General features: G+C 40.7%; 88 protein-coding genes, 2 tRNA genes, 2 rRNA genes, 15 pseudogenes and 3 CRISPR repeat arrays (1 of these 110 cut by a window edge). Of the genes and pseudogenes, 57 read left to right on the forward strand and 50 right to left on the reverse strand.

The genetic code is table 11. The features are described 5' to 3' along the window. The 6 genes from JEU79_RS19470 to JEU79_RS19495 form a co-directional block, all read left to right on the forward strand. A 23S ribosomal RNA gene (locus tag JEU79_RS19470) occupies nucleotides 1-1,710 on the forward strand; it begins 1,178 nt to the left of the window's first position. A 218-nt stretch (nucleotides 1,711-1,928) separates the two neighbouring features. Then, nucleotides 1,929-2,043 (forward strand): 5S ribosomal RNA (gene rrf / locus JEU79_RS19475). Between the two features lie 259 nt (nucleotides 2,044-2,302). Then, nucleotides 2,303-3,256 (forward strand): biotin--[acetyl-CoA-carboxylase] ligase, encoded by a 954-nt coding sequence (locus JEU79_RS19480; protein ID WP_198265434.1) that lies wholly within the window; start codon nucleotides 2,303-2,305, stop codon nucleotides 3,254-3,256. A gap of 128 nt (nucleotides 3,257-3,384) precedes the next feature. Then, nucleotides 3,385-4,236, forward strand: a complete 852-nt coding sequence (locus JEU79_RS19485) for a type III pantothenate kinase (protein WP_198265435.1) — start codon at nucleotides 3,385-3,387, stop codon at nucleotides 4,234-4,236. Beyond that, nucleotides 4,233-5,057, forward strand: coding sequence for an SPOR domain-containing protein (locus tag JEU79_RS19490; RefSeq protein WP_198265436.1), 825 nt, complete (start codon nucleotides 4,233-4,235; stop codon nucleotides 5,055-5,057). Before JEU79_RS19485 ends, JEU79_RS19490 begins: the two co-directional genes overlap by 4 nt. A gap of 60 nt (nucleotides 5,058-5,117) precedes the next feature. Beyond that, nucleotides 5,118-5,193 (forward strand) — tRNA-Thr (locus JEU79_RS19495). Between the two features lie 174 nt (nucleotides 5,194-5,367). Here the strand turns inward: JEU79_RS19495 and JEU79_RS28875 are convergent. The 11 genes and pseudogenes from JEU79_RS28875 to istA form a co-directional block, all read right to left on the reverse strand. Continuing rightward, on the reverse strand, nucleotides 5,368-5,733 hold the full coding sequence (locus tag JEU79_RS28875; protein ID WP_198265437.1) for a tyrosine-type recombinase/integrase: 366 nt from the start codon (nucleotides 5,731-5,733) through the stop codon (nucleotides 5,368-5,370). A gap of 27 nt (nucleotides 5,734-5,760) precedes the next feature. Then, nucleotides 5,761-5,919 (reverse strand): transposase domain-containing protein, encoded by a 159-nt coding sequence (locus JEU79_RS27690; RefSeq protein WP_281401082.1) that lies wholly within the window; start codon nucleotides 5,917-5,919, stop codon nucleotides 5,761-5,763. Further along, a pseudogene (tnpC, locus tag JEU79_RS19505) lies at nucleotides 5,917-6,847 on the reverse strand (IS66 family transposase); the annotation flags it as partial. The gene JEU79_RS27690 and the pseudogene tnpC (JEU79_RS19505), both read right to left, overlap by 3 nt. Then, entirely contained in the window at nucleotides 6,844-7,248 is a 405-nt protein-coding gene (locus JEU79_RS26870; protein WP_246540129.1) for an IS66 family transposase, read from the reverse strand. The gene JEU79_RS26870 and the pseudogene tnpC (JEU79_RS19505), both read right to left, overlap by 4 nt. A gap of 105 nt (nucleotides 7,249-7,353) precedes the next feature. Further along, complete coding sequence (locus JEU79_RS19510) at nucleotides 7,354-7,452, reverse strand: IS66 family insertion sequence element accessory protein TnpB (RefSeq protein WP_198262440.1); 99 nt, start codon at nucleotides 7,450-7,452, stop codon at nucleotides 7,354-7,356. After that, nucleotides 7,452-7,721, reverse strand: coding sequence for an IS66 family insertion sequence element accessory protein TnpB (gene tnpB, locus JEU79_RS19515; protein ID WP_198265439.1), 270 nt, complete (start codon nucleotides 7,719-7,721; stop codon nucleotides 7,452-7,454). Before tnpB (JEU79_RS19515) ends, JEU79_RS19510 begins: the two co-directional genes overlap by 1 nt. Then, nucleotides 7,718-8,047: an IS66 family insertion sequence element accessory protein TnpA gene (tnpA, locus tag JEU79_RS19520; protein WP_198263342.1), complete on the reverse strand. Its 330-nt coding sequence runs from the start codon at nucleotides 8,045-8,047 to the stop codon at nucleotides 7,718-7,720. The genes tnpB (JEU79_RS19515) and tnpA (JEU79_RS19520) overlap by 4 nt, the downstream gene beginning before the upstream one ends. Nucleotides 8,048-8,410: 363 nt before the next feature. After that, nucleotides 8,411-8,677 (reverse strand): phage integrase SAM-like domain-containing protein, encoded by a 267-nt coding sequence (locus tag JEU79_RS19525; RefSeq protein ID WP_198265440.1) that lies wholly within the window; start codon nucleotides 8,675-8,677, stop codon nucleotides 8,411-8,413. A 437-nt stretch (nucleotides 8,678-9,114) separates the two neighbouring features. Then, entirely contained in the window at nucleotides 9,115-9,408 is a 294-nt protein-coding gene (locus JEU79_RS27695; RefSeq protein ID WP_343075017.1) for an ATP-binding protein, read from the reverse strand. After that, on the reverse strand, nucleotides 9,398-9,865 hold the full coding sequence (locus JEU79_RS27700) for an ATP-binding protein (protein ID WP_281400985.1): 468 nt from the start codon (nucleotides 9,863-9,865) through the stop codon (nucleotides 9,398-9,400). Before JEU79_RS27700 ends, JEU79_RS27695 begins: the two co-directional genes overlap by 11 nt. Before the next feature lies 1 nt (nucleotide 9,866). Beyond that, nucleotides 9,867-11,360 carry an IS21 family transposase gene (gene istA, locus JEU79_RS19535; RefSeq protein WP_198265441.1) on the reverse strand — a complete coding sequence of 498 codons (1,494 nt, stop codon included), beginning with the start codon at nucleotides 11,358-11,360 and terminating at the stop codon, nucleotides 9,867-9,869. Between the two features lie 52 nt (nucleotides 11,361-11,412). On the opposite strand from istA, the gene JEU79_RS19540 reads away from it, so the two are divergent. Beyond that, nucleotides 11,413-11,700: a TraC family protein gene (locus JEU79_RS19540; protein ID WP_198265287.1), complete on the forward strand. Its 288-nt coding sequence runs from the start codon at nucleotides 11,413-11,415 to the stop codon at nucleotides 11,698-11,700. Between the two features lie 4 nt (nucleotides 11,701-11,704). Here JEU79_RS19540 and JEU79_RS28880 read toward each other — a convergent pair whose 3' ends face one another. The 4 genes and pseudogenes from JEU79_RS28880 to tnpA (JEU79_RS19555) all read right to left on the reverse strand — a co-directional run bounded on the left by JEU79_RS28880 (nucleotide 11,705) and on the right by tnpA (JEU79_RS19555) (nucleotide 13,990). Beyond that, nucleotides 11,705-11,863, reverse strand: a complete 159-nt coding sequence (locus tag JEU79_RS28880) for a transposase domain-containing protein (protein WP_281401082.1) — start codon at nucleotides 11,861-11,863, stop codon at nucleotides 11,705-11,707. Next, nucleotides 11,861-13,194 (reverse strand): annotated as a pseudogene (gene tnpC / locus JEU79_RS28885) (IS66 family transposase); the annotation flags it as partial. The pseudogene tnpC (JEU79_RS28885) and the gene JEU79_RS28880, both read right to left, overlap by 3 nt. A gap of 104 nt (nucleotides 13,195-13,298) precedes the next feature. After that, entirely contained in the window at nucleotides 13,299-13,664 is a 366-nt protein-coding gene (gene tnpB / locus JEU79_RS19550) for an IS66 family insertion sequence element accessory protein TnpB (protein ID WP_198262804.1), read from the reverse strand. After that, nucleotides 13,661-13,990 (reverse strand): IS66 family insertion sequence element accessory protein TnpA, encoded by a 330-nt coding sequence (gene tnpA / locus JEU79_RS19555; protein WP_198262442.1) that lies wholly within the window; start codon nucleotides 13,988-13,990, stop codon nucleotides 13,661-13,663. The genes tnpB (JEU79_RS19550) and tnpA (JEU79_RS19555) overlap by 4 nt, the downstream gene beginning before the upstream one ends. A 54-nt stretch (nucleotides 13,991-14,044) precedes the next feature. On the opposite strand from tnpA (JEU79_RS19555), the gene JEU79_RS19560 reads away from it, so the two are divergent. From JEU79_RS19560 to JEU79_RS28895, 28 genes and pseudogenes are all read left to right on the forward strand, one after another. Further along, nucleotides 14,045-14,467, forward strand: coding sequence for a TraC family protein (locus JEU79_RS19560; protein ID WP_198265442.1), 423 nt, complete (start codon nucleotides 14,045-14,047; stop codon nucleotides 14,465-14,467). A gap of 68 nt (nucleotides 14,468-14,535) precedes the next feature. Then, a complete protein-coding gene (locus JEU79_RS19565; RefSeq protein WP_198265289.1) occupies nucleotides 14,536-15,033 on the forward strand; it encodes a hypothetical protein in 498 nt (165 codons plus the stop codon). Nucleotides 15,034-15,086: 53 nt separating this feature from the next. Further along, on the forward strand, nucleotides 15,087-15,251 hold the full coding sequence (locus tag JEU79_RS19570; protein WP_198265290.1) for a hypothetical protein: 165 nt from the start codon (nucleotides 15,087-15,089) through the stop codon (nucleotides 15,249-15,251). 68 nt (nucleotides 15,252-15,319) lie between these two features. Then, on the forward strand, nucleotides 15,320-15,643 hold the full coding sequence (gene tnpA, locus JEU79_RS19575; RefSeq protein WP_198262602.1) for an IS66 family insertion sequence element accessory protein TnpA: 324 nt from the start codon (nucleotides 15,320-15,322) through the stop codon (nucleotides 15,641-15,643). Beyond that, nucleotides 15,640-15,996 carry an IS66 family insertion sequence element accessory protein TnpB gene (tnpB, locus tag JEU79_RS19580; RefSeq protein WP_198262841.1) on the forward strand — a complete coding sequence of 119 codons (357 nt, stop codon included), beginning with the start codon at nucleotides 15,640-15,642 and terminating at the stop codon, nucleotides 15,994-15,996. The genes tnpA (JEU79_RS19575) and tnpB (JEU79_RS19580) overlap by 4 nt, the downstream gene beginning before the upstream one ends. 74 nt (nucleotides 15,997-16,070) lie before the next feature. Beyond that, a pseudogene (tnpC, locus tag JEU79_RS19585) lies at nucleotides 16,071-17,599 on the forward strand (IS66 family transposase). Then, nucleotides 17,596-17,727, forward strand: coding sequence for a hypothetical protein (locus JEU79_RS27705; protein ID WP_281400986.1), 132 nt, complete (start codon nucleotides 17,596-17,598; stop codon nucleotides 17,725-17,727). The pseudogene tnpC (JEU79_RS19585) and the gene JEU79_RS27705 overlap by 4 nt, the downstream one beginning before the upstream one ends. Before the next feature lies 1 nt (nucleotide 17,728). Then, the gene (locus JEU79_RS19595; protein WP_198265444.1) at nucleotides 17,729-18,187 is read left to right on the forward strand and encodes a TIGR03757 family integrating conjugative element protein; all 459 of its coding nucleotides are present in this window, start codon (nucleotides 17,729-17,731) and stop codon (nucleotides 18,185-18,187) included. Beyond that, nucleotides 18,169-19,149 carry a TIGR03756 family integrating conjugative element protein gene (locus JEU79_RS19600; RefSeq protein WP_198265445.1) on the forward strand — a complete coding sequence of 327 codons (981 nt, stop codon included), beginning with the start codon at nucleotides 18,169-18,171 and terminating at the stop codon, nucleotides 19,147-19,149. The genes JEU79_RS19595 and JEU79_RS19600 overlap by 19 nt, the downstream gene beginning before the upstream one ends. Before the next feature lie 19 nt (nucleotides 19,150-19,168). Further along, nucleotides 19,169-19,315, forward strand: coding sequence for a hypothetical protein (locus JEU79_RS19605; protein ID WP_198265446.1), 147 nt, complete (start codon nucleotides 19,169-19,171; stop codon nucleotides 19,313-19,315). 113 nt (nucleotides 19,316-19,428) lie between these two features. Further along, nucleotides 19,429-19,845, forward strand: a complete 417-nt coding sequence (locus JEU79_RS19610; RefSeq protein ID WP_198265447.1) for a hypothetical protein — start codon at nucleotides 19,429-19,431, stop codon at nucleotides 19,843-19,845. A gap of 444 nt (nucleotides 19,846-20,289) precedes the next feature. Then, complete coding sequence (gene tnpA / locus JEU79_RS19615) at nucleotides 20,290-20,619, forward strand: IS66 family insertion sequence element accessory protein TnpA (protein ID WP_198263342.1); 330 nt, start codon at nucleotides 20,290-20,292, stop codon at nucleotides 20,617-20,619. A gap of 166 nt (nucleotides 20,620-20,785) precedes the next feature. Further along, complete coding sequence (gene tnpB / locus JEU79_RS28890) at nucleotides 20,786-20,881, forward strand: IS66 family insertion sequence element accessory protein TnpB (RefSeq protein WP_425511173.1); 96 nt, start codon at nucleotides 20,786-20,788, stop codon at nucleotides 20,879-20,881. Beyond that, nucleotides 20,881-20,979: an IS66 family insertion sequence element accessory protein TnpB gene (locus JEU79_RS19625; protein WP_198262440.1), complete on the forward strand. Its 99-nt coding sequence runs from the start codon at nucleotides 20,881-20,883 to the stop codon at nucleotides 20,977-20,979. The genes tnpB (JEU79_RS28890) and JEU79_RS19625 overlap by 1 nt, the downstream gene beginning before the upstream one ends. A 106-nt stretch (nucleotides 20,980-21,085) precedes the next feature. Further along, nucleotides 21,086-21,340: a hypothetical protein gene (locus JEU79_RS26895; protein ID WP_246540423.1), complete on the forward strand. Its 255-nt coding sequence runs from the start codon at nucleotides 21,086-21,088 to the stop codon at nucleotides 21,338-21,340. Then, nucleotides 21,337-22,575, forward strand: a complete 1,239-nt coding sequence (gene tnpC / locus JEU79_RS19630) for an IS66 family transposase (RefSeq protein ID WP_246540638.1) — start codon at nucleotides 21,337-21,339, stop codon at nucleotides 22,573-22,575. The genes JEU79_RS26895 and tnpC (JEU79_RS19630) overlap by 4 nt, the downstream gene beginning before the upstream one ends. A gap of 48 nt (nucleotides 22,576-22,623) precedes the next feature. Beyond that, entirely contained in the window at nucleotides 22,624-22,908 is a 285-nt protein-coding gene (locus JEU79_RS19635) for a hypothetical protein (protein WP_198265448.1), read from the forward strand. A gap of 9 nt (nucleotides 22,909-22,917) precedes the next feature. Next, the gene (locus JEU79_RS19640; protein ID WP_198265449.1) at nucleotides 22,918-23,265 is read left to right on the forward strand and encodes a hypothetical protein; all 348 of its coding nucleotides are present in this window, start codon (nucleotides 22,918-22,920) and stop codon (nucleotides 23,263-23,265) included. Between the two features lie 17 nt (nucleotides 23,266-23,282). Next, a complete protein-coding gene (locus tag JEU79_RS19645) occupies nucleotides 23,283-24,578 on the forward strand; it encodes a conjugal transfer protein TraG N-terminal domain-containing protein (protein ID WP_198265450.1) in 1,296 nt (431 codons plus the stop codon). A 79-nt stretch (nucleotides 24,579-24,657) separates the two neighbouring features. Then, nucleotides 24,658-24,981, forward strand: a complete 324-nt coding sequence (gene tnpA, locus JEU79_RS19650) for an IS66 family insertion sequence element accessory protein TnpA (RefSeq protein WP_198262602.1) — start codon at nucleotides 24,658-24,660, stop codon at nucleotides 24,979-24,981. Then, nucleotides 24,978-25,334 (forward strand): IS66 family insertion sequence element accessory protein TnpB, encoded by a 357-nt coding sequence (gene tnpB / locus JEU79_RS19655; RefSeq protein ID WP_198262841.1) that lies wholly within the window; start codon nucleotides 24,978-24,980, stop codon nucleotides 25,332-25,334. The genes tnpA (JEU79_RS19650) and tnpB (JEU79_RS19655) overlap by 4 nt, the downstream gene beginning before the upstream one ends. A gap of 74 nt (nucleotides 25,335-25,408) precedes the next feature. Continuing rightward, nucleotides 25,409-26,937: pseudogene (tnpC, locus tag JEU79_RS19665) on the forward strand (IS66 family transposase). A gap of 145 nt (nucleotides 26,938-27,082) precedes the next feature. Further along, nucleotides 27,083-27,280 carry a hypothetical protein gene (locus tag JEU79_RS19670; RefSeq protein ID WP_198264258.1) on the forward strand — a complete coding sequence of 66 codons (198 nt, stop codon included), beginning with the start codon at nucleotides 27,083-27,085 and terminating at the stop codon, nucleotides 27,278-27,280. Between the two features lie 8 nt (nucleotides 27,281-27,288). After that, nucleotides 27,289-27,567 (forward strand): hypothetical protein, encoded by a 279-nt coding sequence (locus tag JEU79_RS19675; protein WP_198265453.1) that lies wholly within the window; start codon nucleotides 27,289-27,291, stop codon nucleotides 27,565-27,567. Between the two features lie 173 nt (nucleotides 27,568-27,740). Further along, nucleotides 27,741-27,977 (forward strand): leucine-rich repeat domain-containing protein, encoded by a 237-nt coding sequence (locus JEU79_RS25805; RefSeq protein WP_214660633.1) that lies wholly within the window; start codon nucleotides 27,741-27,743, stop codon nucleotides 27,975-27,977. A gap of 179 nt (nucleotides 27,978-28,156) precedes the next feature. After that, a pseudogene (locus tag JEU79_RS19680) lies at nucleotides 28,157-29,102 on the forward strand (IS1595 family transposase). Beyond that, complete coding sequence (locus JEU79_RS19685; protein WP_198265454.1) at nucleotides 29,095-29,349, forward strand: leucine-rich repeat protein; 255 nt, start codon at nucleotides 29,095-29,097, stop codon at nucleotides 29,347-29,349. Before JEU79_RS19680 ends, JEU79_RS19685 begins: the two are co-directional and overlap by 8 nt. Next, nucleotides 29,336-29,620 carry a leucine-rich repeat domain-containing protein gene (locus JEU79_RS28895; RefSeq protein WP_425511188.1) on the forward strand — a complete coding sequence of 95 codons (285 nt, stop codon included), beginning with the start codon at nucleotides 29,336-29,338 and terminating at the stop codon, nucleotides 29,618-29,620. Before JEU79_RS19685 ends, JEU79_RS28895 begins: the two co-directional genes overlap by 14 nt. A 233-nt stretch (nucleotides 29,621-29,853) precedes the next feature. Here JEU79_RS28895 and JEU79_RS19690 read toward each other — a convergent pair. The 8 genes and pseudogenes from JEU79_RS19690 to JEU79_RS19710 form a co-directional block, all read right to left on the reverse strand. Next, nucleotides 29,854-31,009, reverse strand: a pseudogene (locus JEU79_RS19690) (IS3 family transposase). Nucleotides 31,010-31,280: 271 nt separating this feature from the next. After that, nucleotides 31,281-31,658, reverse strand: coding sequence for an IS66 family transposase (locus JEU79_RS26900; RefSeq protein WP_198264260.1), 378 nt, complete (start codon nucleotides 31,656-31,658; stop codon nucleotides 31,281-31,283). 25 nt (nucleotides 31,659-31,683) lie between these two features. Further along, on the reverse strand, nucleotides 31,684-32,019 hold the full coding sequence (locus tag JEU79_RS27710) for an IS66 family transposase (protein ID WP_281400987.1): 336 nt from the start codon (nucleotides 32,017-32,019) through the stop codon (nucleotides 31,684-31,686). Further along, nucleotides 31,968-32,528, reverse strand: a complete 561-nt coding sequence (locus tag JEU79_RS27715) for an IS66 family transposase (RefSeq protein ID WP_281400988.1) — start codon at nucleotides 32,526-32,528, stop codon at nucleotides 31,968-31,970. The genes JEU79_RS27710 and JEU79_RS27715 overlap by 52 nt, the downstream gene beginning before the upstream one ends. Further along, on the reverse strand, nucleotides 32,500-32,730 hold the full coding sequence (locus tag JEU79_RS26910) for a transposase (RefSeq protein WP_246540425.1): 231 nt from the start codon (nucleotides 32,728-32,730) through the stop codon (nucleotides 32,500-32,502). Before JEU79_RS26910 ends, JEU79_RS27715 begins: the two co-directional genes overlap by 29 nt. A 98-nt stretch (nucleotides 32,731-32,828) precedes the next feature. Further along, nucleotides 32,829-33,158, reverse strand: a complete 330-nt coding sequence (gene tnpB / locus JEU79_RS19700; RefSeq protein ID WP_198262810.1) for an IS66 family insertion sequence element accessory protein TnpB — start codon at nucleotides 33,156-33,158, stop codon at nucleotides 32,829-32,831. A gap of 87 nt (nucleotides 33,159-33,245) precedes the next feature. After that, a complete protein-coding gene (tnpA, locus tag JEU79_RS19705; protein WP_198265455.1) occupies nucleotides 33,246-33,449 on the reverse strand; it encodes an IS66 family insertion sequence element accessory protein TnpA in 204 nt (67 codons plus the stop codon). A gap of 19 nt (nucleotides 33,450-33,468) precedes the next feature. Then, nucleotides 33,469-33,801, reverse strand: coding sequence for an IS66 family transposase (locus JEU79_RS19710; protein ID WP_198266086.1), 333 nt, complete (start codon nucleotides 33,799-33,801; stop codon nucleotides 33,469-33,471). A 42-nt stretch (nucleotides 33,802-33,843) separates the two neighbouring features. On the opposite strand from JEU79_RS19710, the pseudogene JEU79_RS19715 reads away from it, so the two are divergent. Then, a pseudogene (locus JEU79_RS19715) lies at nucleotides 33,844-35,002 on the forward strand (IS3 family transposase). A 360-nt stretch (nucleotides 35,003-35,362) separates the two neighbouring features. Here the strand turns inward: JEU79_RS19715 and JEU79_RS19720 are convergent. The 4 genes from JEU79_RS19720 to JEU79_RS19735 are packed head-to-tail and all read right to left on the reverse strand — an operon-like array spanning nucleotide 35,363 to nucleotide 37,271. After that, nucleotides 35,363-35,596, reverse strand: a complete 234-nt coding sequence (locus JEU79_RS19720; RefSeq protein WP_198265456.1) for a hypothetical protein — start codon at nucleotides 35,594-35,596, stop codon at nucleotides 35,363-35,365. Between the two features lie 52 nt (nucleotides 35,597-35,648). Next, entirely contained in the window at nucleotides 35,649-36,344 is a 696-nt protein-coding gene (locus JEU79_RS19725) for a glycoside hydrolase family 76 protein (protein WP_198265457.1), read from the reverse strand. Further along, nucleotides 36,272-36,889, reverse strand: coding sequence for a YyaL domain-containing protein (locus tag JEU79_RS19730; protein WP_198265458.1), 618 nt, complete (start codon nucleotides 36,887-36,889; stop codon nucleotides 36,272-36,274). Before JEU79_RS19730 ends, JEU79_RS19725 begins: the two co-directional genes overlap by 73 nt. 10 nt (nucleotides 36,890-36,899) lie before the next feature. Continuing rightward, nucleotides 36,900-37,271: a DUF255 domain-containing protein gene (locus JEU79_RS19735; protein WP_246540427.1), complete on the reverse strand. Its 372-nt coding sequence runs from the start codon at nucleotides 37,269-37,271 to the stop codon at nucleotides 36,900-36,902. 734 nt (nucleotides 37,272-38,005) lie between these two features. Here JEU79_RS19735 and JEU79_RS19740 point away from each other — a divergent pair. The 10 genes and pseudogenes from JEU79_RS19740 to JEU79_RS19780 all read left to right on the forward strand — a co-directional run bounded on the left by JEU79_RS19740 (nucleotide 38,006) and on the right by JEU79_RS19780 (nucleotide 49,567). Continuing rightward, nucleotides 38,006-39,007 (forward strand): DNRLRE domain-containing protein, encoded by a 1,002-nt coding sequence (locus JEU79_RS19740; RefSeq protein WP_198265459.1) that lies wholly within the window; start codon nucleotides 38,006-38,008, stop codon nucleotides 39,005-39,007. A gap of 4 nt (nucleotides 39,008-39,011) precedes the next feature. After that, a complete protein-coding gene (locus JEU79_RS19745) occupies nucleotides 39,012-39,257 on the forward strand; it encodes a hypothetical protein (RefSeq protein WP_214660634.1) in 246 nt (81 codons plus the stop codon). Beyond that, complete coding sequence (locus tag JEU79_RS19750; protein WP_198265461.1) at nucleotides 39,208-39,558, forward strand: polysaccharide lyase; 351 nt, start codon at nucleotides 39,208-39,210, stop codon at nucleotides 39,556-39,558. Before JEU79_RS19745 ends, JEU79_RS19750 begins: the two co-directional genes overlap by 50 nt. Before the next feature lie 424 nt (nucleotides 39,559-39,982). Next, nucleotides 39,983-40,751, forward strand: a pseudogene (locus JEU79_RS26915) (IS1595 family transposase); the annotation flags it as partial. Between the two features lie 128 nt (nucleotides 40,752-40,879). After that, a complete protein-coding gene (locus tag JEU79_RS25810) occupies nucleotides 40,880-41,026 on the forward strand; it encodes a hypothetical protein (RefSeq protein ID WP_214660635.1) in 147 nt (48 codons plus the stop codon). 965 nt (nucleotides 41,027-41,991) lie between these two features. Beyond that, nucleotides 41,992-42,481 (forward strand): annotated as a pseudogene (rhuM, locus tag JEU79_RS19765) (RhuM family protein). Nucleotides 42,482-42,529: 48 nt separating this feature from the next. Next, nucleotides 42,530-43,434: pseudogene (gene cas1c / locus JEU79_RS19770) on the forward strand (type I-C CRISPR-associated endonuclease Cas1c). 2 nt (nucleotides 43,435-43,436) lie between these two features. After that, nucleotides 43,437-43,721: a CRISPR-associated endonuclease Cas2 gene (cas2, locus tag JEU79_RS19775; protein ID WP_198265464.1), complete on the forward strand. Its 285-nt coding sequence runs from the start codon at nucleotides 43,437-43,439 to the stop codon at nucleotides 43,719-43,721. Between the two features lie 183 nt (nucleotides 43,722-43,904). Next, nucleotides 43,905-48,312: direct repeats of the CRISPR family, unit length 31 nt; unit sequence GTCGCGCCTTCACGGGCGCGTGGATTGAAAC. A gap of 94 nt (nucleotides 48,313-48,406) precedes the next feature. Further along, complete coding sequence (locus JEU79_RS26920; RefSeq protein WP_246540428.1) at nucleotides 48,407-48,727, forward strand: transposase; 321 nt, start codon at nucleotides 48,407-48,409, stop codon at nucleotides 48,725-48,727. Between the two features lie 30 nt (nucleotides 48,728-48,757). Next, on the forward strand, nucleotides 48,758-49,567 hold the full coding sequence (locus tag JEU79_RS19780; RefSeq protein WP_198263365.1) for an IS3 family transposase: 810 nt from the start codon (nucleotides 48,758-48,760) through the stop codon (nucleotides 49,565-49,567). A 301-nt stretch (nucleotides 49,568-49,868) separates the two neighbouring features. Next, nucleotides 49,869-50,417: a CRISPR direct-repeat array (repeat unit 31 nt; unit sequence GTCGCGCCTTCACGGGCGCGTGGATTGAAAC). A gap of 183 nt (nucleotides 50,418-50,600) precedes the next feature. Here the strand turns inward: JEU79_RS19780 and JEU79_RS19785 are convergent. Next, nucleotides 50,601-51,115: pseudogene (locus tag JEU79_RS19785) on the reverse strand (IS3 family transposase); the annotation flags it as partial. 91 nt (nucleotides 51,116-51,206) lie between these two features. Beyond that, a CRISPR array of direct repeats spans nucleotides 51,207-53,378; the repeat unit is 31 nt; unit sequence GTCGCGCCTTCACGGGCGCGTGGATTGAAAC. Between the two features lie 328 nt (nucleotides 53,379-53,706). After that, nucleotides 53,707-54,630: pseudogene (locus JEU79_RS28900) on the reverse strand (IS3 family transposase); the annotation flags it as partial. A gap of 166 nt (nucleotides 54,631-54,796) precedes the next feature. Between JEU79_RS28900 and JEU79_RS19800 the strand changes: the two are divergent. Next, the gene (locus tag JEU79_RS19800) at nucleotides 54,797-56,134 is read left to right on the forward strand and encodes a DUF3369 domain-containing protein (protein WP_198265466.1); all 1,338 of its coding nucleotides are present in this window, start codon (nucleotides 54,797-54,799) and stop codon (nucleotides 56,132-56,134) included. Nucleotides 56,135-56,401: 267 nt separating this feature from the next. On the opposite strand, the gene JEU79_RS19805 is transcribed toward JEU79_RS19800, so the two are convergent. Both JEU79_RS19805 and JEU79_RS19810 read right to left on the reverse strand, forming a co-directional pair. Then, a tRNA-Asn gene (locus JEU79_RS19805) sits at nucleotides 56,402-56,476 on the reverse strand. Nucleotides 56,477-56,601: 125 nt separating this feature from the next. After that, nucleotides 56,602-57,153 carry a GspH/FimT family pseudopilin gene (locus JEU79_RS19810; RefSeq protein ID WP_198266088.1) on the reverse strand — a complete coding sequence of 184 codons (552 nt, stop codon included), beginning with the start codon at nucleotides 57,151-57,153 and terminating at the stop codon, nucleotides 56,602-56,604. A 410-nt stretch (nucleotides 57,154-57,563) separates the two neighbouring features. Between JEU79_RS19810 and JEU79_RS19815 the strand changes: the two genes are divergently transcribed. From JEU79_RS19815 to JEU79_RS27720, 3 genes are all read left to right on the forward strand, one after another. Further along, nucleotides 57,564-58,751: a sensor domain-containing diguanylate cyclase gene (locus JEU79_RS19815; RefSeq protein ID WP_198265467.1), complete on the forward strand. Its 1,188-nt coding sequence runs from the start codon at nucleotides 57,564-57,566 to the stop codon at nucleotides 58,749-58,751. Nucleotides 58,752-58,800: 49 nt separating this feature from the next. After that, nucleotides 58,801-59,466 (forward strand): nitroreductase, encoded by a 666-nt coding sequence (locus JEU79_RS19820; protein WP_198265468.1) that lies wholly within the window; start codon nucleotides 58,801-58,803, stop codon nucleotides 59,464-59,466. 126 nt (nucleotides 59,467-59,592) lie between these two features. Next, nucleotides 59,593-59,715, forward strand: a complete 123-nt coding sequence (locus tag JEU79_RS27720; RefSeq protein WP_281400989.1) for a hypothetical protein — start codon at nucleotides 59,593-59,595, stop codon at nucleotides 59,713-59,715. Nucleotides 59,716-59,757: 42 nt separating this feature from the next. Here the strand turns inward: JEU79_RS27720 and JEU79_RS19825 are convergent, their stop codons facing one another. From JEU79_RS19825 to JEU79_RS19905, 15 genes and pseudogenes are all read right to left on the reverse strand, one after another. After that, nucleotides 59,758-60,201, reverse strand: a complete 444-nt coding sequence (locus JEU79_RS19825; RefSeq protein WP_198263622.1) for a hypothetical protein — start codon at nucleotides 60,199-60,201, stop codon at nucleotides 59,758-59,760. Between the two features lie 101 nt (nucleotides 60,202-60,302). Then, nucleotides 60,303-61,830 (reverse strand): annotated as a pseudogene (tnpC, locus tag JEU79_RS28905) (IS66 family transposase). A 162-nt stretch (nucleotides 61,831-61,992) separates the two neighbouring features. Continuing rightward, on the reverse strand, nucleotides 61,993-62,094 hold the full coding sequence (locus JEU79_RS29120) for a hypothetical protein (RefSeq protein ID WP_484637492.1): 102 nt from the start codon (nucleotides 62,092-62,094) through the stop codon (nucleotides 61,993-61,995). Between the two features lie 22 nt (nucleotides 62,095-62,116). Then, a complete protein-coding gene (gene tnpB / locus JEU79_RS29125) occupies nucleotides 62,117-62,257 on the reverse strand; it encodes an IS66 family insertion sequence element accessory protein TnpB (RefSeq protein WP_198265472.1) in 141 nt (46 codons plus the stop codon). Further along, nucleotides 62,254-62,577: an IS66 family insertion sequence element accessory protein TnpA gene (gene tnpA / locus JEU79_RS19855; RefSeq protein WP_198262602.1), complete on the reverse strand. Its 324-nt coding sequence runs from the start codon at nucleotides 62,575-62,577 to the stop codon at nucleotides 62,254-62,256. Before tnpA (JEU79_RS19855) ends, tnpB (JEU79_RS29125) begins: the two co-directional genes overlap by 4 nt. Before the next feature lie 68 nt (nucleotides 62,578-62,645). Beyond that, entirely contained in the window at nucleotides 62,646-62,888 is a 243-nt protein-coding gene (locus JEU79_RS19860; protein WP_214660636.1) for a hypothetical protein, read from the reverse strand. A 59-nt stretch (nucleotides 62,889-62,947) separates the two neighbouring features. Further along, nucleotides 62,948-63,655, reverse strand: coding sequence for an Eco57I restriction-modification methylase domain-containing protein (locus JEU79_RS19865; RefSeq protein WP_198263620.1), 708 nt, complete (start codon nucleotides 63,653-63,655; stop codon nucleotides 62,948-62,950). 63 nt (nucleotides 63,656-63,718) lie between these two features. Further along, nucleotides 63,719-63,877: a hypothetical protein gene (locus tag JEU79_RS19870; protein WP_198262479.1), complete on the reverse strand. Its 159-nt coding sequence runs from the start codon at nucleotides 63,875-63,877 to the stop codon at nucleotides 63,719-63,721. Then, nucleotides 63,874-64,059 carry a hypothetical protein gene (locus tag JEU79_RS19875; protein ID WP_198265474.1) on the reverse strand — a complete coding sequence of 62 codons (186 nt, stop codon included), beginning with the start codon at nucleotides 64,057-64,059 and terminating at the stop codon, nucleotides 63,874-63,876. Before JEU79_RS19875 ends, JEU79_RS19870 begins: the two co-directional genes overlap by 4 nt. A 273-nt stretch (nucleotides 64,060-64,332) precedes the next feature. Further along, entirely contained in the window at nucleotides 64,333-65,493 is a 1,161-nt protein-coding gene (locus tag JEU79_RS19880) for an IS3 family transposase (protein WP_246540429.1), read from the reverse strand. A gap of 197 nt (nucleotides 65,494-65,690) precedes the next feature. Continuing rightward, entirely contained in the window at nucleotides 65,691-66,122 is a 432-nt protein-coding gene (locus JEU79_RS19885; RefSeq protein WP_198265475.1) for a hypothetical protein, read from the reverse strand. A 44-nt stretch (nucleotides 66,123-66,166) separates the two neighbouring features. Further along, on the reverse strand, nucleotides 66,167-66,457 hold the full coding sequence (locus tag JEU79_RS19890) for a hypothetical protein (RefSeq protein ID WP_198262940.1): 291 nt from the start codon (nucleotides 66,455-66,457) through the stop codon (nucleotides 66,167-66,169). 592 nt (nucleotides 66,458-67,049) lie between these two features. Continuing rightward, nucleotides 67,050-67,394, reverse strand: coding sequence for a hypothetical protein (locus tag JEU79_RS19895; protein WP_198265476.1), 345 nt, complete (start codon nucleotides 67,392-67,394; stop codon nucleotides 67,050-67,052). Beyond that, the gene (locus JEU79_RS19900) at nucleotides 67,391-67,720 is read right to left on the reverse strand and encodes a hypothetical protein (RefSeq protein ID WP_198265477.1); all 330 of its coding nucleotides are present in this window, start codon (nucleotides 67,718-67,720) and stop codon (nucleotides 67,391-67,393) included. Before JEU79_RS19900 ends, JEU79_RS19895 begins: the two co-directional genes overlap by 4 nt. Then, nucleotides 67,695-68,264: an IS1 family transposase gene (locus JEU79_RS19905; protein WP_198265478.1), complete on the reverse strand. Its 570-nt coding sequence runs from the start codon at nucleotides 68,262-68,264 to the stop codon at nucleotides 67,695-67,697. The genes JEU79_RS19900 and JEU79_RS19905 overlap by 26 nt, the downstream gene beginning before the upstream one ends. Before the next feature lie 95 nt (nucleotides 68,265-68,359). Here JEU79_RS19905 and JEU79_RS19910 point away from each other — a divergent pair, with 95 nt between their 5' ends. After that, nucleotides 68,360-68,965 carry a sensor histidine kinase gene (locus tag JEU79_RS19910; RefSeq protein WP_198265479.1) on the forward strand — a complete coding sequence of 202 codons (606 nt, stop codon included), beginning with the start codon at nucleotides 68,360-68,362 and terminating at the stop codon, nucleotides 68,963-68,965. 3 nt (nucleotides 68,966-68,968) lie between these two features. On the opposite strand, the gene JEU79_RS19915 is transcribed toward JEU79_RS19910, so the two are convergent. Together JEU79_RS19915 and JEU79_RS19920 are read right to left on the reverse strand one after the other, a co-directional pair. Continuing rightward, nucleotides 68,969-69,949 carry a tRNA dihydrouridine synthase gene (locus tag JEU79_RS19915; RefSeq protein ID WP_198265480.1) on the reverse strand — a complete coding sequence of 327 codons (981 nt, stop codon included), beginning with the start codon at nucleotides 69,947-69,949 and terminating at the stop codon, nucleotides 68,969-68,971. Between the two features lie 27 nt (nucleotides 69,950-69,976). Continuing rightward, nucleotides 69,977-70,726: a HesA/MoeB/ThiF family protein gene (locus JEU79_RS19920; protein WP_198264287.1), complete on the reverse strand. Its 750-nt coding sequence runs from the start codon at nucleotides 70,724-70,726 to the stop codon at nucleotides 69,977-69,979. A gap of 294 nt (nucleotides 70,727-71,020) precedes the next feature. Here JEU79_RS19920 and JEU79_RS26930 point away from each other — a divergent pair. Further along, nucleotides 71,021-71,659 (forward strand): annotated as a pseudogene (locus tag JEU79_RS26930) (adenylate kinase); the annotation flags it as partial. 1,106 nt (nucleotides 71,660-72,765) lie between these two features. Here JEU79_RS26930 and JEU79_RS19930 read toward each other — a convergent pair. Continuing rightward, complete coding sequence (locus JEU79_RS19930; protein WP_198264289.1) at nucleotides 72,766-73,008, reverse strand: hypothetical protein; 243 nt, start codon at nucleotides 73,006-73,008, stop codon at nucleotides 72,766-72,768. Between the two features lie 180 nt (nucleotides 73,009-73,188). On the opposite strand from JEU79_RS19930, the gene JEU79_RS19935 reads away from it, so the two are divergent. Together JEU79_RS19935 and JEU79_RS19940 are read left to right on the forward strand one after the other, a co-directional pair. After that, nucleotides 73,189-76,515: a PDC sensor domain-containing protein gene (locus JEU79_RS19935; protein ID WP_198265482.1), complete on the forward strand. Its 3,327-nt coding sequence runs from the start codon at nucleotides 73,189-73,191 to the stop codon at nucleotides 76,513-76,515. A gap of 15 nt (nucleotides 76,516-76,530) precedes the next feature. Next, nucleotides 76,531-78,462: a sigma 54-interacting transcriptional regulator gene (locus JEU79_RS19940; protein ID WP_198265483.1), complete on the forward strand. Its 1,932-nt coding sequence runs from the start codon at nucleotides 76,531-76,533 to the stop codon at nucleotides 78,460-78,462. A 13-nt stretch (nucleotides 78,463-78,475) separates the two neighbouring features. Here JEU79_RS19940 and JEU79_RS19945 read toward each other — a convergent pair whose 3' ends face one another. Then, nucleotides 78,476-78,664, reverse strand: coding sequence for a hypothetical protein (locus JEU79_RS19945; protein ID WP_198264296.1), 189 nt, complete (start codon nucleotides 78,662-78,664; stop codon nucleotides 78,476-78,478). Between the two features lie 285 nt (nucleotides 78,665-78,949). Here JEU79_RS19945 and JEU79_RS19950 point away from each other — a divergent pair, with 285 nt between their 5' ends. The 3 genes and pseudogenes from JEU79_RS19950 to JEU79_RS19960 all read left to right on the forward strand — a co-directional run. Beyond that, a complete protein-coding gene (locus JEU79_RS19950) occupies nucleotides 78,950-79,669 on the forward strand; it encodes an RDD family protein (protein ID WP_198264297.1) in 720 nt (239 codons plus the stop codon). Then, the gene (locus JEU79_RS19955) at nucleotides 79,666-80,823 is read left to right on the forward strand and encodes a stage II sporulation protein M (protein WP_198265484.1); all 1,158 of its coding nucleotides are present in this window, start codon (nucleotides 79,666-79,668) and stop codon (nucleotides 80,821-80,823) included. Before JEU79_RS19950 ends, JEU79_RS19955 begins: the two co-directional genes overlap by 4 nt. Then, nucleotides 80,820-81,422, forward strand: a pseudogene (locus tag JEU79_RS19960) (DUF4129 domain-containing protein); the annotation flags it as partial. The gene JEU79_RS19955 and the pseudogene JEU79_RS19960, both read left to right, overlap by 4 nt.

Raw genomic sequence — 81,422 nt, forward strand, 5'->3', positions numbered from 1 at the left:
AGGAGCGTTCTGTAGGCTGATGAAGGTGTTCTGTAAGGAATGCTGGAGGTATCAGAAGTGCGAATGCTGACATAAGTAACGATAAAGGGGGTGAAAGACCCCTCGCCGAAAACCCAAGGTTTCCTGCTCTACGTTAATCGGAGCAGGGTGAGTCGGCCCCTAAGGCGAGGCAGAGATGCGTAGTCGATGGGAAACTGGTTAATATTCCAGTACTTTTTATAACTGCGATGGGGAGACGGAGAAAGCTATACCAGCCTGGTGATGGTTATCCAGGTTTAAGCCGGTAGGCATGTCACTTAGGAAAATCCGGGTGGCTTTATGCCGAGACGTGATGACGAGACACCAAGGTGTTGAAGTGGTAGATGCTCTGCTTCCAGGAAAATCCTCTAAGCTTAGGTTATAAGGAACCGTACCCCAAACCGACACAGGTGGGTGGGATGAGAATTCTAAGGCGCTTGAGAGAACTCGGGTTAAGGAACTAGGCAAATTAGCACCGTAACTTCGGAAGAAGGTGTGCCCTCCATGGTGAAGCATTTACTGCGTAAGCTGAGGAGGGTTGCAGTGAACTGGTGGCTGCGACTGTTTATTAAAAACATAGCACTCTGCGAACACGAAAGTGGAAGTATAGGGTGTGACGCCTGCCCGGTGCCGGAAGGTTAATTGATGGGGTTAGCTTCGGCGAAGCTCTTGATCGAAGCCCCGGTAAACGGCGGCCGTAACTATAACGGTCCTAAGGTAGCGAAATTCCTTGTCGGGTAAGTTCCGACCTGCACGAATGGCGTAACGATGGCCACACTGTCTCAACCCGAGACTCAGTGAAATTGAACTTGCTGTGAAGATGCAGTATACCCGCGGCTAGACGGAAAGACCCCGTGCACCTTTACTACAGCTTTGCACTGAACTTTGAACCTACTTGTGTAGGATAGCTGGGAGGCTTTGAAACCATGACGCTAGTTATGGTGGAGCCACACTTGAAATACCAGCCTGGTATGTTTGAGGTTCTAACCTAGACCCCTTATCGGGGTTGGGGACAGTGTATGGTGGGTAGTTTGACTGGGGCGGTCTCCTCCCAAAGAGTAACGGAGGAGCGCGAAGGTACCCTAATCCTGGTCGGAAATCAGGAGGTTTGTGCAAAAGCATAAGGGTGCTTGACTGCGAGACAGACATGTCGAGCAGGTACGAAAGTAGGCTTTAGTGATCCGGTGGTTCTGTATGGAAGGGCCATCGCTCAACGGATAAAAGGTACGCCGGGGATAACAGGCTGATACCGCCCAAGAGTTCATATCGACGGCGGTGTTTGGCACCTCGATGTCGGCTCATCACATCCTGGGGCTGTAGCCGGTCCCAAGGGTATGGCTGTTCGCCATTTAAAGTGGTACGCGAGCTGGGTTTAGAACGTCGTGAGACAGTTCGGTCCCTATCTGCCGTGGGCGTTGGAGAATTGAGAGGAGCTGCTCCTAGTACGAGAGGACCGGAGTGGACGAACCTCTGGTGTTCCGGTTGTCACGCCAGTGGCATTGCCGGGTAGCTACGTTCGGAACTGATAAACGCTGAAAGCATCTAAGCGTGAAGCAGGCCTCAAGATGAGTTCTCCCTGACACTTTAAGTGTCCTAAAGGGTCGTTGAAGACTACGACGTTGATAGGTTGGGTGTTGAAGTGCAGTAATGCATGAAGCTAACCAATACTAATTGCCCGTGAGTCTTGACTATATATCGCAAAGTACTTTCGAATAAGAGATTGTTTGAGAGAATTACATTCTACAGAATGAATTAAGGCTTTAGCGTATACCCAAAGATACGGTTGTTACCGAGTACCAAGGGTAACGATAACGACCAGCGTTGGGCGGTTTGATAACCGCCTGAGAAGTTTACTTCCAATATTCGAGCGAGGGGCGAAGCGCAAGCTAGCCTCTTACTCCACCGCCTTTCCTGGCGGCCATAGAGACATGGAACCACCCGATCCCATCCCGAACTCGGAAGTGAAACGTGTCATCGCCGATGATAGTTTGGGAGTTCCCATGCGAAAGTAGGTCACTGCCAGGGTTTAATACGGCTTGCACTGAAAAGTGCCAAGCTAAGAAGAAGCCCCTGAGTCTCACGACTCAGGGGCTTTTTTTTGTGCGAAAGAAAAGATGCAAGAAAAAGACTAAAAGAAAAGCAGGGTTGATAGTTAGGTATCGTTGCGCTTAAAGTACAAGTTATTGAAACGTAGGATGCTGCTGAGGCACGATGCGCATCAATCTAGATGAAATATAACAAATATAATCTTGCTAGTTTTATAATTTTTAGTAAGATACCCCTCATGAACAAGCTAGACTCAGAATATGAGCTATTTAAAGCACTTTGTAACAAAGAACCCGTTGCTATTAATACTAAAAACACAGGCTTAATCGAGAGCTTGCTGGCCAAAAATATAGGTATTAAACAAACTGCTAACAACTATAGAATAAAACAAGAGTGCATTGCTCTATCAGAAAAATTGCTCCGCAATAATCTTGATACGGCTATCAATAACTCAATTAATCCACTAAATATCACCTATCAAACCAATTCAACCAATAAACAAATCACGCAACAAAGCCAAATAGCAAAATACTCAGTGCTTTTAAGCGAATATCAATCTTCGGGTCAGGGAAGACGAGAAAAACAATGGTTTTCACCGTTAGCGACAAATATCTGCTTATCAATGCAATTTGAACTACAACAAACACAGAATATACAATTCATTCCTTTAATAACAGCAGTTGCAGTTTGTCGTTCGTTAAAACAACTAGGTGTTGAAGCTTGTCAGATTAAATGGCCCAATGATATTTACCTTGAGGGTAAAAAATTAGCAGGAATTCTTGTTGAAAGTCGCTTTAATGCAGAAAAAAAGTCAGTATATGTGGTTGGTATCGGACTCAATGTTAATATGGATGCTAACGAGGATATTGATCAATTGTGGACTAGTCTACGTATTAATCAAAATAAACGCTTTGATCGAAACATAATTGTTTCTTTGCTTCTATCCGAATTGATAGCAACCTATAATAGGATATCCGAATTTAATGCCTATGACTTTGTAAGAACATGGCATCAATATGATTATTTGTACGGTGAAACGATTACTATAGTCGATAGCCATGGCTCATACACTGCTATGGCCCAGGGATTGGCAAATGATGGGGCATTATTGATCAAACGATCAAGTAAAAAAGAGCAAGATAAGATATATTCAGCTGAAGTTTCGATAAAAAAGTCAGGACAGATCAAATAAGCCAATTTATCTTTCCATTGGTAGGATGTGGTGAGGAACGAACCACATCAAAGACGTAGATTTAAAACCATTGATGCGGTTCGTTCCTCACCACATCCTACATCTGAAGTGTAAACATGCTTTGATCTATGCCAAAAGTCATAGGAATGCTGTGTGAAAATATTAAAAAAAGAAGTGAGAAAAAATACGTGAGTTATGTGTTAATTGATGCGGGTAATAGTTGTTTAAAAATAGCCCGAGTATTAGAACTGGATAATAATGACATAAAAAACGACATAAGTTATAACATTATTGATTATACGGATTTATATGAAGATTTATTTTATGAACTAGAAGACTATACACCCTCAAAAGTATTAGTTTGCAATGTGTCCAACCCGCTTAATTTTCATATTATTTCTGATGTGATTTATAAGCTTTGGCAAATTGAAGCACATTTAGTACATGTTGAACAAGATAAATACGGTCTCACGACATTATATTCAAATCCAAGAACACTCGGGGCTGATCGCTGGGTGGGCATGATTGCAGCACGCGAAGAATTCAAAAAAACACTCTGTGTCGTTGATTGCGGCACTGCTGTTACTATTGATGTTGTCACAGATATTGGCGTACACTTGGGCGGATTAATCACTCCAGGCATTAAAACAGCCCGTGATTCTCTCGGTTTGAACGCAAATAACTTACCTTCAGTTGAAAATAACAGTAAAAACATCAATAATAATGCATCATCCTTTTTAGCGACCAATACACAGGATGCTATTTTAGGTGGTACGCTGTATCAACTAAGTGCCTATATCGAGCGTATTGTGTCTGAGATAAAAGAAGAGTTTGGTGAAGGTGTTGAATGTATTATCACCGGTGGCGATGCTGAGAAGATTCAAGCACTTACCTACCACCACTTTCATTATAGAGAAGCACTCATATTGGCAGGTTTAAAGATCGTGGCTAGAGAAAAATTTTGCAGGGATAGTATATGAAGTGGTTGTTTATCATTGCGGTGTTGGTAAATATTGCCTTTGGTGTCAATAATCTATTTTTTGTAGATAAATCCGACCTACAAACTGCCAGTACGGATGATTTTGATAAAACTCAAATAGTCTTACTCAATGAGATGGACTCTAATGCCTTAAGAGAACTTCAGGATAAAATCTTGCCAAAGCAGTCAGACTTAGCCGCTGATTTAGTAGACATTGACAATGAAACGCTCGATTTAGATAAAAATGTCTCTCAAGCTGAGAGTGAGACCCAAGCAGAAAACTTAGCTGAAACAAGGAGCCAAGAATTACCTCCCGTTGATAGTGATCAAGTATCTCAAGTCATCCCAACGCTTCCAAGAAGTTTATGTTATCGATTGGGACCCTTCAGTAAAGACTTAATGACTGATGTTAGACTAACACTAGAAGCACAATATCAAAATGAGTTATCTTTTGGTATCGAAACCACCTCAGCGATTACATACTATCGTATTTATATTCCACCTTTAAAAGACAAAAAAGCAATTAAAGAAATATTGGCTCAGCTAGACGAAAATGGTCTAAAAGATCATTATGTCATGTCTATCGATGGACGAAAAAATGCCATTGCTCTTGGCGTGTTCAAAAAAAGATCGGCAGCTGAAAAAGTCGCGACTAAAGCCGCTGGAATTGGTTTTTCAACCACCATAGAAGCCATTAGCGATGATAAAAACAGCCTTTATCAACTCATGGTGCTGTTTAAAAACAAACAGGATCAGGCTTTTTATCAAACGCTGGTTTTAGAAAAAGAACTTATCTCCATCGCCTGTGAAAATAAAGGTTGATCACACAAACAGATTCTGTATAATACGCCCTGTCTTGTCCCTAAGACGTTTTAACGATATGCCGGTATAGCTCAGTTGGTAGAGCAACTGACTTGTAATCAGTAGGTCCCGAGTTCGACTCTTGGTGCCGGCACCATATTCTTAATTTTTTAAAAAAAGTGATATCAATTCACCTTTTAAAAAATTACTTTAAAATCAAGTCAGAACCCAATCCTTCTACAATATATTATCCAATCTAATGTCCAATTAAAAATCCAATCTAAAGTCCAATTCGCTACTCAAAAAATTAACAAAACAGAATACATTACACTTATTGTGAGCGATTAATTCTTTTTGTCAAGCTTTGTTCTAATATTTTTATCAATTCCATTTGTGGTGCCAAATCAGTCTCAACATACTGACGAGTCACTCTCAGATCTGAGTGTCCTAGTATATTTGAAAGAGTTAATATATTAATATTGGTGGTATTACCCAATTCTGAGGCCATGGTATGGCGAAACCGGTGAGGGGATACGGATATACCCGTATTTTTTTTAAGTCTTTTAAAAAATCCACTCACTTGTTCAACGCTACAAGTTAATCCATGATATTTTGAGTTGAACCTTGTGATATTAAAAACCTGGTCAGTTCGTTTTGTATTACCAACTTCTTTGTGTTTCTTCAGTAAAAACGTCAAGTCTTCAATTAATATGTCAGTAAGCGCTTAACGAACAGCGTTCTTTACCTTTTCCAATTCTGATTTTTTAAAATTCCAGGGAAGCAATGCTTCCAGCTTTTCAACCGTATCCGCATAAGGTAATTGGGTTAATACATAGACCATATACGCATATGGCTCAATATCATTGGCCTTAGCGGTTTCAATAAAACTATAATGAACTGCACTGGCATGTGCACCCTTTGGCGTATCTGAAAATAACCAGGCCTTTCTACCCACGCAGAATGGACGGATAGCATTTTCTGCCAGCACATTACTGATATTCAACCGACCATCTTCACAATAAACAGTCAGCTTAGGCCATTGATTATTAATATAGGTGAGTGCTTTTCCTGTCAAGCTGTCGTTCGGCACTTTGCCCAGGGTGTTATCGACCCATGTTCTTATTTTCTCAAGAAGCGGCAGGCTCTGTTTCTGACGAACCTTAAATTTTTCATTAACACTGGCTTCTTTTATCTCACGCTCAATTAAATACAGCTTATTGATATGGGCCAGTGCCACATCGGCTTTTGTAGGCTTTTGATTGCTCTTTTTCTTTGGTTGTGCCGTCTGAGAATCTTTGAATTTACGGCGAGTGTGATCCCAGCAGCCGACCGATGTGGCATTATTTTGTGCACACACGGCATTGTAACCGGCATAGCCATCGGTTTGCAGATAGCCGCTAAAGCCATCAAGCAGGCGCAGTGGTACTTCCTTCTTACGAAGGATCGTATTCAAACAGCACACTGGGTTGTCCAGGTGGCCCGCCACGACTGACCCACATGTATTTGTTCGAATGAGCACTGAGTCCCGGCTCTTTTAATACTTTGAGCACCGTTTCATCCATTTGGATGATGTCACCCGACAGTTGATGTTCTCGCATGAGGTTGATGAGCGGCTGGAACTGATGAGCCAGTTTAATAGCCCAATTGGCCATGGTGGCTCGGGTTATATCGCCGCCATAGCGTGATAATATGCCTTCCATTCGATACAGAGGCAAACCATCGGCATATTTTGAGATAATGATGTGTGCCATCAGGTGAATACTGCCCATTGATTTAGGTAATGGATGTTTTGGCATGACCGCAGCTTTCATTGAACGACTGTCTGTGTCATTGGTGCCTGCAAAGACGGCTTTTTCCTGGAAGTATTCCAGTATTTGGACTTTAGCTGGAATGATATCCAGCTCTTCTCTGACTTTAGTGTAAAAACCTCAATGGCACCGGCTTTTTCTTCATCTGTCAGATCGATGAAGACAGGGACTCTTGGAATAGTCTTTGAGAAAGGCTTCCTGCCTGTTTTTTCTTTCTTCTTAGGCGAAGTGGTTTTAGGTTCAGGGAGCCCCTCATCGTCAGCCGCCTGCTCAGCTTCATCAAATAAGCGTTCCTGACCATCACTTTTTTCACTGCTGGGTGCAAAGCGTTTACTACGAGCCAGACGAAGGGCTTCTTCCAGTATTTTTATACGTTGGTTTTTCTGTTCAATGACACTCAACAATTCATTCTTGTCCGCGTGTGAAAAAGCGGAAAATATAGAGTCGTTTTTGTGGATTCAGCCTTGTTTTGCATGGCTTTATTATAACAAAAAATAGACTAAAAGTACTTAAAATACAGACTCATAATGCAATTTCTTATGCGGTTTCATGACACTGATATCATAGCCGTCTAATAGCCAGTTGATTTGTTGTCCGGTGATATTCATCAGGTCATCTTCACCCTTTTTGGCCATTTGAACTTTTCTTCTGAGAGACTTTTGTAATAGAGTACAAAACCGGTATTATCCCAGAAGAGGCATTTAATTTTATTACGCTGACGATTGGTAAAGGCATACAGATGGCCTGCAAAAGGATTATGACCTAATTCACATTCAACAATGGCACTGAGGCCAATAAAACTTTTACGAAAATCAACAGGCTTCAGATAGAGATACACCTGTGGCAGGCTGAGTGATGGACGTATGGCTGACTTCATTGGAACAGTCCTGCTAATTGTTTTACCAGCTGTACATTATCGGCAGTCACTCCTTCAATGCGTAGCTGATTGGGTAATTCTACAATTAATGCTGAGGTGCGGGCTGAATAGTGTTTCGGGGAGGATAGTTGAATAAAACCATTCCCCTTTGTCATCGCACTGGTTTGCGTTGTTGCACCCAGCAACTTACGCTTGTAATAGCCAAAACGTTTGATGGATAGCCCATGTTCCTGACAATAGGATGCCTGGCTGATACTGTTTTCATTCCATTGATTAACGTGGTCTTGCCAAAATTGTTTTGAGTTGGCTTGGGTTTCTGGTTTCATTGATGTGTCTCATAATTAATCGATGGATTGATTATGAGGCAGGGGAGATATTTTTTGAATAACGCTAGATGGTTAAGCGCTTACATATGTCAGGTAAAGGCAGTTTTCTTTCCTTATAATTCTTACTGCCATCGGAACAGACTAGAAATGTTTGTTTATTAAAATCAATATGCTCCCACAAGATATGAACCAGTTGTCTGCGCCTTATTCCTGTAATGTAAAAAAAAATGTGTGACTATAACCCAAAACCAGTCAGGGGAATATCGATCAGACTCTAATTGGATGATTTGGATAATATCGGGGATGGATCCATTTTGTATGGTTTTTTTCTGCTTTTGAAGCACGGGAGCAAAGGCAATATCTTCAAAAGGGTTGGTATCGATTATTTTTTTTTAAAGCAAAATTAAAAATAGCCTTCATATGACGAAGGTAAGTATTCCATGTTGTCGTACTGGCCTGTTCTAATACTGTATCTTTCCATTTTTTTATATGCATAAAATCAATTTCCTTAATAGATGAATGAGGGCAACATTCATTAAATCGTCTTGAAATTGACAGATAATTCTCTTCAGTTCTTGGATTATTGATCTTTGCGCATAGGTAATATTGAACCATCTCTTTAATAGTCATTAGTTTTAACCTCGTTATTTTTATTAATAGTTAAAAACAGCCTCATCCAACATGTATAATCACCTTATTGAATTCAGGGTGCTTACCATCAGGATAAATCACATTAAAAGGGAGTAAATAGCCACTGAGCCAGGTTGTTCGATTTGGGCTATCTGGCGTCAACTACCTTGTCCGGTTGGCGACAATTAGCTTGGCCGGTTTCTAATTTATTATTTTATTCATAGTGAGTTTTTTACAATCGATTATTCTCCTTTAATTGTCTGCTCTTCTTTTTAACTTGATTTTTCTTTTCGCTGCTCTTGATCTGGCTCTAGGGCGAAAAGCGACCGATGTGCGGCTTTGCTCTTGCACGAGGCCACTTTGAGCTTTTTGGCTTTTCGCCCGCTCTATGCTTTTTATCTTGCTTTTAAAATGTTCAGCGATCAATGAGTTAGCCATTAATCTAAGCCTTTCATCGCTTGTTTTCTACGATAACTGTCGCCTTCAATTTGATAAATAGACGCATGATGAATGAGTCGGTCAATGGCAGCCACTGTCATCATATTGTCAGTGAAGATACTATCCCATTCACTGAAAGCCTGGTTTGAGGTAATGAGCAAGCTATTGCGTTCATATCGGTGCGCAATTAATTCAAATAGTACCTGGCTTTCACTATTGGTTTTTTTGACATAGCCAATATCATCAAGAATAAGTAGCTCATATTTATCCAGCTTTTTCAGTTCAAATTCCAGAGATAACGCTTCTTTTGCCTTTTTGAAGCATTTGCACCAATGAAGTGCTGCTCATGAAATTAACCCGCACTGATTGCTCGATGAGTGCGTAACCAATAGCGGCGGCTAAATGCGTTTTCCCCAGACCACTGGCACCAAATAAAAGCAGATTATGTCCTTGCCTGAGCCAGTCTAACTGAGTGATTTTTTGTTTGAGCTGTTGGGCTGTCACACCGGTTATTTCATTAAAGTCATACTGTGATAACTGTTTACCAATGGGTAGTTTGCTTTCTCTTAATAAGCGCTTTAATTTGTTGTCATGCCGGTAACTGGTTTCTAATTCACATAAATGGGCTAAAAATAATTCAGGCTCCCAATCTAATTCAATGGCTTTTTGTGAAACCTGCTGCCATTGTTTGACCATGGTCGTTAAACGTAATTCTTTGAGTAAAAACGGTAAACTTTGTGCATTGGCCATATTAATTCCCCAGTAATACATTGTAGGTCGATAAGTCATGTTGCTGACTGGTGTACTGAGGTCTATCAACCGACATGGGCGCAAAAAAGTCACGGCACGCTTTGATGGAAACTCGACTGCCGGCTTCTAACGAAGCTAAGACAAAACGACCCAGCGCTGCTTCACAATCATAGGCATCGGCAATGGACAGCAAGCTCACCATGTAACGGCAATCATCATCATGAATGCCCGTTTGTTTGAGATTTTCCCAAATCAGGGTGAAATCACCTTCTGGGACAATATCATCTCGGTAAGCCGATGATTTAAAGGCATTGGGCTTTTTGGCTAACGAGTGAATGATATGTTTATAATTGATTGAACGCGAACGGATATGGCGGTGTGCATAAATACGCTTTAAACTTAAGGTCAATTCATGACCATAGAAACAATCTAAATGTTGATCATAAATATGGATCAATAACGTGGTACCAATCAATCGGGAGGGTACGGTATAAGTGACTCGTTTAACTGAAATGGTACTCCTTGTGGTGACTTTAACATAGAGCTCACTAAAGCCATTGGTGCGGCGGCTGGGAAGCGGTTTTAAGTGTGCTTTTTCTTCATTAAATCGTGTTTTACAGCGTATGTTTATTTGGCGAACGATGTCATCAATAAAGGCTTCATAATCCAATAAGGCGGTAAAATCTCGACTGCCACGAAGGAGTAGCTTTTGTTCGATTCGGCGTTTTAAATGACCATTAGGGGATTCAATGGCTCCATTTTCATGGGCAATGCCTTTATTGTTTCGAGTGGCTTTTATACCATAGTATTGACATAATTTTTCATAACGCTCGGTCAGCTTTTCTTGTTCATAATGATTGTTAAATGCAGCACTTAGGCTATCGGTTCGGTGGCTTACAGGGACACCGCCTGATTGCCATAGCGCATTCTGTAAGCCTGAAGAAAGAGATTCAAAGCTCTCTCCACCTAAGACAACTTGAACATAAGTCCAGCCACTATAAACCAATCGGTAGTGATAAAGTTTGTGTTTAAAATCTTCTCCGTCAATCGTGATTTTAAGCTCATTAGCCCAGGTGTAATCTGAAATACCCATATCACCGGCAATGTGTTTTTGTTGAAAAATAACTTCTTGCTCCGGTCCTTCCTGAGCACGCCAGCGTTTGACTCGGCGTTGCAGTGTTCTTAGGTGAGTGTTGTCAAATTGACCGGGTTCTAGCTCTTCCAGTGCTTCTAATAAGGTAATGGGCTGTAGTTTGGGCTCAATCTCAAGTAAGGGCACTAAATGTTGTTCAAAAGCACCATTTAAGGGATCTTTTCGAGTTTTGTACTGTCTGGGCTGTGTGGTGCCGCCGGGGTGCTTACCTGTATCAATGCGTCGCGCTGATCTTTCTGAAAATCCTGCTTTGGCTGCTGATGAAGCTTGAGTGTGATTCGGTTGTTTTCGATGTGACATGTATAACTTGACCTGTTCTTGGGTAATTGATTTTCCAGACATAAAAATCCTTCTCGATTAATGTGTCTGGAGTGTATCAAACCGGCCAAGCTAGTTGTCGCCGACCGGACAAGTTAATTGTCGCCTAATAGATGATGAACAATGCTGGTATTTTGATGATATACCCCATCGTATTCTGACGGTTGAACGGCTGAATCGAGTACCAACACCAGGTCACATGACTGCTGAACGTAGTCATAATGATTTTAACTTTGCATTTATGGATCGTTTGCCAGCAGGCAGTATTTTCACTATGTCCATTATTTTCAAACCACAGGATGTGATAGCCAACCACCTTGGAGGAATTATTAATGCCTCAGTGGGTACGGAAGATGATTCGTAAGCGCTTAACGAACAGCGTTCTTTACCTTTTCCAATTCTGATTTTTTAAAATTCCAGGGAAGCAATGCTTCCAGCTTTTCAACCGTATCCGCATAAGGTAATTGGGTTAATACATAGACCATATACGCATATGGCTCAATATCATTGGCCTTAGCGGTTTCAATAAAACTATAATGAACTGCACTGGCATGTGCACCCTTTGGCGTATCTGAAAATAACCAGGCCTTTCTACCCACGCAGAATGGACGGATAGCATTTTCTGCCAGCACATTACTGATATTCAACCGACCATCTTCACAATAAACAGTCAGCTTAGGCCATTGATTATCAATATAGGTGAGTGCTTTTCCTGTCAAGCTGTCGTTCGGCACTTTGCCCAGGGTGTTATCGACCCATGTTCTTATTTTCTCAAGAAGCGGCAGGCTCTGTTTCTGACGAACCTTAAATTTTTCATTAACACTGGCTTCTTTTATCTCACGCTCAATTAAATACAGCTTATTGATATGGGCCAGTGCCACATCGGCTTTTGTAGGCTTTTGATTGCTCTTTTTCTTTGGTTGTGCCGTCTGAGAATCTTTGAATTTACGGCGAGTGTGATCCCAGCAGCCGACCGATGTGGCATTATTTTGTGCACACACGGCATTGTAACCGGCATAGCCATCGGTTTGCAGATAGCCGCTAAAGCCATCAAGCAGGCGCAGTGGTACTTCCTTCTTACGAGAAGGATCGTATTCAAACAGCACACTGGGTTGTCCAGGTGGCCCGCCACGACTGACCCACATGTATTTGTTCGAATGAGCACTGAGTCCCGGCTCTTTAATACTTTGAGCACCGTTTCATCCATTTGGATGATGTCACCCGACAGTTGATGTTCTCGCATGAGGTTGATGAGCGGCTGGAACTGATGAGCCAGTTTAATAGCCCAATTGGCCATGGTGGCTCGGGTTATATCGCCGCCATAGCGTGATAATATGCCTTCCATTCGATACAGAGGCAAACCATCGGCATATTTTGAGATAATGATGTGTGCCATCAGGTGAATACTGCCCATTGATTTAGGTAATGGATGTTTTGGCATGACCGCAGCTTTCATTGAACGACTGTCTGTGTCATTGGTGCCTGCAAAGACGGCTTTTTCCTGGAAGTATTCCAGTATTTGGACTTTAGCTGGAATGATATCCAGCTCTTCTCTGACTTTAGTGTAAAAAACCTCAATGGCACCGGCTTTTTCTTCATCTGTCAGATCGATGAAGACAGGGACTCTTGGAATAGTCTTTGAGAAAGGCTTCCTGCCTGTTTTTTCTTTCTTCTTAGGCGAAGTGGTTTTAGGTTCAGGGAGCCCCTCATCGTCAGCCGCCTGCTCAGCTTCATCAAATAAGCGTTCCTGACCATCACTTTTTTCACTGCTGGGTGCAAAGCGTTTACTACGAGCCAGACGAAGGGCTTCTTCCAGTATTTTTATACGTTGGTTTTTCTGTTCAATGACACTCAACAATTCATTCTTGTCCGCGTGTGAAAAAGCGGAAAATATAGAGTCGTTTTTGTGGATTCAGCCTTGTTTTGCATGGCTTTATTATAACAAAAATAGACTAAAAGTACTTAAAATACAGACTCATAATGCAATTTCTTATGCGGTTTCATGACACTGATATCATAGCCGTCTAATAGCCAGTTGATTTGTTGTCCGGTGATATTCATCAGGTCATCTTCACCCTTTGGCCATTTGAACTTTTCTTCTGAGAGACTTTTGTAATAGAGTACAAAACCGGTATTATCCCAGAAGAGGCATTTAATTTTATTACGCTGACGATTGGTAAAGGCATACAGATGGCCTGCAAAAGGATTATGACCTAATTCACATTCAACAATGGCACTGAGGCCAATAAAACTTTTACGAAAATCAACAGGCTTCAGATAGAGATACACCTGTGGCAGGCTGAGTGATGGAAGTATGGCTGACTTCATTGGAACAATCCTGCTAATTGTTTTACCAGCTGTACATTATCGGCAGTCACCCCTTCAATGCGTAGCTGATTGGGTAATTCTACAATTAATGCTGAGGTGCGGGCTGAATAGTGTGTCGGGGAAGATAGTTGAATAAAACCATTCCCCTTTGTCATCGCACTGGTTTGCGTTGTTGCACCCAGCAACTTACGCTTGTAATAGCCAAAACGTTTGATGGGTAGCCCATGTTCCTGACAATAGGATGCCTGGCTGATACTGTTTTCATTCCATTGATTAACGTGGTCTTGCCAAAATTGTTTTGAGTTGGCTTGGGTTTCTGGTTTCATTGATGTGCCTCATAATTAATCGATGGATTGATTATGAGGCAGGGGAGATATTTTTTGAATAACGCTAGATGGTTAAGCGCTTACGATGATTCTATTCTGGCGGCAGAGGAAGCCGCTCATGCCAAGCGTCAAATCGCTCTGAAAAACAAGTTTCATCCTGTGAATCTGTCTTTATACATAAAAGCAGATACGCTGTCAGAGCTGGATGAAATGACGTATGAAATTGATTCTTTATTGATCAGCAATGATCTCCAGCCTATCGATCTGAATAGTGACTTATTAACTCTGGACAGCTATCTGAAAAATCTGCCCATGGCCTATGATGTGGAATACGATAAATTCAGTCGTCGTTCAAGATTAATGCATTCCCTGGATATTGCAGCACTGAGTCCCTTATATGGTCGCTCCCGTGGATCAGGTAATCCTGGCTTAAATGAATTTAACCGGGGAGGTGAGGCTCTTTTTCTGATCCCATAAGAGATCGCAAACAAAATGCGCATTTATTAACACTGGGTCCAACGGGAGCAGGCAAGAGTTCTTATCTGGTGAAGATCATTCGCTCCATGTTTGCTATTCATCGCCCCCGTATTTTTATTATTGAAGCAGGTAACAGCTTTGGCTTGTTGGGTGATGATTTTAAACGTCTGGGAGTGAGTGTTAATCAGTTAAGCCTGAAACCCGGTACCAAAGTGTCCATTCCTCCCTTCCGAGATGCAACGGCTTTGCTAAAAACCATAACAGAAACGGATATTGATGCCATTGAGGATGATGATCAGATTGAAGAAGTTGAGTCTGTTCAGGATAAACTAATGAATTCAGAAGCTGATCCTGATGAAAAAAGGGATCAGTTGGGTGAAATGGAAATTGCCGCAAAGATCATGATTACTGGTGGGGATGAAAATGAGAAGTTTAACAAATCTGATCGCCTGATTGTACGCCGTGGTATTTATCGGGCAGCAGAAACGGTTGCTAAAGATGGGCGTAAACAAACTATGGTAACCGATGTTGTCAACGGATCCGTGAGGTTTCACATTTTGAACTAACCCAAAATAATAATCGAAGTAAAGGAGAACGAGCCTCTGAACTGGCCGATGCCATGGAATTGTTCTGTGATGGCTTTACTGGAGAATTATTCAATCAGGAAGGGGAGTATTGGCCGGAAGCAGATATTACCGTTGTGGATCTGGCTTATCTGGCTCGTGAAGGATATGAAACTGAATTGGCAGTAGCTTATACCGGATTGATGGTAAACGTCAATTAAAACCCACGTTCACAATAAGCTTCAGTTAGCTCAAACTATGATCTTCAATTCGTAATTTGGAGATACAAATGAGCAACCATTCAAAAGATGCTTCGATGAAGCAACACATAGAGGCCTGCCAAGCCAGTAACTTAAGCCAGGCAGTTTATTGTCAACAACATAAGATACCCTCTCATATTTTTAGCTATTATCGAAAGAAGTTGGGTTATGTTAGCTCATCAAAACAGGTCAACACCAACAATCAACTCATTCCCATTAATTTACTGGCCAATTCCCCCACAAGCAATGCAATTAAAGTAAGCCATACCAATGGTTTCAGTTTGGAAATCAATTCTGATACGAACCTGAATCAGCTCAAGTCCATTCTGGATTTGCTCAGGACTGTTTCATGATAACGGGCATCACAGTCAATCAGGTTTATCTGGTTTCTGGTGTTACCGATATGAGAAAAGCAACCAATGGGCTATCACTGATTGTCTCAGAGCAATTGGAACACAATCCCTTTGATGGCAGTGTCTTTGTTTTTTGTAATCGTCAGCGAGATAAACTTAAAATACTGTACTGGGAGCGTAATGGTTTCTGGCTTTACTATCGTACACTTGAAAAAGGGAAATTCCAGTGGCCGATGGAAAAAGAACAACCCACTCTTTCGTTAACACTGAGAGAATTACAGTGGTTACTGGATGGTTTATCTTGCACACAACACCATGCTCACCCTGAAATTCATGGTCTGGAAAACAACTAAAAAAGTCCCTTTAGATGCGCATTAAACAGAATAAATACAAGCATTTAACGCTCATTTTTAGTATAATATAACGCATGAGTTCAACAGACAAAATACTACCAGAAGAGATACCAACGCTCAAAAACAGGGTGCTTGAACTCCAGTCAAAAGTGGACTGGTATGAGGAACAATTTCGTCTGTTGCAACATAAACGGTTTGGTACTTCCAGTGAAAAAGAAGTTCACCCCGACTTCTTTAATGAGGCAGAAACGTTCGCCGAAGAAGCACCGGAAGTCCGTGAAACCATTACTTATGAGCGTAAAAAGCCCGGTCGTAAGCCTTTACCTAAAGACCTACCTCGTAAAGTTGTTCGTCATGAGTTATCTGAAGCAGAACAAGTCTGTGACTGCGGTCATCACTTGCATGAAATTGGTGAAGAGACCTCAGAGCAACTGGAAATTGTTCCTGCTCAGGTATATGTTGTAGAACATGTTCAGGTTAAATATGCCTGTCGTGCTTGTGAGGAAGGCGTTAAAACTGCTCCTAAGCCTGCACAGCCCATTCCTAGAAGTTTTGCATCACCCAGCCTGCTGGCCTATATCATTGTTTCTAAATTCCTAGACAGCTTGCCTCTCTATCGACAGGAAGCGATATTTAAACGCTATAAGATAACACTTTCCAGAGCCAGTATGTCCAACTGGGTGCTTAAATCAGCTGAATTACTCAAACCCTTTTATAATCGGTTGTTGTATTATCTCATTAGGCAGAAAATCATCCAGGCCGATGAAACAACGATGCGAGTGATCCATGATGGACGTGAGAATTGCCCTAAATCTTATATGTGGCTCTATCAAAGTGGCGGCTATCATTCCAAGTGTCCCATTGTTTTGTATGAGTATCAGCCTACTCGTGCAGGCCAACATGCCAAAACCTTTTTAACGGGGTTTTCAGGTTACCTGCAAACGGATGGCTTTCCCGGTTATCATATATTCGAAAATGAGAACAGTGAAGTCACTTTATTAGGCTGCATGGCACATGCTCGTCGCAAGTTCCATGATGCCTTAAAAGCATTACCCAAGAACAGTCAGAAAAAGCCTGGCATGGTACAAATGGCGATCAGTAAAATTGCTAAATTGTATGCGATTGAAAACAAATCAAACCGCTCAATGCTGAACAACGTTACCTGATCCGTCAGGAAAAAAGCAAACCACTACTGGATGACTTTAAAAAGTGGTGTGATGATAAAGTGACTAAAACAACAAAAGACAGTAAGTTGGGTGTCGCTATTCGTTATGTGATCAATCAATGGAAGTATCTGACTGTCTATCTTGAAGAGGGCAACCTCCAGATTGATAATAATATGGCAGAGCGGCGGATCAAACCCTTTGTGATTGGGCGCAAAAACTGGGTCATGAACCAAAATCCTCGTGGTGCTGAGGCCAGTGCTATTTTATATTCAATCGTGCAAACAGCGAAAGCAAACAACCTAGAGCCCTTTGCCTTTTTAACACACATTCTGACTGAGTTACCTAAGCTGGGCAGGCATTATGATGATGAGGCTTTAGAGCAATTGTTGCCATGGAATTTGACTGAAAAAATTCAGCCTTTAAATAAAGTGGAATGATACAGGATGAGAAATCTGAACGGTATGAGTTGATGCAAAAGTTTGGTTTGAAAACAGAACTGGATGCTGCTCATAAAAAAGCAGAGTTGATCCGTGAACAACGTTTAAGTGTCAGTCAGGAGTTTTGATATGAAATGTCGATTACTGATATCAATTGCTATTCTGGTTCTATCTCAATTCTTTTCCATCGGTGTATGGGCACAGCAATTAGAAGTTTTACCTGAGTTAATCTGGATTTTTGATAATGATGTCAAACCAGTTAGATATCAAAGGTTATCTCAGTTACATCCAGTTAAGCATTTTAATCTGGATCAGACGAAAAAGTTTGAACAACAATTTAGCCTGGGTTTATCTGGCTCATCAAACGTAGCTAGTCAACAGGCATTACAGCGAATACAGAATTTAACACCTTCTCAAATGGAGCAATTCAAACAAGCATATTCTGGAATTGTGACCGCCTGGCAAATGGGAGTGAAAAAATTACCAGCAGTGGTTTTTCAATATCAGGAACAGCAATACGTTGTATATGGACAACAACGGGCAAGCATTGCATTACAGGAGTTTCAACAATGGCAACAAAATCACTGATCCACATTCTGTGTGCGATTTTTCTTTTGGCTCAATCCAATAGTCTCTGGTCACGAACAATTACTACACCCGAGATTATCAGTACCACCTTAAGTTCATTGAGTTGTATGGAATATAATCCGCTTGCAGGTATCTGCTTCTGGCTTGTTTGTGGACTTCATGGCTGTAAAGTTAAAACCTCAGTTAAGGTGAAACATTGGAACCCCGATGTGGTGGTCAGTAGTTACACGACTACCGGGGAATCAACCTGGTTGGAGACTCGTTCGTACTCTTCTGGTTCCAGCTCCAAATTAGGTGCCGGAGATGATACCAATTCGGAACGTGGTGCTAAACGCCAACATAGCGCCACTACATTTCGGGAAGTCGATGCCATTGGAAATCCTGCCCTGGTAGCAACAATGCTTTTATCAGGGACGGGTTATGTGTGTCCATCAGTGACCTCTCCCTATGTGCCACATTTTTTATCCTCACAGTTTGATTCAATTAACTGGCGCTTTGCTTCCATTGAAATGCTTTATCCAGCTTCTCTGATTCCGGGATTGAGGGAAATTGGATCCTGGCCATTAAATACATGGGGAGCAGTTTATCCCAGAACAGGATTTGTCACACAAAATGAAGGCCCTAAGGCATCTGCTGTTTCAGCTCAGAGAGTAGGGGATATTATTACCCGAAACTGGCAACCTCATATTTATTATCCTCTGGGTACGGACTGTTCAAAAAATGGTATGAAATGTTGGGCACCAGGGCCTTTAAAAGAAATGGATGCCAAGTCAGGCAAGTGGCAAATGCTGGGACCCACTGCAGAAAATTCCTGCAGTGTGTTTGGCAAGAATGATGTAGTCAGCCTGACATCATGGGCTGATTTTAAAACAGATTCTGATCATGATTTTGCCTGGAACCTTTGGCGTGAATACAGTTGCTGTAAACGCAAAGGGTTATTTTTATATTCAATTGATTTTTAAAAAACAGGGAATGTATTTTATGGACAGGATAAAACAGATTGTGACTGCAATATTATTGAGCAGCACAATCATTGCTGGCACTGGTTTAAGCATCGTTCAGGCGAATGATATCGGGCCTATCAGTGAAAATCATAATTGGTACTATCAAATTGGTGGAGGGATTTAATTACTTCGCCAGCGAATCCAAATTCAACTGCAATTACTCTGGGTGCATCAGCACTCTGGGGTGGAAATTACAGTTGTGGTAATTTTAGTCTCAGCTCCTCAGTTGGTGCCTTTATGAATGACATTCGCAGCAGTGCTGATCAGGCATTAAATCAGATGGTTTCTGCCGCAACTGGTTTTGTTTCATCACTGCCTGCTTTGATTATACAACGCTCCAATCCGGGCTTATATGATTTGTTTCAAAATGGTCTGCTCAGAGCAGAAGAGCAATTTAATATGTCCATCAAATCCTGTGAAGAAATGGAAGCGGACTTTGTTGCTGGTGGTAATCCGTTTGATAAATTTGTCACTATGTCCAAGAAAAATAGCTGGCAGGCTCAAAAGAAAAAGGTGGTAATGCGATTGCTGCCAAGAAATCAGTGGAGTCAAACGGAGGAGATAAAGGCATCCCCGGAATTGGAGGCAAGCTCTATGCGGGAAAAAGCCAACCCCACTGAATGTTACGGAACAAACTGCTCAGGCCGGTTATAACACGCTGATTGGTCGTGCACCTGATAAAACGGCCAAAGCGCCAGCGAATAGTGGTCGTATTACCGAAATCTGGGGTAGGCCATCCAAGTTTCAGCAATATGCTGTCGATGTGCTGGGTAGTAATGAAGTCAGAACCTGTAAAAATTGTCAGAAAACCCGAACGAATATGGGCAAAGGTTTATTGCCTCAGTTATACAATGAACGACAAAGTATCGCTACTGACCTGTCTAAATTAGTTTCTGCTTCAGGAAAACCAAGCCAAACAACTGACGGATGTATCTGCCTCTGGGCTCCGAATCACTCCTGCGGTGATCAAGGCATTAAAAAGTGAGTCAGCAACAGAGCAACAACTTTTTCTTTGTAAGCGCTTAACCATCTAGCGTTATTCAAAAAATATCTCCCCTGCCTCATAATCAATCCATCGATTAATTATGAGACATATCAATGAAACCAGAAACCCAAGCCAACTCAAAACAATTTTGGCAAGACCACGTTAATCAATGGAATGAAAACAGTATCAGCCAGGCATCCTATTGTCAGGAACATGGGCTATCCATCAAACGTTTTGGCTATTACAAGCGTAAGTTGCTGGGTGCAACAACGCAAACCAGTGCGATGACAAAGGGGAATGGTTTTATTCAACTATCCTCCCCGAAACACTATTCAGCCCGCACCTCAGCATTAATTGTAGAATTACCCAATCAGCTACGCATTGAAGGAGTGACTGCCGATAATGTACAGCTGGTAAAACAATTAGCAGGACTGTTCCAATGAAGTCAGCCATACGTCCATCACTCAGCCTGCCACAGGTGTATCTCTATCTGAAGCCTGTTGATTTTCGTAAAAGTTTTATTGGCCTCAGTGCCATTGTTGAATGTGAATTAGGTCATAATCCTTTGCAGGCCATCTGTATGCCTTTACCAATCGTCAGCGTAATAAAATTAAATGCCTCTTCTGGGATAATACCGGTTTTGTACTCTATTACAAAAGTCTCTCAGAAGAAAAGTTCAATGGCCAAAGGGTGAAGATGACCTGATGAATATCACCGGACAACAAATCAACTGGCTATTAGACGGCTATGATATCAGTGTCATGAAACCGCATAAGAAATTGCATTATGAGTCTGTATTTTAAGTACTTTTAGTCTATTTTTTGTTATAATAAAGCCATGCAAAACAAGGCTGAATCCACAAAAAACGACTCTATATTTTCCGCTTTTTCACACGCGGACAAGAATGAATTGTTGAGTGTCATTGAACAGAAAAACCACCGTATAAAAATACTGGAAGAAGCCCTTCGTCTGGCTCGTAGTAAACGCTTTGCACCCAGCAGTGAAAAAGTGATGGTCAGGAACGCTTATTTGATGAAGCTGAGCAGGCGGCTGACGATGAGGGGCTCCCTGAACCTAAAAACCACTTCGCCTAAGAAGAAAGAAAAACAGGCAGGAAGCCTTTCTCAAAGACTATTCCAAGAGTCCCTGTCTTCATCGATCTGACAGATGAAGAAAAAGCCGGTGCCATTGAGGTTTTTTACACTAAAGTCAGAGAAGAGCTGGATATCATTCCAGCTAAAGTCCAAATACTGGAATACTTCCAGGAAAAAGCCGTCTTTGCAGGCACCAATGACACAGACAGTCGTTCAATGAAAGCTGCGGTCATGCCAAAACATCCATTACCTAAATCAATGGGCAGTATTCACCTGATGGCACACATCATTATCTCAAAATATGCCGATGGTTTGCCTCTGTATCGAATGGAAGGCATATTATCACGCTATGGCGGCGATATAACCCGAGCCACCATGGCCAATTGGGCTATTAAACTGGCTCATCAGTTCCAGCCGCTCATCAACCTCATGCGAGAACATCAACTGTCGGGTGACATCATCCAAATGGATGAAACGGTGCTCAAAGTATTAAAAGAGCCGGGACTCAGTGCTCATTCGAACAAATACATGTGGGTCAGTCGTGGCGGGCCACCTGGACAACCCAGTGTGCTGTTTGAATACGATCCTTCTCGTAAGAAGGAAGTACCACTGCGCCTGCTTGATGGCTTTAGCGGCTATCTGCAAACCGATGGCTATGCCGGTTACAATGCCGTGTGTGCACAAAATAATGCCACATCGGTCGGCTGCTGGGATCACACTCGCCGTAAATTCAAAGATTCTCAGACGGCACAACCAAAGAAAAAGAGCAATCAAAAGCCTACAAAAGCCGATGTGGCACTGGCCCATATCAATAAGCTGTATTTAATTGAGCGTGAGATAAAAGAAGCCAGTGTTAATGAAAAATTTAAGGTTCGTCAGAAACAGAGCCTGCCGCTTCTTGAGAAAATAAGAACATGGGTCGATAACACCCTGGGCAAAGTGCCGAACGACAGCTTGACAGGAAAAGCACTCACCTATATTAATAATCAATGGCCTAAGCTGACTGTTTATTGTGAAGATGGTCGGTTGAATATCAGTAATGTGCTGGCAGAAAATGCTATCCGTCCATTCTGCGTGGGTAGAAAGGCCTGGTTATTTTCAGATACGCCAAAGGGTGCACATGCCAGTGCAGTTCATTATAGTTTTATTGAAACCGCTAAGGCCAATGATATTGAGCCATATACGTATATGGTCTATGTATTAACCCAATTACCTTATGCGGATACGGTTGAAAAGCTGGAAGCATTGCTTCCCTGGAATTTTAAAAAATCAGAATTGGAAAAGGTAAAGAACGCTGTTCGTTAAGCGCTTACTTTTCTTTCACGACTGGCCAGTGATATTGCCACAGCCAATGTGCTGGAAAAAGCAGAACTGTTATTACAGGCCATGGAAACGGGTAAACGGGAACCAAATCTGGCTTCCAGTGATGTGATAACAGGATTTAATGAAACCAGTATTAATGATTTATCAGGCTTTATAAATAATATTTTATTGAGTTCCCGTATCAGAAAAACTATATCAACAGACTCAGTGAAATTGCTGATGGCCAGGGAAGAAGCCCGACGAACATTTGTTTCTGGATCCACCAGGGCCAGCTTGCATGAAAAAAGTGTTATTGGCGGCAAGGTTGATAAGTAAGAGAAGCAAATGAAGAAAGCTATAAAATTATTAGCCCTGATGGTTGGGATGTTGTTAATTGCTGGCATGTTTTTGATAGCAGTGATTCAGATAGGTGGTCAAAACAGTGTTGATAGTTTGGGATCACTAAGTCAGTTTTTAGATCATCAGAAATTACTGTTCACTGTCTTTCGATTAAGTCTGATCATAATAGTGTTCTGGCAATGGGAAAAACTAATTCACTGGTTGGCTCAGAAAAAGCAGTGTGATAAAGAAATGTCACAATTGCTTTTAGCAATTAAATGGAAGATAGCAGGCTGGATTTTATTATTTGAGCTAATCATCAATCAAAACATATTAGCTTATCTGCTTAATTAAATTAAAGGAATAAGATAATGGGTGTTGGAAGTTTTCCAGAACTTTTTCTGCAGTATTTTGCCTGGGGTATGTATAACGTATTGTGGGATGTCATGGTTAGTCTGGGGCTTGTTTATCTGCCATTTGGCTATTATTTATTTGATGCCTATACCAGTTCTCGTGAAAAAGGTTCATCAAAAATGACCTCCAAGCGAGTATTGAACTACCTGGAAATGAAAATTTTTATTGGTATTGTGGTTCTGACACTGGCTGGCGTACCTGCTCTCAATTTGAATTTACAAGAAATGAAATTTAATGAGCGTCAGTGCAATATTGGTAGTCTGGTACCAACAATGGCACAAAAGAAACCTGATTCAACGGGTACTGGAACCACCTATGATGCCACTTTTACAACTACTAATATGGGTTCGTTAACAGCCAAAGCTCCAGTTGCATGGATGGCGATATTAGCAATAGGGCAGGCAGTGAATGATGGTGTTGGGGTAAAAGTTCCCTGTACCACCAGTTTAAAAGAACTGACCTATGAGATTCAGCTTAATAAAATTACCGATCCAGCTGTTAAGCAGGAGGTTGCAGATTTTTATAATGGTTGTTACAAACAGGCAAGAGCCAAATTCGATGCAGAGCATCCAGCCAGTTATAACGTAGCTTCCAAAGAATATGTTGAAGCTAATGATGCAGAGTGGTTGGGATCAGAATTTTTTCTAAGTGAAAATGGTTACTATAATAAAATGCAGCCACCTGATGCAGTATCAGGATTAATCCCTTTTGTGGGTGATTCACAAGAACGAGATAAAGGTGTCTGGAATGGAAAAGCACCCAAGCCACAATGGAGCAAGCCTTATTGTAAGGAATGGTATGAAAAAGGGACTACGGGATTAAAAGCAAAAATCCTGAAAAGTATTGATCCTGGCTGGTTGACCAGTACAAAAGCCAAATTAGCAGAATATAACCCATTTGGAGGTGATAAATCTAAGGCCGAAAAGGTATTAATTCGTTCATTGGTAGATGTCAGTGATGTTAAATCCATGGCTCCCTCTTATAAAAAAAGTGATTGTTCTTCAACATCACATAGTTTTTCCAATAATGGTGTAGGAGGGATTGATAGTTTTTATGGCTCAGCTGCTGGAGCTGCAGCTGTTGCAGGTACTTATAGTTTTAACCAGCAGTTTTATCCCATGATGGTTATTCTTAAAATGGCTCTACCTTTGGTTCAGGCCTTCATTATTTCTGGTTTGATCATGTTTTTACCATTCCTATTAATTTTATCCAATTATGGTGTAAAAGAAGTGCTGGCCATGGGAGCACTGTAAACGTCAATTAAAACCCACGTTCACAATAAGCTTCAGTTAGCTCAAACTATGATCTTCAATTCGTAATTTGGAGATACAAATGAGCAACCATTCAAAAGATGCTTCGATGAAGCAACACATAGAGGCCTGCCAAGCCAGTAACTTAAGCCAGGCAGTTTATTGTCAACAACATAAGATACCCTCTCATATTTTTAGCTATTATCGAAAGAAGTTGGGTTATGTTAGCTCATCAAAACAGGTCAACACCAACAATCAACTCATTCCCATTAATTTACTGGCCAATTCCCCCACAAGCAATGCAATTAAAGTAAGCCATACCAATGGTTTCAGTTTGGAAATCAATTCTGATACGAACCTGAATCAGCTCAAGTCCATTCTGGATTTGCTCAGGACTGTTTCATGATAACGGGCATCACAGTCAATCAGGTTTATCTGGTTTCTGGTGTTACCGATATGAGAAAAGCAACCAATGGGCTATCACTGATTGTCTCAGAGCAATTGGAACACAATCCCTTTGATGGCAGTGTCTTTGTTTTTTGTAATCGTCAGCGAGATAAACTTAAAATACTGTACTGGGAGCGTAATGGTTTCTGGCTTTACTATCGTACACTTGAAAAAGGGAAATTCCAGTGGCCGATGGAAAAAGAACAACCCACTCTTTCGTTAACACTGAGAGAATTACAGTGGTTACTGGATGGTTTATCTTGCACACAACACCATGCTCACCCTGAAATTCATGGTCTGGAAAACAACTAAAAAAGTCCCTTTAGATGCGCATTAAACAGAATAAATACAAGCATTTAACGCTCATTTTTAGTATAATATAACGCATGAGTTCAACAGACAAAATACTACCAGAAGAGATACCAACGCTCAAAAACAGGGTGCTTGAACTCCAGTCAAAAGTGGACTGGTATGAGGAACAATTTCGTCTGTTGCAACATAAACGGTTTGGTACTTCCAGTGAAAAAGAAGTTCACCCCGACTTCTTTAATGAGGCAGAAACGTTCGCCGAAGAAGCACCGGAAGTCCGTGAAACCATTACTTATGAGCGTAAAAAGCCCGGTCGTAAGCCTTTACCTAAAGACCTACCTCGTAAAGTTGTTCGTCATGAGTTATCTGAAGCAGAACAAGTCTGTGACTGCGGTCATCACTTGCATGAAATTGGTGAAGAGACCTCAGAGCAACTGGAAATTGTTCCTGCTCAGGTATATGTTGTAGAACATGTTCAGGTTAAATATGCCTGTCGTGCTTGTGAGGAAGGCGTTAAAACTGCTCCTAAGCCTGCACAGCCCATTCCTAGAAGTTTTGCATCACCCAGCCTGCTGGCCTATATCATTGTTTCTAAATTCTAGACAGCTTGCCTCTCTATCGACAGGAAGCGATATTTAAACGCTATAAGATAACACTTTCCAGAGCCAGTATGTCCAACTGGGTGCTTAAATCAGCTGAATTACTCAAACCCTTTTATAATCGGTTGTTGTATTATCTCATTAGGCAGAAAATCATCCAGGCCGATGAAACAACGATGCGAGTGATCCATGATGGACGTGAGAATTGCCCTAAATCTTATATGTGGCTCTATCAAAGTGGCGGCTATCATTCCAAGTGTCCCATTGTTTTGTATGAGTATCAGCCTACTCGTGCAGGCCAACATGCCAAAACCTTTTTAACGGGGTTTTCAGGTTACCTGCAAACGGATGGCTTTCCCGGTTATCATATATTCGAAAATGAGAACAGTGAAGTCACTTTATTAGGCTGCATGGCACATGCTCGTCGCAAGTTCCATGATGCCTTAAAAGCATTACCCAAGAACAGTCAGAAAAAGCCTGGCATGGTACAAATGGCGATCAGTAAAATTGCTAAATTGTATGCGATTGAAAAACAAATCAAACCGCTCAATGCTGAACAACGTTACCTGATCCGTCAGGAAAAAAGCAAACCACTACTGGATGACTTTAAAAAGTGGTGTGATGATAAAGTGACTAAAACAACAAAAGACAGTAAGTTGGGTGTCGCTATTCGTTATGTGATCAATCAATGGAAGTATCTGACTGTCTATCTTGAAGAGGGCAACCTCCAGATTGATAATAATATGGCAGAGCGGCGGATCAAACCCTTTGTGATTGGGCGCAAAAACTGGGTCATGAACCAAAATCCTCGTGGTGCTGAGGCCAGTGCTATTTTATATTCAATCGTGCAAACAGCGAAAGCAAACAACCTAGAGCCCTTTGCCTTTTTAACACACATTCTGACTGAGTTACCTAAGCTGGGCAGGCATTATGATGATGAGGCTTTAGAGCAATTGTTGCCATGGAATTTGACTGAAAAAATTCAGCCTTTAAATAAAGTGGAATGATACGTCAACGTGGGAAGTTTTGACGTATACTAATAATCTATATATCAATTCATTGATTCCATTATTGTCGTTGGGACGTAACCTAGATGAAATACGTGAAATGTTAGATGGAGATAGTGATAACTCCTCCTTGATTAGGGACTTAATGAATTTTTCAGAGAGAGTGAACAAGCCAGAACTATCAGAGAATTATTACGATTTTGATGGCACGATTGAAACCTTTCCAGAAATTGCTAAGAAGATTAATAATGGTACTTTTTTTGAAACTAATTTGAGTGCTTACTATTTGCTCAGGAAATTAGACATAGATTATGCTCGTTATCGGGAATATCCAAGACCTTAGGTATGAAAATGAATAAATTATTAATTAATATTTTTCTTGTGTTTTTAATGGCTGTAAATATTAGTTTTGCCAAAATTGTGACAGATGATCCAATTGAGCAGGCAGCTATTGAAGCACTTTTGAAAGATGCAAAACTTGGCTGGAATGAAATAAAGCTGACTAAAAACTTAATTGTTGAAGGCCGAAGAAATGGCATACTTTTAGTGCATAGAAAAGGACGGGATAAAAGATGGAAGATAACGAATATTAGTGATAAAAGAATTTATTTTGATATTAAGGGAATGTAATTGCTATAAATCTAAATAATACTAAATTTAAGAATCTCTCATTAATTAATTCTTTTAAATCTCTGATTCATTTTTCTTGTAAATGTAGAAGTCTTAAGGAATTTAAAAAAATTGAAGGGTTAGTTTCTTTAGAAGGTCTTGATTTTCATCTTTCGAAAATAACTAAAATAGGTGTGCTTAAAAATCTACCCAAATTGATACTTTTAGATTTGGAAAGAACTTATATTTCAAAAATAGAAAATCTTGATGGTATTCCTTCTTTGAAATTTCTTATGTTGAAAGGTACCGACATAAGAAAGCTTGAGGGATTAGACAGCTTAATAAACTTGGAAGTCTTGAGTTTAGATGCAAGTAATGATAGTGACAGAAAAATAATAAAAATGAAAATATTGGAAATCTTGAAAATTTAAAAAACTGGAAATTAGATTTCATAAAGTTGAAAAGTTAGAAGGATTGGAAACCTTGGTTTCACTCGAAGATTTAACCTTACTTGATTACCCACAAAGCTCCGCCATATTTCGATAATTATACTATAATTATACTATAATTATACTATAATTAAAGTATAGATTATGTGTGGAGTAGAATGATGTCAAAAAATAAAATTCAGTTTCAAGAAGGTTATAGTTTATTTGAGCTTTTTATGATTATGGCACTGACAAACAGTGCCGACAAGCCTTATTTAAATGGAAATTTCCTGATGGATTTGTTTGCCCAGAGTGTGGCAATAAGACTTATTGCACTCTAGAACATCGCCATCTTTATCAGTGCCACCATTGTCATCATCAGACATCAGCAACCTGTGGGACAATATTTGATAGTACCAAACTGCCTTTATCTAAGTGGTTTTTAGCGATTCATCTTATGACTCAATTGAAGACAGCGGTTTCAGCATTAGAATTAAAGAGACAGCTTAAGGTAAGCTACAATACAGCCTGGAGTATGAAACAAAAGATCATGCAGGTTATGAAAGAACGTGATGACAGTAAACCTTTATCAGGCATCATTCAAATTGATGATGCCTACTGGGGTGTGAGCACAGAGGCGGCTCCAGAGGTCGTGGTTCAGAAAATAAAACACCGTTCGTTGCAGCCGTTTCTACTAATGAAGATGGACACCCGATTGCAATGAATTTAAATGTGCTTAAAGGGTTTAAATCCAGTGAAATAAAACGATGGGCACAAACTCATTTAACACCTGGAAGTACTGTTTACTCAGATGGGTTAAATTGTTTTCCTGCGGTTAAAGAAGCTGACTGTAAGCATGTTCCAATCGTCACGGGTGGTGGTGCGGCAAGTGTTGATAAAATTGAGTTTATCTGGGTTAACACTATGATAGGTAATATTAAAAACTCTATGAAGGGAAGCTATCATTCCATTAACTCAAAACATTTACCTCGGTATCTTGCTGAATTTTGTTATCGGTTTAATAGACGCTTTAACTTAAAAGACATGATGCCAAGGTTTTTATGCGTGGCGATGAAAACGCCACCTATGAATGGAAAGCTCCTAAAAATGGCGGAGCTTTATGGGTAATCAAGTAACCTTAACTGACAATAAAATACGAAAAATAGAAGGTTTAGATAATTTAAAACAGCTTAAGTATCTAGGGCTTTCGAGTAATAAAATAGAAAAAATAGAAAATTTAGATGCCTTGTCTAAATTAAAAGTTTTGTATTTAAAAAATAATCCCATTAAAAAAATGGAAAATCTTGAGCCACTTAAAAATATAGAAACAATAAATTTAAGCATAACAGAAATAAAAAAAAATAGAAGGGCTTGATTCTTTATCGACCTTAAAAACATTAGACTTAAGTATTAATGATATTAATAAAATAGAAGGACTGGATCAATTAGTCAATTTAAAAGAGTTAGTTTTATACGACACAAAAATACGTAAATTTGAAGGGCTAGAAAATTTAACTAAACTGGTGTTTTTATACATGAATGACACACCGATAGAGAAATTAGAAAACTATGATAATTTGATTAATCTATCCTATTTCCATGTTCAAAACTCGCCCAATGTGAGCAAGGAAGACATTAAAAAATAAATGAATTTACCCGCAAAAATCTTGGACGAATATTATACAGTGGACCCCATTGTCAAGACAGCTTTCTCAAATATTAAGATATAATTCTGTTGGTTATTTATAGTATTAGTCTTATCCACATATCCACAGGTCTGCCAGTAGTCCAGAGACGCTTGCGATATATCTCAGGGCTACTGGCTTGGCCTGTGGATATGTGGACAAGGCGGTTGCCAGTAAAGTTGATTATCCTCTCATCATGCTGCCCGTTTTAAGTCTGGAACAACTTCTTTCATCACGCCATAGATCTCTGCAGGCGTTTTTCCACCGTGTGTACTGTGTGGTCGTTCATGGTTGTAAAACTCAAAACATTCCTTTAATGAGCTCTTTAGCTCATCAATACTTTGGTAATCCTTGAGGTAAATTTCCTCATATTTTACACTTCGCCAGAGTCGTTCAATCATAATGTTATCCATTGCTCTGCCTTTGCCGTCCATGCTGATTTTATATCATTGGCCTTTAGAACACCTGTAAATGCTCTGCTAGTATATTGAGCACCTTGATCCGTATTGAAGATTTCTGGCTTTCCATATCGTCGCAGTGCTGTTTCCAGACTACTGATACAAAAGCTTTCTTCCATGCTGGTTGACACTTCCCAGGACAGCACAAAACGGCTACTCCAGTCCATAACAGCACTTAGGTAGACAAATCCATGTGGCATCCGTAAATACGTGATATCTGTGCACCAAACCTGGTTATTCCTATTAATATCAATTCCTTTGAGCAAATATGGATAGAGGTTATTTACTTTGCAAGGCTTGCTGGTATTGGGTTTTGGTGCCACTGAAACCAATCCCATGATCCGCATAAGCCGTTGAACTTTTTACGATTAATTTTATAACATTTCAATCTTAATGCATTACGAATTTGACGACTGCCATAGAATGGATGTTTTATGTACAACTCATCAATCAAATTCATTAATGTTAAATCTTTATTTTGCAGAGGCTTTTTAGGTTGATAGTAATAGCTTGAACGGTTCAGGCCGATAAGCTCACATTGTTTTTTGATGCTCAACTGAGGGTGCTCTTTTTCTATGCAACACCGCTTTTCTGCTCTACTCAGTTGAACATCTTCAACTTTTTTTGACAGCCAGTCAGCCTCTACTTTTAGTTGACCTATTTGGCTGTACAGGTGTTCTTTTTCCTTTTCATGTTCAGCATCTTTATTCTCTAATTTTTTTGAAAAAGTATCGGCTGCACCATCAAGCATCTGCTTTTTCCAGCTATTGACCTGGGTGGTGTGCACTTCAAATTCTGACGCAATTTCTGCGACTGTTTTTTGACCTTTCAAAGCCTCAATGGCTACTTTTGCTTTAAATTTGTTGTTGAATGTTTTTCTTTTTGTGCTCATTTTTTTGTTCCCCGTTAGGTTAGCTCTTATATCTTAACCTATTGTCCAGTTTTCGGGGTCCACTATATTAAATGGGAAATGATTGACTGTAAACAATCACCTTCATCTTTTATGTCTGGCAGTGTCAGAATAAGCCCAATTATTCTATCGTTATTTGGCCATCAAATTGGCTAGGTCGCGTCTGACAGATTGTGCTAGCTCATTATCATTGGGCGCAATCATATTGGTAATGGTAATAATCGTATACGTCAAAACTTCCCACGTTGACGTATCATTCCACTTTATTTAAAGGCTGAATTTTTTCAGTCAAATTCCATGGCAACAATTGCTCTAAAGCCTCATCATCATAATGCCTGCCCAGCTTAGGTAACTCAGTCAGAATGTGTGTTAAAAAGGCAAAGGGCTCTAGGTTGTTTGCTTTCGCTGTTTGCACGATTGAATATAAAATAGCACTGGCCTCAGCACCACGAGGATTTTGGTTCATGACCCAGTTTTTGCGCCCAATCACAAAGGGTTTGATCCGCCGCTCTGCCATATTATTATCAATCTGGAGGTTGCCCTCTTCAAGATAGACAGTCAGATACTTCCATTGATTGATCACATAACGAATAGCGACACCCAACTTACTGTCTTTTGTTGTTTTAGTCACTTTATCATCACACCACTTTTTAAAGTCATCCAGTAGTGGTTTGCTTTTTTTCCTGACGGATCAGGTAACGTTGTTCAGCATTGAGCGGTTTGATTTGTTTTTCAATCGCATACAATTTAGCAATTTTACTGATCGCCATTTGTACCATGCCAGGCTTTTTCTGACTGTTCTTGGGTAATGCTTTTAAGGCATCATGGAACTTGCGACGAGCATGTGCCATGCAGCCTAATAAAGTGACTTCACTGTTCTCATTTTCGAATATATGATAACCGGGAAAGCCATCCGTTTGCAGGTAACCTGAAAACCCCGTTAAAAAGGTTTTGGCATGTTGGCCTGCACGAGTAGGCTGATACTCATACAAAACAATGGGACACTTGGAATGATAGCCGCCACTTTGATAGAGCCACATATAAGATTTAGGCAATTCTCACGTCCATCATGGATCACTCGCATCGTTGTTTCATCGGCCTGGATGATTTTCTGCCTAATGAGATAATACAACAACCGATTATAAAAGGGTTTGAGTAATTCAGCTGATTTAAGCACCCAGTTGGACATACTGGCTCTGGAAAGTGTTATCTTATAGCGTTTAAATATCGCTTCCTGTCGATAGAGAGGCAAGCTGTCTAGGAATTTAGAAACAATGATATAGGCCAGCAGGCTGGGTGATGCAAAACTTCTAGGAATGGGCTGTGCAGGCTTAGGAGCAGTTTTAACGCCTTCCTCACAAGCACGACAGGCATATTTAACCTGAACATGTTCTACAACATATACCTGAGCAGGAACAATTTCCAGTTGCTCTGAGGTCTCTTCACCAATTTCATGCAAGTGATGACCGCAGTCACAGACTTGTTCTGCTAATGGTTTCACGGACTTCCGGTGCTTCTTCGGCGAACGTTTCTGCCTCATTAAAGAAGTCGGGGTGGGCTTCTTTTTCACTGGAAGTACCAAACCGTTTGTGTTGCAACAGACGAAATTGTTCCTCATACCAGTCCACTTTTGACTGGAGTTCAAGCACCCTGTTTTTGAGCGTTGGTATCTCTTCTGGTAGTATTTTGTCTGTTGAACTCATGCGTTATATTATACTAAAAATGAGCGTTAAATGCTTGTATTTATTCTGTTTAATGCGCATCTAAAGGGACTTTTTAGTTGTTTTCCAGACCATGAATTTCAGGGTGAGCATGGTGTTGTGTGCAAGATAAACCATCCAGTAACCACTGTAATTCTCTCAGTGTTAACGAAAGAGTGGGTTGTTCTTTTTCCATCGGCCACTGGAATTTCCCTTTTCAAGTGTACGATAGTAAAGCCAGAAACCATTACGCTCCCAGTACAGTATTTTAAGTTTATCTCGCTGACGATTACAAAAACAAAGACACTGCCATCAAAGGGATTGTGTTCCAATTGCTCTGAGACAATCAGTGATAGCCCATTGGTTGCTTTTCTCATATCGGTAACACCAGAAACCAGATAAACCTGATTGACTGTGATGCCCGTTATCATGAAACAGTCCTGAGCAAATCCAGAATGGACTTGAGCTGATTCAGGTTCGTATCAGAATTGATTTCAAACTGAAACCATTGGTATGGCTTACTTTAATTGCATTGCTTGTGGGGAATTGGCCAGTAAATTAATGGGAATGAGTTGATTGTTGGTGTTGACCTGTTTTGATGAGCTAACATAACCCAACTTCTTTCGATAATAGCTAAAAATATGAGAGGGTATCTTATGTTGTTGACAATAAACTGCCTGGCTTAAGTTACTGGCTTGGCAGGCCTCTATGTGTTGCTTCATCGAAGCATCTTTTGAATGCTTATTGTAACGTGGGTTTTAATTGACGTTGATTTAGCACCCAGTTGGACATACTGGCTCTGGAAAGTGTTATCTTATAGCGTTTAAATATCGCTTCCTGTCGATAGAGAGGCAAGCTGTCTAGGAATTTAGAAACAATGATATAGGCCAGCAGGCTGGGTGATGCAAAACTTCTAGGAATGGGCTGTGCAGGCTTAGGAGCAGTTTTAACGCCTTCCTCACAAGCACGACAGGCATATTTAACCTGAACATGTTCTACAACATATACCTGAGCAGGAACAATTTCCAGTTGCTCTGAGGTCTCTTTAATGTGGCTATACTTAACCGGACACACAACTTAAAATAACTAAAAGATAAAAAGTGTGACCTAAAATGAATGATCAAACAAAAAAAAAAACCGAATAAAAGCTATACATCAGAATTTAAAGAATCAGCTGTCAAATTAGCTAATGAGACGGATCAACCTGTTTCTCAGACTGCCAGGGAGCTAGGTGTTAATGTAAATACTCTACATACCTGGATCAGTAAATATTCCAAACCGGTGAAGACGGTAGCCAATAGAAGTGATGAACACATTTATGATGAAGTAAAACGTCTGAAAAAAGAATTGGCAAAAGTGATTCAGGAGCGTGATTTATTAAAAGGCCACAGCGTACTTTGCAAGGGAAACTTTGTGAAGTACGCATGGATAACTGATCAGGCTAAAGATTACCCGGTAACGATTCTGTGCCGTTTTATGGATGTTTCCCGTAGTTGCTATTATGATTGGGTTAGCTCTCCTAAAACGGATAGAGAGAAAGAAAATGAAGCGCTTACTGAGCAGCTAAAAAACTGTTTGAAGACAGTCGCAAGACTTATGGAACCCGTCGTCTTAAAAGAAAACTGGCTGAAAAAGGCGTTCATATAAGCCGCCGGAGAATTGGTCGATTAATGAAAAAGCCGGTTTGTTTTGTAAAACGAAGAGACGCTTTAAAGCGACGACTAATTCCAAGCATAATAAGCGTATATCTCCAAATTTACTGGAAAGAGAGTTTACTGTCTCTCAACCTGATCGCTACTATGTGGGTGATATTACCTATATTGCCACCAAGGAAGGCTGGTTATATTTAGCGGTTGTCATTGACTTATTCTCTAGGCAAATTGTTGGCTGGTCGATGGATGAGCGAATGAAAGCCAAGCTAGTCAATGATGCTTTACTGATGGCCATATGGAAGCGTAAACCAATGGATGGATTGCTTTGGCATACTGACCGAGGTAGCCAATATGCCTCTGATAGTCATAGAAAAATATTGTCGGATCATAACATAATTCAGTCTATGAGCCGCAAAGGAAATTGCTGGGACAATGCTGTATCAGAGAGCTTCTTTCATAGTTTGAAAACTGAATTGACGCACCATTGTCGATTCAAAACCAGAGTAGAAGCAAAGCAGGCAATATTTGAATATATTGAGGTATTTTATAATCGGGAGCGACTTCATTCGGCTAATGATTATTTGTCACCAGTCGATTATGAAATACAGCAGGAAATAGCTTAAATCGATTGATTGAAGAGGGGTAAAAGGCGACATAAATGCCGCCCATTACCGTTGACGGCCATCGGCTCCTCAGCCTGTGCCGTGAAGATATTGTAACAAACTGTCCGAAAAGTGTTGACACATCAAAGCTTTGTGTGGTCTTAGTTCGTTCTATTATTGCCGTAATCCTAGTCTTTCCCTGATACAAACTTAAAGGCTTATCACTAAAATCAAGTTTAACAGTTTCAGGCATGGGGTAGTGTATTTTTTTGAGCTGCCATTGACTATTGTCAGATAATTCAATTTTACTGGCGATGAGATTATCTTCTAATGGTTGGTTTGAGTTAATATGCCAGGGTTTTTTTATATTAATGTCAATGACTAATAAATACTCATCATTTGGTTGTTCTTTAGCGAGGCAGTAACGACTAGCTTACCCCTAGCACCATAAACAGGTAGTTGATGCTCACCCTGACGTAATTCATGGGCGGCGATATGGAGACTGGAAAAAGCACTGGGTGTTTGCTTTGCATCACTGGCAAAGGCTGATAATATACGTTTGGCATCGTCCTTATATTTTTGTTCACCCGTTCTGCGGGCTAGTCGAAGCAACATTTTTGCTGCAATGGCATTGCCCGATGGCAGAATTTTATCAAAAGCGGATTTGTTACGAATGGGTAAGGGGCTTTCTTATCAATCGCAGTCTTATAAAAACCGCCTTTTTAGCATCCCATAGTTGTTGTCGCATCACCTCTAATAATTGTTGTGCACGTTGAAGCCAGAGTGTATTTTGAGTTGCGTCATAGAGGCCGATTAAGGCCTGCAAATAGAAAGCATAATCTTCTAATTGTGCCGGTTCTGAATTATTATGCTTAAAATTTACCCGATACCATGATTGTTGATCATCCTGAGCCATTTTCTGCCAAATGAAGTCAGCGGCTTTTTTCGCCACTGATAGGTATTCTGGGTGCTCTAAGGTTTGGCTAGCCTGTGTCAGAGCACTGATCATTAGCGCATTCCAACTCATAATGATTTTTTCGTCCCGATGGGGTTTGCTACGCTGATTGCGAGCCAGTAATAAGATGGAGCGCAGTTTATCCACATAAGGATAGAACTTTTCCTCCGGTATTTTGAAATCTTGAGCAAAACCAGCGAGTGATTGTGACAGATATAAAATATTATCCTGTTGTAACTCACCATAGGTATCGACAGCAAAAATTTCACGGGAAATTTCTTTATCTATTTGTTGCTCATTATTTTTCTCACTATTTTGCTTATAGTTGTAATCATTTAATACTTGTTCAAATTCACCCAATGTCCAAAGGTAATATTTACCTTCTTCACCTTCAGTATCTGCATCCAAAGCGGAATAAAAACCCCTTCAGGTGAGTGTAATTCGCTTAAAACAAAGTCAAGTGTTTGCTTGGCCACGCGTAAGTAATTTTTATTGGCTGTGAGCTGGTGAGCTGATAAATACAAGGGCACTAATAAAGCCTGGTTATACAGCATTTTTTCAAAGTGAGGAATTTTCCAATAAGGGTCAGTGCTATAACGATGAAAGCCTCCACCTAATTGATCATAAATACCACCACGTGCCATATAGTCCAAACTGGTCGTCAAAGCAGTCAACGAATCATTGTTTTTTACATAATCATAGCGATAGCTATCATCTAAAAATAAGTCTAACCAAGGTTCACGAGGAAATTTCTGACTTTCACCAAAGCCACCATGATAACCATCAGTAAAACTCAATAAATCTTTAATTGCACGTCTTCTGAGTGGTTCATCTAATGAGCTACTCTGCTGATTGCTTTGACTGTGTTGATGCAAATCCTTAATTAATTGTTGAGCTTGCTGAGTTAATTCCTGTTGTTTGTTTTGCCAGTCATTGTTTTGTGTTTGTAACAATTGCTTAAACTCAGTGAAAGAATAATAACCCCCACCACCAAAAAAAAGGTTCAGCATTGGGCGTTAAAAATAAACTCATTGGCCAGCCTTGCTGCCCCTGAAAATACTGCACCGCCATGGCATACAATTCATCAATATCAGGACGTCGCTCACGATCCACTTTAATGGCAATAAAATGTTGATTAATGAATTGCGCAATTTCAGGATTATCAAAACTTTCTTTTTCCATACGATGACACCAATGGCAGGTGGCATAGCCAATGGATAGAAAAATAGGCTTGTTTTCTCGTTGGGCTTTTTGTAAAGCCTCTTCACCCCAGGCAAACCAATTGATGGGATTATGGGCGTGTTGTAATAAGTAGGGCGAGTCTTCAAAGATCAAACGATTGATATAACAGGGCTGCTTTGTCCCACAAAATGCTCAGTGTGAGCCTGATAATCGGAATTTTTAGCTTTATAGGCTTGTATCAGCTTATTTTCAAGTTGTGGTGTGATATCGGCTGCAAAGGGAAGTTTTTGTGCTAATGATTGAGAGAATATACCAATAAAAAATCACTAGACTGATAGAACAAATATTGTGGTTCATGGGTAGCTTCTTAAATAACGCTTCTTAAATAACGAGTGTTGAGATAACTATAACAAAATAAAAAGCGTTTTTAAAATTTCATAGACTGATACCGTTCGGGGCGTAGAGTGGGCACAAAAGACGTGCCCACGCTACGAAGCTAGCTTGGTTAAATGTTCATTTTTTGTACTTTATCTCATAAATGTTTTCTTAATCGCTTATGATATTAAAAAATAGCATGAATGTTTACTGGGGTAGTCGTTATGAAATACAAAAAAGCATCAGCATATCGTTGCAGCACTATTATTAGTCCCGTTCTTTATTGTTTTGAGCGGTACACAAGCAATTGCTGCAACGGCTGTATCAAACACGGGCATGACCAGTCATTTAAAACTGTCTATCATGACCACTGCCAATGACGTCATTGCCCCTCAATTCCTAAGCAGCTCAAGTCAATATCGGCCAATAATAGCTCTCAAGTTATCATTCAATGGAATGCCGCCAGTGACAATATTGCGGTATCAGCCTATCGTGTTTACCGCAATGGACGCTTGTTAAGTAATGTCAGCAATGGTCAGCAATTGATTGATACCGATATTAGCCCCGGTCAAAGTTATGAATATCAGGTTTCAGCTATAGATGCGAAAAACAATGAATCTAAATTATCTGCGGCACTAAAAATCACAGTCAACTTTGATACGAAACTTTTAATTCCCTCAGAAGGTGGTGAAGGTAAAGCCTTTAATGATGGCGCATCATGGACACATTTTAATAAAGGTGCTGGCTTAATTTGGAAAAATAAAGGCGGTGATTATATCGATGCCAATGGCGTGGCTCAAGGCACAAGCCCTTGGGCTGAGCAAACCATTATTGATACCAATTCGACCAAGCCTATCATGTGGAATGTAACGACGTTAGTGCAAGCATGGAACAATCAAGACTACCCCAATCGAGGTTTTCATCTGCGTCAGGTGTCGGGTTCAACCGGCCCTGTTGATTATGTAACACAAGAGCATAGTGATAGTGCTTTACGCCCCTTGCTGACAGTCACGACAAAAAATTCAGGCACACTGACTTTTTCTCCGCAAGTGGATACTCACCTTACCTCCTATACTTCTACGCTGACAGCGGGTCAAGATACCGGTATGCGGGTGCGTAATAATACCAATAATATCATCTTATGGTTTGATCTAGAGTCACTGAAAGGCAAGCTCATCAGCAGCGCTGAATTAAAACTAACCACCACCGCACAATATACCAATAGTGATTCCGTGCATGGCCTATTCGCCGTGACCACGACACAATGGGATAATACTGCTCCGGTTCAGGGGTTGGCTGCACAGTATCCCAATGATAAAGGCATTGCCAATCATCCTGATGTGTATTTGCACGATTCATTTGATAGCAATGATGTCGTGGATGGAGGACAATATTTATCGCCTACGGCAACCGGTGGTCATGCCAAAAACTATTGGTCATGTGATGATTTATCCCCGTTGGCCGACAAAAGATGGCAGTCAATCGACTCCTGCACCCGGCATTCCCGGCTATAAAGCAATGGATAATGGCAATGCGCTCTGCCTGCGAATCAAATATGAAGACGGGCCTCCCAATACTCAGGGTTTGGGAAATTATGGGGTCAGTATTGGCGAGAAAGTAGGTAATTTTTCCAACCAGCAGCAAACCGACGAATTGTTTGTGCGGATCTACATCTTTCTCGGTGAAACCTGGGGTGAAAACATTAAACAACAAGGTGGCAAACGTCCTGGTGGTATCTCTGGACGACAAGTCCCAATGGTTTGATCAAAAAGGTCAATGGCATAGCATTGAGCAACAAGTCACCATGAATACCCGCGATGGCAAAAACATCAAAGGTTCATCCGGTGCCAAAGATGGCATAGTCCGAGGCTGGGTTGATGGTCGTTTGGTGTTTGAAAAAACCAATGTGCGTTTCACTGACATGGACTACATTAATATTGATGTCGCCGACTTTGGTTTATATTATGGCGGTGTTAAAAACACCCCCTATGATCAACACATGGCCATTGATAATATGATCAACACAGGTAAATATGTCGTTCAAAAAAATAACTTTTTGTATTAGCTGTTTATTCACTGTCGCTTAAATCATTGTTACTATTAAGCAATTGACTATATGTCATCAAAAGAGTCGCTGTCACAACGACCTTAAAATTGTCAGTGGGCTTAAACCTTTGAGGTGCGTTTGTCATAAACCAAATTCTCATCTGATATTTGAGTTCTTATAACAATAATTTTCGAGCCCTGTTGACGTCCAATCGCAAACGTATTGAGGTAAATGAGTCTGTTAAACGATCTTCCCATAATGCCATGATTTCTATCAATTGATATTTGAGTAACAAACTTAAACTATAGGTTTCTTGATTACCCACAAAGCTCCGCCATATTTCGATAATTATACTATAATTATACTATAATTATACTATAATTATACTATAATTATACTATAATTAAATAATTAAAGTATAGATTATGTGTGGAGTAGAATGATGTCAAAAAATAAAATTCAGTTTCAAAGAAGGTTATAGTTTATTTGAGCTTTTGGGACGATTATGGCACTGACAAACAATGCCGACAAGCCTTATTTAAAATGGAAATTTCCTGATGGATTTGTTTGCCCAGAGTGTGGCAATAAGACTTATTGCACTCTAGAACATCGCCATCTTTATCAGTGCCACCATTGTCATCATCAGACATCAGCAACCTGTGGACAATATTTGATAGCACCAAACTGCCTTTATCTAAGTGGTTTTTAGCGATTCATCTTATGACTCAATTGAAGACAGCGGTTTCAGCATTAGAATTAAAGAGACAGCTTAAGGTAAGCTACAATACAGCCTGGAGTATGAAACAAAGATCATGCAGGTTATGAAAGAACGTGATGACAGTAAACCTTTATCAGGCATCATTCAAATTGATGATGCCTACTGGGGTGTGGTGAGCACAGTAGGCGGCTCCAGAGGTCGTGGTTCAGAAAATAAAACACCGTTCGTTGCAGCCGTTTCTACTAATGAAGATGGACACCCGATTGCAATGAATTTAAATGTGCTTAAAGGGTTTAAACTCCGATTAGTGAAATAAAACGATGGGCACAAAACTCATTTAACACCTGGAAGTACTGTTTACTCAGATGGGTTAAATTGTTTTCCTGCGGTTAAAGAAGCTGACTGTAAAGCATGTTCCAATCGTCACGGGTGGTGGTGCGCAAGTGTTGATAAAATTGAGTTTATCTGGGTTAACACTATGATAGGTAATATGGCAATTCATTCGACTAAAATGTTACCTCTAGGCTTAGGCCATATTATTTCTTATTTGATTTGCAGGTCACCATGCAGGTTTGCCTGATTGGGATGGTGGTAAAGGCAGTCTTAAATACCGGCTTGTAGATGGAATTGAAGAATATCAATCAAGCTCTGGCAGAAAATATACCTGTGGATATCCTGCATGGAGAATGTCCCGAACTACCTGAAGTAGCAAAATCAGTTGAAAGTATCTCTTTATGGATGAGAATATTGTTTTTCCTGCTTGGTTGATGCGGATTTTCTGGATACAGAATTATATATGCCCAGTGAATTAATAGCATCAGGTCAACTCGATGAACCATTGTCATCACCAATAGTTTTGCAAAATATTTTTCATTGATGAATGCAAAAGGTGATAGAGATAAACATGGTATTTTTGGATTTATTGAGGGCTAGTCAAAGCAGTGACGCACCTCTTGCTATTCAGTTCAGGCACTGCAGCCAGAAAAGTTTAGTGCAAGCCTTGAGTTCACTTCAAACTCGTTTTACATCTGAAATGGAAGTATTAAAGAAAAACAGTATTAAGTCTGAATGCAAATAACAATTCGAAATAATATTTTGCGTGAAAGAGTCAGCTTGCTAGGCAACCAGGGGGCAGGATTATTTAGTTTAACGGTTGCTTATCGACTTCAGGGGAGGTTTTTCACTATCTAGCCCGGCTTTTTGATTCCTGGAACGCTCGGTAAATTTGTGTAAATGTTTAAACGTGTTATTTATGCTGTTACATTTCAGTATTATTGAACAAAATGCAGATGTATTTAGACGTTTTATCGGTGATGCCGTGTTGGAACATCATAGCAACGGATGTTGCGCCTAACAAAATATTTCAAATGAAGATTGGCTGCCGAGGAATTGGGATGTACCTTTAGTTGTGACCACTAATGTTCAATTAATTTGAATCTTTGTGAAATGTAAATTGTTAGGTTAAAAAATAAATGTTTAAGTGACCCATCTCTAAATTGAATGAGCAGAAAAAAAAATCACAAGCAACCCTACAAATTTATTTACGGAGTTTATTCTCTATACCACGCCAGATAATAAAGTAAAGGTTGAGATATTTTTAAAAGATGAGAATATTTGGCTGACTCAGGATAAAATTGCCGAACTTTTTGGGGTGCAGAGACCGGCAATCACTAAGCACCTGAAAAATATTTTTTGCATCTAGTGAGTTAGTTAAGGATTCAGTTAGTTCCAAAATGGAACTAACTGCCCAAGATAGTAAAAACTACAAGACTAATTGTTACAATCTTGATGCAATTATCTCTGTGGGCTATCGTGTCAACTCAATACAGGCAACACATTTTTCGCATTTGGGCAACGGGCGCCTTAAAGTACATTATCAAAGGGTTTTACCATGGATGATGAACGACTTAAGAACCCTGAGCGTGTCTTTGGCGAAGATTACTTTGAAGAACAGCTGGAACGTATTCGCGATATTCGTTCTAGTGAACGTCGTTTTTATCAGAAAATTACAGATATCTTCGCTCAGTGTAGTGTGGACTACAGGAAGAACACGGAAGAAACAAAACGATTTTTGCAACAGTTCAAAATAAACTACATTGGGCTATTACCCAACAGACGGCTGCAGAAATTGTTCATGAACGGGCTGATAGTCGAAAACAGAACATGGGGCTTAATTCATGGAAAAATGCTCCCGCAGGCCGAGTTCGAAAACCTGACGTTTGAAACTATTATTATAAAAAGGGCAAGGATAAACTCGGTCAGTTTCCGGCTATCAATATTGCTAACATTCTTTGCTTTGGACAAGTATCTGTATCCCCTTTTCTTATGGGCTTTTGTGGAGAGCAGGGAATTAATCTCTCTTTTTATAGCGAATATGGTAAATTTCTTGCCCGAGTACAAGGTAAACAGTCAGGTAATGTTTTACTGAGGCGAGCCCAATATCGTTGGGCAGATGATACTGAGAAATCAGTCTCTATTGCTCGTTTGATAGTAGCGGCTAAAATTGCCAATAGTCGTGCAGTGCTATTGCGTGAAATACGTAATCATGGCGAAAACATGAAATTATCCGAAGTTTCTACACATTTAGCTGCAAGTATACGTCATGCTCAGCATGCAGATAGTATCGGTGAATTGATGGGAATAGAAGGTGATGCGGCAAGTGCTTATTTTTCAGTTTTTAATGAGTTATTAATTGCTAGTGATTTTAATTTTAGTGTTAGGGTTCGCCGTCCTCCACAGATGCTGTCAATGCATTGTTATCGTTTGCCTATACTCTGATTGGTAATGAATGTGCATCAGCCTTGCAAGGTGTTGGATTGGATCCTTATGTTGGCTATTTACATCAGGATAGGCCAGGGCGAACCAGTCTCGCTCAGGATTTGTTGGAGGAATTCCGAGCTTCTTGGGCAGATCGTTTTGTGTTGACGCTAATTAACCGTAAACAGATTAAAGCTAATGATTTTATCACTGAAGCGAGTGGTGCTGTTCGCTTAAAAGATGATGCTAGGAAAATATTTTTTTGACCGCATGGCAAAAACGTAAGCAAACAGAAATACTGCATCCCTATTTGAATGAACAAATTCCTATTGGACTGTTACCTCACTGTCAGGCAATGCTCTTAGCTAGACATATTCAGGGGTGACACTGAATTTTATACCCCCTATTTGGTTAAATAATTATGCTTGTACTTGTTACTTATGATGTTAGTGTGATTTCTACCGGAGGACAGCGTCGCTTACGACGAATTGCTAAAACGTGTTTGAATCATGGCATGAGGGTGCAAAATTCTGTTTTTGAATGTGAAGTCACACCTGCACAATTTGTTCAACTTAAAAGCGAGTTAGTAGATATTTTTGATTCAAAAAAGATAGTTTGCGTTTTTTATATGCTTGGGAAAAAAGGACGTCAGAAGGTTGAACATCTTGGAGCAAAGCCTGTTTTAGATCCATCAATGATGCTTTAATTCTTTAATCGCTAACCCTTCGTTCTCATTCATTCCCCCGACAGTTTAGCGGAGCAATAAGTGACTGTTTTTTAAATGAATTTAAATGTAAATCATTTTATGATTAATTTCCTCTGTTTAAGTTTTAAGGTTAGCGGATCCTATCGATTTGTTTTTTAATTTCAATAGGTTAGACTCGAATATGTCGCGCCTTCACGGGCGCGTGGTTGAAACCCGATTTTCCTTTTTTAAATGGCATTTTTTAGTGTCGCGCCTTCACGGGCGCGTGGATTAAACTTTTTCCTCCATTTTTTAAATCTTTTAAAACCCCGTCGCGCCTTCACGGGCGCGTGGATTGAAAACACGATTGATTGATAATTTTTTAAATTCACCTAACGTGTCGCGCCTTCACGGGCGCGTGGATTGAAAACATCTTCGATAACTGTTTGTAATGTTCTTTTCATGTGTCGCGCCTTCACGGGCGCGTGGATTGAAACACAAAAAATCTCATTAGAGTGCTAAACGATAATGTCGCGCCTTCACGGGCGCGTGGATTGAAACTCTCGTTGTTTTTGCCATTGTCCTCTCCGATATATGTCGCGCCTTCACGGGCGCGTGGATTGAAACTCAGAACTGATAACGATGTGCAGGGTGGGTTTTTGTCGCGCCTTCACGGGCGCGTGGATTGAAAACAGTTGTAACTTAATGATCGCAATAAACGTCTTGTTGTCGCGCCTTCACGGGCGCGTGGATTGAAACGTCAAGCGATGTTGAAAACGGGAAACGCGCTAGTGTCGCGCCTTCACGGGCGCGTGGATTGAAACAACTCAGACCATACGCAGTCAAATATCCTTAAATGTCGCGCCTTCACGGGCGCGTGGATTGAAACAGTCGTAACAATCGAATCTGAAAAAAAAGTGTATTGTCGCGCCTTCACGGGCGCGTGGATTGAAACACAAGGTATTTTGCCAGTGGATGTTTTGTGTTAATGTCGCGCCTTCACGGGCGCGTGGATTGAAACGCGGAAAAGTAGCCGGGATCACAACATTAGTTCTGTCGCGCCTTCACGGGCGCGTGGATTGAAACATCGGTGACAGGTATTGATGCTGGAAAAGTTGAAGTCGCGCCTTCACGGGCGCGTGGATTGAAACGAGACGATAAACGGTCACATCCCACGCATCAGGGATGTCGCGCCTTCACGGGCGCGTGGATTGAAACCGGACCGGGCAAGAAGTGCATGGAAATCGGAAATGTCGCGCCTTCACGGGCGCGTGGATTGAAACCCGAATTGACAGTAACGACTGCACCTAAAGTTTTTTGTCGCGCCTTCACGGGCGCGTGGATTGAAACAACAATTCGGCAATACGTTTTCTTCATTTTCTGGTCGCGCCTTCACGGGCGCGTGGATTGAAACTGGAGATATAAAAATGATAGAACAAAAAAATCATGTCGCGCCTTCACGGGCGCGTGGATTGAAACTATTGTTTTTAATAATGACTCTAATCGTATCAATTTGTCGCGCCTTCACGGGCGCGTGGATTGAAACGAGTGAAAATGGGGCAAGTCAAAAAAACATTAGTGTCGCGCCTTCACGGGCGCGTGGATTGAAAACAATTACGCGCTGATTTATCAGACTTATATCAAACGTCGCGCCTTCACGGGCGCGTGGATTGAAACAAATTAAGTGAGCCCCGAGGGGATATAAAAATTGTGTCGCGCCTTCACGGGCGCGTGGATTGAAACACCTGCTAAACCCCGCAATAATTTTCTAAAATTATTGTCGCGCCTTCACAGGCGCGTGGATTGAAACTTGATCACAATCTTGCCAATAATGTAAAAGTTACAAGTCGCGCCTTCACGGGCGCGTGGATTGAAAACAAATAACAATTAATTCCGCCATCGCCAATAGTATTGTCGCGCCTTCACGGGCGCGTGGATTGAAACATCAGTCAAATTGACGGGTTTGTATTTTTTAAAATTGTCGCGCCTTCACGGGCGCGTGGATTGAAACTGTTGTTATATCTGGTCATCATGTTGATCCATCTTGTCGCGCCTTCACGGGCGCGTGGATTGAAAACCATGCACTTCTTGCCCGGGAAGGAAGCCCATTGGTGTCGCGCCTTCACGGGCGCGTGGATGAAACACCACTCCCGCCACGTAGTAAATGGCCTGAAAGATGTCGCGCCTTCACGGGCGCGTGGATTGAAACAACTCAACAAATAAAAAGAAATAGATAATATCGTCGCGCCTTCACGGGCGCGTGGATTGAAACAATTAATCAATGATATTGATTATGATTTTTATATGTCGCGCCTTCACGGGCGCGTGGATTGAAACAAAGAAATTACTTTTTCAGGCAAACAACTCAGTGTCGCGCCTTCACGGGCGCGTGGATTGAAACTTTTGGGTGAGCGTAGCGAGGGGCAAAGCCCCTTGTCGCGCCTTCACGGGCGCGTGGATTGAAACACCACTTCCTCCGCGTAGCAAATGACCTGAAAGAGTCGCGCCTTCACGGGCGCGTGGATTGAAAACAACTATTTGATAGGGATCATTTTTCAATCGATAAGTCGCGCCTTCACGGGCGCGTGGATTGAAAACAATACCTTTGCTTTCCTAAATGTTTTCTACAAGTCGCGCCTTCACGGGCGCGTGGATTGAAACAGAAGATTTAGCGACAAAATTTAGTACTGTTAAGTCGCGCCTTCACGGGCGCGTGGATTGAAACAAAAATGATATTGATAAATTTATAGAAAAAATGTCGCGCCTTCACGGGCGCGTGGATTGAAAACCGAAATTGTTTGTGCTCTTGATTTTAATTTTTTGTCGCGCCTTCACGGGCGCGTGGATTGAAACCTTTTCCGGTTTTTACTTCAATAAAAAAAATACGGTCGCGCCTTCACGGGCGCGTGGATTGAAACTGTTGTTGTATCCGGTCATCATGTTGATCCATCGTCGCGCCTTCACGGGCGCGTGGATTGAAACCATGCCCCATTGATCCGGGATGCCCAATTAATAAGTCGCGCCTTCACGGGCGCGTGGATTGAAACCTCCATCGCCAATAGTATAAGCGACAAATTCCCCGTCGCGCCTTCACGGGCGCGTGGATTGAAACAGTCATTTCTCCTTTGTTCGCATATGAAATGGGATGTCGCGCCTTCACGGGCGCGTGGATTGAAACAGTGATATCATTAATAAAACTATTAAATTCATTAATGTCGCGCCTTCACGGGCGCGTGGATTGAAACTTTGCTGATGAAACCGACGTTGGCATCAATATCGAGTCGCGCCTTCACGGGCGCGTGGATTGAAACTTGAAATAACGCCCGCAAATACTTCAAAGAATGGTCGCGCCTTCACGGGCGCGTGGATTGAAAACATATCCAGATCTGGGTTCATATCCAGATCTGGGTTCGTCGCGCCTTCACGGGCGCGTGGATTGAAACCAGCGCTGCAGTGTAAACTCGATAATTGCTTCTTGTCGCGCCTTCACGGGCGCGTGGATTGAAACAACTCAACAAATAAAAAGAAATAGATAATATCGAGTCGCGCCTTCACGGGCGCGTGGATTGAAACATTTTTAAATTATGTTGATACAGCGAGCCAAGCGCGTCGCGCCTTCACGGGCGCGTGGATTGAAACGTCCCATTCCGCCGCAGTTAATGTACTGCCCGTCGTCGCGCCTTCACGGGCGCGTGGATTGAAACAGTGGGGTGAGGAACTGGAACTAGGTCGGAAGTGTCGCGCCTTCACGGGCGCGTGGATTGAAAACCTATCTTTTTTGACTTAAATATAAGTCAAGATCGTCGCGCCTTCACGGGCGCGTGGATTGAAACCGGGCACAGAAAATGGAAAAGTTTTTAATATTGTGTCGCGCCTTCACGGGCGCGTGGATTGAAAACAGGAAATTGAACTTGAGACGGACGCCCTTTGGGGTCGCGCCTTCACGGGCGCGTGGATTGAAACACTTTGCGCAAACGATTCTGCAGAATCACTCATTGTCGCGCCTTCACGGGCGCGTGGATTGAAAACTGGCTAATAATACAATCGATGAAATTGTATTATTAGTCGCGCCTTCACAGGCGCGTGGATTGAAACATTATTTTTAATAATGACTCTGATCGTATCAATTGTCGCGCCTTCACGGGCGCGTGGATTGAAACTAACTGCAAGATACGTCCCGAAAAATGATTTACCTGTCGCGCCTTCACGGGCGCGTGGATTGAAACTGGAACTGCAAACGCTTATGTTTTGACAAAAATGTCGCGCCTTCACGGGCGCGTGGATTGAAAACAATATCGTTAATATCTTTGACTGCAAACCCGATGTCGCGCCTTCACGGGCGCGTGGATTGAAACCGATGTAAAATCCAGGGATATATTTATCATTTTGTCGCGCCTTCACGGGCGCGTGGATTGAAACACCATCGCTGGCAAGTTTTTCCGTCGATATAAGTCGCGCCTTCACGGGCGCGTGGATTGAAACATACATTTTTTGATAAATTGTACAAAATCAATACGTCGCGCCTTCACGGGCGCGTGGATTGAAAACTATTATCAAGTAATTGGATCAAGTCTGTGCCGTGTCGCGCCTTCACGGGCGCGTGGATTGAAACCATATTGAACGCTGAATCCATGAGCATTAATGTGGCTATACTTAACCGGACACACAACTTAAAATAACTAAAAAGATAAAAAGTGTGACCTAAAATGAATGATCAAACAAAAAAACCGAATAAAAGCTATACATCAGAATTTAAAGAATCAGCTGTCAAATTAGCTAATGAGACGGATCAACCCGTTTCTCAGACTGCCAGGGAGCTAGGTGTTAATGTAAATACTCTACATACCTGGATCAGTAAATATTCCAAACCGGTGAAGACGGTAGCCAATAGAAGTGATGAACACATTTATGATGAAGTAAAACGTCTGAAAAAAGAATTGGCAAAAGTGATTCAGGAGCGTGATTTATTAAAAGGCCACAGCGTACTTTGCAAGGGGAAACTTTGTGAAGTACGCATGGATAACTGATCAGGCTAAAGATTACCCGGTAACGATTCTGTGCCGTTTTATGGATGTTTCCGTAGTTGCTATTATGATTGGGTTAGCTCTCCTAAAACGGATAGAGAGAAAGAAAATGAAGCGCTTACTGAGCAGCTAAAAAACTGTTTGAAGACAGTCGCAAGACTTATGGAACCCGTCGTCTTAAAAAGAAAACTGGCTGAAAAAGGCGTTCATATAAGCCGCCGGAGAATTGGTCGATTAATGAAAAAAGCCGGTTTGTTTTGTAAAACGAAGAGACGCTTTAAAGCGACGACTAATTCCAAGCATAATAAGCGTATATCTCCAAATTTACTGGAAAGAGAGTTTACTGTCTCTCAACCTGATCGCTACTATGTGGGTGATATTACCTATATTGCCACCAAGGAAGGCTGGTTATATTTAGCGGTTGTCATTGACTTATTCTCTAGGCAAATTGTTGGCTGGTCGATGGATGAGCGAATGAAAGCCAAGCTAGTCAATGATGCTTTACTGATGGCCATATGGAAGCGTAAACCAATGGATGGATTGCTTTGGCATACTGACCGAGGTAGCCAATATGCCTCTGATAGTCATAGAAAAATATTGTCGGATCATAACATAATTCAGTCTATGAGCCGCAAAGGAAATTGCTGGGACAATGCTGTATCAGAGAGCTTCTTTCATAGTTTGAAAACTGAATTGACGCACCATTGTCGATTCAAAACCAGAGTAGAAGCAAAGCAGGCAATATTTGAATATATTGAGGTATTTTATAATCGGGAGCGACTTCATTCGGCTAATGATTATTTGTCACCAGTCGATTATGAAATACAGCAGGAAATAGCTTAAATCGATTGATTGAAGAGGGGTAAAAGGCGACATAAATGCCGCCCATTACCGTTGACGGCCATCGGCTCCTCAGCCTGTGCCGTGAAGATATTGTAACAGGATCATTACCGTTGTGAAAATACCTTGGGTGAATGGAACGGCTCTATCGTTCCAGAGGGCAAAAGCCCTTTCTCTTCATCTGTTTAAAGTTAACATGAGAAACTAAAATGATAGGAAATACAAAATGACAAAAATCACTTGAAACAGCCAAAAAATATTTAGAAAACTGTCCGGAAAAATGTTTGACACATCAGGAGATCATGTCGCGCCTTCACGGGCGCGTGGATTGAAACCTGCATTTTAGCAGCAAAGTTTAACATGTTATGGTCGCGCCTTCACGGGCGCGTGGATTGAAACGTCGATGACTTTTTAATGCGAGCTCATGTTTGTCGTCGCGCCTTCACGGGCGCGTGGATTGAAACATCAAAATTTCTTCAAACACTAACACTTTTTTAGTCGCGCCTTCACGGGCGCGTGGATTGAAACATACTGCATTGTATTAATCATTGAATCTCAGCGGTCGCGCCTTCACGGGCGCGTGGATTGAAACTCTACTAAAAGTGGTCGGATCAAATACACTCCATGTCGCGCCTTCACGGGCGCGTGGATTGAAACCATTTTCATATTTTGATCGCAAATGGCAATAGCAGTCGCGCCTTCACGGGCGCGTGGATTGAAACTACCGCCAATCGCGAAGATATTGTCTCATTAAAATGTCGCGCCTTCACGGGCGCGTGGATTAAACCATTATCTAAAATCCGACCTGAATTGCTCGGGGCGTCGCGCCTTCACGGGCGCGTGGATTGAATGACCCCCGACCGAAAAGGGTTTGCTCGGGGATGTGTCAACACGCCTTCAAATATTTTTTTGGCGCGTGGTCATTGTAATCACAATAATTGACCCCCGACCGAAAGAGGTTTGTTTTTCACAACGGTCGCGCCTTCACGGGCGCGTGGATTGAAACTCTTGTTGTTTTCAATCGCCATTGTGATGTGTCAACAAACAGTGACAACATTCGCTCATCCATCGACCAGCCAACAATTTGCCTAGAGAATAAGTCAATGACAACCGCTAAATATAACCAGCCTTCCTTGGTGGCAATATAGGTAATATCACCCACATAGTAGCGATCAGGTTGAGAGACAGTAAACTCTCTTTCCAGTAAATTTGGAGATATACGCTTATTATGCTTGGAATTAGTCGTCGCTTTAAAGCGTCTCTTCGTTTTACAAAACAAACCGGCTTTTTTCATTAATCGACCAATTCTCCGGCGGCTTATATGAACGCCTTTTTCAGCCAGTTTTCTTTTAAGACGACGGGTTCCATAAGTCTTGCGACTGTCTTCAAACAGTTTTTTAGCTGCTCAGTAAGCGCTTCATTTTCTTTCTCTCTATCCGTTTTAGGAGAGCTAACCCAATCATAATAGCAACTACGGGAAACATCCATAAAACGGCACAGAATCGTTACCGGGTAATCTTTAGCCTGATCAGTTATCCATGCGTACTTCACAAAATTATTGGCTCTCTCAATATAGTCGCGCCTTCACGGGCGGGCGTGGATTGAAAACAATTTCTTGTACTGTTTTACTCCAAACATTTCTGTCGCGCCTTCACGGGCGCGTGGATTGAAACTCACATGGGGAAAAGCGCGCACGGGGAAATCAATGTCGCGCCTTCACGGGCGCGTGGATTGAAACGTAAAAACAAAAAATCATGGGACGTTCTGAATTGTCGCGCCTTCACGGGCGCGTGGATTGAAACCCCAAATACAATTTTAAATAACTCGCAGATAGAGTCGCGCCTTCACGGGCGCGTGGATTGAAACTAACTGCAAGATACGTCCCGAAAAATGATTGACCGTCGCGCCTTCACGGGCGCGTGGATTGAAACCTTGCTTGCGCGCTTACCCGCGCCAGCCTTAGCTGTCGCGCCTTCACGGGCGCGTGGATTGAAACGATAAAAAAATACGACCGTTAACAATAGCAATGTCGCGCCTTCACGGGCGCGTGGATTGAAACATATCGGGCGCAGCATTGTTAGACGGAGAGCAAAGTCGCGCCTTCACGGGCGCGTGGATTGAAACTTTTAATATCAATTTAGTTATATTTTGCCACCATGTCGCGCCTTCACGGGCGCGTGGATTGAAACTTATCTATTAGCGAACTAATCAATGATTTTTTGTGTCGCGCCTTCACGGGCGCGTGGATTGAAACAATTTTATAATGTTTAATATCTGATTTTAAACAGTCGCGCCTTCACGGGCGCGTGGATTGAAACAACTTAAATTGTTGATTTTTGTAGTGATTGCAGTAGTCGCGCCTTCACGGGCGCGTGGATTGAAACCCCATCCCATTTCTCTGCGGATTTTGTTATGACGTCGCGCCTTCACGGGCGCGTGGATTGAAACTTTATATTCGATAAAAATTCTAATAATTCGACGTCGCGCCTTCACGGGCGCGTGGATTGAAACATCGCGCTTGATTGGGTTTTGCATATATTGAGCTGTCGCGCCTTCACGGGCGCGTGGATTGAAACCGCCATCCCCAATAGTATAAGCGACAAATTCCCCGAGTCGCGCCTTCACGGGCGCGTGGATTGAAACTACAAATCCGTCTTTATAATCGATTACTTCAGCGTCGCGCCTTCACGGGCGCGTGGATTGAAACAGTTGTTGGTTTTCCATCGTAAATAATACGTTGTCGCGCCTTCACGGGCGCGTGGATTGAAACTAATCTCTATAAGCCACTCTTTAATTTTTTGTTTTTGTCGCGCCTTCACGGGCGCGTGGATTGAAACGTACTGCATTGTATTAATCATTGAATCTCAGCGGGTCGCGCCTTCACGGGCGCGTGGATTGAAACAATTCCTATAAATTATATTGCCGAGGCTTTTGCATGTCGCGCCTTCACGGGCGCGTGGATTGAAACGTTTTGCGGGGAGCGTCAAATATGTCAAAGATGAGTCGCGCCTTCACGGGCGCGTGGATTGAAACTATAATTTTTTTAGTAATGGCGTTATCTATTTCTGAGTCGCGCCTTCACGGGCGCGTGGATTGAAACACCGCAAGCACTGGCACATTTGCAGAATTAAAAAGGTCGCGCCTTCACGGGCGCGTGGATTGAAACATAAGCTGCAATAACACAATCTGCCCAAGTTTTGGTCGCGCCTTCACGGGCGCGTGGATTGAAACATTAGTAGGCTTTGGGTTTACTGGCGATCAGGCGTCGCGCCTTCACGGGCGCGTGGATTGAAACATAAAATATTATCTGCAATTTTATTTGTTGATATGTCGCGCCTTCACGGGCGCGTGGATTGAAACAGAAACACTTGCTAAAAATTATTTAATTACCGGTGTCGCGCCTTCACGGGCGCGTGGATTGAAACTCCCAAATATGAATCTATTATATACTGTTACGCGTCGCGCCTTCACGGGCGCGTGGATTGAAACCATGTTCGACTTACATCCCCAATTGATTTTTACGTCGCGCCTTCACGGGCGCGTGGATTGAAAACCCTTGAGTGTTTGAAATTGCAGGATCAACTGCAATGTCGCGCCTTCACGGGCGCGTGGATTGAAACCGGAACGTATCTTGCAGTTAAAAAAGCGAATAAGTCGCGCCTTCACGGGCGCGTGGATTGAAACATTGAAAAGTGCAGATTGTTCATCGCGTTTGATGGGTCGCGCCTTCACGGGCGCGTGGATTGAAACTATTGTCAAGTGTCATGTTGACAAAATGTATTTGTCGCGCCTTCACGGGCGCGTGGATTGAAACATTGCGTCGATTTGCGAGTGCTGTGATATTGTCAGTCGTGATGTGTCAACACTTTTCCGGACAGTTTTCTAAATATTTTTTTGGCTGTTTCAAGTGATTTTTGTCATTTTGTATTTCCTATCATTTTAGTTTCTCATGTTAACTTTAAACAGATGAAGAGAAAGGGCTTTGCCCTCTGGAACGATAGAGCCGTTCCATTCACCCAAGGTGTTTTCACAACGGTAATGATCCTGTTACAATATCTTCACGGCACAGGCTGAGGAGCCGATGGCCGTCAACGGTAATGGGCGGCATTTATGTCGCCTTTTACCCTCTTCAATCAATCGATTTAAGCTATTTCCTGCTGTATTTCATAATCGACTGGTGACAAATAATCATTAGCCGAATGAAGTCGCTCCCGATTATAAAATACCTCAATATATTCAAATATTGCCTGCTTTGCTTCTACTCTGGTTTTGAATCGACAATGGTGCGTCAATTCAGTTTTCAAACTATGAAAGAAGCTCTCTGATACAGCATTGTCCCAGCAATTTCCTTTGCGGCTCATAGACTGAATTATGTTATGATCCGACAATATTTTTCTATGACTATCAGAGGCATATTGGCTACCTCGGTCAGTATGCCAAAGCAATCCATCCATTGGTTTACGCTTCCATATGGCCATCAGTAAAGCATCATTGACTAGCTTGGCTTTCATTCGCTCATCCATCGACCAGCCAACAATTTGCCTAGAGAATAAGTCAATGACAACCGCTAAATATAACCAGCCTTCCTTGGTGGCAATATAGGTAATATCACCCACATAGTAGCGATCAGGTTGAGAGACAGTAAACTCTCTTTCCAGTAAATTTGGAGATATACGCTTATTATGCTTGGAATTAGTCGTCGCTTTAAAGCGTCTCTTCGTTTTACAAAACAAACCGGCTTTTTCATTAATCGACCAATTCTCCGGCGGCTTATATGAACGCCTTTTTCAGCCAGTTTTCTTTTAAGACGACTTCCATAAGTCTTGCGACTGTCTTCAAACAGTTTTTTAGCTGCTCAGTAAGCGCTTCATTTTCTTTCTCTCTATCCGTTTTCTAACCCAATCATAATAGCAACTACGGGAACATCCATAAAACGGCACAGAATCGTTACCGGGTAATCTTTAGCCATTATCCATGCGTACTTCACAAAGTTTCCCTTGCAAAGTACGCTGTCTTCAAAAATCACGCTCCTGAATCACTTTTGCCAATTCTTTTTCAGACGTTTTTTTCAGCGTTTTACTTCATCATAAATGTAACCGGTTCTGGAATTGCTGATCCAGCTTCATTTTCTCTTATTAGTTTGAATTTGCCCAACCTAAAGCGTCGTCTGATGATGACGATGAAATAACAGATACTCCCTGGAAAATTGCTATTATTGATGATGATGAACAAGTGCATATTGTCACTCAAATGGTCTTAAAGCACTTTTCCTTTGATAATAAACCGGTTCAGTTTTTAAATGCCTATAGTGCAGCCGAAGGCTTGGAATTATTTAAAAATAATGATGATATCGGTGTCTGCTTACTGGATGTGGTAATGGAAACGGAACATGCGGGGCTTGACTTGGCCAGACAAATCCGTGAAGGATTAAAAAATACCTTTACACGTATTGTCTTGCGTACTGGACAGCCAGGAAGTGCGCCAGAAGATGAGGTGATCATTAATTATGATATCAATGACTACAAAGAAAAAACGGAGCTAACACGCTCGAAACTCAATACTCTGATGTATTCCTGTTTGCGTTCTTATCGAGACATTGTGTCTCTTGATCAAACGCGTAAGGGACTTGAACAAGTCATCAGTTCGACGACACAAGTCTTTAGTTTGCAATTTATTGAGGAGTTTTCTAAGGGAATTTTACAACAAGTAACCTCTGTTTTAAATTTTAAAGACAGTGCTTTTTATGGTAACACCAATGGACTTGCAGCCCATGGTGAGCAGAATAATGATAATGCTAACATCAAAATTATTGCCGGTATTGGTAGTTTTGAGGATAAAATTGGAAATGAAATTTCCCAGGCAATTCCTCAAGAATTATTTAATTTATTAGAGCAGCATAATGAGTTCTTTTATTCCGTTCATGTGAAAGACTCCTACTTGGCCTGTCATCAAAGTCATGGAGCGCCCAAAAATGTATTGTTTTTTCAGGGCATTGGCAAACGTAGCGCCTTACAGCAAAAATTGCTGGATATTTATAGTCGCAATGTTTTGGTGGCCTTTGAAAATATTTGCCTCAAGGTGGAAGGTGAGGAGTCACAACGAGAAATTGTCTATATGCTCGGTGAAGCGGTAGAATCTCGTTCCAATGAAACCGGCTTTCATTTGAAGCGAGTGGCGCAACTATCGGGTATTTTAGCCAGAAAACTTAAATTGCCTGATACCCATGTTGATTTAATCATTCAGGCTTCACCGCTACATGATTTAGGAAAAATTGGTATTCCTGATCATATTTTACATAAGCCGGGTAAATTGGATGCTGAAGAATGGGAAGTAATGAAGAGTCATGTCAAAATCGGTCATGATATGATGAAAAATTCGCATAAAAAAGTGTTTCGTATTGGTTCGTTAATTGCTTTAGCGAGTAAGCGATGTTACAAAAGTCCTTGGAATATGGATGACGTTTTTGATTATCTAAAAAACAGTGCAGGGAGTCAATTTGATCCGAATATGATTGCTTTATTATTAGAGGAAAAACAAACGATTGAAAATCTTTATAGGCATTTAAAGTAGAGCTTTTTAGAAATAATACCTTAGTAAAAAGCAGGGGTAAACTTATTATTAAATAGTGATATTGAAAATCAAACCAATAGCCAGTAGAGCGATCAAAGCTGCTGCCGATAGGGTAACAGTTTTAACGATATTCAGTGTTGTTGTCATTTTAGGCTTCCTTCCAATTTTTTAATCAAATCAATCAATGTTTTTTACTACAAAAAAGATATAAAAAAAGGCTCTGAGGGCATACTTAATAGTGTATGTCTCTCAAAGCCTTTATATGTATGGCTCCCCAAGCATGATTCGAACATGCGACCAAGTGATTAACAGTCACCTACTCTACCGCTGAGCTATTGGGGAATTGTTGCAAACTTCTGTCAGTCATCAGAAGCAACGAAGGCTATTCTATGCATTTTGATTTTAATGTCAAGAAACATTGTAAATAAAATTCATTTTTTTTATAACTGCCATATAAAATCAGTCACTTAACTGCAAGCAGATGTTTTGTTGCTTGTTTTTCCTGTTGCCATTCTAGCGCGTCCTGTACGCGAAATAATGACACGTTGAACAAACTGAGTGCCATTACGACTACAAAGTGTAAATGTGCCATTGGTGCTGCTATGACCATCGGAATAATAGCGCACATAGTTAGAGGAGCCAAAGCCTTTGTATTGCAGTGATAAGCTCTTTGAGAGGGCTTGCTGAACATAAAAAACTTCTTCATAAGCATTGCGCTTATTATTGCCATCCTGATCAGAAAAAATAAGCCAGCCATCAGACCATTTTGCGCTAGGTGTGCATTGCTGGCCATTATTGCTCTTACACAGCAGCACTCTACTCTTATGTTTAATGGCTTCTGAACGGGCTAGCTGATGATGGTGGAATAAAATATTCAACTGAGCTGATTGGTGATTATGGCTGAGGATGTCAGCAAAGGCAGGCACTGCTGTTGCGAGTAAAATACTGGCAATGGCCAGAGTGATGAGCAGTTCAATTAAAGTAAAGCCTCGAAGCTGTTGTTCGTTATGTCGTATCATTGGAAATCCTTTTCAAGTAATGGTGGTAATTAAAGTGAACAAATAAAGTAACTAGTGTCCATCCGTTTATTCTAGAATTATTTGATAATTGTGACCGTAGGGTGGGCACGCTTTTTGTGCCCACGCTGAAAATGTGCATATAAAGAACCCTATTTACGGATAAACACTCACTAGATGAAGTTTATAGCAATGGAATTGCTGTCTGAAGAGGTAAAGCGTGGTTAAAGCTGTAAGAAAAGTGTGATTTTTTGTGTCAGACTTAACGTACAATGATATTTTTGCTGTTTTTGTTAATAAACTGTGAAGCTAGGCAAAAAAAGAACTAAAAATAGACTAAACTAATAGTTCATCGTATAAAAGGATGCAGTGCGAGAAATTAAACACTTTTTGGGGAGAAGTGGAAAGTAGTGATGAGTCATTTTGAACAAAAAAATACCATGCAGCAATCAGTGGATGAAAATAGTCAGCTCAAAGCACAGCTTAAGCAATTATTGAGCAATGCCCATGAAAACCAGCTGAAACTGAAACGTTTTGAGCAAATAGAGTTTAAATTAATGGCTGCTGAATCCATTGAGCAGTTATTGGTCATTATTCGTGATGAATATACTAGCCTGTTCAAGCTGGATGATTGTGCTTTATTGCTTGAAGATGAGAATCTTTCTTTGCGCCGCCTCATTCCGGATGGGCTTCAAAATACGCCCAATGATCATTTTTTAACCTTATTAAATTTCCCTGTTGAACTGGAAAAATTACACTATTTGCCGACAGAGCTGATGACTGGGTTTTACCATTCTAATCATCATCAATGGCTGATGAATAATCCACATATTGAATCCATTGCAGTGATGCCCTTAATGCGTCATGGTAGAAAAATAGGTGTCTTTTGTTGCGGTAGTTATGATCGCACACGTTTTCAAGCCCATGCCGCTTGTGATTTTTTACAGCGTCTGTCTTTTATCATGGCTGTTTGTATCGAAAATGCTCTTAATTTAGAACGCCTTAAACTGAGTAGCATGACTGATGCATTAACTCAGGTGCATAATCGACGTTTTTTTGATCAACGTTTGCCTCAAGAATTGTCCAGAAATGATCGCGCCTTGACGGCAATATCTTGTTTATTTCTCGATATCGACCATTTTAAACAAGTCAATGACACTTATGGTCATGGGGTGGGTGATGATGTTTTATGTCAGGTGGCTCAACGCATTCAAACCGGGCTGAGAACACATGACATTCTGGCTCGATATGGCGGTGAAGAATTTGCTGTGTTATTACCGGACACCAGCAATGATGAAGCCATGATGGTCGCTCAGCGTATCATCGATGCGGTGAATAAAGATCGTATCGTTATTGATAAAAATGTCATTTTAACTATTACCATTTCTGCGGGTGTTTCAACTCTTATGACTGATGATACAATGATTGATGATACAAGGTCTGATTCATTAAATGATATCAAGTCATTGGGAATGAAATTACTATCAACGGCAGATGAAGCACTCTATGATGCTAAAAAACAGGGTAGAAACCGCGCCATTAATGCCGGTTTGTTAGCCTTGATTGATTCAGTAGAATGTTCACAAAAATTTCAATGTTGAAATTCCCTTACTAAAACAAATAATTTTTAGCTATTCTTTTGGAAAACCTATGCAACTGAGTGACAGCCTCATTAAACGAAAATCCACCCGTGCTTTTTTAAATAAACCTGTTGAGACAGAAAAAATTCAACAGATTTTAAATCTCGCGCGTCACGCCCCCTCCGGTGTTAATACTCAACCCTGGCAGGTTGCAGTGGTGAGTGGTGCAACTAAAAGTCGCCTGCAAGAAAAATTAGAAGCGGCTTTTCGTTCCGGTGTTAAAGCAAAAATGGACTATCAATACTATCCTCAACAATGGCTTGAGCCATTTAAAAGTCGTCGTAAGGCCTGTGGTTTAAAAATGTATAGTACTTTAAATATTGCCCGGGAAGACAAGGACAAACAATTGGAGCAATGGGCAGCTAATTATCGTGCCTTTGATGCCCCGGTAATGCTGTTGTTCTTTTTAGATGCCAGTGCTGAACAGGGATCCTTTCTTGATTATGGTATGTTTTTGCAATCTTTGATGCTAGCGGCGGTGGATCAGGGGCTGGCAACCTGTCCCCAGGCAGCACTGACGGAATATCCTGATATTGTAAAGGAAGAACTAGGGCATAAGGAAGAGGATTTATTGATCTGTGGTATGGCATTGGGCTATGAAGATTGTGATGCATTGGTGAATAGTTATCGCACCGAAAGAGAAGACATGAGTGGCTTTACTTGTTTTTTTGACTAAGTTTATGAAAAAGAGGGAATATTCAGCCAAATAAACACTAATTAGACAGGCAAGGGCATGAAAATATGCTAAATTAGGGGCTGAAATTTAACTTGGGCACAACTTGGGCACAAATAGAACAATAAGATGACTCAAACACAAGCTAACAATACCTATTCCGTCGATGTGTTAATGCTACAGGCTCGTCAATTGGCGGCTAATTACCGTCGTGCGACAGGCAAAACCCTGGCTGGTGTCACAAGCCGATAAACAAAGGTGTTGATATTTTTGTATAAAAACACCCATATTTGCTCAAAGTAATGAATTTCCAAGTTTAGAAATAGTTTTTAACAATGCTTGTCTTTTGATTTTGTTATCTTCATTATGTGCTACTTCACTTAATGCTGATAACTCTTTATGTTTCTTATTATCTGCATCAAATTCTGGTAAATTCATGTGTTTAAACACATTACCCACTTGAATTGAAATATTATGACTATCAATAAAAGCTTGTACTGTAGAGCTGTTTAGTAAACCACAAAGATAATAGGCTGGCTCTGAATCATAAAAATCAACAAAAAACAATTTGTGGTCGGGAACAAAAACTTTTTGACCACTGATAGGATCGTTACCTTTTGTAATGACTGCCGCTCTAAATGATTTATTGCCAGGCTGTTCAGGCCATACCACTTTAAATGGTGCGAAAGTATAACTGCCAACATTTGAAATACAGAAATAAGGTGCGTGTTCTGTCATTCGTTTGCTATATGTTGATCTTAAAATAAGCTGGTCTTGATAGGTGCTAAAAAATCCTTCACACTTTGGTTGTATACGTCAAAACTTCCCACGTTGACGTATCATTCCACTTTATTTAAAGGCTGAATTTTTTCAGTCAAATTCCATGGCAACAATTGCTCTAAAGCCTCATCATCATAATGCCTGCCCAGCTTAGGTAACTCAGTCAGAATGTGTGTTAAAAAGGCAAAGGGCTCTAGGTTGTTTGCTTTCGCTGTTTGCACGATTGAATATAAAATAGCACTGGCCTCAGCACCACGAGGATTTTGGTTCATGACCCAGTTTTTGCGCCCAATCACAAAGGGTTTGATCCGCCGCTCTGCCATATTATTATCAATCTGGAGGTTGCCCTCTTCAAGATAGACAGTCAGATACTTCCATTGATTGATCACATAACGAATAGGACACCCAACTTACTGTCTTTTGTTGTTTTAGTCACTTTATCATCACACCACTTTTTAAAGTCATCCAGTAGTGGTTTGCTTTTTTCCTGACGGATCAGGTAACGTTGTTCAGCATTGAGCGGTTTGATTTGTTTTTCAATCGCATACAATTTAGCAATTTTACTGATCGCCATTTGTACCATGCCAGGCTTTTTCTGACTGTTCTTGGGTAATGCTTTTAAGGCATCATGGAACTTGCGACGAGCATGTGCCATGCAGCCTAATAAAGTGACTTCACTGTTCTCATTTTCGAATATATGATAACCGGGAAAGCCATCCGTTTGCAGGTAACCTGAAAACCCCGTTAAAAAGGTTTTGGCATGTTGGCCTGCACGAGTAGGCTGATACTCATACAAAACAATGGGACACTTGAATGATAGCCGCCACTTTGATAGAGCCACATATAAGATTTAGGGCAATTCTCACGTCCATCATGGATCACTCGCATCGTTGTTTCATCGGCCTGGATGATTTTCTGCCTAATGAGATAATACAACAACCGATTATAAAAGGGTTTGAGTAATTCAGCTGATTTAAGCACCCAGTTGGACATACTGGCTCTGGAAAGTGTTATCTTATAGCGTTTAAATATCGCTTCCTGTCGATAGAGAGGCAAGCTGTCTAGGAATTTAGAAACAATGATATAGGCCAGCAGGCTGGGTGATGCAAAACTTCTAGGAATGGGCTGTGCAGGCTTAGGAGCAGTTTTAACGCCTTCCTCACAAGCACGACAGGCATATTTAACCTGAACATGTTCTACAACATATACCTGAGCAGGAACAATTTCCAGTTGCTCTGAGGTCTCTTCACCAATTTCATGCAAGTGATGACCGCAGTCACAGACTTGTTCTGCTTCAGATAACTCATGACGAACAACTTTACGAGGTAGGTCTTTAGGTAAAGGCTTACGACCGGGCTTTTTACGCTCATAAGTAATGGTTTCACGGACTTCCGGTGCTTCTTCGGCGAACGTTTCTGCCTCATTAAAGAAGTCGGGGTGAACTTCTTTTTCACTGGAAGTACCAAACCGTTTATGTTGCAACAGACGAAATTGTTCCTCATACCAGTCCACTTTTGACTGGAGTTCAAGCACCCTGTTTTTGAGCGTTGGTATCTCTTCTGGTAGTATTTTGTCTGTTGAACTCATGCGTTATATTATACTAAAAATGAGCGTTAAATGCTTGTATTTATTCTGTTTAATGCGCATCTAAAGGGACTTTTTAGTTGTTTTCCAGACCATGAATTTCAGGGTGAGCATGGTGTTGTGTGCAAGATAAACCATCCAGTAACCACTGTAATTCTCTCAGTGTTAACGAAAGAGTGGGTTGTTCTTTTTCCATCGGCCACTGGAATTTCCCTTTTCAAGTGTACGATAGTAAAGCCAGAAACCATTACGCTCCCAGTACAGTATTTTAAGTTTATCTCGCTGACGATTACAAAAACAAAGACACTGCCATCAAGGGATTGTGTTCCAATTGCTCTGAGACAATCAGTGATAGCCCATTGGTTGCTTTTCTCATATCGGTAACACCAGAAACCAGATAAACCTGATTGACTGTGATGCCCGTTATCATGAAACAGTCCTGAGCAAATCCAGAATGGACTTGAGCTGATTCAGGTTCGTATCAGAATTGATTTCCAAACTGAAACCATTGGTATGGCTTACTTTAATTGCATTGCTTGTGGGGGAATTGGCCAGTAAATTAATGGGAATGAGTTGATTGTTGGTGTTGACCTGTTTTGATGAGCTAACATAACCCAACTTCTTTCGATAATAGCTAAAAATATGAGAGGGTATCTTATGTTGTTGACAATAAACTGCCTGGCTTAAGTTACTGGCTTGGCAGGCCTCTATGTGTTGCTTCATCGAAGCATCTTTTGAATGGTTGCTCATTTGTATCTCCAAATTACGAATTGAAGATCATAGTTTGAGCTAACTGAAGCTTATTGTGAACGTGGGTTTTAATTGACGTTTACCTTTGGTTTGTCTTCCATGTCATTTTCACAATCTTCTAATAACTGTTTTGTGATCCCCTTATTAGGCACCAGTACATATAAATCTTTTTTGATTGAGACATAACATTCCTGTATATCTCCAGCCCCCTTAACTAAAGGATATAGAAAATCAGGTTCTATCCAAAACTTTCTTGCTGGTTTTACTTTTTCATTTCTTCCAAAGTCAGGGCAGGTTTTAATTTGCACCAAATTATTATTTTTATTTGTATCAATAATTTTTACAAAATAAATACCATTTAATTCTGTGGTTACTCCTTTTCTGCCGTTAACCCAAGTGCTTGCACCAGTGATCTTTTAAATGCTTTAAAACCACCTTTCGGTGTAATAGCCCATGGTGAATCACCTCCCGTAACAGGGGTTGCCTCACACTTATCAATGTCAACTGAATCAAGAGCTTCTTGTTTTGTGAGGTGAGCAGGGATTGCTTTTTTATTTCCTTTAGCCGCTTCCCATATAGCATAGGGTATAGGATATTTTATTGTGTTACCTTTGCATTTTTTAGCAATAAAAATAGCTGTTTTATTGGCTGCATCAGGAAATGGCTTTAAAGCTTTTAGATCATCAATCCCTACAGGTTGAATGATCTGATTATTTCCGATATAAAATGATCGAAAACCTGCTGAAGATGGTGATTGAAAATGAGTTTGCGTGATAACAAATGCTAAAATTCCGTCTTCATCTTTGAGCCATTTATCTGCAACGGTATAGGTGATCATTCCTGATATATCAAGTTCATTTCCACCATGAAATTTTGTTTTTGAGAAAATTCCATAATGATCACAGGTTGGCTTTATACGTTCACGGTATAATTCGGGTAATTTTGACCATCTGACCCAAGGTGGATTACCAACAACCACATCAAACTTTCCTGCAATAGCAGACCAGAAGAAATTACGCACTATACGAAACCAGATACCATTCCAGTTTCTTTCATGTAAATCCAGAATTTTTTTCATAAGTATGCTTGAGTGGTGATCTCCATTCTTTCATTTCATTGGATGTAATTAATTTTTTTTGTATTAATTTTTTTCTGTCTCACGCCACTGAGTACTTTTTGAAACTAAATTATCCATTAGTAAAAATACGGAATCTAAACGACTTCTATCAAAAGCCAATTCTGAAGGCAATAAAATTTCAAGATCGGCTACTTCACTACCAATTTTATAAGAGACAATCAATTCATCTTTTTAGGATTTCGAGCTGGGGAATACACTGCATCCGCTAAAAGAATCGGTATTTCTATATCTGTTCCTTTGTTATTGTCTAATAAATCAGAAATAGCGATTAATATATTCACTCGGGCAGTCTGGACTGCTAAAGGATTTAAATCAAAGCCCCAGACATTGTGATGTGTCAACACTTTTCCGGACAGTTTTCTAAATATTTTTTGGCTGTTTCAAGTGATTTTTGTCATTTTGTATTTCCTATCATTTTAGTTTCTCATGTTATTAAACAGATGAAGAGAAAGGGCTTTGCCCTCTGGAACGATAGAGCCGTTCCATTCACCCAAGGTATTTTCACAACGGTAATGATCCTGTTACAATATCTTCACGGCACAGGCTGAGGAGCCGATGGCCGTCAACGGTAATGGGCGGCATTTATGTCGCCTTTTACCCCTCTTCAATCAATCGATTTAAGCTATTTCCTGCTGTATTTCATAATCGACTGGTGACAAATAATCATTAGCCGAATGAAGTCGCTCCCGATTATAAAATACCTCAATATATTCAAATATTGCCTGCTTTGCTTCTACTCTGGTTTTGAATCGACAATGGTGCGTCAATTCAGTTTTCAAACTATGAAAGAAGCTCTCTGATACAGCATTGTCCCAGCAATTTCCTTTGCGGCTCATAGACTGAATTATGTTATGATCCGACAATATTTTTCTATGACTATCAGAGGCATATTGGCTATCTCGGTCAGTATGCCAAAGCAATCCATCCATTGGTTTACGCTTCCATATGGCCATCAGTAAAGCATCATTGACTAGCTTGGCTTTCATTCGCTCATCCATCGACCAGCCAACAATTTGCCTAGAGAATAAGTCAATGACAACCGCTAAATATAACCAGCCTTCCTTGGTGGCAATATAGGTAATATCACCCACATAGTAGCGATCAGGTTGAGAGACAGTAAACTCTCTTTCCAGTAAATTTGGAGATATACGCTTATTATGCTTGGAATTAGTCGTCGCTTTAAAGCGTCTCTTCGTTTTACAAAACAAACCGGCTTTTTTCATTAATCGACCAATTCTCCGGCGGCTTATATGAACGCCTTTTTCAGCCAGTTTTCTTTTTAAGACGACGGGTTCCATAAGTCTTGCGACTGTCTTCAAACAGTTTTTTAGCTGCTCAGTAAGCGCTTCATTTTCTTTCTCTCTATCCGTTTTAGGAGAGCTAACCCAATCATAATAGCAACTACGGGAAACATCCATAAAACGGCACAGAATCGTTACCGGGTAATCTTTAGCCTGATCAGTTATCCATGCGTACTTCACAAAGTTTCCCTTGCAAAGTACGCTGTGGCCTTTTTTTAATAAATCACGCTCCTGAATCACTTTTGCCAATTCTTTTTTCAGACGTTTTACTTCATCATAAATGTGTTCATCACTTCTATTGGCTACCGTCTTCACCGGTTTGGAATATTTACTGATCCAGGTATGTAGAGTATTTACATTAACACCTAGCTCCCTGGCAGTCTGAGAAACGGGTTGATCCGTCTCATTAGCTAATTTGACAGCTGATTCTTTAAATTCTGATGTATAGCTTTTATTCGGTTTTTTTTGTTTGATCATTCATTTTAGGTCACACTTTTTATCTTTTAGTTATTTTAAGTTGTGTGTCCGGTTAAGTATAGCCACATTATTGTTTATGATGTGTTTTAACACTTCTAAATCACCCCACCCATCATCTGTTGCTTGTATTTTTATTTTCCTGATTAAAGCCAGTAAGAAAGAAGCTGAACCACATGTTGGATCAAGAAATCGTTGAGTTAAAAATTTTTTACATTGATTCTATCCAGAGTGACTTCAACCAACCATTCTGGTGTATAAAATTCACCCAGACTTTTTCGTAGCTCATTTGGCACGAGATCTTGATAAAACGACTTAAGAACATCTTTTGAACGTGCGGAAGTTAATTTATCCGCTCTATACATGGAGAATGAAAGCAAAATACCTTTTAATCCATCAATTATTTTGGCTTGATGTTGTTTCAATCTTGCAACATCAAGATACCAACTGAAAATAACTTCTTCTCCAAACCCATTTATTCCAGCACCAGAAAAGAAATTACCCTGTTCAATTTCATATTCCATTCGGTCAATTAATAATTGACCATCAAGGCTGACTGTTTCTCTGATAAATCCTTTATAAGTGGTTAGTGCATGTTCGGCAACAACTTCTGCACCAAGAATTTTTATCAAAAGAGAGTTGTAAGTATGTATGACAAAAAGTGCAACAGGGATCTTCAATTCTTCAGACTTTTTTTGTTCAGAGAAATTGACTTGAAATCAATATTATCAAGAATCCCATTCACTTGGCTGATGGAAAGATTTGATGTTTGTCCATAAAGAGCTTTCCACTCTTCAAAGATCATTTTTATTTTATTATTATTTTTCTTTTCCAGTCGCTCTGATAATGCGTCAGATAAAGCCTGTAACATATTACAGCCAGCATCAGAACTATGACCAAAATCAGTGATTAGATTTTCTGATGTAACAGGAACCCATTTACAATCAGTCAGAGCCTTAACTATCAAAGATACACTGGATTCACTTAATGGTAATAATGCATCATGAACTATTTTTCCTCGGCTGTACCGTGCAAATGCAATATGCTCTGCATCGGTAACTATTCCAATATAATCCTCATTGTCGAGGGATTCGAGTTTAGCACGAGTCGGGATATATTTTTTTTAAGCGATCAAACACCGCATTTTTAAATGCAGAACTGGAATTGTAAGCAGAATACCCATACCACCTTCTGCCAGAACTGCTGGCAGATGAAATAACTCGCTCTAATAATGATAATCTACGTCTAACCTGCATAAAAAATTATCAATCCCATGCATGGAGGCTTTGTTATATAACCATGCCTGATGGTCTTCATCATAGTCACCATAATCAGTAAGATAACAAATCGCTTTTCTGGTTCAGACATATTAGGAAAAGGGTGTAAAAGCCATTTATCTTTCCAGTTTCCAATTTCCTGCATGTTTTCTAATCGATCTTTTATTATTTTTAATTTTATTTTATTTTTTGATAAATCAGGGTGTTCTTTTTGCTGATCTGAAAAATAGTTCCTGGAATCATTTAAAGTTCTCCGCTTTTCATCAACAGTTAAATCCTTTGTTATTCGAACATAAAAGCATCACAGCTTCTATTTTTTATTTCGTTATGGAAAGCTGTTAAGCAGGTTGCTCTCATTCCAGAATCTTGATCTAAAAAAGAATCTGATTTTTTCAACACCACTGAACAATTTATGTATAAAAAGAAATGTCCATACATCGTATATTCAGAATGGATCTGCATTCCATTTTGAGGCAATTTTTGTACTTGATAGAGAGCTTCTGATTCTTCTATATCATCACGAGAAATTGCATCCTTGTATGTTGCTGATATATCGGCACTTAAAGATGATCCATTTGTCTTTTTGGATCTTGAATTTTTCACACTCTCTTTATAATCACCATTCAACCAGAATCTTGCATGTTTTCGATAGGCGTATTGGGCATTATAATCATTAACAGATAAAGCATTTCTATTTCAATAGGGCTAATACAAGGATCATAGTTTAAATTCATTTGAAATACGTAGCCCGTTTCATTGTCAGCACTACCGATTGCTGAAAGTTTAATATTTCGTTTATCTTCTCGTCTTGTCCAATTAACAATATATTCCTGTCTATCCACGCTAACATAAAGTCGCTTTATATTGCTTTTAATTAACCTCTGTTCTCTTTCTGATACAAAGGTCATGCACTGTTTATGCAGAAAATCAATTTTTGCATAAACAGTCGCCATACTCAACATCAGCAACTTCACAGATTCGCCTTAAAGGGGATTTATTCATTAGAAGTTTGAAAATAAGATTGTTTTTATGAGGCTGTTTTTGACCAGTTGTAGATTGTTTAACTGAAAATGTTTTCTTACAAGACTTGCATCGATAACGACTAGAACCTGATTTTGTTTTCCCAAAAGACTGGTAAAATTCTTTTCCTAACTTAATACTAATGAGATTATTTTTACATGAATTATCAGGGCATGACACCTCTGGAGTTTCTTTTAAATATTCTTCAATTCGCTGTAATTCATCCCAAATTCCTTGATTGCTCTTAACTGGGAATAACTCATTACAAGACTTGCAAATCAGTTTAGTAACTGGCTTTCGACTACCACTTGATAATTTGTAGCAGTCTTTTTGTGATTTATGGAGTTTAACTTGGCTTTCTGTGCTGGCAGGAACACCATAATTTTGGCACAATGGATTTTTGCAAAAATTAACCTGAATATCGTTAATTTCAACTGGAATTCTTGGTTGTTTTATATCAGAAGATATTTTATCCATTTAGATATCCCCTTAAATGTTGATTTTACAAGAATAATAGCTTAATTTATCGCATTTATCAACACCTTTATTTATCGGCTTGCACCAGTATCGGTTTGGCGCTTAAATATTTTTCCCGTTTAGAACTCGATGAAGACGGTCGTGAGTGGGCGCAAATATCAGGGCGAGAGGCCTCCAGAATGGGACGTTTACTAGAAGATGTTTTACTCTATTCCAAGCCTGTTAAACTGGATTTAAAGCCTTTGAATTTGTCGGTGATACTCAAGGAATTTATCAATGCTAATCGAGCGATGGGAGAACAAAAACAACTCTACAGCAAATTACTTCTTGCTCAGGATCAGGAGCATGAAAAATTAATCATTAATGCCGATAGTGATCGCCTTAATCAAATCTTGCTTAATATTTATCGCAATGCGATAGAAGCAGCAGAGCCCGATAGTCAAATTAGCTATTCATTACAGTGTAATTATGCCGCTCAGACTGTTACTCTGACGATTAATAACAAGGGTGATATTATTCCTGAAAATGTTCTACAGCGCATAGGTGAACCATTTTTTACCACCAAAAGCCGTGGTACGGGCTTGGGAATGGGTATTGTAAAACGCATGATTGAAGCACATGGCGGTTACTTAAAAATAACCTCAAGTGTTAAACTCGGCACGGATGTTGCGATAACCTTGCCCTATATGAGTTGTGAATAAGCTTTATAAATCCTGACTTAAGCGTATTAATTCTATCGCCTGATGAGGATCTTTTATTCTTTTTAGCTCAGGAAAAATGGCTTCCGCCTGAGAAAAATTAGCCATGAGCCACTTTACCCATAACTTCAATCGGGGTGCAACATAACGTTCATTCAACGCACTATTGTGAATCATTAACTGGTATAACTTATCCAACATCTGACACATTTCAGGCCAGCTTAACTGAGGTGTGCTTTTATCGTCTAAGGCATTTTTTATCTGCAAGGCCAGATCAGGTGTTACCATCGCACCACGTCCCAACATAATACTTGAACAGTGACTACGTTCTTTACAACGATAATAATCATCCACACTCCAGACCTCACCATTGGCAATAATGGGGATCGTCAGCTGATCTGCAAGCGGTGCTAAAGCATCCCAATAAGCAGGTGGACGGTAGCCATCTTTTTTTGTCCGGGCGTGAATAGTGAGCCAGTCAGCCCCTGCATCCTGAATCGCCTGGGCATTATCATGAGCCAGGGATTGATCATCAAAGCCAAGGCGCATCTTTGCCGTGACCGGAATATTGGCTGGCACAGCCTGACGCACAGAATAAACTAATTGGTTGATGCGATCAGGAAATTTGAGCAGACTAGCACCGCCATCACGGCGGTTGACAGTCTTTGCAGGACAACCAAAATTGAGATCAATACCTTCAGCGCCAAGACTAACCGCCTTGGCTGCATTGTCGGCCATGGCTGAATTATCACTGCCTAATAATTGTAAAAAAATCGGCGTGCCGGATTTGGTATGGCTGATCTTTTGTCCCGAATCAGGATTTATATTCAACTCAGGAAAACGCCGATAAAAAACACGGGTGGGGAATAAGGTATTAGTGATCCGCAAAAATTCTGTGACACATAAGTCATAGCCACCAATAGCGGTTAAAATTTCACGGGCATAAGCATCCGTTAGTCCATCCATGGGTGCCAAAACTATTTTCATCGTCGATCTTACTCAGGAGTTAGGGAATTAAGTGTTCGAACAAACCGGGCATTGTGGATCGGCAGGTAGTTTTAAGGTACGCCAATCCATTGTATAGGCATCTAATAAGAGTAAGCGTGATACCAAAGGTTTACCAATAGACATAATAAGCTTCATCGCCTCAACGGCCTGGACACTACCAATGATTCCGACCACTGGAGACAAAACGCCATTTTCAGAACACGTAGTTGCCACATCATTTGCATCGTCTTTATATAAACAACGATAACAAGACCCTTCGCCCTGATTGGCAAAGACAATTACCTGACCTTCCATGCGAATTGCCGCACCTGAAACGAGTGGTGTACGAGCTTGATAGCAAACCTGATTGAGTAAAAAACGAGCGTCAAAGTTATCCGTGCCATCTATAACCACATCAGCGCATTGAGCTTGTGCTAGCAAGGCTGGTTCATCAAGCTTGTGGCTTAAAGCAGTGACTTGAATATGGGGGTTGAGTTGTAAGAGGGTTTCTTTGGCTGACTCCGCTTTATTTTGCCCGATGCGTTGCTCAGAAGAATGAATGATTTGTCGTTGTAAATTGGATAAATCGACCTCATCAAAATCACAGATCACTAAGTGGCCAACGCCAGCCGATGCAAGATACATTGCTATCGGTGAGCCTAAACCACCCATGCCGATAATCAATACGCGGGCATTGAGTAGCTTTTCCTGACCCTCAATACCGACATAGGGCAACATGATTTGTCGTGAGTAACGCAGTAATTGATCATCATTCATAATAGCTAATCTACCAGCTTAAAGGACTCTTTATATTGGAGCGTATTTTATCTGATTTAAGAACATGAAGATATGATCAGAGAAAAATAAGCGAATAGAGCATTTGTTAAGTTGTTTTTTAAAAGTGATGTGACTTATTTATTGATATAACTTAAGAAAAAGTTAATAAAGTGAATAATATCTATGGTCAAAACTTTACTTTATGAAACTCTGAGTTAGAATGACTAATAAGGGTTTGATCATTTTCGATCCTAAACAAAAATGTTTTTGGTTATTTTATCCAGTGAGAAAAAAATGAGAATTGTTTTATTAGGCGCACCAGGTTCAGGCAAAGGTACACAAGCAAAAAAATTAATTGAAAAATATGGCGTTCCACAAATATCGACAGGTGACTTATTACGCGCCGCAGTTCAAGATGAAACTCCACTCGGATTAAAAGCCAAACACGCGATGGACTCCGGTGAGTTAGTGACCGATGATATCGTGCTAGGGATTATCGAAGAACGTTTAAAAGAACCTGATGCTTTTTATGGTTTCATCCTCGATGGCTTTCCAAGAAATATCCCTCAGGCGGAAGCATTGGATAATATGCTCAACACGATTTATAAGCCACTGGAAAAAACAATTTTAATTGATGTTGATCTGGACGACCTAATGCACCGATTAACAGGCCGTAGAACCTGTGCCGACTGTGGTCAAATGTATAATGTTTATACCTCTGCACCAATATTAACCGAAGTCTGTGATAAATGCGGTGGTAAACTGATTCAAAGAGCGGATGACAATAAAGAAACCATTGGTCATCGCCTGAAAATATATAGCTCACAAACTGAACCACTGATTTCTTATTATAAGCAACAAAGCAAAAATGTAGCCATTGAAGGCGCAGGTGATGTCGATGAAATCTTTGCCCGAATAACAGCAATTCTTGATCCACTGGTTAAAACGCCCAAGGCTGTAGAAACAGCTACCATTGAAGGCGAGCTTGAAGAAGTGACAAAATCTGAGAAAGAAGAGAAGAAAGCGGTTACTAAGAAGCCAACTAAGAAGAAGACTGCGACGAAGAAGAAAGTAGCGACTAAGAAAAAGGCTGCGACGAAGAAGAAAGTAACAACTAAGAAAAAAGTGGCTACGAAGAAGAAAGTAACAACTAAGAAAAAAGTGGCTACGAAGAAGAAAGTCGCAATTAAGAAAAAGGCTGCTACGAAGAAGAAAGTCGCAATTAAGAAAAAGGCTGCGACGAAGAAGAAAGTCGCAACTAAGAAAAAGGTCGCTGCGAAGAAGAAAGTCGCATCTAAGAAAAAGGTGGCTGTGAAGAAGAAAGTCGCATCTAAGAAAAAGGTGGCTGTGAAGAAGAAAGTCGCAACTAAGAAAAAGGCTGCGACGAAGAAGAAAGTTGCATCTAAGAAAAAGGTGGCTGTGAAGAAGAAAGTAGCGACTAAGAAAAAGGTGGCTGTGAAGAAGAAAGTAGCGACTAAGAAAAAGGTGGCTACGAAGAAGAAAGTCGCAACTAAGAAAAAGGCTGCTACGAAGAAGAAAGTAGCGACTAAGAAAAAGGCTGCTACGAAGAAGAAAGTCGTACCTAAGAAAAAGGCTGCTACGAAGAAGAAAGTCGCACCTAAGAAAAAGGCTGCCACGAAGAAGAAAGTCGCACCTAAGAAAAAGGCTGCCACGAAGAAGAAAGTCGCACCTAAGAAAAAGGCTGCTACGAAGAAGAAAGTCGCACCTAAGAAAAAGGCTGCTACGAAGAAGAAAGTCGCACCTAAGAAAAAGGTGGCTACGAAGAAGAAAGTCGCACCTAAGAAAAAGGCTGCTACGAAGAAGAAAGTCGCACCTAAGAAAAAGGTCGCTGCGAAGAAGAAAGTCGCACCTAAGAAAAAGTCTACTACGAAGAAGAAAGTAGTAACTAAGAAAAAGGTGGTAAAAAAGAAAAAATCGACCACTAAGAAGAAAGTGGCGAAAAAAGCGAAGAAGAAATAAAAAAAGGGGCTGAAAAGCCCCTTTTTTTATACCTTATGAGATAAAATCAGCGCCTCTTTTTAAGCGCCTATATCACCAGGCGCTTCATCCAAAGGAAAAGGGCTTTGATTATCCAACCAGGCTTTCCATTGGGCATGATGAGTGACATCGATACCTTCGGTTTTTGCGCTAGATTGTAAATGTGTTTGTAGATCAGAGAGCAGTTCGGAGTCCATTAATTCAAAATGTGACTGCACATTGGCATGAAGCAGGTTGTAGATTAGTTTTAATTCTGTCAGCGGATAATCTGTAATGGTTTTCATGATTGCTATTAATGCTCTGTTAAAAAGTAATAAGGGAGTGAATTTTAAGCTCATATTTTTCATATATTAGCACAAATTTGCGGCAAGCTAGGTGCTTTTGTATACTTCTATTATACCCAAACTGCTCTTAGCTGATAAGGTTAGGCGGACTTTCCAGCGATTTGACAGAAGGATAAGTGCTTGTTCACCTCGATACGCTTTAAAATCATTTTACTGACAGTCATACCTATCGCATTGATTTATTTGCTGATTTTCGGCTTTGGTATTTATCAATTGCAATTGCATTTACGGGCAGATGTTGAAGACGAAATGCGGCGTTTAACGCAGCAATATGCGGGTATCTTCTCTGGCTTTTTGAATGAATCAGCACAAATTGCCCGTTCTACAGCGGCTATTATCGAACAAAACCCCACCATTCATGACTACCAGATTTATGCGCAGGTTAAATCGAATCTAAGACATAACCGAATTGTTTATGGCAGTGCCATTGCCTTTGCTCGTGATCCGGACTACGACAATGAATTATTTGCTCCCTATGCATACCGCACCTCAGGTCGGGTCAATACCTTAGATATTGCAGACATAACCGATTATACCGCAGGGCATTGGCAATGGTGGGACAAGGCCAAACAGGCCAAACATCCTATCTGGACCGATCCCTATTTTGATAAAGGGGTTGGCGATATCGTCATGGCTACCTATGCGGTGCCGTTTTTTTATAAGAAGCAGTTTAGAGGGATTGCTACGGTTGATGTGCAATTGGAAATTTTAGAAGAAAAAGTGAATCAGGGTATTGATGTCGATCTGGACTTACTAATCATTACCAATAAAGGGGATTATGTTTACCACCCCGATCCCAAACAAATCCTAGCCAATTCCATTTATAAAGACGCTAAAAAATATCATCAGAATGGACTCAAAGACCTAGCCGATAAAATGATTGCCGGTAAACGGGGAGTCGTCCAATTAGATTCTTGGGAAACTCAGCAAAAGCAGTGGGTGGCTTTTTATCCAATTCAAAATACTGAGTGGAGCATTGCCCTGAGAGTTCCGGAGAAAGTTGTTTTAGCTCAGGTCAGAAAGAAAGGGCTGCAATTTGCCGCAGTACTACTCTTTTCTCTGCTTTTAATCATTATTACCGTATGGCTAGTGATAGGCCGGATGACTCAGCCTTTAGCACGTTTGACCGAGGGTGTTAAATCAGTTGCCGCAGGTAATCTGGATGCCACAGTGGAAGTAACCAGCCAGGATGAAATTGGTGTATTAACGCAGAGTTTTACTGATATGGCGGCTAAATTAAGTAAGCGTGAACAGGATATTCGTGATGCACGTTCACAAGGATTCAGTCGAATAGTACAGGGCTTAAAAGGGCGTTATTTTTATTTTACCCATGATAAACAGGGTCATATCTCTTATGTCAGCCCTGCGGTCAAAGACATTTTGGGTTATACACCGAGTGATTTTAAAAATTTCTTTAAGCAATATTTTGTCGAAAGCCCACTCAATGATCAGGCGACTCACATGATCGAGCTATCCTTTCAGGGTGAGCAACAAGAAGCCTTTGAACTGGAGTTGATCGCACGCAATGGTGAATTATTACGTTTTGAAATTATTGAAGTGCCGGTGAAAGGTGAGCATGGTGAGATTATTGCTTTGGAAGGTATGGCGCATGATATTACTGAACGTAAGCGTGAAGAAGAAAAATTTCGAGTTTTATTTGAAAGTTCTTCACAGGCTAATTTGTTGTATTCAGATGAGGGAATTCTTGATTGTAACCATGCCTTTTTAGATCTCTTTGGCTTTAGTAAGAAAGAAGATGTGCTGGGATCACGCTTATACTCGCTCACTCGTGCCATTCAGCCTGATGGCGAAGCCTCATTTGATCGATTAAACCAACTAATGGCTCAGGCTGTCGATGTAGGTTATCAGCAATATGAATTAGTTTTTGAGCGCGTAGGCGGTGAAACTTTTCCGGCAGAAATTATTTTAACCGCAGCCACTATGAATGAACAAGCAGTCTTTATTGCTTTGATACAGGACTTAACAGAGCGAAAATTAACTGAACAGGAAATTATTAGTGCTAAGGAAGTTGCCGAAGAAGCCAATAAAGCCAAGAGTGAATTTTTATCCAATATGTCTCATGAATTAAGAACACCTTTAAATGGGGTGCTGGGTTATGCGCAAATTTTGCAAAATGATAAGCAAGTAACTCATGAGCAAATGGAAAGTCTGGATGCGATTAAGAGTTGTGGTCATCACCTGCTCACCTTGATTAATGATGTGCTGGATTTATCGAAAATAGAATCGGGCAATATGGCCTTTACTATCAGTGCCGTGGATTTACCCAAGTTGGTTAAAGGGGTATATGACATGGTGATCCACCGTGCGTCAGCCAAAGGTGTTAAGCTTGATGTGATCATGCAAGAGGGCTTGCCTAAGGGAATAAAAACGGATGCGACTAAATTGCGACAGGTACTCGTTAATCTCTTGGGTAATGCGGTAAAATTTACTCATAGTGGTACGATTTCACTGCATGTCTCTGTCTATGATAAACAAGAATCGCCCAATGTCTGCTTTGTGGTAGCGGATACTGGCATCGGTATTCCTGAAGAAAAACATCAGATAATTTTTGATGCCTTTAAACAAGCTAAAGAAGGTATGGATGCCGGTGGTACAGGTCTTGGTTTGGCCATTAGTCAGCGCCTTATTCAAGAAATGGGTGGCACAGAAATCACTCTGCAAAGCCAGTATGGAGAAGGCAGTGCTTTTTCATTTTGTTTGCCGCTTATAGAGGTCAGTGATGATGAGCTAGAGGTGACATATAGTGAGCATTATGATGATTCAGTGATCCCCAAGCTGCCGGATGGTTTACAGTTAACGGCTTTGATTGTAGATGATCGACAGGTTAATCGTGATATTTTAGAGCGTTTATTACAAGCATCGGGTTTTAAAACCATGTCGGCAAACAATGGTAAAGAGGCCGTGGCCATGAGTCAGAAATATAAATATCCCCTGATCTTAATGGATATTCGTATGCCGGAGATGGATGGGATTCACGCAGCAAAACTCATACGACAAAGCATGGAGCAAGAAGAGAGCCAACAGAAACTTGTTATTATTGCGGTAACAGCCGGTGTTTTTCCGGAATTAAAGACGCAGATAGCAGAAACAGGCATGGATGATTTTATTGCCAAACCCTTTAAAGTGTCTGAGGTGTTTAATAAAATAGCACAGCACTTGGACATACATTTTAAGTATGAAAATGTCACTTTAGAGAATACGCCAGCCGCTGAGTCTGAGCGAGTCTTTGATGAGCATGCACTAGAACAATTAGAGGAATTGATAAAACAAATAAAAGCCGCCAGTGAGATGGGGGATATCAGTCAAATTAATGTCGTGTATAAAGAAATAAGCAAAAATAAACTCTTAAGTGATGAAGCCGATAAGCAATTAAATTTATTGATTAAACAATTTGATTTTGATGGCATACGCAATTTTAAATATTAAAATAAGCCCACAAATATGAATGCAATACATAAAGAAGAACAGGCAACATTATTATTGGTAGATGATAATCCTACTAATTTACAAGTGTTATATCAGACTCTGGAAGGGCATGGCTACAAGTTATTGCTCGCTAAAAATGGTGAAGATGCGCTAAACATTGTTCATAAAGTACATCCGGAACTGATTTTATTGGATATTATGATGCCGGGTATGGATGGCTATGAGGTGTGTTTAAAAATAAAATCTAACCCCGAGCTGGCTGATATTGCCATTATTTTTCTATCGGCATTAGATGATGTAAAAGATAAAGTAAAAGGCTTTGATTGTGGTGCGGTGGATTATGTTGCCAAGCCTTTTCAGTCAGAAGAAGTTATCGCACGAGTAGAAACTCATATTAAAATTCGCCAATTGGAAACCATCTTAGCGCAAAAAAATAAGCGTTTAGAAGAAGATAATGCACTGATTTTGGATGCAATGGGTGAAGGTCTATTGGGTGTTGATAAACAGGGTTTAATCACCTTTATCAATCCTGCGGGTGCAGAAATTATCGGCTGGCTGGAAGATGAGATTCGAGGTAAAAACTTTCATGATGTGATAATGCACACAGATAGTCAGGGCCATCGCCATCCACTGGAAAAAGATGATGTCTTTAACACCCTGAGAGATCGAGTGCAAAGACAAAGTGATAGTAATATTTTTTGGCATAAAGATTCAGGCAGTTTTCCCGTTGAATATACCGTGACCATGATTGAAGGTGAAACGGATATTAGCAGTGTCTGTGTCGTTTTTAAAAATATTGCAGCACGAAAAAAACGTGAAAGTGAATTGCACCATGCCCTGCAAACCGTTGAAGAACTGAAAGAGAAATTACAGGTAGAAAATCAGGTTTTACGTGCGCAAAGCAGTTATCTGCAAGCAGAAATTCGCAGTGAACAAAACTATGGCGAAATTATCGGTCAAAGTCAGGCCTTAATAAAAACCATGGAAGAAGCCGAGCAGGTTGCAGGGACGGATACGACAGTATTAATCAATGGTGAGTCAGGCACGGGAAAGGAATCCATGGCGCGGGCTATCCATCAATTCAGTCCCCGAAAAAATCGCCCTTTAATCAAAGTTAATTGTGGTGCAATATCAGAATCATTGGTGGAAAGTGAATTATTTGGTCATGTTAAAGGCGCCTTCACCAGTGCAATTAGTGATCGAACCGGGCATTTTGAGCTAGCTGATAAGGGCACCATTTTTCTGGATGAAATAGGCGAACTTTCCTTAGAAGTACAGGTTAAATTATTACGGGTTTTACAGGAGCAGGAGCTCCAGCGTGTTGGCAGTGGCGAAGTGATTTCTGTGGATGTACGTATTATTGCAGCAACCAATCGTAATCTGAAAAAAATGGTGGATGAGGGTAGTTTTAGAATGGATCTTTTTTACCGCTTAAATGTTTTCCCCTTAACCGTACCACCATTAAGGGATAGAAAATCTGATATTCCATTATTATTAGCAAAATTTCTTGATAATTTGAGTCATAAACTGGGCAAAAATTTCCGAGGCATCTCAGAGGTGAGTATGGCATTGCTAATGGATTATCATTGGCCGGGCAATATTCGTGAATTACAAAATGTAATTGAACGCTCTGCTATTTTATCAAAAAGTGAAATAATTGAAGTCGATGATGCACTGGTACCGGTATCGATTGAACAAGTGAAATTACACAAAGATTCAGCTGAACGAGCAGGTGATGAAGTTGATGACAATAAACAAGCGGATAATGCTAGAAAATCAGTGGCTTATCGGACACTGGCCGAAAATGAAAAGCGTTATATTATCAGTGTGTTGAATGATTTAAATTGGCTCATTGGGGGGAAAAAGGGGGCTGCCGAGATTCTGGATGTGCCGGTCAGCACATTGCGATCCAGAATGAAAAAACTCGGTATTGAGAGACCAGACTAGGAAAGTAAACTGATCAGGCGATAGGACCTGTTTTTCTGACAGGGTGTATTGGTTTACTCAAAATAACTAAAACTGCGCCAATAAAGAAGCCTATGCCAGCATTCAACCAATAAAAATCGTTATTCCAAATGACTTGGTCGATTAAAGAACAGCTAATAGCAAAAAAAGTGGCGGTGGTGAGAATAGTGATTATTTTTTTCATGTTAATTCTCCAGCTTGATGCGCTTTTTAATACATTATTTAAGGTTTTTGCAAAATTATTAAAAAACAGTGTATATATTATACAGATCAGCGTTCAATTTATCTGTAGGTAAAATCTGAAAATGTGTAGTTATTTGACTGAAATTTGTCAGACTTTTACCCCTAAAAACAGCTATTAGTGCTGATTTTTTTATTATATTTTAGAACTGAAATACAATTTACACTGTTTTTGTGACAGAATAATGAACCTTAAAACGATTAATTTTAAAACAACTGTGAACAATTCATGTCTTCTATGCTCGACACCATCAAAACTGTAGAAACCCCCGAGGGTGTTGAGCTTAAATTAACCTGTGCTGGGTTTTATGTGCGTAGCATCGCCTGGTTGTTGGACATTTTGATACAGGGCCTGATTATTATTGTTTTTGCCCTATTGCTGAGTCGCTTGGGGGATTTTGGTCAGGGTATCTTATTGATTGTGATGTTTTTGCAGCAATGGCTCTATCCGGTATTCTTTGAAATTTATTTTCAGGGGCAAACACCGGGGAAAAAGAAAATGAATATTCAGGTGCTACAAATTGATGGCACCATGGTGACTTGGGAAGCCTCTTTACTCAGAAATTTACTCAGAACCGTCGATTTTCTGCCTTTTTTCTATGCCTTGGGTGTGGTTTCTATGCTATTGAGTCGAGATTTTCGGCGTCTGGGCGATTTGGCTGCCAATACCATTGTGGTTTATACCCGCAAGCTAAAGGACAATAGTCAACTGGTGCCTGAAGTAGCTGCTATTGCCCCTAACATAGCTCTCAGCGGTATAGAACAGCAAATTATTGTTAATTATGCTGAACGCTTTAAGGGCTTTTCTCCGGAACGTGCAGAAGAACTGGCCAGGCTAGCAACACCTTTACTGGATGGTGTTATTGTCCAGAAAAAACAAACAGCCAGTGAAACAAATGCCAGTGAACGTCTGCTGGGTATTGCTAATTACCTGATGGGGCGTCGATGAATCAGGCACAATTTATAAAAGCCCATGAACAGCAATGGCTTATTTTGGAAGTGTTACTTAATTCTCGTTTGAAAAAGGTGTTATTGCAACAAGCCGCTTCTGAACGATCACTCTCTGGAAAAAAACACCTGACCTTTTGGCAGAAAAAACAGACGAAAAAAAATCATGCTTATCTACAAAGTTTAAATAATGAAAAATTGACCTCACTTAAGCCCAAATTACTTATACAAGCAGATTTTCCTGCTCTGTATCGGAATGTTTGCCAGCATTTATCATTAGCACAATCCCGCCGTTATAGCCCTTATTTAATAGAACGCTTAAGTTTTCTGGTGAATGAAGCACACCAACGCTTTTATCAGAAAAATAATAGGCGGGGAAGCAGTGTTCTGGCTTCTTTTATCCATTTTTTCAGCAACAGCTTTCCACAAATAGTACGCAGCGAGAGCCGTTGGCTATGGCTTTCGTCTGCGGTATTTTATCTACCGCTTATTTTAATGATCGTGTTAATTCAGATCTGGCCTGAGTTTGTCTATAGTGTTATGTCACCGGATAGCGTGGCGGGTATGGAAGCCATGTATGATCCTCAGGCTGAACATATAGGCCGTGAACGTGGCTCAGAATCCGATGCACGTATGTTTGGTTTTTATATTTTAAACAATACCGGCATTGGTTTTAGAACCTTTGCCACCGGTTTACTCTTTGGTATTGGTAGTATTTTCACCCTACTCTTTAATGGCTTGCATATTGGTGCGGCGGCGGGTCATCTGACCCAGATCGGCTATGGCAATACCTTTTGGCCTTTTGTTTCCGGTCATAGTGCCTTGGAACTCAGTGCTATTGCGCTCAGTGGTAGTGCGGGTTTGAAAATAGGCTTTTCATTGTTGATGCCGGGACGAAAAAGCCGTTATCAGGCATTATTGGATGCTGCCTCAGTGGCGGTAAAAATAATGGCTGGTGCTGCAGTAATGTTTTTTATGGCTGCTTTTGTTGAGGCCTTTTGGTCATCATCTCAGACCATTGCGCCGCTGATTAAATATGCTGTAGGCGCATTGATGTGGCTGCTGGTATTTGCCTATTTTGCCTTTGCAGGACAGAAGACAGTCGAGCAGAAGAGTGGGAAAAAGAAGGCCAATTTTATGAAGTTAGAAGAATGAATCTTCAAGCGCTGACCTTTGCCGTTCGTCCAAGAAGCCCATGGGAAGCAATGGATGTTGCTGTGCGCTTAGCGGTAACACATTGGCGACTCTTATTAGCCAGTTGGTTAGTCTGTGTTTTGCCTATTTTTTTAATAGTGAATGTTCTGCTCTTGCAAGCCCATCCTTATTGGGTGTTTTTTATCCTGTGGTTTTTAAAGCCGCTTTATGATCGCGTGCCGCTATTCGTTTTATCCAGAGTCATTTTTGCCGAAAAGACCAGTTATAAAGATGTCATTTCAGCGATCCCAAGTTTCTTTAAAACCGGTATTTTTTCTGCCTTGACCCTATATCGTCTCGACCCAGGACGTGCATTTTCCTTGCCTGTGAGTCAACTTGAAGGCTTGAAGGGCAAGCGCCGTAGAGAGCGAATGAAAAGCTTGAGACGAAATGCCAACAATCGTGAGGTGATGCTTTTTGTCTTGTGTTTTCATTTGGAATCGCTGGTTTCATGGGGTTTAATTGGTATCGTATTAATGATGTTGCCAGTGGATATTGCCATACAAAGTGCGGGTAATTTGTTTACTGAAGAGCCAAGCTTATTAGCCAATGCCTTATCA

The organism is sulfur-oxidizing endosymbiont of Gigantopelta aegis (genome assembly GCF_016097415.1).
Lineage (GTDB): Bacteria > Pseudomonadota > Gammaproteobacteria > GRL18 > GRL18 > GRL18.

What these genes read in the sequence shown, in the direction of transcription:
- JEU79_RS19480 (WP_198265434.1), top strand. Translation starts at nt 2,303, where the DNA reads ATGAACAAGCTAGACTCAGAATATGAGCTATTTAAAGCACTTTGTAAC.
- JEU79_RS19485 (WP_198265435.1), top strand. Translation starts at nt 3,385, where the DNA reads ATGCCAAAAGTCATAGGAATGCTGTGTGAAAATATTAAAAAAAGAAGT.
- JEU79_RS19490 (WP_198265436.1), top strand. Translation starts at nt 4,233, where the DNA reads ATGAAGTGGTTGTTTATCATTGCGGTGTTGGTAAATATTGCCTTTGGT.
- JEU79_RS19510 (WP_198262440.1), bottom strand. Translation starts at nt 7,452, where the DNA reads ATGAATATCACCGGACAACAAATCAACTGGCTATTAGACGGCTATGAT.
- tnpB (WP_198265439.1), bottom strand. Translation starts at nt 7,721, where the DNA reads ATGAAGTCAGCCATACGTCCATCACTCAGCCTGCCACAGGTGTATCTC.
- tnpA (WP_198263342.1), bottom strand. Translation starts at nt 8,047, where the DNA reads ATGAAACCAGAAACCCAAGCCAACTCAAAACAATTTTGGCAAGACCAC.
- JEU79_RS19525 (WP_198265440.1), bottom strand. Translation starts at nt 8,677, where the DNA reads ATGACTATTAAAGAGATGGTTCAATATTACCTATGCGCAAAGATCAAT.
- JEU79_RS27700 (WP_281400985.1), bottom strand. Translation starts at nt 9,865, where the DNA reads ATGGCCAATGCACAAAGTTTACCGTTTTTACTCAAAGAATTACGTTTA.
- istA (WP_198265441.1), bottom strand. Translation starts at nt 11,360, where the DNA reads ATGTCTGGAAAATCAATTACCCAAGAACAGGTCAAGTTATACATGTCA.
- tnpB (WP_198262804.1), bottom strand. Translation starts at nt 13,664, where the DNA reads ATGAAGTCAGCCATACTTCCATCACTCAGCCTGCCACAGGTGTATCTC.
- tnpA (WP_198262442.1), bottom strand. Translation starts at nt 13,990, where the DNA reads ATGAAACCAGAAACCCAAGCCAACTCAAAACAATTTTGGCAAGACCAC.
- JEU79_RS19570 (WP_198265290.1), top strand. Translation starts at nt 15,087, where the DNA reads ATGGAATTGTTCTGTGATGGCTTTACTGGAGAATTATTCAATCAGGAA.
- tnpA (WP_198262602.1), top strand. Translation starts at nt 15,320, where the DNA reads ATGAGCAACCATTCAAAAGATGCTTCGATGAAGCAACACATAGAGGCC.
- tnpB (WP_198262841.1), top strand. Translation starts at nt 15,640, where the DNA reads ATGATAACGGGCATCACAGTCAATCAGGTTTATCTGGTTTCTGGTGTT.
- JEU79_RS27705 (WP_281400986.1), top strand. Translation starts at nt 17,596, where the DNA reads ATGATACAGGATGAGAAATCTGAACGGTATGAGTTGATGCAAAAGTTT.
- JEU79_RS19595 (WP_198265444.1), top strand. Translation starts at nt 17,729, where the DNA reads ATGAAATGTCGATTACTGATATCAATTGCTATTCTGGTTCTATCTCAA.
- JEU79_RS19600 (WP_198265445.1), top strand. Translation starts at nt 18,169, where the DNA reads ATGGCAACAAAATCACTGATCCACATTCTGTGTGCGATTTTTCTTTTG.
- JEU79_RS19605 (WP_198265446.1), top strand. Translation starts at nt 19,169, where the DNA reads ATGGACAGGATAAAACAGATTGTGACTGCAATATTATTGAGCAGCACA.
- JEU79_RS19610 (WP_198265447.1), top strand. Translation starts at nt 19,429, where the DNA reads ATGAATGACATTCGCAGCAGTGCTGATCAGGCATTAAATCAGATGGTT.
- tnpA (WP_198263342.1), top strand. Translation starts at nt 20,290, where the DNA reads ATGAAACCAGAAACCCAAGCCAACTCAAAACAATTTTGGCAAGACCAC.
- JEU79_RS19625 (WP_198262440.1), top strand. Translation starts at nt 20,881, where the DNA reads ATGAATATCACCGGACAACAAATCAACTGGCTATTAGACGGCTATGAT.
- JEU79_RS19640 (WP_198265449.1), top strand. Translation starts at nt 22,918, where the DNA reads ATGAAGAAAGCTATAAAATTATTAGCCCTGATGGTTGGGATGTTGTTA.
- JEU79_RS19645 (WP_198265450.1), top strand. Translation starts at nt 23,283, where the DNA reads ATGGGTGTTGGAAGTTTTCCAGAACTTTTTCTGCAGTATTTTGCCTGG.
- tnpA (WP_198262602.1), top strand. Translation starts at nt 24,658, where the DNA reads ATGAGCAACCATTCAAAAGATGCTTCGATGAAGCAACACATAGAGGCC.
- tnpB (WP_198262841.1), top strand. Translation starts at nt 24,978, where the DNA reads ATGATAACGGGCATCACAGTCAATCAGGTTTATCTGGTTTCTGGTGTT.
- JEU79_RS19670 (WP_198264258.1), top strand. Translation starts at nt 27,083, where the DNA reads ATGAATTTTTCAGAGAGAGTGAACAAGCCAGAACTATCAGAGAATTAT.
- JEU79_RS19675 (WP_198265453.1), top strand. Translation starts at nt 27,289, where the DNA reads ATGAATAAATTATTAATTAATATTTTTCTTGTGTTTTTAATGGCTGTA.
- JEU79_RS19685 (WP_198265454.1), top strand. Translation starts at nt 29,095, where the DNA reads ATGGGTAATCAAGTAACCTTAACTGACAATAAAATACGAAAAATAGAA.
- JEU79_RS26910 (WP_246540425.1), bottom strand. Translation starts at nt 32,730, where the DNA reads ATGAGTTCAACAGACAAAATACTACCAGAAGAGATACCAACGCTCAAA.
- tnpB (WP_198262810.1), bottom strand. Translation starts at nt 33,158, where the DNA reads ATGATAACGGGCATCACAGTCAATCAGGTTTATCTGGTTTCTGGTGTT.
- tnpA (WP_198265455.1), bottom strand. Translation starts at nt 33,449, where the DNA reads ATGAAGCAACACATAGAGGCCTGCCAAGCCAGTAACTTAAGCCAGGCA.
- JEU79_RS19720 (WP_198265456.1), bottom strand. Translation starts at nt 35,596, where the DNA reads ATGTTGCTTCGACTAGCCCGCAGAACGGGTGAACAAAAATATAAGGAC.
- JEU79_RS19745 (WP_214660634.1), top strand. Translation starts at nt 39,012, where the DNA reads ATGGATAATGGCAATGCGCTCTGCCTGCGAATCAAATATGAAGACGGG.
- JEU79_RS25810 (WP_214660635.1), top strand. Translation starts at nt 40,880, where the DNA reads ATGGAATTGAAGAATATCAATCAAGCTCTGGCAGAAAATATACCTGTG.
- cas2 (WP_198265464.1), top strand. Translation starts at nt 43,437, where the DNA reads ATGCTTGTACTTGTTACTTATGATGTTAGTGTGATTTCTACCGGAGGA.
- JEU79_RS26920 (WP_246540428.1), top strand. Translation starts at nt 48,407, where the DNA reads ATGAATGATCAAACAAAAAAACCGAATAAAAGCTATACATCAGAATTT.
- JEU79_RS19810 (WP_198266088.1), bottom strand. Translation starts at nt 57,153, where the DNA reads ATGATACGACATAACGAACAACAGCTTCGAGGCTTTACTTTAATTGAA.
- JEU79_RS19815 (WP_198265467.1), top strand. Translation starts at nt 57,564, where the DNA reads ATGAGTCATTTTGAACAAAAAAATACCATGCAGCAATCAGTGGATGAA.
- JEU79_RS19820 (WP_198265468.1), top strand. Translation starts at nt 58,801, where the DNA reads ATGCAACTGAGTGACAGCCTCATTAAACGAAAATCCACCCGTGCTTTT.
- JEU79_RS27720 (WP_281400989.1), top strand. Translation starts at nt 59,593, where the DNA reads ATGACTCAAACACAAGCTAACAATACCTATTCCGTCGATGTGTTAATG.
- JEU79_RS19825 (WP_198263622.1), bottom strand. Translation starts at nt 60,201, where the DNA reads ATGACAGAACACGCACCTTATTTCTGTATTTCAAATGTTGGCAGTTAT.
- tnpB (WP_198265472.1), bottom strand. Translation starts at nt 62,257, where the DNA reads ATGATAACGGGCATCACAGTCAATCAGGTTTATCTGGTTTCTGGTGTT.
- tnpA (WP_198262602.1), bottom strand. Translation starts at nt 62,577, where the DNA reads ATGAGCAACCATTCAAAAGATGCTTCGATGAAGCAACACATAGAGGCC.
- JEU79_RS19865 (WP_198263620.1), bottom strand. Translation starts at nt 63,655, where the DNA reads ATGAAAAAAATTCTGGATTTACATGAAAGAAACTGGAATGGTATCTGG.
- JEU79_RS19880 (WP_246540429.1), bottom strand. Translation starts at nt 65,493, where the DNA reads ATGATCAAACAAAAAAAACCGAATAAAAGCTATACATCAGAATTTAAA.
- JEU79_RS19900 (WP_198265477.1), bottom strand. Translation starts at nt 67,720, where the DNA reads ATGGCGACTGTTTATGCAAAAATTGATTTTCTGCATAAACAGTGCATG.
- JEU79_RS19905 (WP_198265478.1), bottom strand. Translation starts at nt 68,264, where the DNA reads ATGGATAAAATATCTTCTGATATAAAACAACCAAGAATTCCAGTTGAA.
- JEU79_RS19915 (WP_198265480.1), bottom strand. Translation starts at nt 69,949, where the DNA reads ATGAAAATAGTTTTGGCACCCATGGATGGACTAACGGATGCTTATGCC.
- JEU79_RS19920 (WP_198264287.1), bottom strand. Translation starts at nt 70,726, where the DNA reads ATGAATGATGATCAATTACTGCGTTACTCACGACAAATCATGTTGCCC.
- JEU79_RS19930 (WP_198264289.1), bottom strand. Translation starts at nt 73,008, where the DNA reads ATGAAAACCATTACAGATTATCCGCTGACAGAATTAAAACTAATCTAC.
- JEU79_RS19940 (WP_198265483.1), top strand. Translation starts at nt 76,531, where the DNA reads ATGAATGCAATACATAAAGAAGAACAGGCAACATTATTATTGGTAGAT.
- JEU79_RS19945 (WP_198264296.1), bottom strand. Translation starts at nt 78,664, where the DNA reads ATGAAAAAAATAATCACTATTCTCACCACCGCCACTTTTTTTGCTATT.
- JEU79_RS19950 (WP_198264297.1), top strand. Translation starts at nt 78,950, where the DNA reads ATGTCTTCTATGCTCGACACCATCAAAACTGTAGAAACCCCCGAGGGT.
- JEU79_RS19955 (WP_198265484.1), top strand. Translation starts at nt 79,666, where the DNA reads ATGAATCAGGCACAATTTATAAAAGCCCATGAACAGCAATGGCTTATT.